Raw genomic sequence first — 111,227 nt, 5'->3', positions numbered from 1 at the left:
CGGGTACGTGACGAGCGGTGTGCTGCACGTGCTGATCGGGGTGCTCGCGGTGCGGGTCGCTCTCGGCAGCGGCGGCGGGCACGCCGACCAGTCCGGAGCGCTCGCGACGATCGCGCGCACGCCCTTCGGAGCGATCGTGCTGTGGGCCTCGTTCGTGGCGTTCGTCGCCCTCGGCACGTGGCAGGCCGCGGTCGCGCTGCGCAAGCAGCCGACGAGCCAGGGGTCCGGGACCGGCGACCGGGTGCAGGCGGCCTTCCGCGCCGTGCTCTACCTGGCCCTGGCGGTCACGTCCCTGTCCTTCGCGCTCGGCAGCGGTCGGTCGAGCTCGAAGCAGACCTCCGATGCGACGCAGTCCCTCATGTCCGCACCGGGCGGTCGCATCCTGGTGGGTGTCGTGGGCGTGGCGGTCGCGGTCGGTGGCGTCGTCTACGCGGTCAAGGGTCTGCGTCGCACGTTCCTCGAGGACCTCCACGGGCTGCCGCCCGGTCCGGCCGGCGCGTGGTCGCGGCGGCTCGGCGTCGTCGGGTACGTGGCCAAGGGCATCGCGCTCGCGATCGTCGGCGTGCTGTTCGTCGTCGCTGCCGCGAAGCACGACCCGGACAAGGCGACCGGGCTCGACGGTGCCCTGCGCACGCTGCGCGACGCGCCGGCGGGAACGTGGCTGCTGGTGGCGGCGGGAGCGGGGTTCGTGGCGTACGGGCTGTACTCGTTCGTCCGCGCGCGCTACGGCCGGCTCTGACCGGCCGCGGTCCTGACGCCGCAGCCCCGACCCGTGCCGGAGCCGACGCTCACAGGCCCGCGCCGATGCGCTCGGAGAACTCCACGAGCCGGTTCGAGAACCCCCACTCGTTGTCGTACCACCCGTGCACCTTGACCTGACGGCCGAGCGACTGCGTGAGCGGGGCGTCGAACACCGTCGAGAACGGGTTGCCGACGATGTCCGCGGAGACGAGCGGCGCCTCGGAGTACTGGAGGTAGCGGCTCAGTCGCTGGCCCGCGGCGGCCGCACGGAACGCGGCGTTGACCTCCTCGACGTCTGCTTCCCGCTCGAGCACGACCGTGAGGTCCGTGATCGAACCCACCGGGACGGGCACGCGCAGGGCGGCCCCCGTGAGCCGACCGTCCAGCTCGGGAAGGACCTTCCCGATCGCGGCGGCCGCACCTGAGGAAGCCGGGATCGTGGACACCGCGGCCGCGCGGGCGCGGCGCAGGTCCGGGTGGGGCGCGTCGTGGAGCCTCTGGTCGCTGGTGTAGGCGTGCACGGTGGTCATCAGGCCGGACTCGATGCCGAACGCTTCGTGCAGCACCTTCGCGAGCGGTGCGAGCGAGTTCGTCGTGCACGAGCCGTTGGAGAACACGTCGTCGGCAGCCGGGTCGAGCCGGTCGTCGTTGACGCCGAGGACGAACGTGGGGACGTCTCCCTTGGCGGGCGCGGAGACGACCACCTTCTTGGCGCCGCCCGCGAGGTGGGCCGACGCCGAGGCGCGGTCGGTGAACCGACCAGTCGACTCGATGACGACGTCGGCGCCGACGTCGCCCCACCGGATGCGGGAGGGGTCCGGCTCGGCGAGGACGGCGATGCGTCGCTCGCCCACGGTCAGCGCGTCGGCCTCGACGTGCACGCCGTCGAGGCGGCCCGACAGGGAGTCCCACTCGAGCAGCGTCCCGAGAGTGCGCGCGTCCGCGAGGTCGTTCACGGCGACGACCTCCACGTCCGCGGCGTTCTGGAGCGCCGCGCGCAGGTACGTGCGTCCGATGCGGCCGAAGCCGTTGATGCCGATGCGTGTGGTCATGGCTCGGGGTGCTCCTCTGTGGTCGGTACGGGGGAGGGTCGGAGAGCGGCGGCGCGGAGCAGGGCCAGTGCGCCGGCCCGAGCCGCCTCGAACGGGGCGGGGTCCTGCTGGGCCATCGCGAGCACGTATCCGCCCTGCAGGACCGCCATGAGCGTGTGCGCGAGCGCGTCCGGATCCAGGTCCGCAGGGAGCTCGCCGACGCGGACCGCCTCGCCCAGGGCCAAGGCCCAGCGCTCGTGCGCCTGCGTGAACGCGCGGGCGACCGGCGCCAGGAGCAGCGGGTCCTCGCGGACCTGCGGGTCCTGCGTCATCCGGCCGACCTTGCAGCCCCGCAGCGCGTCACGCGGGGCCATGAGGTACGCCTCGACGCGTCCGAGCGGGCTGCCGGGGCCGGACAACTCCGACGAGGCAGGCAGCAGGGCCGCGATGTTCTGCTCCAGCGCTGCGAGGGCGAGGTCGTGCTTCGACCTGAAGTGGTGGTACTGGCTGCCCTGACCGACCCCTGCGCGTTCGCGCACCTCACGCGGGCTGGTGTCGGCGTAGCCGCGTTCCCACAGCAGGTCGCTCATGGTGTCGACCAGCAGCTGGCGGGTGTCCATGATCGCGACTGTACCTACCCACAGGTACAACCGCAAAGCGGAGTGACGTGCCGTAGCCTTGCCGCGCACCCGGGGGCAGTAGCTCAGTCGGTCAGAGCAGCGGACTCATAATCCGTGGGTCGTGGGTTCAAGCCCCACCTGCCCCACCCGCCCACCGTGCGGCAGCGCGGCCCGTGCGCCGCCGAGCCGCGCCAGCGCCGTGCCTGACCTCGGACTGACCTGCGCCTGACCTGCGCCAACGCTGTCATGTCCGGTCCGTCCGGTACCGCCCGGATGGATTTCACCCGATCGCTCGCGAATCGGGCGTCGGTTGCTTCTTGCACAAGCGTCCAGATTCGGGCATAGTTCCGGTGTCAGCGAAAACGGCAAACCCGCCGCAAGGTGGGGACGCAAAGCCACGGGGCCTACAGGGTCAGCCGAGCTACCGAACGACAGGAGCACGATCATGGCGATCACCACCCCCTCCACCGAGGCCCCTCTCTCGCAGGGCGCCCTGCTCACGCCGGGCGAGGTCGCAGTCCTCTTCCGCGTCGACCCCAAGACGGTCACGCGCTGGGCCCAGGCCGGCAAGCTCTCGGCCGTCCGTACCCTCGGCGGCCACCGCCGCTTCCACGAGGCCGAGGTGCGTCAGCTCCTCACCGGCGTCCCGCAGCAGCGCGCGGGGGAGTGACCCCGCAGCAGTACCCGATCACGAAGGCCCGGTGACGTCGACGTCACCGGGCCTTCGTGTGTGCTGCGCGCTCGACGATGCGGGACACGGTGCGGGACACGGTGCGGTGTCATGGGAGGATCGACCCATGGCGATGCGAGAGATCCGGACCGTCGGCGACCCCGTCCTGCGCACCCCGTGCGACCCGATCACGACGATCGACGAGCGCGTGCGCACGCTGGTCGACGACCTGCTCGAGACCGTGGACCACGACGGCCGCGCCGGTCTCGCCGCCAACCAGATCGGCGTCGGGCTGCGAGCGTTCTCCTGGAACATCGACGACGAGATCGGCTACGTCCTCAACCCTGTGATCGTCGACCTCTCCGAGGACGAGTACCAGGACGGCGACGAGGGCTGCCTGTCGGTCCCCGGGCTGTGGTTCCCCACGCGTCGTGCGTGGTACGCGCGCGTCGTCGGCACCGACCTCGACGGCAAGGAGGTCGTGGTCGAGGGGACCGAGCTCATGGCGCGCTGCCTCCAGCACGAGGTGGACCACCTCGACGGGATGCTCTACCTCGACCGCCTCGAGCGCTCGGTGCGCAAGAAGGCGATGAGGGCAGTGCGCGAACAGCTCTGAGCGCGTCGCTGCTCGAGCTCGAGGTCGCGCCTGCTGGCTTCGAGGCCCGTCGTCGGGCATAGTGGGCCGCAGCACGCCGCGAGTCCGTGCGTACCCCTCAGCAAGGGGCGAGGTCGTTGGGGAAGGCGAACCTCGAGCCGCTGATGGAGGACGACATGGCAGGTGCGATCACCCGCGGTGTTCTTTTCGTGCACTCTGCGCCCCGTGCGCTGTGCCCCCACGTCGAGTGGGCGGCCGGCAACGTGCTGGGCGGCAGGGTCGCGTTCGACTGGACCGAGCAGCCCGCCGGCCCGGCGTTCTTCCGCGCCGAGCACTCGTGGCAGGGCGAGCCCGGCACGGGCGCGCGCCTCGCGTCGGCGCTGCGCGGCTGGGCGCACCTGCGCTACGAGGTCACCGAGGAGGCCAGTCGCGGCACCGACGGCTCGCGCTGGAGCCACACGCCCGAGCTGGGGATCTTCCACGCCGCGACCGACGTGCACGGCAACGTCGTCGTCCCCGAGGACCGCATCCGGGCGGCGATGGAGCATGTCGCCGACCCGGAACGCCTGCGCACCGAGCTCGACCTCGCTCTCGGGCAGGCCTGGGACGACGAGCTGGAGCCCTTCCGGTACGCGGGTGCCGGGGCGCCCGTGCGCTGGCTGCACCGCGTCGGCTGACCGACCAACGACGAAGGCCCGCACCCCGGGAGAGCCGGGGTGCGGGCCTTCGTCGTGGACCGGGTTCAGGCCGACGTGACCACGAGCGCGACGTTGTGGCCGCCGAACCCGAACGAGTTGTTGAGCGCGGCGATGTCGCCCGTGGGCAGCTCGCGCGGCTTGTCCCGCACCAGGTCGAGCACGAGCTCCGGGTCGGGCGTCGCGACGTTGATCGTCGGGGGAGCCTGGCGCTCGTGCACCGCGAGGACGGTGAAGATCGTCTCGAGCGCGCCGGCGCCGCCGAGCAGGTGGCCGGTCATCGACTTGGTCGCCGAGAGCGCCACGTGGTCGGAGTCGTCGCCGAGCACGCCGCGGATGGAGCGCGCCTCGATGAGGTCGCCGACCACCGTCGAGGTGGCGTGCGCGTTGACGTGCACGACCTCGCGCGCCGAGACGCCGGACTCGCCGAGGGCCATGTTCATGGCACGGATCTGGCCGTCGCCCGAGGGCTCGGGGGACGTGATGTGGTAGCCGTCGGCGGACAGGCCGACGCCGGCGATGCGGCCGTAGACCCGTGCGCCGCGCGCCGCGGCGTGCGCCGCGCTCTCCAGCACGACGACGCCGGCGCCCTCGCCGATGACGAAGCCGTCGCGGTCGACGTCGTACGGACGCGACGCGCCCTGCGGGTCGTCGTTGCGCAGCGACAGCGTGCGAGACGCCGCGAACGCCGCGATGGGCATGGGGTGGATCGTGGCCTCGGTGCCGCCGGCGATGACGACGTCGGCACGTCCGGCGCGGATCATGTCCACGCCGTAGCCGATCGCCTCGGCGCCGGATGCGCAGGCCGAGACGAGCGCGTGCGCACCCGCCTTCGCGCCGAACTCGAGCGACACGTACGCGACCGGTGAGTTCGGCATGAGCATCGGCACGGTCATGGGCAGCACGCGACGCGCGCCCTTCTCGCGCAGCGTGTCCCAGCCGTCGAGCGTGGTCCAGATGCCGCCGATGCCCGACGAGACGACCGCGCCCAGGCGGGTGCCGTCGACGTCCGGCGAGCCGGCGTCGGCCCACGCCTCGCGCGCCGCGATGATCGCGTACTGCGCGGAGGGGTCCATCTTCTTGAGCTCGGGCCGGGGGAGCACGTCCTCCGGCTTGACCTTGAGCGTGGCCGCGAACTCGACCGGGATGCCGTACTCGGTGGACCAGTCGTGCTCGAACGGGCGGGCGCCGGACTCGCCCGCGAGGGCGGCGGCCCAGGTGCTGGGGACGTCGCCGCCGAGCGGCGTGGTGGCTCCCAGTCCGGTGACGACGACGTCGATCGGGTGGCTCATCGGTGCTCCTGGCTCGGCGGTCGGGGGGTGGGGTGCCCCGGGCGGGTGCCCGGGGCAGCCCCGAGGTGGTGCTGCGGGGCGGCCGTCAGGCCTGGGCGCCCGCGATGAACGAGACGGCGTCGCCGACGGTCGCGAGGTTCTTGACCTCGTCGTCGGGGATGCGCACGTCGAACTTCTCCTCGGCGAGGGTGACGATCGTCATCATCGAGAGCGAGTCGATGTCCAGGTCGTCCGTGAAGGACTTCTCGGCCAGGACGGAGTCCGTGGGAAGGCCGGTCTCCTCGCTGACGATCTCGGCCAGGCCGGCAAGGATCTCCTGCTCGCTGTACGCCATGGGGGTGTCTCCTCGGTTGGTGGTGCGGGATGGGGTCAGGACATGTGCCCGGACGGTTTTCGGGACGAACGGTACAGGGCTGGTACGGGGCCTTACGGCAGGACGACGACCTGCGCCGCGTACACCAGGCCGGCGCCGAAACCGATCTGCAGCGCGAGGTCACCGCTCTTGACGAGCCCCTCGCGGTACAGGCGCTCGGTCGCGAGCGGGATCGACGCGGCGGACGTGTTCCCCGTGTCGACGATGTCGCGGGCGACGACGACGGACTCCGGCAGCTTGAGCGTCTTGACCATCTGGTCGATGATCCGGTTGTTCGCCTGGTGCGGGATGAAGGCGTCGAGCTCGTCGGCCGTGATGCCGGCCGCGTCGAGCGCCTTCTGGGCGACGGGAGCCATCTGCCACACGGCCCACTTGAACACGGACTGGCCCTCCTGGCGCAGCGTCGGCCAGCCCGCGCCCTCGTCGCGCGTCGCGAGCCACGAGTGCGTCTGGCGGATCGCCTGCGCCTGGCCGCCGTCCGAGCCCCACACGGTCGGGCCGATGCCCGGCGTGTCGGACGGGCCGACGACGACCGCCCCGGCGCCGTCCCCGAGCAGGAACGAGATCGTGCGGTCCGTCGGGTCGACGAACTCGCTCATCTTCTCCGCGCCGATCACCAGGACGTTGCGCGCGGCGCCCGAGCGCACGAGCGCGTCCGCCTGGCCGATGCCGTAGCAGTAGCCGGCGCACGCGGCGGAGATGTCGAAGGCCGCGGCGGGGGTGGCCCCGATGCGGTCGGCGATGATCGCCGCACCCGCGGGCGTCTGGTGGAAGTAGGTGACCGTCGAGAGGATCACGGCGTCGATGTCCGCACCCGTGAGCCCGGCGTTCTCGATCGCGGCGCGGGCTGCGTCCTCGGCGAGGTCGAGCACGTCGGTGCCCGCACCGGCGCGCGTGCGGGTCGCGATCCCGGTGCGCTGGCGGATCCACTCGTCGGAGGAGTCGATCGGGCCGACGAGGTCGTCGTTCGGGACGACGTTCTCCCCGCGCACACCGCCGAGCCCGAGGATCCGGGTGTGGGCGGGGCCGGTGGCCTGGGTCAGGGTGGGACGCGTCACGACGACTGCTCCTGGGGGCTCTCGGTGCTGGACGTGCCGGCGTGCCGGCGCACGAGGTCGCGCGCGGCATCCAGGTCGGCGGGGGTCTTGACGGCGACCGTCTCGACCCCGGGCAGCGTACGCCGCGCCAGGCCGGTCAGGACACCGCCGGGTGCGACCTCGAGAAGCCCGGTCACGCCGAGCTCGAGCATCGTCTCGCAGCACAGGTCCCAGCGGACCGGGTTGGCGACCTGCGCGACGACGAGCGCGAGCGCGCGGGCGCCGTCGGTGACCACCGAGCCGTCCGAGTTGGTGAGCAGCGTCGCATCGGGGTCGGCCGGGACGATGCCGGTCGCTGCCGCCTCGAGCTCCGCGACCGCGGGCTGCATGTACGACGTGTGGAACGCCCCCGCGACCTGCAGGGGGACGACGCGCGCGCGGGCCGGCGGGGCCGCGGCGAACGCTGCGAGGTCGTCGAGCGCGCCGGCAGCCACCACCTGGCCGCCGCCGTTCACGTTGGCGGGGACCAGCCGGTGCTGCTCGAGCGCGGCGAGGACCTCGGCGGCGTCGCCGCCCAGGACGGCCGCCATGCCGGTCGGCATCGCGGCGGCCGCGCGGGCCATCGCCGCGCCGCGCACGGCGACCAGCGCGAGCGCCTCGTCGTCGGACAGGACGCCCGCGACCGCGGCGGCGGCGAGCTCGCCCACCGAGTGGCCGGCGGCGACGTCGACCCCCGTGGCCGCGCCGAGCCGCGCGGACGCGTCGAGGTCGAGGACCGCGCGCAGCGACGCGAGCGCGGAGGCGACGAGCAGGGGCTGCGCCACGGCCGTGTCACGGATCGTGTCGGCGTCGCTCGTCGTGCCGTGCGCGACGAGGTCGAGACCCGTCACCTCGCTCGCACGACCGATCGACTCGGCGACGACGGGGAGCTCGAGCCACGGGGCGAGCATTCCGGGGGACTGGGCACCCTGACCGGGGCAGGCGACGACGAGCACCCGACAACTCTGCCGGGTGAGCGGCGGCCGACCCGGTCACGGCGCGCACCAACCTTGGTGCGCACCCTTGTGCGGCTCCTACAAACGCGCGTCGGGGCTCGGGTCGGACGTGTCGAGCCTGCCCACGGCGAGCGCGGTCTGCAGCACGTAGGACTCGCGCGCGTCGAGGGGGTCCCACCCCGTCACGTCGGCGACCCGCTTGAGGCGGTACCGGACGGTGTTGGGGTGCACGTACAGCGAGCGCGCGGCCGCCTCGAGCGAACGTCCCGTGCCGAGGTACGCCGAGAGGGTCTCGAGCAGCGACCCCTGGCTCGCCGCGAGAGGCTCGTACGCCTGCACGACGAGAGTCCTGCGCGCGGCGGCGTCGCCGACGAGCACGCGTTCGGGCAGCAGGTCGTCGGCCAGCACGGGGCGTGGCGCCTGCTCCCACGCGCGAGCGGCGACGAGACCCGCGAGCGCGGCGCGCGCCGATCGTGCCGAGTCGAGCAGGTCGGCGACCTGGGGGCCGAGCACCACCGGACCGGGACCGAAGCGCGGCAGCAGCGAGACCGCGGCGGCACGCAGGTCGCCGTCCCCGCCGAGGAACACGACGAGCCGGTCGCCCTGGATGCCGACCAGCGCGTCGTCGGCCGCGCGCCGCGTCGCACGGCGCAGGTCCGCAGCGCGCACCTCGTCGAGCGCCGACGTGCTCGTCCCCACCATGACCAGCGTGGAGCCGCGTCCGCTCCAGCCCAGCGCGCCGATCCGCGAGCGCAACGAGTCGTCGACGTCGCCGCGCACCAGCGCGTCCACGACGAGCGCCTCGAGTCGGGCGTCCCACGCGCCGCGCACCTCGGCGGCCCGCGCATAGACCTCGGCCGCCGAGAACGCGACCTCGCGCGAGTAGCGCAGCACCGCCTCGCGCAGCTCTCGTTCCTCGCCCGGTGCGGCGAGCCGGTCGCTGTGCGTCTCGACGACGTCCACGACCACGCGCACGAGGTGGAGCGTGTGCTGCAGCGAGATCGAGCGCGTCAGCTCCGGCGGGGCCGCCGCGAAGATGTCGCCGACCCCGTGCGGCGGGCGCGACGGGTCGGCGAACCAGCTGACGAACGCGGTGATGCCCGCCTGTGCGACGAGCCCCACCCACGAGCGGTCCTCCGCTGGGAGCGCGCGATACCAGTCGAGGTCCTCCTCGAGGCGGCGCATCGTCGCCGCGGCCAGCTGGCCCGACCCGTCGCGCACGCGGCGCTGCGTCTCGGCACCGGGTGTCGGCATGAGGGCGGCTCGTGAGCGGTCGGGCCGCTTCGAGCTGCGGGTCGCGCGGGTCGGCGGCGGGGACGAAGGTGCCGAAGCGGACGACGTCGTGGACGCCGGGGGGCTGGCGGGCATGGGCCGAGCATAGGGGTCCGCTTGTGGGAAGTCGACAAACGGCTCCGCTACGCCGACCACGCTCGCGCGGGGGTCCGCCCGCTCCGCCCGGTGCCGCTGGTTGCTTGCGGCTAGGGTCGACGCATGGCACTCCTGCCCAGGCTCCGACAGCTCATCCGTCGTCCTGCGTCCGCGTCGCGCGTGGGAGCGCGCCGGCCCACCAGCACCGCCCGCCGTGGCGACACGCTGCACGAGGACGCGCTGCGCTCGATGCTCAGCGACGACCCGAACAACGAGCGCGCGTTCGCGGCGCTCGCCGAGATCGTCCGGCGTCGCGCGTCCGACTCGGTGGCGCACGACGACCCGCTGACCGCCGACGCGGCGGACGAGGAGCGCCAGCGCGCGGCCGACCTCGCGGTGTGGGCGCTGGGTGAGGAGCTCGCCGGCAACCCGCGTGCCTGGTTCCCGCTCCTCGAGGTCGCCCGGCTCTCGGTCCGAGACGACCACGAGGGCACCCTGCGCCGGCTGCGTACCGCCGCCGAGCGCGACCCGTCGGGACGCGCCCTCGCCGAGTCGCTCAAGCTGCTGCGCGACGCCGGGGCCCCGGTGGACGCGATCGGCCTGGGCGTGGGGCATTACCACCCGAAGGACCACGAGCCCGAGGTGGCCCGCCAGCTCGTGCTCGCCTCGATCGAGGCGGGTCGTCCGCTCGAGGCCAAGCAGCACCTGCGGTCGCTCGACCTGTTCCACGACCAGCGCGTCGTCGTCGGCCTGCGCGAGGAGCTCGAGCGTGAGGTGGCGCACGCGGAGCAGTCCATCCCCGGGACCTGACGAGCGGCGTCGATCGCCCCCCGTACGACGAGAGCGCGTGACCCCGCGGGGGCCACGCGCTCTCGTCGTACGGGGTCAGCCGATCAGGACTCGCCGCCCGCGTTGCCGGACGTGCCGGCCGTGACGTCGTGCAGGCGGTAGCGCTCGATGGCCTGCGCAGCGGCGTCCGCCGCGACCTCGCCCGTGCGGGCGAGCTGCTGCAGCACCCGCACCGCGGTCGACGGGCCGTCGATCTTGAAGTGCCGGCGCGCCGCGGCGCGCGTGTCGGAGAAGCCGAAGCCGTCCGCACCGAGCGTCGCGTACGTGCCGGGAACCCACTGGCGCACCTGGTCGGCGACGAGGTGGTCGTAGTCCGTCGTCGCGACGAACGGGCCCTCCGCGCCGGCCAGCTTCTGCGTGAGGTACGCCTCGCGCGGCGCCTCGCCGGGGTGCAGGAACGCGTGCTGCTCGGCGGCCAGGCCGTCGCGCCGCAGCTCGTTCCAGCTGGTCACCGACCACACCGCGGCGCGCACGCCCCAGTCCTCGGCGAGCAGCTTCTGTGCCTCGAGCGCCCACGGCACGGCCACGCCCGACGCGAGGATCTGCGCGCGCGGACCCTCGCCCTCGGCGGGGGAGACGAGGTGGATGCCGCGCAGGATCCCCTCGATGTCCACGTCCTCCGGCTCAGCCGGCTGGACGATCGGCTCGTTGTAGACCGTGAGGTAGTAGATGACGTCGCGGTCCCGGCCGCCGTTGTCCTCGGCGTACATGCGCTCGATGCCGTCGCGCACGATGTGCCGGATCTCGTACCCGTACGCCGGGTCGTAGTGCACGACGTGCGACATCGTGCCGGCGAGCAGCGGCGAGTGGCCGTCGGCGTGCTGCAGGCCCTCGCCCGTGAGCGTCGTCCGTCCGGCGGTCGCCCCGATGAGGAACCCGCGTGCCATCTGGTCACCGGCGGCCCAGAACTGGTCGCCCGTGCGCTGGAACCCGAACATCGAGTAGTAGAAGTAGAACGGCACGAGCGGCTCGCCGTGCGTCGCGTAGGACGTCGCGACGGCCTGGAACGCCGAGGCCGAGCCGGCCTCGTTGATGCCCGTGTGCATGATCTGCCCGGACTCGGACTCCTTGTAGCTCAGCATGAGCTCGCGGTCCACGGCGAGGTAGTGCTGGCCGACCGTGTTGAAGATCTTCGCGCTCGGGAAGATCGAGTCCAGGCCGAACGTGCGCGCCTCGTCGGGGATGATCGGCACCAGGCGGTGGCCGAACTCCTTGTCCTTCACGAGGTCCTTGAACAGGCGCACGAGCGCCATCGTCGTGGCGACCTCCTGGTGACCGGAGCCCTTCGCCAGGCTCTCGTACACCTTCGCCTCGGGCAGCGTGACCGGCGCGTGGGTCGAGCGGCGCTCGGGCACGAACCCGCCGAGCTGACGACGGCGCTCCAGCAGGTACTGGATCGCCTCGTCGTCCGGACCCGGGTGGAAGTACGGCGGGACGTACGGGTTCTCGTCGATCTGCTCGTCCGTGATCGGGATGTGCAGCGAGTCGCGCAGCGTCTTGAGGTCGTCGGCCTTCAGCTTCTTCATCTGGTGCGTGGCGTTGCGCCCCGCGAAGCCCGAGCCCAGCCCGTAGCCCTTGATGGTGTGCGCCAGGATGACCGTCGGCTGGCCGGTGTGCTCGCGCGCAGCCTTGTAGGCGGCGTAGATCTTGCGGTAGTCGTGGCCACCGCGCTTGAGCGCCCAGATCTCGTCGTCCGACATCTTCTCGACGAGCTGCTTGGTGCGCGGGTCGCGACCGAAGAAGTGCTCGCGGATGAACGCGCCGTTCTCGGCCCGGTAGGTCTGGAAGTCTCCGTCAGGCGTCGTGTTCATGAGGTTGACGAGCGCGCGGTCCTTGTCGGCGTTGAGCAGGGTGTCCCACTCGCGGCCCCAGATGACCTTGATGACGTTCCAGCCCGCGCCGCGGAACTGCGCCTCGAGCTCCTGGATGATCTTGCCGTTGCCGCGCACGGGCCCGTCGAGCCGCTGCAGGTTGCAGTTCACGACGAACGTCAGGTTGTCGAGGTTCTGCTGCGCCGCGAGCTGGAGCATGCCGCGCGACTCGGGCTCGTCCATCTCGCCGTCGCCCAGGAACGCCCACACGTCCTGCTGGCTCGTGTCCTTGATCCCGCGGTTGTGCAGGTAGCGGTTGGTCCACGCCTGGTAGATGGCCGACGAGGGGCCGAGGCCCATCGACACCGTCGGGAACTCCCACAGGTCCGGCGCGAGGCGCGGGTGCGGGTAGGACGGCAGGCCGCCGCCCGGGTGCGACAGCTCCTGGCGGAACCCGTCGAGCTGGTGCTCGGACAGGCGCCCCTCGAGGAAGGCACGGGCGTAGACGCCGGGGGAGGCGTGGCCCTGGAAGTAGACCTGGTCGCCGCCGCCCGGGTGGTCCTTGCCGCGGAAGAAGTGGTTGAGACCCACCTCGGTCAGCGTCGCGACCGACGCGTACGACGAGATGTGGCCGCCGACGCCCACACCCGGCCGCTGCGCGCGCGTGACCATGACGGCCGCGTTCCAGCGGTTCCACGAGCGGTAGCGGCGCTCGATGACCTCGTCACCGGGGAAGTACGGCTCGTTGTGCACCGCGATCGTGTTGACGTACGGCGTGTTGAGCGACGCGGGGATCGCGACGTTCCGCTCGCGCGCGTGCCGCAGCATGCTCATCAGCACGTAGCGGGCGCGCGGGCCGCCCTTGTCGTCGATCAGCCCGTCGAGCGACTCGACCCACTCGCCGGTCTCCTCGGGGTCGATGTCCGGTACCTGGCTGAGCAGGCCGCCGATGAGCGGTCCCGTCTCGTCGATCGAAGCCACCAGTGCTCCTCGCCTCTCGTCCGCGCGCGGAGCCCGAAGGCCTCGGCGCACATCGTTCGACCCGGTCCGGTGGTCCCGTGCTGGTTCCGTTCTGGTCCCATGCTGGTTCGGCGCCGGATCGGGGGTTCGTCGACCCATTCTCGGACTGCCGGGGCCAGAAAGTCACTTTGGGTACCGGGTAGGAGGCCGTGACGTGCACGACACCCGGGCATTGCACAGCGGCGACCGGGTGCGGGCAGCGGTCCCCGACGAGTCCCCGACGAGTCCCCGGCGAGTCCCGGGCGGGTCCCGGGCAACGGGTGCGACACCCCTTGCCAGGCCGGGTGGTGGCGCTGTGGGCTAACGTGTGCGGACATCAGGCAGGACCCGCGCGCACGACGCGTGGACCTCGGACGAAGGGACCGGTCAGGACGTGGCAGACAGCGCTGACGTCGACGCGCAGGCAGTGGCACGCCTCGGCTTCACCTCGGGGCAGGTGGTCCAGGAGATCGGGTACGACGACGACGCCGACGACGACCTGCGCGCCGCGATCGAGGGCGTCACGGGCACCGAGCTCGTCGACGAGGACTACGACGACGTGACCGACGGCGCCGTGATCTGGTTCCGCGAGGACGACGGCGACCTCACGGACTACCTCGTCGACGCGATGACGGTCCTCGACGACAACGGACCCATCTGGGTGCTCACCCCGAAGTCGGGCCGCGGCGGGCACGTCTCGCACTCCGACATCGAGGAGGCCGCGACCACGTCGGGCCTGCACGCGATGACGACCTTCTCGATCGCGCCGGACTGGTCCGCGACGCGTCTGGCGACCCGCGGACGCGGCAAGTGAGCCCGCAGCAGGGCGACGTCGCCCCCGACTTCACGCTCACCGACACGCACGGCACGCCCGTCTCGCTCTCGGGCCTGCGCGGCGGACCCGTGGCGATCGTGTTCGTGCCGTTCGCCTTCTCCGGCACGTGCACGGGTGAGCTGTGCGAGCTGCGCGACAACATCTCCGCCTTCCAGGACGCAGGCGTCCAGCTGCTCGTGATCTCGTGCGACCCGGTGCACTCGCTGCGGGCCTGGGCGGAGCACGAGGGGTACGGCTTCGAGCTCCTGTCGGACTTCTGGCCGCACGGCGAGGTCGCGCGCGCCTACGGTGTGTTCGACGACGAGCGCGGGTTCGCCCGCCGCGGGTCGTTCCTGGTCGACGCCGAGGGCACCGTGGTGTGGTCGGTCGTCAACGAGGCCGGCCAGGCGCGGCCGCTGTCGGCGTACCGCGAGGCGCTCGGGCGGCTGTCGGCCTGACCGGAGGGGGACGGCGCACCGGCCGGTAGGCTGGGCGACCGTCGTCGGCCGTGCCGTTCCTGCGCACGCCGCGACGCAGGGGCCTGTAGCTCAGCTGGTCAGAGCACCGCGCTTACACCGCGGGGGTCGCCGGTTCGAACCCGGCCGGGCCCACCCGCTCGTCGTCGTCCCCGGAGATCGCGTGACCCCCCACGTCAGTGCCCTGACCGTCTACCCCGTGAAGTCGTTCGCGGGGTACCGGGTGGACGAGGTCGTCGTCGGCCCCGAGGGGCCCTCGGGGGACCGCCGCTGGATGCTGGTGGACGAGCGTGGTGAGACGCTCACCGCGCGCAAGCTCCCGCAGATGCTCGGCGCGCGTGCCCTTCCCGTGGGCCACGGGGTCGCGCTCGACCACGCGACCCTCGGCCTGCTCGAGGTCGCCGCTCCGTTCGACGGCCGCCGGGTGGACGTCACGATGTCCCGCGTCGAGCACGCGACCGACGCCGGCGACGATGCCGCTGCCTGGTGCTCGGAGCTCGTCGGCCGCCCCGCGCGGCTCGTCTGGCTCGACGACCCGTCCCGGCGCGGCATGTCGGCCGCGCACGGGGGCACGGCCGACGACCCGATGTCGCTCACCGACACCGCGCCGCTGCACCTGTTCACCACGGCGTCGCTGCGCCGGCTCGACCAGTGGGCGGCACAGGCGCACGACGAGGCGGTCGAGCGGGCGCTCGCCGCCGGACGCCCCGTCCCCGACGCTGCCCACCCGCTCGACGTGCGTCGGTTCCGGCCCAACATCCTGGTCGACGGCGTCGACGAGCCGTTCGCGGAGGACGACTGGTCGCGCTTCGTCGTCGGCGGGCTCGAGCTGCGGTTCGCGGACCACACCGGGCGGTGCGTCATGACGACCGTCGACCCCGACACGTACCTCAAGGGCAAGGAGCCCCTGCGCTCCCTCGCGCGGCACCGGCGCCGCGACGGCGAGGTGTGGTTCGGCATCCAGGCGGTCCCGGTGCGGACCGGGGTGCTACGCGTGGGCGACCGCGTCTCGGCGTCCTGAGGCCACCGTTCGCGACCGGTAGCGTCGGCGGCGTGGACGCACCCGTGACCGCCAGCAGCGCCAGCCTCGCCGACGTCGTCGCAGCCCTCGAGCGGCGCTACCCGCCCGGCACGGCCGAGCCGTGGGACGCGGTCGGTCTCGTCGTCGGCGACCCCGTCGACGAGGTACGCCGCGTGCTGCTCGCCGTCGACCCCGTCGCGGCAGTGCTCGACGAGGCCCGCGAGTGGGGCGCCGACCTCGTCGTGACCCACCACCCGCTGCTCCTGCGGGGTGTGCACTCGGTCGCCGCGACGAGCTTCAAGGGCGCGCTCGTGCACGGGCTCGTGCGCTCGGGGATCGCCCTGTACGCCGCGCACACCAACGCCGACGCGGCACGCGGCGGGGTCGCGGACGCGCTCGCGGAGGCGATCGGCGTGGTCGACACCGTGCCGCTCGTCGCCGGGGCCGACGAGAGCACGGGGATCGGGCGGGTGGGGCGGCTCGCCGAGCCGACGACGCTCGCCGCGTTCGCCGAGCGCGTGGCTGCTGCCGTCCCGGCGACGGCCCAGGGAGTGCGGTTCGCGGGCGACCCAGGGGGGCTCGTCGAGCGCGTCGCAGTGGTCGGCGGCTCGGGCGACTCGCTGTTCGACGACGTATGTGCCGCCGGGGTCGACGCGTACGTCACCGCCGACCTGCGCCACCACCCGGCCTCGGAGCTGCGCGAGCGTGCCGAGTTCGAGGACGGCCGCCCGTACCTCGTCGACCTCGCGCACTTCGCGTCCGAGTGGCCCTGGCTCGAGCACGCCGCGCGGGCGCTCGAGCACGACCTCGCCGCGCGGGGCACTACGGTGGAGACCCGCGTCAGCACCGTCCGCACCGACCCGTGGACGGGACGCGCCGAGAACCCGTCGGAAGGACACCCGTGAGCACTGCCCCCGCCGCCGACCAGCGCCGGCTCCTGGACGTGCAGGCGCTCGACACGCGCCTCGACCAGCTCGCGCACCGCAGGCGGACGCTGCCGCAGCTCGCCCGCCTGGCGGAGCTCGACACGCAGCTCGCGGACCTGCACACGTCCCTCGTCACCTCGCAGACCGCGGTCTCGGACCTGCGCCGCGAGGTGACCAAGGCCGAGGGCGACGTCGAGCAGGTGCGCAGCCGTGCCGCTCGTGACCAGGCGCGGCTCGACTCCGGGCAGGGCACCGCCAAGGACCTGCAGGCGCTGCAGAGCGAGATCGAGTCGCTCGCCCGTCGGCAGTCCGACCTCGAGGAGGTCGAGCTCGAGGTCATGGAGCGGCTCGAGGCGCACGAGAGCGCGCTGTCCGAGGTGTCCGCTTCCCATACGGCGCTCGTCGAGTCGAAGGCGGGTGTCGAGGGCGAGCGGGACGCGGCGTACGCCGAGATCGACGCCGAGACCGCGACGGTCGCGGGCCAGCGCGCGACGGCTGCGGAGGGTCTCGACGCGGGCCTGGTGACGCTGTACGAGCGCCTGCGTGGCCAGCTCGGCGGCGTCGGGGCCGCAGCGCTGCGCGGGACGCGGTGCGACGGGTGCCGGCTCGACCTCAACCCTCTGGACCTGGATGCGATCCGGCAGAAGTCGGAGGACACCGTGGTGCGGTGCGAGGAGTGCGGGCGCATCCTGGTGCGGCTGCCCAAGGACTGAGCTCGCAGCGGTGGCGCCCGGCCGCGGCCCGGACCAGTCTGGGCACGTGAACGCAGCCTCGGACCCCGGATCCGGTCGCGCACCGCGACCCTCGGGCGCATCCGCCCGCTTCGACGACGCCGAGCCCGTCACGGTCGTGCTCGTCCGGCACGGGCAGACCACGATGACCGTCGCCGGCGGGTACTCCGGCTCGGGCGAGCCCGGGCCGCCGCTCGACGGGCACGGGATCGCGCAGGCCCATGCTGCCGCGGCGCTCGTGGACCGCGTGGGGCGTGACCTGTGGGGAGACATCCACTACCCGTCCGAGGTCGTCGCGTCGCCGATGGTGCGCACCCAGCAGACCGGTGCGATCGTCGGCGAGCGACTCAGGCTGCCGGTGCGTACGGACGCGACGTTCCAGGAGGCCGACTTCGGTGCGTGGCAGGGGCTCACGGCCGCGCAGATCGAGGAACGCTGGCCCGGTCAGCTCGAGCCGTGGCACACGCGCGCGGACGTGGTCCCGCCCGGCGGCGAGTCGATCGCGCAGGTGGGCGAGCGGCTCGCCCGTGGGCTCGACGAGCTGCGTGCCGGGGGTGGCGGGCGCACGGTCGTCGTCGTGAGCCACGCGGTCGCGATCCGTGCGGCGCTGGGCGTCGCGATGCGCGCCCAGCCCTCGTCGTGGAGCCAGCTGCGGGTCGCGCCCGCGTCGCTCAGCATCGTGCGGCTGTACCCGGACCGGCGCGACGAGATCGCGGTGGTGGGCGTTCCGAGCGAGGGCTGGGGGTAGGGCCGGCGGTACGTCTGGGGACGGCTCAGCTCGTCGCGACGAGCGCGAGCACCGCGAGCACGACGATCGCAGGCCCCAGCAGCAGCCCCTGCAGGACGACGGTGCGCGTGCGCACGTGCAGGCCGACCTGGCGCGCGCGCTGCCACCACAGGACGGTCGCGAGCGAGCCCCACGGCGTCAGGATCGCACCCGCACCGGTGCCGATGAGCAATGCGCCGACCCGCAGCGGGTCGCCACCGGTCGCCGGTTCGAGCGCGAGGTACGCGGGCAGGTTGTTCACGGCGTTCGACGTGAGCACGCCGACCCCCGCGAGCCGCAGCAGCGACCACACGTCGTCACCGTCGCCGGCCATCGACGCGAGCACCTGCCCGGCGCCGTGCGCGTGCGCGGCCTCGACGGCCACGAACAGCCCGAGGACGACGAGCAGCGTGCGCCACGGCACGAGGTCCGACGCCGGCACCGGCAGCGGCCGGCGTCGTGCGAGTGTCACGACGAGCAGCACGAGGGCCGCGACTGTCGCCGCGGCCCACGGCGTCACGCCGACGACGAACGCGACCGCCATGACGCCCGTGACGATCGCCGCGACGCGCAGCAGCACCGGGTCCTTGGCGCGCGGGGAGGGGTGCGGCTCGTACCGGCCGCGCAGCGCGGACCGGTCGCGCACTCCCAGCACCAGCACCGTCACGAGGATCGCGACGAGCGCAGGCACCCACATGAGGCCGATGTAGCTCACCTGCGCGGCGCGGAACGTGTGGTCGGCGAGCAGGTTCGTGAGGTTGGAGACCGGCAGCACGAGGGACGCGGTGTTGGCGAGCGCGACCACGACCAGGGCGAACGGCAGCGGGAACGAGCGCGTGTGCCGGGCGAGCGCGATCACCACCGGAGTCAGCAGCACGGCCGTGGTGTCGAGCGACAGGACCACGGTGCTGAGCGTGGCGAGCAGCACGACGAGCACCCACAGGAGCCAGCGGCGTCCGCCCGCTGCCCTCGCGGCGAGCTCGGCGGCGGCCGCGAACAGCCCTGCCCCTGCGCACAGCTCCGCGACCACGGTGAGGGCCGCGACGAAGCCCAGCACGGGGAACGTGCGCTCGGCCAGCGCGCGCGTCTCGTCGGCCGACAGCACCCCCGCCACGGGGATGACGACCGCCACGGCGAGCGCGACCGCCCACCACGGGAACCGTCGGCGCCGAGACGCCACGTCAGCCCACCACGAGGTCGAGCACGCGGGCCCCGCGCCGCGGCTCGCGGAGCTCCACCGCGAGCAGCTCGGTACCGACCAGCTCGGCGGCGACCCGCGCGAGCTGCTCCGCGGTCTCCGGCGCCTTGCCGCGCCGCGTGAGCAGGTGCCGTGTGAGCACGCCGCGCGTGTGCTTCGCGTTGTGCGACACCACCGCGCGACGCCCGTCGGCCTCCCGCAGCACGCGGACGGCGACCCAACGCGCGTCCGCGGGCGGGCGGCCCGAGGCCGCGTAGGTCGACGAGCGGCAGTCGACGACGAGCTCGTCCGACGCCAGCGTGGCGAGCTGCTCGTCGACCAGCGGACGCCACGCCGACGCGAGCGGACCGACGCCGGGCAGGTCGACGCCCATCGAGAGGCGGTATGCGGGGATGTGGTCCTCGGGCGAGACGAGCCCCCACAGCCCCGAGGCGATCCGCACGTGCTCGGCAGCGCGCCGCCGTCCGGTGGGTGTGAGCCGGTCGAGCCCAGCCGCCGCGTACAGCACGCCCGAGTACACCTGCCGCGCAGGAGCGGTCGGCGCCTCGCGGAGCAGCACGTTGCGCGCCACCTCGTCGGCGAGACTCGCGCCGACCCCCAGCACCTGCACCGCGTCCGCGCGTGCGGACGCCTCGACGAGAGCGTCCAGCACCTTCTCCCGCATCGGCCCCAGCTCGGGAGCGGACAGGGACGCGACCTCGACGGGTGCGCCGCGGCGAGGGGCCGTCTTGCCCTCGGAGGGCGGCAGGAGCACGAGCACGCCCTGACTGTAGGGTCTCGGACGCGCGGTCGCCCGCCGCGACCCGGGCTCCGCGGTGAGAGGTTCACGACGTTGGCACAGGTGAAGATCTACGGACGCCGCTCGGCGTGGGCGGACCGTCGCGGGGAGGTCTCGGACGCCGTCCACGCGGCACTGGTCGACGCGTGGTCGCTGCCGCAGGACAAGCGCTTCCACCGGTTCCTGCTCCTCGACGACGAGGACCTCGTCGCACCGCGTTCGGCCGCCTACCTCTTCGTCGAGGTGGTCTGCTTCACGGGACGGTCGCCCCAGGCCGTCCGGGAGCTCGTCGCCGCGTTCTTCGACTCCGTCGCACCCGCCCTCGGCCTCGACGCCGACGACCTCGAGCTCGTGATCCTCGAGTCGCCGCCCACGCACTGGGGCATCCGCGGCGTCGCGGGCGACGAGCTGGCGCTCGACTACCGGGTCGACGTCTAGACTCCGGACTGCGGATGAGTCAGTCAGGCGGCCGCGTCGAGCCTCCGGGCTCGCCGAGGAACGTCCGGGCTCCGCAGGGCGGGGTGGTGGGTAACGCCCACCCGGGGTGACCCGCGGGACAGTGCCACAGAGAACAGACCGCCTTGGTCCTCGGACCGAGGTAAGGGTGAAACGGTGGTGTAAGAGACCACCAGCGTGCCGGGCGACCGGTGCGGCTAGGTAAACCCCACCCGGAGCAAGGCCAGACAGGGAGCGTCCGAGGGCTGCCCGCCCGAGCTCCCGGGTAGGCCGCTGGAGGCGTGCGGCAACGTACGTCGTAGATGGATGGCCGCCACTCGTGCGGGGGAGACCGCGCACGAGGACAGAACCCGGCGTACCGACTGACTCATCCGCTTTTAGGCCTCTGAACTGCCGTTTCGCGCAGCGACTACTGCGCCAGTCCGCCCGCAGTCCGAACACCGTTTCGTCCCATCGCCGTGTCGACGGCTTCGCGGGTCCGGTCGTCAGAATCCGGCCACAGGTGCGAGTAGGTGTCCAGCGTCTCGACGACAGAGGCGTGACCGAGCCGTTCCTGCACCGCCTTTAGCAGGCCGGGCAGCGACGCGAGGCGATCATGCAGGCCCACACGTGACGAGCGTGATGACGACGAGCATCATGACGATGACGTGCACGGCACATCGCCGTCGCGGACCTGCAACCACAGCAGGAACGCCGCCTGGCGACGCTCCTGCAAGCACGAGTTGGGGTGCCTGTACATCCTCACGGCGACACCGATCGACATGATCGCGCCGACGACGATGAGCGCGACCCCGACGGTGCCGAGTCGAGTCACGACGGGACCACCACGCTGCTACGCAGCGGGCAGGCGGGCATGAGCAAAGAGTGGCGCAGCCTTTCAGCACACGCGAGCCGATCATGACGACGACGGTCACGAGCGCGACGGGGGCGGGGTTCTTTCTGGCGCGGTCGCCGGAACACCCCGCGCTCGTTCTCGTTTCTTTCTGAACCCGATGTATGCCATACATCTCGATCGCGGCCGGATCAGCCCGACGATGACCCGATCGTCTCCACTGAACCCGATCAACCTCTCCCGCCTGATGGATACGTCGTGTCCCGAGTGTGCGCGGGACTTAGCTGCAGCGAATCGCTAGCCGGTCGGCACCGGCCGGTGCTGTTCTGCTCGCTGCGCTGCCGTCGTCGTGCGCAGTGGGCCCGGGTGGTCGCTCGGGACGCCGCCCGAGAGGCCGCTGCGGCGGCTAACGTGCCGTCCTGGGAGCCTGCGGGGCCGCTGCGGGCGCCGGGCGAAGCGTTCTGGTGCTGGCGCATCCGACAGGAACTGCAGGACGGTCACACGCCCGAGGCTGAGGCGATGTGGGTCCGGGCGATCGAGCTGGTCCCGGACGACGACGTGCCGGTCGAGCTGGGTTGGGCGCGACGGCCATGACGTGGACGACCGCGCGTCCGGGTGCGGACGCGTCGGCGCTCGTCGGCGAGCCGACGGTGGCGGCGATCGTGCGGGGTGCGCCGTGCACGACGAGCGCGGGTGCGTGGATCTCGGCGCGCACGACGTCGGCTGAGGTTGCTGAGGCGATCCCGCTGTGCCCGGGATGCCCGATGCTGGGGCTGTGGCGCGAGGTGGCGGCGCGCACGCACCCGACGTTCGGCATCTGGGCGGGCAGGCGCTACGGGGCGCCTAAGTGTCGGCGCACGAGCTAGCGGGGCAACGCCGCACGCGCGTTCCTGCCCCTGCGCGCCGCGCTCGGCGTCGCGAACCGCGCATGGGACGCTCCGAGGATGAATGATCCGATCACCGCCGAAATCTGGCAGCGCGTTGTTCAGCTTCAGAGCGAGGGGACCGGTCGCCCGGGGACCGGGTTCGTCGTCGACGGCCCGGGCTCTCGCTACCTCGTCACGGCGCAACACTTGTGCGTAGACGCACCGAGCGAGACTTTCACCATCACCTACGCCTGGGCGAACGGTACGAAGCCGCTGACCGTCGAGCTGACCCGAGTCGGCGATCCGCTAGAGGGAGGCGACGTCGCTGCATTCTTGCTTTCGGGCACTGAGCTCGACACAGTGGCGATGCCGGGATCGGTGGTGCTGAGCTCGACAGGGATCGGATTCACGCAGGAGTGCTTCATCCTCGGATTCCCTTACGGACTGACGTTCGACCTGGAGCTCGGTGGTATCGAGGTGACCCTGCCCGTAGCGAAGCGCGGCACCATCGCGGGCTTTACGCGGAACCCCAAGCTTGGTGACGGCGTCTGGATGCTGCTAGACGTCGTCGCAAACCCTGGATTCTCGGGTGGTCCAGTCGTGGCACGTGTCAACGGAGCGTGGCAGTTCGTCGGCGTCGTCGCGGGGACCATGTCCGGACCGATCGAGGAAGGCTCGACCGAACGGTTCGCCTCCGGACTCTCGACTGCAACCGATGCGGATCAGGCACGTCGTGCCGCTGGCTTGCCCTCGCTCTGACGTGGACCGTGACGGTCGCCGAACTGGCGACGGCCCGACCAGGCACGCTCGTCGAGCGCTAGGACGTCGGCATCGTCTGACCCGCTGCAGCCAGCGGGCCGAAGAGCGTCGCGATGTGCTCGTCGCACAGATCGATCTCTAGGACGTCGTCCAGCATCTCCACGGTCACGGTCGCCCCCTCCGTCAGAGCGTCGTGAGGCAAGTCGCAGACCGTCACTTCGCGGGTTCGTGTCGGCGTGCCGACGAGCGTCCTCCTGCGACCGGCGACGGACCTGACGACACGCCGGAGATCGTGGCCGTCGACGGTACAGACACGCTGGCCCTCCGGCGCTACGGTCCGAGCGTGCCGATCGACTACGCCGCCGTCTGGGGCCACATCGCTGCCGGGGACGGGCATGACTTGCCGACGCCCCCTGCCGACTACTCGGCTGCGTCGTCGTCCCCGACCGTGTCGTCCGCCGTCATCGTCGCGCTGTGCGCCCTCGCGTTCACGATCTTGAGCTTCTGGTGGATCAACGTGCGTCGGGGTCGACTCACGTGGACGACCGTGGTGGTGTTCTCCGGCCACGTTCGAGCGGACCGTGCTTCGCTCCGGATTCCGATCACTCTGTACAACACGGGAGCGAAACCCTTGGTGGTAGTCGACCTCCGCCTCGACATGACGAGTGGGTCGGCAAGGGCAGTCGCTCCGTCAAAGCAATACCGCCGATCGATCATGCCGAGCTCCGACGATATGGAGGACTTCCCCCACCCGTACGTTGTGCCGGGGCGGTCGGTCGTGACGAAGTTCGTGGACTTCGCCGCTGACCCCCTCGTCATGTCGACCGGACTGCCAGTGCTGGCGACCCTGCTGGTGCTGCGAGATGGAAAGGGGTGGCGTCGAGTGCGCACGCAGGAGATTCGCACCGACTCGATCGCAGATCCCAGCAGGTACATCACGTATTCCAACGACCCAGCGCATTGGCCACCGGGTCAGTTGGATCGGGCCGCAAAGGCTCTCCTGGCCGTTCGTTCCGGCATAAGGCCCTAGCGCAGCATCGTCTCGTCGCCGAGGGTCGCCGTAGTCGTGAACCACGGCGACGGCCTCGTGCAACCCGCCGGACAGGGCGAGCGCTGGCCCGTTCGCCGTGCTCGTCGCGTGCTCGGTGGAGCGCGGCAAGGGACAGAGCGAGCGCTCGTCATCGACGCGTGGGGCCGCGCCGCCGACGCCGGGCTCGTGCCGCCGTCCAGTCCGACCTCGTTGTCACGTGAGGCCAATTCCCCACCTGACAGGTCGTCGTCGCGAGCGAGGAACGGCGTGTCAGAAAAACTCGACGCTCGTGCAGTCCGAAAACACTCCGAGAGTTGGCGTGAAACCGCGTGAGGACGCGTGAGACGTCGTGAGACGTTCCTGCAGGTCAGCGGCCGATTCTTGGACGTCATCGCAGGTCACAGGCGTCCGATAGTCGAACCCGGCGTACCGACTGACTCATCCGCTCACAAGACCGCCGAGGCGACTGCGCCGTCAGTCTCCGAAGCCCGTGCCGACCTTGCGGGCTGCCTCGACCCAGCCGTGGTCCGGCGGCACCAGCTTGACCTTGCCGGCGACGTCCGAGAGCGGCACGGGGACGGTCCCGTCGCCGCGTGCGGCGACCATGACGCCGTACTCGCCCCGCGCCACGAGGTCCGCCGCCGCTGCACCCAGCCGCGTCGCGAGCAGCCGGTCCGCGGCGCACGGTGCGCCGCCGCGCTGCACGTAGCCGAGGATCGTGACCCGTGACTCCAGGCCGGTCGCGGCCTCGAGCTCACGCGCGAGCCGGAACGAGTGCTCGCGCTGGGAGTCCTCGACGTGCGCGAGGTGCGCCTTCGCGGCGCGGCGGGCCTCGGGGGTCTTGGCGACCTGCACGAGCAACTGGGCGGCCTCGTAGTCGGCGGTGTCCTCGACGTCTCGCGCACCCTCCGCGACCGCGACGACCGAGAACGAGCTGCCGCGCTCCAGCCGGGCCTTGATGGTGTCCGCCACGGATTCGACCGTGTAGGGGATCTCCGGGATGAGCACCACGTCGGCGCCGCCCGCGATGCCCGCGGCGAGGGTCAGCCAGCCTGCCCGGTGGCCCATGATCTCCGTGAGGATGATCCGGTGGTGGCTGTGCGCGGTGGAGTGCACGCGGTCCACCGCCTCGGTCGCGATCTCGGTGGCCGTCGCGAAGCCGAAAGTCGTGTCGGTCTCGGCGATGTCGTTGTCGATCGTCTTGGGCAGGTGCACGACGTTGAGACCGGCGTCCACCAGGCGCTGCGCGTTCTTGGCGGTCCCGCCGCCGCCGAGCACGACGAGCGCGTCCAGCCCGAGCGCCTCGTAATTCTCGACGACCGTGGGCACCATGTCCCGCGTCTCGCCGTCGACGTTCCAGCGGTGCACCTTGTCGCGGCTCGTGCCGAGGATCGTGCCGCCGACCGTGAGGATGCCGGACAGCCGCGCTGAGTCGAGCTCGATGTAGCGGTTCTCGACGAGCCCCGTGACGCCGTCACGGAAGCCGAACAGCTCCATGCCGTGGTGGCCGATCGCGGCCTTTCCGAACCCGCGGATCGCCGCGTTCAGGCCGGGGCTGTCACCGCCCGCGGTGAGGATGCCGACTCGTCGGGTGGTGGTCGGACGCGCCATGACGGGTGCTCCTCGCGTGGGGGGCCTGCGGGGAGGCAAGCGTCCCGCGGCGCGGCGACCTGGCACAACGTCGACTACGTCACTGCACCTCGACGGGCCCGGAGTCGGCGGCGTGCTCCTGCGCGACCAGCTCCGCCAGCGCCGACGGCGTCCGCAGCAGGAGGCAGAACTCGTTCCCCTCCGGGTCGGCGAGCACGTGCCACGGGACGTCGCCCTGGCCGATGTCCACCCGCGTCGCCCCCAGCTCGAGGAGCCGGACCAGCTCGGTGTCCTGGTCGGAGCCGTCCGACGGCCGCAGGTCGACGTGCAGCCGGTTCTTCACCTGCTTCGCGTCGGGAACACGGATGAAGAGCCAGCCGCCGACCAGCTCACCGGCGGGGGAGATCGACACCTCCTCGTCGTCCGAGTCCGGGTCCAGCTGCCAGCCGAGGGCGTCCGCCCACCACCGTGCGAGCGCGACCGGGTCCGAGGCGTCGATGGTCAGCTGCGAGATCACGAGTCCCATGCGGCCGCACGCTACGGGCACCCACCGACATCCGCGCGCGGGCGCGTCACGACAGGTACCGCGGAGGTCTGCGGGCTCCCGTCCACGGGGCGTGCGGCAACGGCACCTCGGGGGCGTCGCGCGCTGGCAGCTCGCTCACCGGCAGCAGGCCGAGGTCGTGGGCCCGGCGCACCGCGCTCGCACGGTCGCTCACGCCGAGCTTCGCGTAGATCGACCGCACCTGGGTCTTCACGGTGTTGCGCGACACGAACAGCGAGGCGCCGATCTGCTCGAGCGTCAGCGGCAGGGCCAGGTGGGAGAGGATCACGAGCTCGCGGCTCGAGAGCCAGGGCGGGATCGTCATGCGCGGGGTTCGGAGCCGCGCGCTCGTCGGATGGGTGCGACCGCGCGGGGTGTCGCTGGGTCCCGGCGGGCACGCGGGTAGCAGCGGGTAGCAGGTAGGCACGGTGCGGCGACCGCATCGGTCGACCATGCTGGGAGCACCGTCGTCGACGCCCGTGGAGGACCCCGTGACCGACCCCGCCGAGATCGCCGCACCGTCGGTAGACGATGCACCGGACGAGCCGTGGGCCGGCGACCGGACGGAGGGCCCGGCCGTCGAGGACGACGCAGCGGTCGGCGAGCAGGACGAGCCCGACGAGCCCGACGAGCCCGACGACGTCGCGTCGGCGCCCGTGGTCGTCGCGCGCGGGCTCGGCCTGCGACTCCGTACGGGTTGGGTGTTCCGGCACGTCGACCTCGACGTCGACCCGGGGGAGTCCGTCGAGCTCGTCGGCAGCGGTGGGACGGGACGGTCGATGCTGCTCCTGGCGCTCGTCGGACGCGCACGATTCACCGCGGGTTCGCTGCGGGTGCTGGGTGCGGAGCTGAGCCACGCGCGGGCGGGCGCCGGTGCGGCGCGGTCCGTGCGCGCGCGGACCTCGGTGGCCCGCGTGCTGCCGCAGGTAGAGCCGCAGGAGTGGCTCACGGTCGGGGAGTCCGCGAGAGAACGCTCACGCTGGGAGCGCGGGCGGCCCACGGACGGCAACGGTGCTCCGCTCGCGTTCGACGAGGCCGCGCGGCTCGTCGGCCTCGACGCGCCGCGTTCCACGATGGTCGAGCACCTGGGCCGTCTCGACCAGGTCCGCCTGGCCCTCGCGCTCGCGTTGCTCGCACCGCACGAGGTGCTCGTGGTCGACGACCTCGACCGCGGGCTCCGGGCCGACGAGCTGCGCGCCGCGGGCGAGACCCTCGCCGCGATCGCAGCGACAGGTGTCGCGGTGCTCGCGACGACCAGCAGGGAGAGCGGCAGCGCGACGAGGGTCGTCGAGCTCCCACGTACGCCGGCCGAGCACGTGCGGGACGCGTCGTGAGCGCGCTGGCGCTCGCGTGGAGCGAGCTGCGCCGCTACCGACGGCCGCTCGAGCGCGCGGCGATCGCGTTCCTCGTGATCGTCCCGACGCTGTACGGCGGCCTGTACCTCTGGTCCAACTGGGACCCGTACTCGAAGGTCGGCTCGATCAAGGTCGCGGTCGTCAACGAGGACGAGCCCGTGACCGAGCAGGGCGAGCGCGTCGCCGCGGGTGACGAGATGGTCGAACAGCTCGAGGCCGAACCGGTGGTCGACTGGACGACGACCGACGCCGCGGATGCCGCGAGCGGCCTGGCCGACGGCACGTACCTGATGACGCTCACGATCCCGCGCGAGTTCTCCGCGTCGCTCGCGTCGGTCGCCGGGAAGGACCCGCAGCAGGCGCACGTGATCCTCGCTCGCGACGGCGCCAACGGCTTCGTCGTGTCGGTCGCGAGCAGGGGGGCGGCGCTCGAGCTGCAGGAACGCATCAACCAGGCGGCGACGGCGGCGTACCTGCGGGTCGCGTTCGGGCAGCTCGACGACCTGCGCGACGGCCTGGAGCAGGCGGCGGACGGCGCGACGCAGCTCGCGGACGGCGCGACGAAGGCACACGACGGGGCCGAGAAGCTGTCCGACGGGCTGGGCGACGCGGTGACCGCGAGCGGCAAGCTCACCGACGGCGCGGACCAGGTGGCGGACGGCGACGAGCGCATCGCCGCGGTCGTCGACCCGCTCGTCGACGAGATCGTCCCGGCGCTGCCGGGCGTCGCGGACGCTGCCGACGACCTCACCGGCGCGGTCGCCGACCTCACCGATGCCGTCGCCTCGGGCTCGGACGGCCTCGCGGGCCGGACGTCGGCGACCGTCGACGACCTGACGGCGCTCGCCAAGGCGCACCCCGAGCTCGCAGACGACCCGGCCTACGTGCGTGCGCTCAAGACGGCGAAGCAGGCCGACGCGCGAGCCGACGACGTCGTCGACGCGACGAAGGACGTCGCGAGCGCGGCGGGGACCGTGCACTCGCGCGCGAAGGCGGTCGACGCGAAGGTGCCGGCGATCCAGTCGAAGATCCGAGGGGCGCAGGCGGACATCGATCGGCTCGCGACCGGCTCACGTGACGTCGCCGACGGCCTGGCGAAGCTCACGCCGGCGCTCGCGAAGGCGCAGGACGGGGCCGACGACCTGGCGACCGGCACGCAGAAGCTGCACGACGGCGCCGGCGAGCTGGCGGACAAGCTGTCGAGCGCCGCGACGAAGGTGCCGTCCGTGACCGACCCCGACGCGACGGCCCAGTCCATCTCCTCGCCGTCGCTCATCGAGCAGCGCGGCGTCCATCAGGCCGCGACGTACGGTGCGGGGCTCGCCCCGTTCTTCTTCGGGATCGCGCTGTGCGTGTTCGGCGTGGTCGCGTTCACCGTGCTGCGTCCGGTGAACCCGCGAGGGCTCGCGTCACGCGCGCGATCCGTGACCGTCGCGCTCGCGGGCTTCCTGCCGGTCGCGGCGATCGGGGTCGCGGGCGCGCTCGTGCTCACGGCGGTGATCGCGCTCGCGCTCGGCCTGGACCCGGTGTCGTGGCCCGGCCTGCTGCTGCTCGTCGTGCTCGCGTCGCTCGCGTTCACCGCGGTGGCGCACACGCTGCGCACCGCGTTCGGCGTCGTCGGGTCGTCGATCGCGCTCGCGCTGCTGATGCTGCAGCTCACCAGCTGCGCGGGGATCTACCCCGTGCAGACGTTGCCGGGCTTCTTCCAGGCGATCCACCCGGTGCTGCCGATGACCTACGTGGTCGACGGCCTGCGGATCGCGATGACCGGCGGTCCCGACGGCCGGTTCTGGCGCGACGTCGTCGTCGTGCTCGGGTTCCTGGTGGTGGCCGTGGCCGCCGGCGTGCTCGTCGTGCGCGAGCGGCGCCGGTGGCACATCGAGGAGCTCAAGCCCGTGCTGGGGGAGTGAGCCCGGTCAGTCGTCGGCCTCTGCCGCGAGTGCGGCCGCCCCGACGATGCCCGCGGCGTTGCGCAGCTTCGCGGGCACGATCTTGGTGCGCAGGTCGAGCAGCGGCAGGAAGTCCTCGTCGTGCTTGCTGACGCCGCCGCCCACGACGATGAGGTCGGGCCAGAACAGGTTCTCGACGACGGAGAAGTAGCGCTGCAGCCGCTGTGCCCACTGCTCCCAGTCGAGACCGTCCCGGTCGCGCGCGGACTCGGCCGCACGCGACTCCGCGTCGTGGCCGTCGATCTCGAGGTGCCCGAGCTCGGTGTTGGGAACGAGCCGACCGTCGACGACCAGTGCCGACCCGATGCCCGTGCCGAGCGTGACGACGAGCACGACGCCCTTGACGTCCTTCGCCGCGCCGTACAGCACCTCGGCGTACCCGGCGGCGTCGGCGTCGTTGACGGCCACGACCGTGCGGTCGGTCGCCTTGCTGAAGAGCTTCTCAGCGTCGGTGCCGATCCACGACTCGTCGACGTTGGCAGCCGACTGCGCGACGCCGTGCAGCATGACGGCCGGGAACGTGACGCCGATCGGCACGTGCTTGCCCAGGTCGAACGAGTCGACGATCTCCGCAACGGTCTTCGCCACCGCGTCGGGCGTCGCAGGCTGCGGCGTCGGGATGCGCAGCCGGTCGTCGGCGAACTCGCCGTCGTGCAGGTCGACAGGAGCGCCCTTGATGCCGCTGCCGCCGATGTCGATGCCGAACGCCGTCTCGTGCTTCTTCGAGTGCTTGCTCATGGCAGTGTCAGGATCTCCGCTCCGTCATCGGTGACCAGCAGGGTGTGCTCGAACTGCGCGCTGCGGCGGCCGTCGGCCGTCACGACCGTCCAGTCGTCGTCCCACATGATCCAATCAGGAGTTCCCAGGTTCAGCATCGGCTCGATGGTGAAGACCATGCCGGGCTCCATCACGGTGTCGTACATCGGCGCTGCGTCGTAGTGCGGGACCACGAGGCCCGTGTGGAACGCCGGGCCGACGCCGTGACCCGTGTAGTCGCGCACGACCCCGTAGCCGAAGCGCGCCGCGTACTTCTCGATCACCCGGCCGATCACGTTGAGCTCACGCCCGGGGCGGACCGCCTTGATCGCGCGCGCGAGCGCCTCCTGCGTGCGCTCGACGAGCAGCCGCGACTCCTCGTCGACGTCGCCCGCGAGGAACGTCGCGTTGTTGTCCCCGTGCACCCCGCCGATGTACGCCGTGACGTCGACGTTCACGATGTCGCCGTCCTGCACGACCGTCGAGTCCGGGATGCCGTGGCAGATCACCTCGTTGACCGAGGTGCACAGCGCCTTGGGGAAGCCGCGGTAGCCGAGGGTCGACGGGTAGGCGCCGTGGTCGACCATGAACTCGTGCCCGATGCGGTCGAGCTCGTCGGTGGTGACACCGGGCTCGACGTGCCGGCCGACCTCCGCGAGGGCCTGCGCAGCGATGCGCGCCGCCACCCGGATGCGCTCGATCGTGTCGGCGTCGAACACGTCCGACCCGGTCCACTGCTGCGGTCCCGGCTTGCCGACGTACTCCGGTCGCGCGATGGTCGGCGGGACGGCCCGACGCGGGCTGACGGTTCCGGGCACGAGCGCGGCGCGGGCGGACGAGATCGACATGCTGGCAGTCTACGAACGCCGACCGACAGGAGAGGACTCACATGGCCACCGAGTACTGGTTCAACACCGAGACGCACGAGGTCGAGGAGGGTCGCCAGAGCGACTGGAGCAAGGTGATGGGTCCGTACCCGTCGCGCGACGAGGCGGCGCACGCGATCGAGAAGGCGAAGGCCCGCGCGAAGGCGTGGGACGAGGAGGACGAGCAGCGCTGAGCCAGCAGCCGGCCCGGAAGGCGGTCCAGCGCGTGCCCACCGATGCCTGGCCGGTCGTCCGTCACTCGGTCGTCGAGGACGTCGTCGGGCTGCTGACCGGCACGTTCGTGCTGTCGCTCGGGCTGTTCCTGCTGCACGAGGTGCATGCCGTGACGGGTGGGACGGCGGGGTTGTCGCTGCTCCTGGTCAACGTCGTGTCCGTCCCCTTCGGAGTGCTGTTCGCGCTGGTCAACGTCCCCTTCCTGGTGCTGGCCGTCTCGAAGAAGGGGTGGGACTTCACGCTGCGCACCGCGCTGTGCATCGGGCTGGTGTCCGGGTTCAGCGCGCTGCACCCGGCGATGCTCGGGACGCTGCACATGCCCACGCCCTACGGCGTCGTCGCGGGCAACGTCCTGGCCGGCGTCGGGCTGCTCATCCTGTTCCGGCACCGGGCGAGCGTCGGCGGGTTCAACATCGTCGCGCTGATCGCGCAGGAACGAGCCGGCTGGCGGGCGGGGTACGTGCAGATGGCGCTCGACTCGGTCGTCGTGCTGTGCGCGTTCACCGTGACGGACCCCACGACGGTCGCGCTGTCCGCGCTGGGTGCGGTGCTGCTCAACGTGATCCTCGCGCTCAACCACCGGCCGGGCAGGTACACGGGCTACTGATCGCCGAGCCCGGCGTGCGGCTGGCGGTGCGTGAGGACGGCGACGACGGGTCGGTGGTCGCTGCCGCCCGTGGCGGGCAGCACGCGGAAGTCATCGACGCGCCAGGTGGCACCGTCGACGAGCACGTGGTCGATCGGGGTCGCCAGCCAGCCGGGTGTGCTCGCGGGCCACGTCCCATGCCACGCCTGGCCGACGGCGCGTGCGGCGTCGGTGCACCGCAGGTGACGAAGCCCGGGGTGGTCGAGCGTCGCGTTGAGGTCGCCCGCGACGATCGCACCGGGGATCGCGCACTCGTCGGCCGCCTCGCGGGTCTCCCGTCGCCAGGTGCCCATCGCGTCGGCCGCCACGGGCGCGACCGGGTGGACGGCGACCAGGACGGGGCCGGTGCCGGAGGGCCGAGCTCGCAGCGCCCCGTGCTCCATCCCGAGCGACGTCGCGTCCGGGTAGTCGCCGACGGCGGGCGACACGAGCAGGGCGACGCCGTCCACGTAGGCCGACCGGCTCGCGGCCGCGTGGACCTGCATCGTCCGGCCCTCGTCGGCGAGGAGAGTCGCGGTCCGGACCGCGGTCTGCTCGGAGGTCTCGGGCAGGACGACGACGTCCGCGCCGGTGCTCTCGACGAGCCGCGCCAGCTCGTCGGGCCGCACGGTGCCGAGCGTGTTGAAGGACAGGACGGTGAGCCTGGGGCCGTCGGCGTCCACCTGCGATCGCGGGACTGCGCGGGCGGCCAGCACGCCGATCTGGGCGAGGGCGGCGACGACGAGCACGACGACGAGCGGGACGACGAGCCGAACCGACCGGGTGAGTGCCCCGGCACCGAGGGCGACGAGCGCGACCACGACCGCGGCGAGCGCCACGACCGCCCGGAACGACACGAGCTGCGCCACGCCGAGGGCGCCGCCCAGCAGCGGGACCGCCAGCGTCAGGCCGACGGCTCCAGCGAGGACCGCGAGCGCGAGCAGCGCCCGCCTCACGCGCCCGCCCTCACGCGTCGAACTGGTGGGCCGCGTCGGGGAACGTCCCGCCGCGCACCTCCTCGACGTACGAGGACGCGGCGGCACGCAGCGCGGCGCCGACCTCGCCGAACCGCTTCGCGAACCGCGGCGACCAGTCCGTCATGCCCGCCATGTCGACCCACACGAGCACCTGGCCGTCGCACTCGGCGCCCGCCCCGATGCCGATCGTCGGGATCTGCACGATCTCCGTGACACGGGCCGCGACCGGCGCCGGCACCATCTCCAGGACGACGGCGACCGCGCCGGCCTCGGCGACAGCCACGGCGTCCGCGCTCAGTGCTTCCGCGGCCTCGTCGCCGCGTCCCTGCACGCGGGGACCACCGAGCAGGTTCTCCGACTGCGGCGTGTAGCCGAGGTGCGCGACCACGGGGATGCCCGCCTCCGTGAGCGCTCGGATCTGCGGCACCACGCGGCGGCCGCCCTCGAACTTCACCGCGGAGACGCCGGTCTCCTTCATGACGCGTACCGCGGACGCGAGCGCCTGCTCCGGACCGGCCTCGTAGGTGCCGAACGGCAGGTCGGCGACGACGAACGCGCGCTGCGCCCCACGCGCGACCGAGCGCGCAGCCACGACGATCTCGTCGAGCGTCACGGGCAGCGTCGTGGCGTCCCCGTGCATCGTGTTCCCGATCGAGTCGCCGACGAGCAGCATGTCGACGCCGGCCTCGTCGAAGATGCGCGCCGTCACGGCGTCGTAGGCCGTCAGCATCGTGAGTCGCTCGCCGCGGTCCTTGGCCTCGCGCAGGTGGTGCACACGAACGCGCTTCGGGGTGGTCATCGGGGGAGCTCCTTCGTCGTGCCGAGCGGTTCTGCGTCGAGCGGTTCTGCGTCGAGCGGTTCTGCGTGGGGGTCGGGGGTCACGGCTCACGCCAGCGGCTCGTGACCGGCAGGCGCCGGTCCCGCCCGAACGCGAGCGCGGTGACCTTCGGGCCCAGCGGGTACTGGCGGCGCTTCCACTCGGCGCGGTCGACGAGCGAGAGGACCTTGTCCACGACCTCGGCGTCGAACCCGCGCGCGAGCAGCTCGGCGCGACCCTCGGCGTGCTCGACGTACGCGTCCAGCACCTCGTCGAGCAGGTCGTAGGGCGGCAGCGAGTCCTGGTCCACCTGGCCGGGGCGCAGCTCGGCGCTCGGAGGCTTGGTGATCGAGGACTCGGGGATCGGCGGGATCTCACCCGCGTCGAGGGCGTGGTCGTTGCGCCACCGCGACAGCGCCCAGACGCGTGACTTGTCGACGTCCTTGAGCGGCGCGAACCCGCCGACGGCGTCGCCGTAGATCGTCGAGTACCCGACCGCGAGCTCGGACTTGTTGCCGGTCGCCAGCACGAGGTGACCCTCGGAGTTGGACAGTGCCATGAGGATCACGCCGCGCATGCGCGCCTGCAGGTTCTCCTCGGCGACACCGGTGAGCCCGAGCTCGCCCTGGAACGCGTCCACCATCGGCTTGATCGGCTGCACGCGGTAGTGCGCGCCGATGCGCCGCGCGAGGTCCTCGGCATCGTCCTTGCTGTGCTCGGACGAGTACACCGACGGCATCGAGACGCCGTGCACGTTCTCGCCGCCGATCGCGTCGGCCGCGATCGCCGCGACGAGCGCCGAGTCGATCCCGCCCGACAGGCCGAGCGCCACGGATCGGAACCCGTTCTTGCGCACGTAGCCGGCCAGCCCGGTGACGAGCGCGCGGTAGGTCTCCTCGTCGGGCTGCAGCGCGGGCACCTGCGGTCCTTGCTCGCCCAGGTCCCAGACGAGCAGGTGCTCGACGAACTGCGGCGCGGTCGCGAGCAGCGACCCGTCCTCGGCGACGACGAACGACCCGCCGTCGAACACCAGGTCGTCCTGCCCGCCGACGAGGTTGACGTAGGCGACCGGTGCCGTGACCTCCGCAGCCCTGCGCACGGCGAGGTCGGTGCGCACGTGCCCCTTGCCCTCCTCGAACGGTGACCCGTTGAGCACCAGCAGCGCGTCGACCTCGCGCGCGTCCATCTGCGAGACGGGCCCGCCGTCCTGCCAGATGTCCTCGCAGATCACGACGCCGAGGTGCGCACCCGCGACCTCGATCACGCACACGTCGTCCCCCGAGGCGAAGATGCGCGCCTCGTCGAAGACGCCGTAGTTCGGCAGGTGGTGCTTGTCGTAGGTCGCCTCGACCGTGCCGCCACGCACGAGGACCGCCCGGTTCGTGGGCCGGGTGCGCCCGTCGCCACGCGTGACCTCACCGACCGTCCCGACGAGCACCGCGAGGTCGCCCAGCCCGGCCGACACCAGGTCGCGGGCCAGGCCGTCGAGTGCAGCGGAGGCACCGCGGCGGAACGACGCCCGCAGGGCGAGGTCCTCGATCGGGTAGCCGGTGAGGGTCATCTCGGGGAACACGACGACGTCGGCGCCCGCGTCAGCGGCCCGGCGTGACCACTCGAGGACCGTCGCCGCGTTCCCGGCGACGTCGCCGACGCACGTGTCGACCTGGGCGAGCGCGATCCGAGGGCGGGGCATGGACCGAGACTATCGAGGGCACGCGCGACGCGTGCCGACCGGTCGCCGAGATGGCGCCCCGCACGAGCCACGATCAGGCAGGATGTACGCTATGGACAGGCAGCAGGAGTTCGTTCTCCGCACGGTCGAGGAGCGGGACATCCGCTTCATCCGTCTCTGGTTCACCGACGTGCTCGGCATCCTCAAGTCGGTCGCGGTCGCGCCGGCCGAGCTGGAGGCCGCGTTCGCCGAGGGGATCGGCTTCGACGGTAGCGCGATCGAGGGCCTGACCCGGGTCTACGAGGCGGACATGATCGCCAAGCCGGACCCGTCGACGTTCCAGGTGCTGCCCTGGCGCGGCGAGCGTCACGGCACGGCCCGCATGTTCTGCGACCTGCTGACGCCCGACGGCGAGCCGTCGCTCGCGGACTCGCGCAACGTGCTCAAGCGCGCGCTGAACCGGGCCAGCGACAAGGGCTTCACCTTCTACACGCACCCCGAGGTCGAGTTCTACCTTTTCGACGCGCCGGCGGACCCGAACCTGCCGCTCGTCCCGGTCGACCAGGGCGGCTACTTCGACCACGTCCCGCGCGGCACCGCACACGACTTCCGCCGCGCCGCGATCACGATGCTCGAGTCGATGGGCATCTCGGTGGAGTTCTCCCACCACGAGACCGGCCCGGGCCAGAACGAGATCGACCTGCGCTACGCCGACGCGCTGACGACGGCGGACAACATCATGACGTTCCGCACGGTCGTCAAGGAGGTCGCGCTCGAGCAGGGCGTCTTCGCCTCGTTCATGCCCAAGCCGCTCGCGGACCAGCCGGGCTCGGGCATGCACACCCACCTGTCCCTGTTCGAGGGCGACCGCAACGCGTTCTACGAGCCCGGTGGCCACCTCGAGCTGTCCAAGGTCGCGCGATCGTTCATCGCCGGGCTGCTCACGCACGCCGCGGAGATCACGGCGGTCACCAACCAGTTCGTCAACTCCTACAAGCGCCTGTGGGGCGGTGCCGAGGCGCCGAGCTACATCTGCTGGGGCCACAACAACCGCTCCGCGCTCGTGCGCGTGCCGATGTACAAGCCCGGCAAGGGCAACTCGAGCAGGATCGAGTACCGCGCGGTCGACGCCGCGACCAACCCGTACCTGGCGTTCGCGGTGATGCTCGCGGCCGGCCTCAAGGGCATCGAGGAGGGCTACGAGCTGCCCGAGGGCGCCGAGGACGACGTGTGGGAGCTGACCGACGCGGAGCGTCGCGCGCTCGGCATCGAGCCGCTGCCGCAGTCGCTCGAGGCCGCGATCTCGGTGATGGAGCGTTCGGAGCTGGTGGCCGAGACGCTGGGAGAGCACGTCTTCGACTTCTTCCTGCGCAACAAGCGTCAGGAGTGGGACGAGTACCGGGCGCAGGTCACGCCGTACGAGCTGCGGCGGTTCCTGCCGGTGCTGTGAGCCCAGTGGTGCGGCGGGAGCACGGGCATCGGGCGGTGCCCTCGTGAGCGATGCACGCGGGGCCAGCCTCGCGGGGCGGCTGACGCGCGCGGGCGTGGACGACGTCCCGCGGGCCGAGCGGCTCGTCACCGACGCCGCGCTGCTCGAGGTGCTGCCCGACGCGCCCGACGTCCTGGTGGGCCCGCTCGCCGAGGTCGCCGACCCGGACGCGGCCCTGCTGACCCTCGCGAAGCTCGCCGGGGCGGTGCGGACGGACGACGCGCTGCGCTCGCTGCTGCGCGAGATCCTCACCGAGGACGGTCCTGCGCGAGCTCGTCTGCTTGCGGTCGTCGGTGCGTCGGTCGCGCTGGGCGACACGCTCGTCGCGCACCCCGCGAACCTGCGCGTGCTCGCGGACGACGAGCCCGGGACGGGCGTCCCCGTCGCCGACGTGCGCGCCGAGCTCCTGCAGGCGGTCGGCGCGGCGCCGGACGACGACATGCCGGTCGCGACCCTCGTCGGGCCGCCCGGGGTCGACGCGATGCGCCGTGCCTACCGCGCTCGCCTGCTGCGCATCGCGGCCAGTGACCTCACCGCGAGCGACCCGCTCAGCCGCCTGCCGGGCGTCGCCGCAGCGCTCGCCGACCTCGCGGGTGCCGCGCTCGAGGCGTCGCTCGCGCTGGCTCGCGCCGACCTGGACGACCACGGGCGGGGCGTGCGCCTCGCCGTGATCGGCATGGGCAAGGGAGGGGGCCGCGAGCTCAACTACGTCTCCGACGTGGACGTGGTCTACGTCGCGGAGCCGGTCGACGGGGTCGACGAGGCCGACGCGCTCGCGGCGGGCGCGCGCCTGGCGGCTGGGCTCGCACGCGCATGCGCCTCGACGTCGGGTGAACCCGCGCTGTGGCCGGTCGACGCGGCGTTGCGACCCGAGGGCAAGGACGGCCCGCTCGTGCGCACGCTCGAGAGCCATCGCGCGTACTACGAGCGCTGGGCCAAGACGTGGGAGTTCCAGGCGCTGCTCAAGGCCCGACCGCTGGCGGGCGACCGTGAGCTGGGTGCGCGGTACGTCGAGCTCACGCAGCCGTTCGTGTGGGCGGCCGTGCAGCGAGAGCACTTCGTCGAGGACTCGCAGGCGATGCGCCGTCGCGTCGAGCAGCACGTTCCCGCCGCCGAGGCGGACCGCCAGCTCAAGCTCGGCATCGGAGGTCTGCGGGACGTCGAGTTCACCGTGCAGCTGCTCCAGCTGGTGCACGGCCGGGCCGACGAGGAGATCCGGAGCCCCAGCACGCTCACGGCGCTCGCGGCGCTCGCCGCCGGCGGCTACGTCGGACGTGACGACGCCGCGCGGCTCGCGGTCTGCTACCGGTTCCTGCGGCTGCTCGAGCACCGGATCCAGCTCTATCGGCTGCGACGCACGCACCTGCTGCCCACGGCGGACGCGGACCTGCGCCGGCTGGCGCGTTCGGTCGGCCTGCGGGCCGAGGGCTCGGCAGGCCTGCTCGAACGCTGGCGCTCGGTGCGCCGCGAGGTCCGCGGTCTGCACGAGGAGCTCTTCTACCGCCCGCTGCTGCCCGCCACGGCGCAGCTGTCCGCGGAGGAGGCGAGCCTCGCCCCCGACGCGGCCCGCGCGCGCCTCGCGGCGATCGGCTACCGCGACCCCGCGGGCGCGCTGCGGCACATCGCCGCGCTCACCGAGGGCGTCTCGCGCCGCGCGGCGATCCAGCGTCAGCTGCTGCCCGTGATGCTCGGCTGGTTCGCCGACGGCCCCGATCCCGATGGCGGGCTGCTCGCGTTCCGGCGGCTGTCCGACGAGCTCGGTGCGACGCACTGGTACCTCAAGCTCCTGCGCGACTCGGCGGCGGCGGCGCAGCGCCTCGCGCGCGTGCTCGCGACGAGCAGGTACGTCGCCGACGCGCTGACGCGCTCGCCCGAGTCGGTCGGGTGGCTCGCCGAGGACGACGAGCTCGAACCGCGCTCGCAGGAACGACTCGCCGCGGAGGTCGACGCGGTGCTCACCCGCGCCGACGACCCGACCGCCGCCGCCGGTCTCCTGCGCGGTCTGCGCCGCCGGGAGCTCGCACGCACCGCCGCGGCCGACGTGCTGGGCGTCGTCACGGGCACCCGGGCCGCCGCGAGCCTCACGCGCGCCGCGGACGTCGTGCTCGTCGGCACGGTGCGCGTCGCGCTGTGGGAGGTACGCCACGAGCGCGGCCTGGACGACGACCCGACGCGGTTCCTCGTCGTCGCCATGGGACGCCTGGGCGGCCGCGAGATGGGCTACTCGTCGGACGCCGACGTGCTGTTCGTGCACGACCCCGTCCCGGGCGCCGACCCGGTGCTCGCCCAGGAGTTCGCGCTCGCGACCGCCACGAAGGTCCGCGCGCTGCTGGGGGCGGTCGGACCCGAGCCCACGCTCAGCGTCGACGCCGACCTGCGTCCGGAGGGGCGCAACGGCCCGCTCGTGCGGTCTTTCGACGCCTACGCCGAGTACTACGGACGATGGTCGTCGCCCTGGGAGAGCCAGGCGCTGCTGCGTGCGCGTCCCGTGGCGGGCGACGACGAGCTCGGGCGTCGGTTCGTCGAGCTCGTCGCGCCGCTGCGCTACCCGGACGGCGGCCTGGACCCTGCGACGGTCCGCGAGGTGCGTCGCATCAAGGCGCGCGTCGAGTCGGAGCGGCTCCCGCGCGGTGTCGACCCGGCGCGCCACCTCAAGCTGGGCCGCGGCGGGATCTCCGACGTCGAGTGGACCGCGCAGCTCCTGCAGCTGTGCCACGCGCACGACGTGCCCGGGCTGCGGACGACCTCGACGACCCAGGCGCTGCGTGCCGCCACCGAGGCCGGGCTGCTCGACGAGGCCGATCGTCAGACGCTCGTCGAGTCCTGGGAGCTCGCGTCCCGCCTGCGCGACGCGAACGTGCTGTGGACCGGCCGGACCGAGGGCGCGCACGCGGACGTGCTGCCGCACGACCGGCAGGCGCTCGCGGGCGTCGCGCGCGTCGTCGGCTACCCGCCGGGCTCGGGCGGCGAGCTCGAGCAGGACTACCTGCGCACGGCGCGGCGTGCCCGGACGGTCGTCGAACGCGTCTTCTACGGCTGATCTGCCGACGGGTCGGTCTCCTCGTCGACGGCGTCGTCGACCTCCGTCCAGCCGTGGCGCCGACGCAGGGCCGCGACGTCCTCCTGCAGCAGCGGGGAGTCCACGAGCTCGTGCCGGCGCACGTAGGTGTGCGAGACGGCCTGGATGGTCGCGATGACCGGCAGCGCGAGGAAGGCACCCATCGCGCCGAACACGGCTCCGAACGCGATGACGCCGAGGAACGAGACCGCGGGGTTGATCTCGAGCGAGCGTGCGGAGACCTTGGGGGAGAAGATCAGGTTCTCCACCTGCTGGTAGGCGATGATGAACGCCAGCACGAGGATGCCCTTGGCGGGTGAGATCGTGAGCGCGACGGCCACCGGCAGGGCCCCGCCGATGTACGTGCCGATCGTCGGCACGAACTGCGACACGATGCCGGTGAACGCGGCGAGCGGCAGTGCGTACGGCACGCGGACGATCGTGAGGAACACGAAGGTGAAGGCCGTCGACAGGCCGGCCAGGACCAGTCGGGACGAGATGAAGTCCGCGATCTTCTCCTGCGACACCTCCCACAGCCGCAGCACCTCGACCTGCCGTGCGGGCGCGAAGAAGCTCAGGACGGCCGCACGGAACCGCGGTCCTTGGCTCGCCATGTAGTAGACGACGAGCAGGATCGCGCTCAGCGTGAACAACGCGCCGACGAGCGAGACCCCGGCACCGACGACGCCCGGCGCGAGGTCCTTCCAGTGCGCAGCGATCGTGTCCACCGCGTCGTCCGCCGTGGGGATCTGCACGTCGAACGTGGAGTCGAGCCAGCCGGCGAGGTCCGCGTAGTACTGGGGCAGCGACCTCACCAGGTCGACGAGCTGCTGGACGAAGAGGCCGCCGAACAGCACGAGCACCAGGCCGCCGCCGACGATCGCCGTGGACATCACGATGCCCGTCGCGCGGGTCCGGCGGATGCGGTGCCGGACGAGCCAGCGGATCGACGGCTCCATCGCGAGCGCGATGAACCAGGACAGGATCACGATCGTGATGACGTGGGTCAGCAGCCCGAGAGCACGCCAGACGAGGACGCCGGCGATCGTCGCCACGACCGTCATGAGCAGGGCGCGCGGCAACCACGTGGGGGGTCGCTCACGCGTCCTCGTGAGCTGCTCGCTGCCTGGCTCCGCCATCGTCGTCCTCTGGTCGGCATGAGGCGTCAGTAGCAACCTACCGGCCGAGACGGGTCCGATCGGTGAGATCCGTCGGACGATGTGTCGTGGCCCCTCGTCCTGGGGCGTTTGCGCTGGCAGGATCGTCGTTGCCGGTCCTCGTCCGGTCACGCTCGCCCACCGCTGGAGGCATGATGACGCCGCCCCGTCCCCGTAAGTCGTCGACCCCGCAGGGGGAGGAGCCCGAGCCGGTGCGCGGTGCCGAGGACCTGCCCTCGCAGCACCCCTCGGAGGCCGACACCGACGTGATCGACGTCGCCGCGGCCGCGGACGCGGAGCAGATCGCCCGGCTCGAACGCGAGAACGCCGAGCTCCGACGCCAGGTGGCGCAGGCGCAGGCCGCCGTCGCCGTCGTGGAGCCCGCGGCGCACCGCACGTCGTCGCTGCGCACGCGCCGCTGGGTGGCCGTCGCGCTCGTCGCGATCGGTGCGCTGCTCGCGCCCATCGGCCTGGTGTCCGCCTGGGCCGAGCGCACGATCACCGACCCCGACCGATACCTCGAGACGGTCGCACCGCTGTCGGAGAAGCCTGCGATCCAGAACGCCATCATCGTGCGGACCTCGGACGCGATCACGTCCCGCATCGACGTGAGCCAGGTGACCGACGAGCTGCAGGCGTTCCTCGTCCAGCAGGGCGCGCCCCAGCAGCTCACGGACCGGATCGGGCTGCTCGAGACACCGCTCCAGAACGGCGTCGACACGCTCGTCACACGCGTCGTCACGCGGTTCGTGCACTCCGACGCGTTCAGCTCGATCTGGCTGCAGGTGAACCGCACGGCGCAGAAGCAGCTCACGGCGATCCTGGAGGGCGACCCGACGACGGTGGCGCAGCTCGACGACGAGGGCAACCTGACCTTGCAGCTCGGACCCGTGATCGACGCCGTGAAGCAGAAGCTCGTCGACGCAGGTCTCGGCATCGCGGCGAGCCTGCCTGAGATCAACCCGACGGTAGCGGTGGCGCAGTCGGACTCGCTCGTGCAGCTGCGGCACGGCTACCAGCTCATGAAGACCCTGGGGGACTGGCTGCCGTGGATCGCGCTCGCGTTCCTCGTCGCCGGCGTGCTGGTAGCGCCCCGGCGTGCGCGCATGACGGTGGCCGCCGCGCTGGCCGTGGTCGTCGGCATGCTGCTGCTGGCGGTCGGGCTCGCGATCGCCCGGAACGCGATCGTCGGCGCCCTGCCCGCGGGTTCGTCGGGCGCCGCCGCGACCACGTTGTTCGAGGGCCTCGTGCGGTTCATGCGCATCTCCATGCGGACCGTCGCGGTCGTCGGTCTGCTCGTCGCGGTCATCGCGTTCTTCGCGGGCGGCTCGGCCGCGGCGCTCGCGGCGCGTCGTTCCGCCTCCGGCGGTGCGGGCGCGCTGCGTGGCTGGGGTGCTGGTCGCGGTCTGAGCACGGGAGCGTTCGGTGTGTGGCTCTACCGGTACCGGGTCGTGACCCGGTGGGTGGTCGGAGCCGCCGGCGCACTCGTGATCATCCTCGCGGACACCCCGACGCCCGGCCTGGTGTTCGGGGTGATCCTCGTCGCGCTGGCCGTGATCGGTGTGCTGCAGCTCCTCTCGGCGCCTCCCCAGGTCGAGGCCGACGCCGAGGCGCAGGACGCGCCGACGACGGTCACCGGCTGAGAGAGGGCGGAGCCGCCCGCGACGGGCGGCTCCGCCCGGCCTCACGGCTCTCGGCGGCGCATGCCGAGCAACGTGTAGAGCAGCGTCGCGACGGCGGTCGCGCACAGCAGCGCCAGCCCGACGGTGTAGCTGTGGTCGGTCTCGTCGTACGTCGCGCCCATGACGAGCGGCGGGAAGAACCCGCCGAGCCCGCCCGCCGCACCGACGATGCCGGAGACGCTGCCGACGCGCTCCTTCGGTGCCTGCGCGGCCACCCAGGCGAACACGCCGCCGGTGCCGAGACCGAGGAAGGCCGCGAGCAGGACGAACGCGATGCCCGCGGGGACCTCCGGCTGGGGCTGCAGCGCCACGACGACCGCCATGACCGCGACGCCCGCGAACGATGTCGCCGCCACGGCCCGCGGACCGACACGGTCTGACAGCACCCCGCCCAGCGGGCGGCAGATCACGGCGGCGATCGCGAAGCCCGCGGTGCGGGTGCCGGCCTGCGTCAGGTCGAACGAGTACACGTCCTTGAGGTAGGTCGGCAGGTACGTCGAGAAGGCGACGAAGCCGCCGAACGCCACGGCGTACAGCAAGGACATCTGCCATGTGACGGGCAGGCGCATCGCTGCCGCGAGCTTCGGCACCACCGGGTCCGTGCTGGGCGACCACCCGGGCGAGTCCCGCATCATCACCCACACGATCGCCGCGACGACGAGCAGGGCGACCGCGATGATCACGTGCGTCGCGCCGTACCCGAACCAGGTGACGAAGCGTGGCGTGAAGAACGCCGACAGCGCGGTGCCGCCCATGCCGGCGCCGAACACGCCGGTCGCGAACCCGCGGCGCGCGGCGGTGTACCACGCGTTCACGAACGGGATGCCGACCGCGAACGTCGTGCCGCCGATCCCGAGGAAGAAGCCGAACAGCAGCATGAGACCGTACGACTGCTGGTTGCCGGCGTAGGCGACGAGCAGGACGAACGGCGCGGTCGCGACGAGCAGGACCGTGAACATCAGCCGCCCGCCGAACCGGTCGGTGAGAGCGCCCGCGAGGATGCGGCCCAGCGACCCGACGAGCACGGGTGTCGCGACGAGGAGCGACTTCTGCGTCGCGGACAGGCCCATCCCCTCGGCGTAGCGGACCCCGAGCGGGGCGATCATGTTCCACGCCCAGAAGCTGATCGCGAACGCGAGGGTGGCGAGCGCGAGGTTCTTCGTCTGCCCGGTGCGCAGCTCCGCGGGCGTCGTGCTCGTCGTCGCCGTCATCGGGTGCTCCTGTCACGGTCGGGTGTGCCGACGGGGCTCCAGCCTGCGCGCGGTCGGCCGGTCGGGGCGGGCTGCACCGCGTCACGGCTGCGGTACACGACGTAGGGGCGGAACAGGTAGTGCACGGGTGCCGTGAACGCGTGGACGAGGCGTGTGAACGGCCAGGCCGCGAACAGCAGCATCCCGACGAGCACGTGGACGTGGAACTGCACCGGCGCCGCAGCCATCGCGTCGACGTCGGGGTCGAGGCGGAACAGCGACCGGAACCACGGCGACACGGTCTGCCGGTAGTCGTGCGCCTCGGCGCCCGCGCCGACGGCGACGAGCGTGGTGAGCAGGCCGAGCGCGATCGCCCCGACGAGGAGCACGTACATGGCCTTGTCGTTCTTCGTCGTGGCCATGAACACGGGACCGGTCGTGCGCCGGCGCACGATCAGGATGACGATGCCCGTGAGCGTGCACACTCCTGCGATGCCGCCCATGACCAGAGCGGTCACGTGGTACTGCGTCTCCGAGATCCCTGCCGCCTCCGTCCATGACTCCGGGATCACCAGGCCGCCGATGTGACCGACGAGCACGACGAGGATGCCGAAGTGGAACAGCGGCGACCCGATGCGCAGCAGGCGCGACTCGTAGAGCTGCGACGAGCGCGTGGTCCACCCGAACTTGTCGTACCGGTAGCGCCAGACGGTGCCGAGCACCAGCGTCGCGATCACCAGGTACGGCAGGACGCCCCACAGGACCACGTCCATCAGCGGCCTCCTGCGTTCGACGCGGACAGGGGGAGCAGGCGCGGGTCGTACGGCTCGAGGCCGACGAGCTCCGCGGGCGGTCCGTCGACCATCGCCTGGACGGCGGCTCGGTCGGCGGGCGAGGCGCCGGGCAGCGTCGCGCACACCGCGGCGACGACCTGTCCGTACGCCAGGGTCGACGGCGTCGCGTCCTCGACGAGCCCGATGCGCAGCAGCTCGAGGCTCGGGCGGTACTCGCGCAGGATCTGCTCGCCGACGTCGGGATCGACCGTCGCAGCGAACTCGAGCACCATCGGCAGGTAGTCGGGGAGCTCTCCGCGCGTGTCGACCAGGAACCCGCTCGCGCGGTACGCCGCCTTGAACCGGCCGAGCACCTCTCCGCGTCGGCGGGTGTCCCCGTCGGTCCAGTACGACAGGTAGAGGGCGTGCCGGCGGGACAGGTCGAACACCTCGACGTACCGCTGCTCGAGCTCGGGCAGCGGGCACCGCTCGAGCAGGTCGAGCACGGCGTCGAAACCGCTGACCCGCTGCTCGCGCAGGGCGGCACGCACCACGGGCGCGCGCGCGACCAGCTCGGCGTCCGGGTACGTCAGGCACGACGCGGCCGCCTGCCGCACGACGCGCGTCCGGGTGCTCACGGTGCTCACTTCGCACCCTCGTCGCGTCGGGGGAACAGCCCGGGCGGTGAGCCGTTGCCGTCCCAGTTCAGGAGGTTCACGCGTCCGCGCAGCTCCTCGTCGCCCGCCGCCTGGTCGCTCGTCTGGCGCTGCTGGAGCGCGTGGAACGTCTCGACCGCGACGGGGACCGGCCGGCCGCTGGCCTCGCCGAAGGGTGCGGACCCGTACATGCCGGGCCCGTCGTCGAAGTCCAGCGAGCAACCGATCTCCTCGAGGTCGTGCGCCTGCTCCGCGTGCGCCTTCGGGATGACGTAGCGCTCGTCGTACTTGGCGATCGCCATGAGGCGGTACATCGCGTACATCTCCTCCTCCGTCATCCCCACCGAGGCCGGGATCGACGCGTCGGACGCTCGACCGAGGTTGATGTCGCGCATGTACGCCCGCATCGCCGCGAGGCGTCGCAGCACGTCCTCGACCGTGCGCGTGTCACCCGCCGTGAAGAGCTCCGCCAGGTACTCGACCGGGATGCGCAGCGAGTCGATCGCGCCGAACAGGACGTCCTGGGCCTCGGCGTCGTGGCCCTGGCTCGACAGCAGGTCGACCACGGGCGAGAGCGGCGGGACGTACCAGACCATCGGCATGGTGCGGTACTCGGGGTGGAGCGGCAGCGCGACCCGGTACTTCTTCGCGAGCGCGTACACGGGCGAGCGGCGTGCGTGCCCGAGCCAGTCCTCGGGGATGCCCTGGGCACGCGCCGCCGCGATCACCTCGGGGTCCTCGGGGTCGAGCAGGAGGTCCATCTGGGCCTCGTAGAGCTTCTTCTCGTCAGGCTCCGACGCGGCCGCGGTGACCGCGTCGGCGTCGTAGAGGAACAGCCCGAGGTACCGCAGACGACCGACGCACGTCTCGGCGCACACGGTCGGGATGCCGACCTCGAGCCGGGGGTAGCAGAACGTGCACTTCTCGGCCTTGCCCGACTTGTGGTTGAAGTAGATCTTCTTGTACGGGCAGCCCGTGATGCACTGCCGCCAGCCGCGGCAACGGTCCTGGTCGACGAGGACGATGCCGTCCTCGGACCGCTTGTAGATGGCCCCGGACGGGCAGCTCGCCATGCACGCGGGGTTGAGGCAGTGCTCGCAGATCCGCGGCAGGTAGAACATGAACGTCTGCTCGAGCTCGAACCTGATCTTGTCCTCGGACTCGCGGCGCACGCGTTCGACGATCGGGTCGAGGTGCCCGAGCTCGGACGTGCCGGCCAGGTCGTCGTCCCAGTTGGCCGACCACGTGACCTGGGTGTCCTCGCCCGTGATGAGCGACTTGGGGCGCGCGACCGGGAAGTCGTCGCCGAGGGGAGCCTCGACGAGCGTCTTGTAGTCGTAGGTCCACGGCTCGTAGTAGTCCTCGAGCTCGGGCTGCACGGGGCTGGCGAAGATCGACAGCAACCGCTTGACTCGGCCACCGGTCTTGAGGCGCAGCCGACCGCGCCGGTCGAGCTCCCAGCCGCCCTTCCACCGGTCCTGGTCCTCGTGCCGTCGCGGGTACCCCTGGCCGGGCCGCGTCTCGACGTTGTTGAACCATACGTACTCAGTGCCCGCGCGGTTCGTCCAGGCCTGCTTGCACGTCACGGAGCACGTGTGGCAGCCGATGCACTTGTCGAGGTTCATCACCATGCCCATCTGGGCCATCACGCGCATCAGTAGGTCACCTCCTGCGAGCGCTTGCGGATGGTCGAGACCATGTCTCGCTGGTTGCCCGTCGGGCCGAGGTAGTTGAACGTGTAGGACAGCTGCGCGTACCCGCCGATGAGGTGCGTCGGCTTCACGAGGAGGCGGGTCACCGAGTTGTGGATCCCACCGCGCCGACCGGTGGCCTCCGACTTGGGTACGTCGATGGTCCGCTCCTGCGCGTGGTGGACGTAGACGACGCCCGTGGGCATGCGGTGGCTCACGATCGCCCGGGCGACGAGCACGCCGTTCGCGTTCGTCGCCTCGACCCACTCGTTGTCGTGGACGTCGATCGCCTCGGCGTCCTGCGGGCTCATCCAGACCGTGGGGCCGCCGCGGCTGAGGGAGAGCATGAACAGGTTGTCCTGGTACTCCGAGTGGATCGACCACTTCGAGTGCGGCGTGAGGTACCGCACGGTCACCTGCAGGCGGCCGTCGGGTCCCAGGACCGGCTCGCCGAACAGGCGGTGCATGTCGAGCGGTGGCCGGTAGGTCGGCAGCGCCTCGCCGACGTCCGTCATCCAGTCGTGGTCGAGGTAGAAGTGCATGCGCCCGGTGAGGGTGTGGAACGGCTTGAGCCGCTCGATGTTGACGGTGAACGGCGCGTACCTGCGGCCGCCCGTCTCCGAGCCGGACCACTCGGGCGACGTGATGACCGGGACCGGTGCGGCCTGGGTGTCGGCGAAGCTGATGCGCTTCTCCTCGGCGCCCTCCGCGAGGTCGCGCAGCGGCTTGCCGACCCGCTCCTCGAGCGTGCGGAAGCCCTGGACCGCCAGCGCGCCGTTCGTCGTCCCCGAGAAGCGCAGGATCGCCTCCGCGAGGTGCTGGTCGGTCTCGATCGCGGGACGTCCCGCGCCGGCCCCGCTCGACATCACGCCGTTGCTGCGCGCGAGGGCTGCGACCTGCTCGTCCAGGCGGTAGGTGATGCCCTTGACCGTGAACCCGAGCGAGTCCGCGAGGGGACCGACCGTCGCGAGCTTGTCGGCGATCGCGGTGTAGTCGCGCTCGACCACCTGGAACACCGGGGTGTTCACGCCGGGGACCGCCGGTACGTCCGGGTCCTTCCAGTCGCGCACCGTGCCCCCGGGCTGCTTGGTCTCGCCGGGCGTGTCGTGCTGCAGCGGCACGGCGACCAGGTCGCGGCGCGTGCCCAGGTGGACCTGCGCGAGGTCCGAGAACCGGCGGGCGATGTCGGTGAAGGCCTCGAAGTCGGTGCGCGCCTCCCAGGGGGGCGAGATCGCAGGGCTGAACGCGTGGACGAACGGGTGCATGTCCGTCGACGACAGGTCGTGCTTCTCGTACCAGGTCGCCGCGGGCAGGACGACGTCGGACAGCAGCGTCGTCGACGTCATCCGGAAGTCGGCCGAGACGAGGAGGTCGAGCTTCCCCTCGGGCGGGTCGTCGTGCCAGACCACCTCGCTCGGCCGGGGCGCCTCGGGGTTCTCGCCGCCGAGGACGTTCGAGTGCGTGCCGAGCAGGTTCTTCAGGAAGTACTCGTTGCCCTTGGCCGACGAGCCGAACAGGTTGGATCGCCACAGCACGAGGGTGCGCGGCCACGACTCGGGCGCGTCGACGTCGGCGATCGCCGGCTGCAGGCGTCCCGAGCGCAGCTCGTCGACCACGTACGAGGCCGCGTCCGTCGCGCGGCCCTCGTCGACCGCGGCGGAGGCCTCGTCGGCGACGTCCAGCGGATTGCGGTCGAACTGCGGGTAGAACGGCATCCATCCCAGCCGCGCCGACTGCGCGATCGTGTCGGCGGTGTGCTTGCCCGCGAGGTGGCCCTTGGCGAGCGGCGAGCTGAGCGAGTCGGCGGAGTAGCCGTCGTTGCGCCACTGCCCGGTGTGCATGTACCAGAAGGGCGTGCCGGCCATCGTCCGGGGCGGCCTGCTCCAGTCGAGCGCGTTGGCGAGCGAGATCCAGCCGGTGATCGGTCGGCACTTCTCCTGGCCTACGTAGTGCGCCCAGCCGCCTCCGTTGCGACCCATGGAACCGGTGAGGACCAGCAGCGACAGGATCGAGCGGTACGTCGCGTCGCCGTGGAACCACTGGCAGATCCCGGCCCCCATGATGATCATCGAGCGGCCGCCGGACTCCTCGGCGTTGCGGGCGAACTCGCGCGCGACCCGGATGCACTGCTCGGCCGGCACGCTCGTGCGCTCTGCCTGCCACGCCGGTGTGTACGGCGTCTCGGCGTCGTCGTACCCGGTGGGCCACTCACCCGGCAGCCCGGGTCGTGCGACGCCGTACTGCGCGAGCATGAGGTCGAGCACGGTCGTGACGAGGTGCCCGCCGACGCGTCGCGCGGGGACGCCAAGACGCAGCACGGACCCGGTGCCGTCGGCGTCGACGAACGCCGGCAGCAGCACCTCGACCGCCTCGCTGCCGTCGCCCTCGAGCGAGAGCGCCGGGACGGTCCCCTCGAGATCCAGGTTCCACCGCCCGGTGCCGCTGTCGGCGTAGCGGAAGCCGATCGAGCCGTTCGGGACCACGGGTTGCCCGGTCGCCTCGTCGAGCAGCACCGTCTTCCACGCGTCCTCCGCCGCATCCCCGCCGAGGTCGGACGCGGTCAGGAACTTCCCGGCGACGAGCCCCGTCGTCCCGTCGTCGCCCGCGTGCTCGTCGAGGCGGACCAGGAACGGCAGGTCGGTGTAGCGGCTCACGTAGTCGGCGAAGAACGGCGTGCGCCGATCGACGTAGAACTCCTTGAGCAGGACGTGGCCCATGCCCATCGCGAGCGCCGCGTCCGTGCCGGCCTGCGCGGCCATCCACTCGTCGGCGAACTTGGTGTTGTCCGCGTAGTCCGGGCTGACCGTGACGACCTTCGTCCCGCGGTAACGCACCTCCGCCATCCAGTGCGCGTCCGGTGTGCGCGTGACGGGAACGTTCGAGCCCCACATCATCAGGTAGCTGGCGTCCCACCAGTCGCCCGACTCGGGCACGTCGGTCTGGTCGCCGAACACCTGCGGGCTCGCGACCGGCAGGTCGGCGTACCAGTCGTAGAACGACGTCATGACGCCGCCGATGAGCTGGATGAAGCGGTTGCCGACGCAGTGCGAGACCATCGACATCGCGGGGATGGGAGAGAACCCCGTGCACCTGTCCGGCCCGTGCACCTTGATCGTGTGCACGTGCGCCGCGGCGACCATCTCCACCGCCTCGCGCCAGCTCACGCGCACCAGCCCGCCCTTTCCGCGAGCCTGCTGGTAGCGGCGCCGCTTGACGGGGTCCCCGACGATCTCTGCCCACGCGTCCACAGGGTCGCCGAGCCGCTCGCGGGCCTCGCGGAACATCTCGACCAGCACCCCGCGGGCGTACGGGTAGCGCACGCGCGTGGGGGAGTACGTGTACCAGGAGAACGCCGCACCGCGCGGGCACCCGCGCGGCTCGTACTCGGGCCGGTCCGGCCCGACCGACGGGTAGTCCGTCTCCTGGCTCTCCCAGGTGATGATCCCGTCCTTGACGTACACCTTCCACGAGCACGAGCCCGTGCAGTTCACGCCGTGCGTGGACCGGACCACCTTGTCGTGGCTCCACCGGTCCCGGTAGAACACGTCGCCCGCCCGGCCGCCCTCGCGGAACACCGCGCGGCCGTCGGCCGTCTCGTCCCAGCGCGTGAAGAAGCGTCCTGCTCGCAGGAGCGCCTCGCTACCCGGACCGTCGATACCCGCCCGTGACGACGTCGTCATGGTCGCCACGTTAGGGCAGGTGGGTCACGTCGCGCCCGAGATACGGCCGATGATCTCTCGTGCCGTCACTCGGGACGCCACGAGGGGCGCCCCGCGAACGGGACGCCCCTCGTGAACCGAACTGATCGGGAGCAGCCGATCAGACGTCGTAGTACAGCTCGAACTCGTGCGGGTGCGGGCGCAGCCGGATCGGGTCGACCTCGTGCGAGCGCTTGTAGTCGATCCACGTCGAGATCAGGTCGGGCGTGAACACGTTGCCCGCCGTCAGCCAGTCGTGGTCGGCCTCGAGGTTGTCGAGCACCTCCGAGAGCGAGCCCGGGACCTGCTGGATCTGCGCGTGCTCCTCCGGGGGCAGCTCGTACAGGTCCTTGTCGACCGGCTCCGGCGGCTCGATGCGGTTCTGGATGCCGTCGATGCCGGCCATGAGCATGGCCGCGAACGCCAGGTAGGGGTTCGACGACGGGTCCGGCACGCGGAACTCGATGCGCTTGGCCTTCGGGTTCGAACCGGTGACCGGGATGCGGATGCACGCGGAGCGGTTGCGGGCCGAGTAGACCAGGTTGACGGGCGCCTCGAAGCCCGGCACGAGGCGGTGGTACGAGTTCACCGTCGGGTTGGTGAACGCGAGCAGCGCCGGTGCGTGCTTGAGCAGACCGCCGATGTACCAGCGGGCGACGTCCGACAGGCCGCCGTAGCCCTTCTCGTCGAAGAACAGCGGCTCGCCGTCCTTCCAGAGGGACTGGTGCACGTGCATGCCCGAGCCGTTGTCGCCGAACAGCGGCTTCGGCATGAAGGTCGCCGTGCGGCCGTTCTTGTGCGCCACGTTCTTCACGACGTACTTGAACAGCTGCACCTTGTCGGCCGACTTGCCGAGGGTGTCGAAGCGGTAGTTGATCTCCGCCTGGCCGGCGGTGCCGACCTCGTGGTGCGCACGCTCGACCTGCAGGCCCAGCGCGTCCAGCTGCAGCGAGATCTCGTCGCGCAGGTCAGCGAACTGGTCGACCGGCGGGACGGGGAAGTAGCCACCCTTGTAGGGGGTCTTGTGGCCGAGGTTGCCACCCTCCTCCTCGCGACCGGTGTTCCACGCGGCCTCGATGGAGTCGATGTAGTAGTACGACGCGTTCTGCTTCGTCTCGAAGCGGATGTCGTCGAAGATGTAGAACTCGGCCTCGGGCGCGAAGAACGCGGTGTCGGCGATGCCGGTCGAGCGCAGGTACGCCTCGGCCTTCGCGGCCACCTGGCGCGGGTCGCGGCTGTACGGCTCGTCGGTGTACGGGTCGACGATGTGGAAGTTGATGTTGAGCGTCTTCTCCACGCGGAACGGGTCGACATACGCCGTGGAGACGTCCGGGACCAGCTTCATGTCCGACTCGTGGATGGCCTGGAAGCCGCGGATCGACGAGCCGTCGAACATCTGGCCGTCCGTGAAGAACGACTCGTCCACGGACGCCGCCGGCACGTTGAAGTGCTGCATGACGCCGGGCAGGTCGCAGAACCGCACGTCGATGAACTTGACGTCCTCGCTCTTGATGAACGCCAGGACTTCCTCTGGCTTGCTGAACATCCGCTGCTCCTCGGTTGATGGCACCCGTACTGGGCAGAGCAGACGCTACGAGCGCGTGGTTTCCCGGTCGTGTACCGATTGTTTCCGTGGTGTTACGTCCTGGCGCCGGGTGTAACGATCGGCCGCGAGGACGGCGCGTGCGGGTGTGGGCACGCACCGCACCTACCCTGGTGGGTGTGAGCACGCGAGACAACATGGGTTCCTGGCTCGAGGGGGGACCGACCGACGAGCGCGGCCCCGGGACCCGTCTGGGGCTGCCGCCCGAGGGACCGGGTTCGCTCGCGCGGACGGGGCGCCGCGTGCTCGCGCTGCTGATCGACTGGGTCGCCTGCCTCGCCATCTCCGCGGCGTTCTTCCACGGCGGCGCCCCCAGCGGCGTCTGGCTGACGAGCGGGAGCCCGACGGCGACGCTGATCATCTTCGCGGCCGAGAACTTCCTGTTCGTCGCGGCGCTCGGGCACAGCCTGGGCCACCGGGTCCTCGGCCTGCGGGTGCGGCCCGTCGTCATCGAGCGCGACGGCGACGGCCGGGCCGAGCCCGACGACGGGCGCGCCCCCGGCTTCGGCCGCGCGCTCGTCCGCACGGTGCTGCTGTGCCTCGTGATCCCGGCGGTCGTGTGGGACTCCGACGGCCGCGGCATGCACGACCGCGTCGCGGGGACGGCGATCGTCCGCCGCTGACACGCCCGTGCTGAGACGACCATGACGCACGGACGGCCGGCCGCGACGAGGGGACCGGCCGTCCGCGGTGGTCACGAGCGCCGGTCAGCGCCCGCGCATGCCCTTGCGGTCGGGGCGCGCGCGCAGGGGGTCGACGCCCTTGGGCACCGGCAGCCGCACGCCGCCGAGCGCGGTCAGGCGCTTGCCGACCTCGGCGACCTCCTGCTTGGTGAGCTTCGGCTTGAGCTTCTGCACCGCGCGCGGCAGCTTGCGCAGCGCGACCTGACCCTCGTCGTTGCCCGACTGGATGATGGTGATCGGAGCGCCCGAGATCACGCGCGCCGTGCGCTTGCGCTCGGACTCGAGGAGCTTGCCGACGCGGTGCGCGGGCCCCTCGGACACGAGCACGACGCCGGCGCGACCCAGACCGCGGAACACCATGTCCTGCGTGCGCGGGTCGACCGCGACGGGCTCCTCGCCGAACGTCCAGCCGCGGCGGATCGTCGACAGCGCCGCGCGCGACGCGCCGGGCTGCCCCTCGATGTTGGTGTACGCGGCGGTCTCGGCGCGGCGCGCGAGCACGAACATCGCGCCCAGCGCTGCGAACGGCAGGCTCAGCAGCAGCATGTAGAGCCAGTGCCCGATCGCGAACCCGATGATCAGGCCGAGCGCCAGGACGCCGACGAAGATCGCCAGCACGATCCACGTGACCGCCGGGTCGGTCCGGCGGGTCATCTGGTACGCCTGCCAGATCTGCGTGTACCAGCGGGTCTTCTTCGCCTTGGGGGCGGAGGGGGTGGTGTCGCGCGCCATGGTCCCGGAGTCTACCGACCACCGACGACCCCTCCGGCCGTGCCGGGGTGCTGTCCGCTGAGGGCGCAGCGCGTCAGCGCGCGAGCAGGCTCGACGCCTCCTGGCGTGCGGTCGTCGGCTCGCCGAGGTGCGCCAGCGCGGCCGGGATCTCTTGCCCGCGTCGCCGCATGGCCTGGCCCCAGAGGCGGCCTGCGCGGTACGACGAACGGACGAGCGGACCGGACATCACGCCAGCGAACCCGATCTCCTGGGCGGCCTCGGAGAGCATGACGAACTCCTCCGGCCGGACCCACCGGTCGACGGGGTGGTGACGCACCGACGGGCGCAGGTACTGCGTGATCGTGATGAGGTCGCAGCCGGCGTCGTGCAGCGCCTGCAGCGCCTCGAGGATCTCGTCGGTGGTCTCGCCCATGCCGAGGATGAGGTTCGACTTGGTGACGAGGCCCGCCTCACGCGCACGCGTGATGACGGACAGCGAGCGCTCGTAGCGGAACCCCGGCCGGATCTGCTTGAAGATGCGGGGGACCGTCTCGAGGTTGTGCGCGAGCACCTCCGGGGCCGACGAGTTGACCTCGTCGAGCAGCTCCGGCACCGCGTTGAAGTCGGGGATCAGCAGCTCGACACCCGTACCGGGGTTGACCGCGTGGATCTGGCGCACGGTCTCCGCGTACAGCCATGCGCCGCCGTCGGGGAGGTCGTCGCGCGCGACGCCGGTGACGGTCGCGTACTTCAGGCCCATCGCCTGCACCGACGCGGCGACACGGCGCGGCTCGTCGGCGTCGAAGTCCGCGGGCTTGCCCGTGTCGATCTGGCAGAAGTCGCACCGGCGCGTGCACTGGTCGCCGCCGATGAGGAACGTGGCCTCGCGGTCCTCCCAGCACTCGAAGATGTTGGGGCAGCCGGCCTCCTCGCACACCGTGTGCAGGCCCTCGCGCTTCACGAGTCCCTTGAGCTCGGAGTACTCCGGTCCCATGGTCGCGCGCGTGCGGATCCACTCGGGCTTCTTCTCGATGGGCGTCGCGGCGTTGCGTGCCTCGACGCGCAGCATGCGACGGCCCTCGGGTGCGATGGTCACCCGGCCACCCTAACCGGCGCGCGCTGCCGACCCCAGACGGACGGCCGACGGACGGACGTGACGACGGCCACCCCCGCGCCAGGACGACTCCGGACGATCGGGACCCAGGTCCCGGGCGGGGGCGCTCGACGAGGGGAAGTGTGGGTGTCATGACGTCGCCGACGCGGGCGGCTCGAACAGGAGGGACGGACCGGTGCGACACATCCTGGTCAGCGTCGCCTCGAGGCACGGCTCCACCGCCGAGATCGGCGAGGAGGTCGCGCTCGAGCTGGCGCGTGCGGGGAACTTCGTCGACGTGCTCGAGCCCGACGAGGTCGACAGGGTCGACGACTACGACGCCGTCGTGCTGGGCTCCGCCGTGTACGTCGGACGGCTCGCCGTGTCGCTGCGCGCGCTCGTCGAGCGTCAGGGTGGGCAGCTGCGGGACAAGCCCGTGTGGCTGTTCTGGTCCGGTCCGCTGGGCGACCCGCCGCTGCCGCCGACCGTCCCGGACGACGTCCGGGCCGTGGTGAGCGCCGCGGATGCGCACGACGCGCGCTGCTTCACAGGAGCGCTCGACCGCGGGGGCCTCGACCTGAGCGAGCGGGCGCTCGTCGCGCTCACGCACGCCGAGCCGGGGGACTTCCGCGATTTCGAGGACGTGCGGCACTGGGCCAGGGACGTGGCTCGCGAGCTCGCGGCGGTGTAGCCCGCCGCGACCACAGACGCGTGGCGGTCCCGCAGCAGCGACGAGGGCGGTCGCGGGACCGCCACGCCACCCGCGTGGGTCGACGGACGACCCGGCCTGCGATCAGACGAGTGCGGCAGCGAGGACCGGTCGCAGCGCGTCCGCGAGGTGGGTGCGCACGATCGGGGTGACCTCCGCGAGGGTGACGCGGCGCCCCGTCTCCTCGGACAGCGACGTCACGTCGGCGTCGAGGATGCCGCACGGCACGATGCGCGAGAACTGCTCGAGATCGGGCTCGCAGTTGAGCGCGAACCCGTGCATGGTGACGCTCCTGCTCACCCGCACACCGATCGCGGCGACCTTGCGCTCGCGCCGCGTGCCGTCGGCCGCGAACCACACACCGGAACGACCCTCGACGCGCACCGCCTCCAGGTCCAGGTCGGCGCACGTGCGGATGAGCGCCTCCTCGAGCGCGCGGACGTATCGCACGACGTCGATCGGCTGCGCGAGCCGGACGATCGGGTAGCCGACGAGCTGCCCCGGACCGTGCCACGTGATGCGCCCGCCACGGTCGACGTCCACCACGGGTGTGCCGTCGACCGGCCGGTCCCACGACGCGGTGCGCCTGCCGGCCGTGTACACGCTCTCGTGCTCGCACAGCAGCACCGTGTCCTCGCGCGTGCCGTCGGCCACCGCCGCGTGCACCTCACGCTGCAGCGCCCACGTCGGCTCGTACGGCAGCAGCCGCGTGCCCAGCTCCAGCTCCTCGAAGCGCATGACCGTCAGGCTAACCGCAATATGGTGGGGACCATGCGCGTGGGACTTGTCGGGTACGGCGGTGCAGGACGCGGGATCCATGCCCGCCTGGTGCGGTCCGCGGGCCAGCAGGTGACGCACGTCGTGACGTCGCGACGTGGTGAGCAGGTCGAGCAGGACTGGCCGACAGCGGTCGTCGTGCCTGACGTCGACGCCCTGCTGCAGCACGTCGACGACCTCGACCTCGTGGTCGTCGCCAGCCCGAGCGGCGACCACGCCGAGCATGCGATCGCCGCGCTCGCAGCCGGCGCCCACGTGCTCGTCGACAAGCCGCTCGCGACGACGACGGCCGATGCACAGCGGCTCGTCGACGCCGCCGACGGCCGGCTGACCGTCTTCCAGAACCGGCGCTGGGACCCCGAGCAGCTCGCGCTCGCCGGCCTGCTGGCCGGAGGTGCGCTCGGCGACGTGCACAGGTTCGAGCGACGCTGGGAGAGGTTCCGGCCCCAGCCGATGGACCGCTGGAAGGAGAACGACGTCGAGGCAGGTGGTCTGCTGCTCGACCTCGGCGCGCACCTCGTCGACTCCGCCGTCCAGCTGTTCGGTCCGGCGCGCACGGTCTACGCCGAGCTGCGGTCACTGACGACGCCTGCGCCCGACGACGTCTTCCTCGCGCTCACGCACGAAGGCGGCGTCGTCAGCCACCTCCAGGCCGGCGCGGTGGTCGGCGCGCCCGGGCCCCGCACGCGCGTGCTCGGTCGCACAGCTGCCTACCTGGTCACGAGCTACGAGGGCGAGCCGACGCCGTTCGCGGCGCTCGACGACGCCTACGAGGAGAGCCGGCGCCCCGGCGAGCCCGAGCACGAGGGCTGGTTGGTCACCGGGGCGGAACGCGTCCCGGTCCCGCGCCCGCGTGGCGGCCACCAGGACATCTACCCGGCTCTCGCACGGTGGGCGCTCGAGGGCGGCGCGGTCCCCGTCGACCCCGCGGACGCCGTCGCGACCGCGCACGTGCTCGACGCCGCTCGCCGCAGCGCGGAGGAGGGCGTCGTCGTCACGCTGTAGGACACGGCGACGCCTCGCGTCGCGGGCGTGCGGCGAGACGAGGCCTGTGGACGAAGGCCGACGGCCTCGCCCGATTCCCGGTTGCATGCGTCACATGGAGCCGTTGCTCGTACCGCAGGACGTCGCCGCCGCGCTGGCCGAGCGCTCGCTCGGTGCGGTCGCACCCGCCGGACCCGAGGGTGCGGGGTGGCTCGCGTCGCATCTCGAGCACCCCGACCACTACGTCGAGCTGCACGTGCTCGCGGGCGACGTCGACCACGACGTGGCGCTCCGGCTCGACCGCCTTCGCGCCGTGCGCCACCCGCACGTCGCCGGACTGCTCGACGCGATGCAGATCGGGCCGGGGCGCATCGCGCTGCTCGTCGAGCACGTGCCGGGGCTGACGCTCGCCGAGCTCCGGCCCGCACGCGGCCCGTTCGGCGACGGGGAGGGAGTGACGCTCGTCGTCCCCGTGCTGCAGGGCATCGCGGCGCTGCACGACGCCGGCCTCGTGCACGGGCCCGTGACCGCGTCCTCGGTGGTGGTGCGGCCCGACGGGCGTCCCGTGCTCGTGGACCTGCGCGGCGCGGTCCTCGGCACGGGTTCCGTGGAGGGCGACGTCCGGCGGTGGGTCGCGACGCTCACCGCGATGCTGCCGTCGCCCGAGCTCGACGCGCTCGCGCAGATGCCCGTCGGCTCGACGTTGCGGGAGCGACTCGAGATCGCGCTGCGCGAGCCCGTCGGCATCGACGACCTGGTGCGCGCCGCGTTCGACGCCGCGGCCCCCGAACCTGTGCGCGTACCCGAGCCCGAGCGTCTCGCGGCGGGTGCGACGCGTGCCGCGGCCCGGCCACCGGCGGCCGGACGCGCGCGTCGGCCCCAGCGGTCCGGGGCAGGGGTCGGGCGTCCCGTGCGGCGTGCTGCGCTGCTCGCGGCGGTCGCGTGCGTGCTCGTGGTCGGCGCCGTGGTCGTCGCGACGCTGGGACGACCGGGCGACGCCCAGGCGTCGGCGGGGCCTCATGCGTCGTCCACCGCGACCGGCACGACCGCGTCCGGCGGAACACCTGCAGACGACCCGGTCGCCGCGGCCCGGACCCTCACCGCCCGGCGTGCCGAGGTGCTTGCGAGCGGTGGGACCGAGCCGCTCACGGACGTCGAGGTCCCCGGCGGACCGGCGTTCCTGGCCGACGACGCTCTGCTCGGCCAGCTGAGCGGTACACGGCTCGAGGGAGTCCGGACCCAGGTCCAGGACGTCGAGCTCATGCACCTCGCCGGGTCGGGGACCAGCGGGAGGGGCAGGGCAACCGTGCGCGTCACGTCCTCTGTCGGCGCCCACACCCGGATCGGTGCGGACGGCTCGCGCACGCGCGTCGCGGCGTCGGCGTCGCGCGTGGTGGTCCTCGAGCTGCACGGCACCCGCGACGGGTGGAGGGTCTGGTCCGTCAGCGCGCCGTGACCACCCAGCGGGCGGCGCTCGCGAGATCGGGGTGCGTGGGCTCGAAGCCGCTCTCGTCGAGGACGGTCGGGACGGCGCGCACGGACCCCAGCACCTCGGAGGAGAAGTCACCGAGCGCGAGCCGCAGCGTCCATGCGGGAACGGGGAGCAGGGCGGGGCGATGCATCGCGTGCGCGAGCGCGGCGACCACGTCCGCGTTGCGGTCCGGCGCGGTGACGAGGTTGACGGGGCCGGCGACGTCGGTGCCGAGAAGGTGCTCGATCGCGCGGACCTCGTCGACGAGCGTGATCCACGGCCAGAACTGGCGGCCTGACCCGAGCCGGCCGCCGAGCCCGAGCCGCAGCACCGGCAGCAGCCGCCCGAGTGCACCGCCGCCCTGACCCATGACGATCCCCGTACGCAGGTGAACGACGCGCGCACCTGCGTCCCGCGCAGGGTCGGCCGCCGCCTCCCACCGACGCACGACGTGCGCGAAGAAGGTGTCGCCGTACGGCTCCTGCTCGTCGAGGAGCGCTTCCCCGCGAGAGCCGTACGCACCGATGCCTGACGCCTGCACGAGCACGCGCGGCCCGTCGCCGAGCGTCGCGATCGTCCGCGCCACGAGGTCGGTGCTGCGGACGCGCGACGCGAGCACCTCACGCTTGCGTGCTGTCGTGAGCGGTCCCGACGCCGGGTTCACGCCCGCGAGGTTCACCACCGCGTCGGCGTCGCGCAGCGCCTCCGCGTCGATCGTGCCCTCGTCCGGGTCCCACGCGATCTCGTCGGCCCGTTCGGGTGCGCGACGCACGAGGAGCCGCACGTCGTGGCCTGCGCCGCGCAGGTGCGGCACGAGCGCCCCGCCGATGAACCCGTGCCCGCCACCGATGACCACTCTCATCGGTCCACCCTACGTATGGATCGACGACGACGCCCCCGCTCCCTCGACAGGGAGCGGGGGCGTCGGTCGAGCGGACGTCAGAGGCCGAGCTCGGCCTCGAACGCACCCTCCTCGATGCGAGCCTTGACCGCCGAGAGGTAGCGCGACGCGTCGGCGCCGTCCACCAGGCGGTGGTCGTAGGACAGCGAGAGGTAGCACATCGAGCGGATCGCGATGACCTCGGCGCCGTCGGCGTCCGTGATCACGACGGGGCGCTTGACGATCGCGCCCGTGCCGAGGATCGCCGACGTACCGCCGGGGACGATCGGGGTGTCGATGAGCGCGCCGCCCGAACCGGTGTTGGTCACGGTGAACGTCGCGCCGCTGAGCTCGTCGGGCGTGACCTTGTTGTCGCGCGTGCGGCCGGCGAGGTCGACGATCTTGCGCGAGAGCCCGGCGAGGTTCAGGTCGCCCGCGTCGCGGATCACCGGCACGAGAAGGCCGCGCTCGGTGTCGACCGCGATGCCGACGTTCTCCTGGCCGTGGTACGTGATCTGGTTGCCCTCGAGCACGCCGTTGATCTTCGGGTAGGCCTTGAGGCCCTCGATCGCGGCGAGCACGAAGAACGGCAGGAACGTGAGGTTGACGCCCTCGCGCGCCTTGAAGTCGTTCTTCGCGCGGGCGCGCAGCCGGGCGACCTTCGTCACGTCGACCTCGACGACCGTCGTGAGCTGCGCCTGCGTGTGCAGCGCGTCGACCATGCGCTCGGCGATGATCTGGCGCAGGCGCGAGGCCTTCTCCGTGGTGCCGCGCAGCGGCGAGACGGCGGGCACCTTGGGGGCGGCGGCAGCGGGAGCCGGCGTCGTCGCGGCAGCAGCGGGCGCGGCAGCAGCCTTCTCGGCCTCGGCCTTCGCTGCCTCCGCCTTCGCGGCGGCGTCGAGGACGTCCTCCTTGCGGATCCGACCGCCGACGCCGGTGCCCGTGAGGGTCGAGACGTCGACACCCTTGTCCGCGGCGAGCTTGCGCACGAGCGGCGTCAGGTAGCTGCCGGCAGCCGACGGTGCAGCGGCGGGGGCCGGTGCAGCGGCGGGGGTCGCCGGGACCGGAGCCGGCACCGGGGCGGGGGCCGCCGCGGCGGACTCCTGCTCGGCTGCCGGCTCGGGTGCGGACTGCGGCTCAGGCGCGGGCTGCGCCGCGGCCGGCTCCTGCGCGGGCTGCTCGGGTGCCGACTGCTCGGCGGGGGCCTCGGCCGGCGCGGCCTGCGCCGACGGCGCTGCGCCCGTGCCGATCACGGCGAGCACGGCACCGACCTCGACCGTCTCGTCCTCCTGGACCAGGATCTGCTGGAGCGTGCCGGCCAGCGGCGACGGGATCTCGGTGTCGACCTTGTCGGTCGAGATCTCGAGCAGCGGCTCGTCGACCTCGACGGTGTCGCCCACGGACTTGAGCCAGCGCGTCACGGTGCCCTCGGTGACGGACTCGCCGAGCGCCGGGAGCGTGACGTTCTCGCCGGTGCCGGCGTCGCCCTGCGGGGCGGCGGGCGCCGCGGACGACTGCTCCGAGGGTGCCGAGGCCTCCTCGTGCTGCTCGGGCGCCTGCTGTGCGGGAGTCGCCTCGGCGGCCGGCTCCTCGGCGGGCGCCTGCTCAGCCGCCGCCTCCTGCGCGGGGGCCTCGGCCTGCGGCTGCTCGTCGGCAGCCGTGGCGCCGTCGCCCGAGCCGATCACCGCGAGCACGGCACCGACCTCGACCGTGTCGTCCTCCTGGACCAGGATCTGCTCGATCACGCCGGCGAAGGGCGAGGGGATCTCGGTGTCGACCTTGTCGGTCGAGATCTCGAGCAGGGGCTCGTCGACCTCGACGGTGTCGCCCACGGACTTGAGCCAGCGCGTGACGGTGCCCTCGGTGACGGACTCACCGAGCGCCGGGAGCGTGACGTTCTCGGACATGACCTTTGAGTCTCCTTCGAACCGGGGTCAGTTGTGGGCGTGCAGCGGCTTGCCGGCGAGCGCGAGGTGGGCCTCTCCGAGGGCCTCGTTCTGCGTCGGGTGCGCGTGGATGAGGGAGGCGACGTCCTCGGGGTAGGCCTCCCAGTTGACGATGAGCTGGCCCTCGCCGATGAGCTCGCCCACGCGGTCGCCGATCATGTGGACGCCGACGACGGGGCCGTCCTTCTGGCGCACCAGCTTGATGAAGCCCTGCGTGCCGAGGATCTTGCTCTTGCCGTTGCCGGCCAGGTTGTACTCGAGCGTCTCGACCGCGTCCTCGCCGTGGACCTCCTTGGCGCGCGCCTCGGTGAGGCCGACCGAGGCGACCTCGGGCTGCGAGTACGTCACGCGGGGGATGCCGGACTCGACGATCGGCTGCGGGTTCAGGCCCGCGATCTGCTCGGCGACGTAGATGCCCTGGGCGAAGCCGCGGTGCGCGAGCTGGAGGCCGGGGACGATGTCGCCGACGGCCCAGATGTTCGCGACGCCCGTGTGCAGCTTCTCGTCGGTGATGACGAAGCCGCGGTCGAGCGTGATGCCCTGTGCCTCGTACCCGACGTCGGACGTGCGAGGACCGCGGCCGACCGCGACGAGCAGCACGTCGGCGTCGAACGTCTTGCCGTCCTCGAGCGTGACGTGCACGCCGTTGTCGTCCTGCGTGACGCCCTGGAACCGGACGCCGAGGTTGAACTTGATGCCGCGCTTGCGGAACGCGCGCTCGAAGGCCTTCGACAGCGCCTCGTCCTCGTTCGGGACCAGGTGGGGGAGGGCCTCGATGATCGTGACGTCCGCGCCGAACGACTTCCACACGCTCGCGAACTCCGAGCCGATGACGCCGCCGCCGAGGATGATCGCCGACTGGGGGACCCAGTCGAGAGCGAGCGCCTGGTCCGAGGTGATGACGCGACCGCCGATGTCGAGGCCGGGCAGCGAGCGCGCGTACGAGCCGGTCGCCAGCACGACGTGCTCACCGGTGTAGGTGGTGCCGTCGACCTCGACCGTGTTCGGGCCGGTCAGCTTGCCGTAGCCCTCGATGACCGTGATCGCGCGCGACTTGATGAGGCCCTGCAGACCCTTGTACAGGCCGCCGATGACGGTGTCCTTGTACTGGTTCACGCCGGCCATGTCGATGCGCTCGAGCGAGGAGTGCACGCCGAAGTGCGCGCCCTCGCGAGCGTTGTCCGCGAGCTCCGCCGCGTGCAGCAGCGCCTTCGTCGGGATGCAGCCGTTGTGGAGGCACGTGCCACCCACCTTGTCCGCCTCGACGAGCGCGACGCTCTTGCCCAGCTGGGCCGCGCGCAGAGCCGTGGCGTAGCCGCCGCTCCCCGCTCCCAGGACGACGATGTCGAAAGCGGTGCCGTTCGTGTCGGCCACGTGCAGACTCCTCTACGCAGGCATGGAGAGACCGATCTTGTCGATCCCGGCGTCCATCTTGTCATCCCGCCTGGCCGCTCACGAACCAGGACGCCGCGCCGGCCGTGTGACTCTCGGAACAACCGTGGGCACCGGTGCGGCGCACCCCGCCGCACCCGCCCGGCTACTCTCGGCCCATGGGTCTGTTCTCGCGCCGCCGCTCCTCGACCTCCGACGCGTCGGACGTGCCGACGAGCGACCGCGCCGCGCGGGAGGCGACGGTCGCGCACCTGACCGACTTCGTGCGCACGCGCGTCGGCGTCGAGGCGTACGTCGAGCCCGCCACGAACGTCACCCAGACGACCGTGCTCCTCGTCGCGACCGACGGCGAGTGGACCCGCCGTCGCGTCCCGGACGCGCCGACGGCCGTGAAGCTCGCGCGGGCGCTGGAGATCCCTGTGTACGACGTCCAGCGCACCGGGTACCCGCAGCGTTGGCGCGACTACAACGAGCGGCAGCGCATCGAGCGCAAGCGCACCATCGTCTGAGGCGTGCTTGACCGGCGGATCCGGTCGGCGGGTCCGGTCGGCCAGGTCAGTGCGCCGCGCGACCCTCGACGAGCTGCAGGAGCGTGCGGACCCCGACGCCCGTGCCGCCGACCGGCGTGTACCCGTGGGCCGACTTCTCGTTGAACGCCGGCCCGGCGACGTCGAGGTGACCCCACGGGGTGTCGCCCACGAACTCGCGCAGGAACACGCCCGCGGTGAGCATGCCGCCCCAGCGGTCGCCGATGTTGGCGAGGTCCGCGACCTTCGAGCGCAGGCCGGCGCGCAGCTCCTCCGGGAGCGGCATGGGCCAGAACAGCTCGCCGCTCGCGTCGGCGGCACCGACGAGCTCGGACCGAGCGTCGTCGGTGCCCATGACCGCGGACACGCGGTGGCCGAGCGCGACGACCTGCGCGCCGGTGAGCGTCGCGATGTCGACGACGAGGTCGGGGCCCTCCTCGACCGCCGCGACGAGCCCGTCCGCCATGACGAGGCGGCCCTCGGCGTCGGTGTTGAGGACCTCGACGGTCTTTCCGCCGCGGATCGTGATGACGTCGGAGGGCCGCTGGGCGGTGCCCGACGGCATGTTCTCGGCGAGGCACAGCCATCCCGTGACGGCGACCGGCAGCTCGAGGCGGGCCGCCGCGACGACGGTGTGCAGCACCGCGGCGGCACCCGCCATGTCGGACTTCATCGCCTCCATTCCGGCGGCGGGCTTGATCGAGATGCCGCCCGAGTCGAACGTGATGCCCTTGCCGACGAGTGCGACGTGGCCGCGTGCCCGCGAGGGGGAGTAGGCGACCTTGACGAGCCGGGGCGGGCGCGCCGAGCCCTGGCCGACGCCGACGAGTCCGCCGTAGCCGCCCGAGGCGAGCGCCTTCTCGTCGAGCACCGTGACCTTGAGGCCCTTGGCGCCCGACTGCTTCACGGCGGCCTTCGCCTCGTCCGCGAACGCCGCCGGGTACAGGTCGTTCGGGGCGGTGTTGACGAGGTCGCGCGTCCCGTGGACGGCCGCGGCGACCACCTGGGCGCGGGCCAGCGCCTGCTGGGCGGCCTTGCTGCGTGTCGCGTCGGTCACGACCTCGATGCGCTCGACGGGTGCGTGGTGCAGCTCGTGGTACCGGCTGAACGCGTACGCACCGAGCAGCGCGCCCTCCGCGACGGCACCGACGGCGGCGGCGTCCGGCGCGGGCAGCGCGATGGCGACCGACTCGACGCCGGACAGCTCGCGCGTCGCCGCGCCGGCGGCCCGGCGCAGGGTCTCCGCACCGGCGGGCGTCGCCGCGTCGGTGCTGCGCTCGCCGACACCCGTCACGACGAGGGTCGCGGCCTTGATCCCGAGACCGGGGAGCCGGCGCACCTCGTCGACCCCACCCGTGATGCCGAGCCGCGCCGCGTCGCGCGTGAGGAGCTGGTCGAGCTCCTTCGGCAGCCAGGGGGCGTCGACGACCGCGACGGACGTGCCGCGCGGGCGCACGGCCACCACGACCGCGTCGACGGAGAGCTGGGCGGGGTTCTTCGACGTCAGGGAGATCACGGGCCGATCGTAGTCCGCGTCACCGACGCCCCGGCTCGTGGTGTGGACGGCGCCAGGTGCGGACGGCGCGGGGTGTGGGACGGCACACGGACCTCCGGCCGGCCGGTGCCGTCGTGCCGGTACGGTGGGGCCTCGTGGTCCTGCCCCTCGCGCTGCTGGTCGTCGCGCTGTGCGTCGTCCTGGCCGGCTGGGCGGGCTGGTTCGTGGCACGCGACCGTGCCGTGGTGCTGCGCCAGCTGTGGGGCGGGGCCGTCGTCGAGGCGGTGCTCGTCGTGCAGGCGTTCGTCGCGGGCGTCGTCGCCCTGACAGGGGACCACGACGTCGACCCGGCCCTGTTCTGGGGTTACGTCGTGACGCAGCTCGTGGTGCTGCCGATCGCCGCCGCGTGGGCGTTCGCCGAGCGGACGCGGTGGAGCTCGGTGGTGCTGCTCGTCGCGGCCCTGACGGTCGGGTTCCTCGAGTACAGGCTGCTGCAGATCTGGGGAGTGGTGTGAGCGTCACGCACGTCGAGCAGGGAACGCGCCCCACGGGGTCCGGTCCCGGGCGGCTCCTGGTCGCCGTCTACGGCGTGCTCGCGCTCGCCGCGACGGCCCGCGGCATCTACCAGGTCGCGACGAAGCTGTCGGACGCCCCCGTGGCCTACCTGCTGTCCTTGTTCGCCGGGATCGTCTACGTCGTCGCGACGTTCGCGCTCGCGACCGACCGGCGCCGCGTCGCCTGGCCCGCGGTGCTCGTCGAGATGGTTGGCGTCCTGACCGTCGGCACGCTCTCGGTCGTCGACCTGGGGGAGTTCCCCGACGAGACGGTGTGGTCCGGCTTCGGTGCGGGCTACGGCTACGTCCCGCTCGTGCTGCCGTTCCTCGGCGTGTGGTGGCTGTGGCGGACCGGCCGACCATCCGCAGAGCCCGCGGTCCCGACGGATGGTGGCGCGGACGACGAGGCGCACGAGCCGCCGTCGACCCTAGGGTGATCGCGTGTACCGCCTGCTGTTCGACCTCGTCTTCCGCCGCATGGACCCCGAGCGCGCCCACGAGGTCGCGTTCCGCCTGATCCGCGGGGTCGGTCGCACACCCGTCCTGCGCGACGTCGTCGCGGGCGTGCTCACGCCACCGCGGTCCGGGGCGGTCCAGGTCTTCGGCCGCACGTTCCCGTCACGCTTCGGCCTCGCCGCCGGCTTCGACAAGGACGCGCGGGGCGTCGAAGGCCTCACGATGCTCGGTTTCGGCTTCGTCGAGGTGGGGACCGTCACCGCGCACCCGCAGCCGGGCAACGAGAAGCCGCGGCTGTGGCGCGTGCTGGACCAGCGGGCGCTGCGCAACCGCATGGGCTTCAACAACGGGGGTTCGCAGGAGGTCGCGGAGCGGCTCGCCGCGCTGCGTGCCACCCGGCGCGGCCGTGGCCTGGTCGTCGGGGTGAACATCGGCAAGACGAAGGTCACGCCGGCCGACGAGGCGCCCGCCGACTACGCGATCTCGGCGGCACGCCTCGCCCCGCTCGCGGACTACCTCGTCGTCAACGTGTCGTCGCCCAACACGCCGGGCCTGCGCGACCTGCAGGCGGTCGAGCAGCTGCGACCGATCCTCGAGGCGACACGTGTCGCGGCCGACGAGGCCACCGCGCGGGTCGGCCGCCCCACCGTCCCGCTGCTCGTCAAGATCGCGCCGGACCTGTCCGACGACGACGTCGACGCGGTTGCGCTGCTCGCAGCCGAGCTGGGACTCGACGGCGTGGTCGCGGTCAACACGACGATCGCGCACGACCTGGGCCCCGGTGGCCTGTCGGGCCCGCCGGTGCTCGACCGCGGCCTCGACGTCGTCGCACGCCTGCGCCGGGCGCTCGGCCCGGACGCGGTCGTCATCGGGGTCGGTGGCATCAGCACCGCGGCCGACGCGCTCGAGTACCTCGCGGTGGGGGCGACGCTCGTGCAGGGCTACACCGGGTTCATCTACCGCGGGCCGTTCTGGGCGTCGCGCATCGGGCGGTCGCTCGCGCGCGACCTCGGGGGCCGGTCGTGATGGCGCTGCGGCCGCAGTGGGAGTGGCGGCTGGACGCGGCGGACGGCACGGACGTCGAGCGCCCCGGGAGCCCGGTGTTCACGTCGCAGTACGACGCCGAGCAGTGGATCGGCGAGCACTGGCGCTCGCTCGCCGCCGCGGGGGTGGCGAGCGCGACGCTTCTGCACGAAGGCGAGCCGGCGGCACCTCCGCTGCCGATCCCAGCCGTCTGACCCGTCAGACCACCATCCGGGCGGCTGCCGGGGCGGTGTCGGTCGGGTCCAGCACCGCCCAGGCCGACGCGAGCGCGTCGACCGCTCGTCGCAGCTCGTCCACCGGGCGTGAGAACGGCAGCCTCAGCCTGTCCTCGAGGCTGCCACCGACGCCGAACGACGGTCCGGGCGCGACGCGCACGCCGTGCCGGACGCCGAGCGCGGCGAGCGCTGACGACACGGGTGCGCCGAGGTCTGCCCACACGCACAGCCCGCCGGCCGGCACGGGCACGCGCCACTCGGGCAGAGACGTGCGCAGGAGCCCGACGAGCGCGTCGCGGCGTGCGCGCAGCTCGGCGCGCCGGCGATCGAGGGTGCCGTCGTCGTGCTTGAGCAGGTGCGCCGCGACGAGCTGCTCGAGGACGGGCGTGGCGATGTCGATGCGCGCGCGCGTCGTCGCGAGCCGTGCCACGAGGTCGGGGTGCGCGCGCACCCAGCCGACGCGCAAACCGCCCCAGTACGACTTCGACATCGACCCGATGGCCACGACGTGCCCGCTCGCCGTCCCGTCCCCGGAGAACGGCTCGGGCGCCGCGCCGTCGAGCGTGAGCTCCGTGAGCGCCTCGTCGGCCACCACGGTCGTGCGGTGCCGGCGCGCGATCGCCCGCACGCGGGAGCGGTCGTCGGACGACAGGCTGGTGCCCGTGGGGTTGCGGTGGTCGGGGATCAGGTAGACGAGGCGTGGTGCGCTCTGCCGGATCGTGGACTCGAGCAGCTCGACGTCGAGCCCGTCGTCGCCCGACGGCACGGCGACCGGCCTGGCACCCGCTGCGCGGACCGACTCGATCGCGTGCGGATAGGTGGGCTGCTCCACGACCACGCGCTCGCCCGGTCCCGACAACGTGCTGACGAGCAGCGAGATGGCCTGCTGCGCGCCGGTCGTGACGAGGACCTGCTCGGGCGACGTGGGCGCGCCGCGCGCGGTGTGCATGTCCGCGACGGCCTGCCGCAGCACGGGCAGGCCGAGCGGGTGGTAGCCGGTGCCGGCGAGGTGCCGGGGGAGCTCGTCGAGCGCCGCGAGGTACGCGGGGTGCAGCGCGGAAGGTGCGGACGGTGCGGCGATCGTCAGGTCGACGACCTCGTCGTCGGTGGCCGTCACGCGGGGGAACGGGACGGCCTCGGCGCCCGGCAGCGTGGTGACCGTGCCGGAGCCGCGCCGGCTCGTGAGGTAGCCCTCGACGCGCAGCACGTCGTAGCAGGCCGTCGTCGTGGTGCGGGAGACGTCGACCGCGGTGGCGAGCTCACGCTCGCTGGGCAGGCGCGTCCCGATGGGGACGGAGCCGGACAGCACCGCGGCGCGCAGCGCGTCGGCGAGGGCCGTGTACGCGGGTCCGGGCCGACGCCATGCCCCGAGCAGCTGGGCGAGCCTGCGGCCCGAGACGCGGCGGTCGGACGTCAGATCCGTCATGAGGCCACTGTGTCATGAATGGCTATGGAACTGCAGGCCAATCGGGCGTGAGGATGACGCCATGACCACCGGATCCGCCTGGCGCCTCGCACCGCCCGTGGGCCGTCGCGGCGCACAGCTCCTCGTCGGTCTCGTGCTGTACGCCGTGTCCATGGCGCTGCTCGTGCACGCCGGCCTCGGCAACATGCCCTGGGACGTCCTCACGCAGGGCGTCGCGCGCTCGACCGGCGCGTCGTTCGGCGAGGTGACGGCGGCGATCAGCCTGTTGGTGCTGCTGTGCTGGGTGCCGCTGCGGCAGCGCCCGGGACTCGGGACGGTGGCCAACGTGGTGGTCATCGCCGTGCTCGTCGACCCGTTCCTGGCGCTGCTCGACCGGCTCCCCGACGCGCTGCCGCTCGGTGCGCGGGCGGCCATGGCGGTCGGGGGAATCGGGCTCAACGCGCTCGCGACCGGCCTGTACGTCGGTGCGCGGCTCGGACCGGGCCCTCGTGACGGGTTGATGACGGGCATCGTCGCTCGCACCGGCTGGCCCGTCGCCGCGGTGCGCACCTCGATCGAGGTCGCGGTCGTCTCGGCCGGGTGGCTGCTCGGCGGCACGGTGGGTCTCGCGACGCTCGCTTACGCGTTGCTCGTCGGGCCGCTCGTGCACGTCCTGCTGCCGCGGTTGATGCTCGACGAGCGGGTGACGCCGGTCGTGCGCGACGTCGCTCAGGACCCGAGGTCGGGTGCGGGACCGGACGTGCCGGAGCTCGCGCCGGACCTCGCGCCGGACGTCGCGTCGACGAGCAGCTGAGCCGCCGTACGGATCTGCTCGATCTGCTCGGGCGTGAGCCCGAGCCCGGCGACCATCGCACCCGGGATGGGCACGGCCTGCGCGCGCATCGCCCGGCCGGCCTCGGTCGGTGCGACCAGGAGCACACGCTCGTCCTGGGTGCCCCTGTCCCGCGTGACCAGGCCCATGGCCTCGAGCCGCCGTACGAGCGGTGAGGTCGTCGCGGGCTCGAGGTGCAGGATGCCGGCGAGGTCCTTGAGGGGCAGGGGGCCGTGCTGCCACAGCGCCAGCATCGCGAGGTACTGGGGGTGTGTCAGGCCGAGCGGCTCGAGCAGGTCGCGGTAGAGGCCGACGAGGCCGCGCGCCGCAGCGGAGACCGTGAGGCAGACCTGCGCCTCCACCGCGAGGGGATCGGTGACGTCGTCCATCGCGCCATCGTAGCCGTATAGTGAGCCCACTGATCATGAGTGCACTAACGAATGGGGTGGACGATGCCTCGCAAGCCGCGTCGTGACATGACCGAGTGGCTGCTCACGTACCTCGGTCCCGCGCAGGTCGGGAACATCCGCGGCGTCGGCCGCCCCGTGACGCAGGCCGAGCGCGACCGGGACGCGGCCCTCGTCGACGGCTTCGAGCGCGTCGTCGGGCCCGACGGGCGCGCGTTCCTCGTGGAGCGCGCGCCCGCCGACCCGGAGTAGCGGCTCGTCAGCGCCGCGGAGAGTTCTTCTCGGTCTCCCGCGGGTCCGTGACGACCGAGTCGCCCAGCACCTCGTCGATCCGCGTCATGAGCTCGACCGGGATGGTGACGCCCGAGGCCTTGACGTTCTCGGCGACCTGCTCGGGACGCGAGGCGCCGATGATCGCCGCCGCGACGTTCTCGTTCTGCAGCACCCAGGCGACCGCGAGCTGTGCCATCGACAGGCCGAGCTCGTCGGCGACGGGACGCAGGTCCTGCACGCGGCGCAGCGTCTCCTCCTGCTCGAGGAAGCGCCCGATCATCTGCGCGCCGCCCTTCTCGTCGGTGCCGCGCGAGCCCTCGGGGGCCGGCTGCCCGGGCTTGTACTTGCCCGTCAGGACGCCCTGGGCGACGGGGGACCAGACGATCTGCGACAGGCCCAGCTCGGCGGAGGTCGGCACGACCTCCTCCTCGATGACGCGCCACAGCATCGAGTACTGCGGCTGGCTCGAGACGAGGCGGAACCCGAGCTGCGTCGCGAGCTCCTGGCCGGCGCGGATCTGGTCGGCGGTCCACTCGGAGACGCCCACGTACAGGGCCTTGCCCTGCCGGACGACGTCCGCGAACGCCTGGATCGTCTCCTCGAGCGGCGTGGCGTGGTCGTAGCGGTGGGCCTGGTACAGGTCGACGTAGTCCGTCTGCAGCCGCTGCAGCGAGCCGTCGATCGACTCCATGATGTGCTTGCGCGAGAGGCCCGAGTCGTTCGCGCCATTGGGGCCTGTCGGCCAGAAGACCTTCGTGAAGATCTCGAGGCTCTGGCGGCGCTCGCCCTTCAGTGCCTCGCCGAGCACCGACTCGGCGACCGTGTTGGCGTACACGTCGGCCGTGTCGAAGCTCGTGATGCCCGCGTCGAGCGCGGCCCGCACGCACGCGGTGGCGGTGTCGTTCTCCACCTGCGAACCGTGCGTGAGCCAGTTCCCGTAGGTGATCTCGGTGATCTTGAGGCCGGAACGGCCGAGGTTTCTGTAGGCAACCATGACCCGACCCTACGTCGGTCGGCAGGGTGCCTCAGACCGGCTTGACGCCTCGCTTGTTGCGCGCCTTCGGCAGGCGCGTGGGGCGCAGCTGGAAGGCGCGCATGATCGCGTAGAGCGCCAGACCCTTCAGCGGCTGGTTCTCGCCGAACTTGGCGCGCAGCGCCTTGCGCAGGCCGCGCCACAGGATGTAGGCGTCGACGAGCGCGGCGATGACGTACACGTACAGCACCAGCATCGCGAGAGCGGCGAGGTTCGGGCTCGCGCTCGCCAGCGTGATCTGCAGGACGAGGAACACCGCGGCCACCGGCAGGAAGAACTCGCCGAGGTTGAAGCGGCCGTCGACCCAGTCGCGGACGAACGTGCGCACGGGTCCGCGGTGCGCGGGCGGCATGTTGTTGATGTCGCCGGTCTGCATCGCGCGGTACTCGGAGTTGCGCGCCTCGCGTGCCGCCGACTTCGACGCCTTGCCCGCCTGCTTGCGGTCCGCGGGGACCAGCGGGCGCTTGTTCGCGGCCTCGGCGTCCTTGCGCTTCGGTGTCGGACGGCCCTTGCCGCCGGCCTGCGGCTGCTCGTCGGAGGTAGCCGCGGCGGTCACGTCGGCAGCGTCGGCAGGGGTCTTCTCACGTCCGGGCACCCCTCCAGGGTAGTCGAGTAGCGTGCTGAGCCGTGACCACCGACGACCTGCGGGCCCGTACGAGCGAGGCCTTCCCCACGCTGAGATCCGACCTCGAGGCGCTCGTGCGCATCCCGAGCGTCTCCAACCCCGAGTTCGACCAGACGCACGTCGACGCGAGCGCGACGGCCGTGGCCGACCTGCTTCGCGGCACCGGCATCGACGACGTCCGCGTGCTCCGCGTCCCCGGCGGGCGCCCGGCGGTCGTCGCACGCCGGCCCGCTCCGCAGGGTGCGCCGACGGTCCTGCTGTACGCGCACCACGACGTGCAGCCGCCCGGCGACGACGCCGACTGGGACACCCCGCCATTCGTACCCACCGAGCGCGACGGACGTCTGTACGGACGTGGCGCGGCCGACGACAAGGCGGGCGTGATCGCCCACGTCGGAGCGCTGCGCGTGCTCGGCGAGGACCTCGGCGTGGGCGTCACCGTCTTCGTCGAGGGCGAGGAGGAGATCGGGTCGCCGACGTTCCTCGACTTCCTGCAGGCGCACCGCGACGAGCTGGCCGCGGACGTCATCGTGGTCGCCGACTCGTCGAACTGGGCCGTCGGCACGCCGGGCCTGACCACGTCGCTGCGAGGGCTGGTCGACTGCGAGGTCGAGGTCGCAGTGACGAGCCACGCGATCCACTCGGGCATGTTCGGGGGGCCGGTGCTCGACGCGCCCACGCTGCTCGCGCGGCTGGTCGCGACGCTGCACGACGAGCACGGCGACGTCGCGGTCGCGGGCCTCGTGCACGCGCCGGACCCGGTGGTCGACTACGACGAGGCAGCGTTCCGCGCGGATGCCGGGGTGCTCGACGGCGTACGGCTCGCCGGCACCGGACCGCTCACGGCCCGGATGTGGACGCGCCCTGCCATCGGCGTGATCGGCTTCGACGCACCGCGCGTCGCGAGCGCGTCGAACACGATCACCCCGCGTGCGACGGCGAAGCTCTCGATGCGCATCGCCCCGGGGCAGGACCCTGTCGCGGCGATGGCCGCGCTGCGCGCGCACCTCGAGGGCAACGCGCCCTTCGGTGCCCAGGTCACGGTGCGTGACGGCGAGAAGGGCAAGCCCTTCCAGGCGCCCCAGGACTCGCCCGCGATGCAGGCCGCGCGGTGGGCCTTCGAGGCGGCGTGGGGGACCGAACCCGTCGACATCGGCATCGGTGGCTCGATCCCGTTCATCGCGGACCTGCTGGACGTGTTCCCCTCGGCGGCCATCCTCGTGACGGGCGTCGAGGACCCCGACTCGCGCGCGCACGGTGCGAACGAGTCGGTGCACCTCTCCGAGCTCGAGAAGGTCGTGCTGGCAGAGGCGCTGCTGCTCGCGAGGCTCGCGGACTGAGCCGTCCGCGGCCGCGGGCGTCGCCGTGCCGTCAGCGCGCGGCGACGTCCACGGCCCGCGCCCACGTCGCGACGTCCTCGGGGAGCGCCGGGGACGCGACGGGTCCCTCGAGCAGCGCGACGACGTCCGGTGCGGGTACCCGCACGCCGTCGCGCGCGAGGAACCGTCCGGCCACGACGCCGCGGGCGACGTGCTCGCCCCCGCGTGAGAACGACTGGTCGAGGTAGACCACGCGGGCGTCCCAGCCGAGGACGGTCGTCGTGATGTCGAAGCGCTGCCCCAGCGTCAGCGATCGGCGGTACTTGATCGTCTGCGCAGCGACGACCGGGTACCAGCCGCGCTCGTTCAGCGCACCGAACGAGCCCAGGTCGGCGAGGAAGTTGCTGCGCGCGACGTCCATGCACTGCAGGTACACGCCGTTGTTGACGTGGCGGTACAGGTCGAGGTCGGTCGGCCAGACGCGCATGCGCGTCACCGAGGGGTCGAACAGGCCCTGGCCGGGGACGGCGCGGCGCGGTCGGAAGGTCGCGAGCGCGAGCTGGAGCGTGCGGGTCACGGGCCGATGTTACCCAGCGGTAGACCGCGTCTTCCCGGTACCCGACGGGACGTCGTCACACGGGCGGTTCCGGGTCGTACTGGATGCCGCGGCGCACGGCACGGGCAGCCTCGACGCCCTCCAGCCGGGCCACCAGGTGCAGCGCCATGTCGATGCCGGCGGAGACCCCCGCCGACGTCACGACGTCCCCGTCGTCGACGAAGCGCGCCTCGTCGTCGGGCAGGACGCTGGGGTCGAGCGCGACGAGCTCGTCGAACGCCGCCCAGTGCGTGGTCGCGGGCCTGCCGGCCAGCAGCCCGGCCGCGGCGAGCACGAGCGCACCCGTGCACACGCTCGCGACGAGCGGGGTCGCCGCCCGTACCTCGCGCACCCACGCGAGGTGATGGGTGTCGGCCGCCAGCGCGCGCGTGCCCTGGCCGCCCGGGTACACGAGCACGTGCAGCGGCCCGACCTCGTGCGCCGACGTGTCCGGGACGAGGCAGAGCCCCTTGGCGCACCGCACGCCCTGGCCGTCCGAGGAGAAGGTCAGCACCTCGGGTCGCAGCGGCGAGTGCAGCGCCCACGACGACAGCACGTCGTAGGGCCCGACCACGTCGAGCTCCTCGGCGCCGTCGAACACGAAGACGCCGATCCGCAGCGGGCTGCCCGTGGACATCGCGAACGCCGCTCAGTACCCCGGGAGCGCGAGCATCTGGTCGAGCGCGACGCGTGCCCAGTGCGCGTCGTCCGCGTCGACGACGATCCTGTTGACCGGTCGGCCCGCGACCAGCTGCTCCATCGCCCAGACGAGGTGCGGCAGGTCGATGCGGTTCATGGTCGAGCAGAAGCACACGGTCGAGTCGAGGTAGTGGATGTTCTTGTCAGGGTGCGCGTTCGCAAGACGACGCACCAGGTTGAGCTCGGTGCCGATCGCCCAGCTCGAGCCCGCGGGGGCCGCGTCCAGCGCCTTGATGATGTACTCCGTCGAGCCCACCATGTCCGCCGCGGTCACGACCTCGTGCTTGCACTCGGGGTGCACCAGCACCGTCACGTCCGGGACGGCCGCACGGATGTCGAGCACGTTCCGCTCGGAGAACCGGCCGTGCACCGAGCAGTGCCCGCGCCACAGGATCATGCGGGCGTCGCGCAGCTGCTGAGCGGTGAGGCCGCCGCGGGGCTTGCGCGGGTCGAACACCACGCAGTCGTCGAGCGACATGCCCAGGTGCTGCACCGCGGTGTTGCGGCCCAGGTGCTGGTCCGGCATGAACAGGACCTTGCCGCGACCGTCGGGACCACCCACCTGGTCGAACGCCCAGCGCAGCGCCACGTGGGCGTTCGACGACGTGCAGATCGTCCCGCCGTGCCGCCCCGTGAACGCCTTGATCGCGGCCGACGAGTTCATGTACGTGACCGGGACCGTGTCATCGGCGACGCCGGCCTCGACCAGCACGTCCCACGCGTCCTCGACCTGGTCGATCGCCGCCATGTCCGCCATCGAGCAGCCCGCGGCGAGGTCCGGCAGCACCACCTGCTGGTCGTCGGACGTCAGGATGTCCGCCGACTCGGCCATGAAGTGCACGCCGCAGAAGATGACGAACTCGGCCTCCGGGCGGGCGGCGGCCTCGCGTGCGAGCTTGAACGAGTCGCCCGTGACGTCCGCGAACTCGATGACCTCGTCGCGCTGGTAGTGGTGCCCGAGGACGAACGCTCGGTCACCGAGCGCGGCGCGCGCGGCGCGGGCGCGGGCCACGAGGTCCGGGTCGCTCGGCGCAGGCAGGTCGCCCACGCACTCGACGCCGCGCTCCGAGGCGAGGTCGACGCCGCGCCCGAGCAGCAGCAGCGCGGAGGGGGCCGGCTCGACGAAACCCGTGGTGGAGGGGGTCGCAACGCTCACGCGCCGATCTTCCCACACAGCCTGCCGCGCACGGTCGGCGCCCGGGACGCGACCTGACCCGTGCCACGATGCAGGCGTGCACGTCCTCCTGGCCCCGGACTCGTTCGGCACGTCCCTGACCGCACGGGAGGCCGCCGCCGAGCTGGCCGCCGGGTGGTCCGCAGGCGCACCCGGCGACGAGATCACGGTCCGCCCGCTGTCCGACGGCGGACCCGGCTTCGTCGAGGTGGTGCACGCGGCGCTCGGGGGCACGCTCGAGGCGGCGACCGTCACGGGTCCGCTGCACGCACCCGTGCCCGCTGCGGTGCTGCGCGTCGGCAGCACCGCGTACGTCGAGTCGGCGCACGCCGTGGGCCTGGGCCTGGTGCCCGCGGACCGCCGCGACCCGGGCCGCACGACGAGCCGAGGCGTCGGTGAGCTCGTCGACCTGGCGGTGCGCGGGGGTGCGCGGCGCGTGGTCGTCGGTCTCGGCGGCTCGTCGACCAACGACGCGGGCGCGGGCGCGCTCGTCGGGCTCGGGCTGGACGTCCCCGCGCTCGCGCTCGGCGGCGCCGGCCTCGGGGAGGTCCGGGCCGCCGAGCTGCGCGGGCTGCGTGCGCTGCGGGAGCGGCTGGGCGGTGTCGAGCTCGTCGTGGCCGCCGACGTCGACGTCCCGCTGCTGGGCCTGCAGGGTGCGAGCGCTGGCTTCGCACCGCAGAAGGGCGCCACGCCCGAGCAGGCGCAGGAGCTCGAGCGCTCGCTCGCATCCTTCGCGCGGGCCGCCGTCGACGCGCTGGGCGACGCTCTGCGGCCCGACCTGATCGACGGCACGCAGCCGGTGCGGCGCCTCACGACGGCCCCGGGGGCCGGCGCCGCCGGGGGGCTGGGGTTCGGGCTCCAGCTCGTCGGCGCCCGCCTCGTGCCAGGCGCCGCGTTCGTCGCCGACGCCGTCGGGCTCGACGACCTGGTCCGGTCCAGCGACGTGGTCGTCACGGGGGAGGGGCGCTTCGACTGGCAGTCCTTGCACGGGAAGGCGACGAACGAGGTCGCGACGCGTGCTCTGCGGCACGGTGTCCCGGTCGTCGTGGTGGCCGGGCAGGTGCTCGTCGGACGGCGCGAGCTCGCCGCCGCGGGCATCACGGCGTCGTACGCCGTCGCCGAGGCGCCCGACGAGGTCGCGGCCGCGCTCGCCGACGCGGCCGGGTCGTTGCGCCGCAGGACAGAGCGCGTCGCCCGGACCTGGTCGCGCTGAGCGGGGTCGACCACCGTCGACGCGCGGGCGCGCCGTGTGGTCCACGTCATGCGTCGCTGGCGGGCATCGGACGTACCCTGGGACAGGCAGCAGGGCCGGGAACATCCGTGGGGACGCGGGTGTTGGCATCACCGGACGTCTCCGCAAGGGACGCCGGCTCGACCTTCGACCTCTGCATCGACCCGAGAACCATCCGCCGTCATCTTGGAGACACCATGAGCGAGACCACCGCGACCGAGACCGAGACCGCGACGCACGGCGTCCTGCTCACCGACGTCGCCGCGGACAAGGTGCGCAGCCTCCTCGAGCAGGAGGGCCGCGACGACCTGCGTCTGCGCGTGGCCGTGCAGCCCGGTGGCTGCTCGGGCCTCATCTACCAGCTGTACTTCGACGAGCGGATCCTCGACGGCGACGCCACGAAGGACTACGACGGCGTCGAGGTCGTGGTCGACCGCATGAGCGTCCCCTACCTCGAGGGCGCGACGATCGACTTCGCCGACACCATCGAGAAGCAGGGCTTCACGATCGACAACCCCAACGCGGGCAGCGCCTGCGCGTGCGGCGGTTCGTTCAGCTGATCCCTCCCGTCGAGAGGCCCGGTGCGCAGTGCGCGCCGGGCCTCTCGCCGTCTTCGGCGTGGTCAGCCGGCCGTGCGGACGACGAGCGTCAGCCGATCGTCGTCCTTCTCCACGGACACGAGTGCGTGGCCGCGCATGCGCGCCCAGGCCGGCACGTCGTGCTCGGCGGCGGGATCGGTCGCCAGCACCGTGATCGTCGTCCCGGGACGTGCCTCGCGCGCGGCCCTGGCGAGCCGGATCACGGGCGCCGGGCACCGCAGCCCGGTCGCGTCGACCACGAGGTCGGTCACAGGCCGTCCGCCCCGAGCGCCGAGCGCACGTCGGCGACCACGGAGGGGAGCGCGTCGAGGAAGCGGTCGACGTCCGCCTCGCGTGTCCCGACGGGCAGTGCGAGCCTCACGTTGCCGTGCGTGAGCACCCCCATCGCCGCCAGCACGTGGCTCGGCTCGAGCGCGCTCGACGTGCACGCCGAGCCCGATCCCACCCCGAAGCCCGCGGCGTCGAGACCACCGACCAGGGCCTCGCCGTCGACGTAGAGGCACGAGAACGTGACGACGTGCGGCAGGCGCACCGCGTCGTCGCCCACGACCTCGACGTCCGGGACCTCGGCGGCGACGCGTCGGCGGACGCGGTCGACGAGCGTGCGCGAGGCCTCGGCCGTGCGGTGCCGCGACGCGTGCGCGACCTGCAGCGCGACGGCAGCGGCGAGCGCCGCCGGCACGCTCACGCCGCCGGGGAACCAGCGGTCGTCGTCCTCGGGCCAGTCCGGCGTGCGCCGCACGCCGCGACGTGTGACGAGCACCCCGATGCCTGCCGGTCCGCCCCAGTCCGCAGCGTCGGCGGCGAGCAGGTCCCACGCGTCGCCGACGTCGACGTGACCGAGGCTCGACCCGGCGTCGACGAGCAGCGGGACCCCTGCCCGCCGGGAGGACTCGTGCGCACGCTCGACCGGCTGCAGCGTCCCCACCTCGCCGTTGGCGTGCTGGAGCGCGGCGAGCGCGACGCCGTGCGCGCCGAGCGCGTCGTCGAGCTCGTCGGGGTCGACCCGTCCGACGTGGTCGACGCCGACGACCCTGCGCGCGCCCGCGAAGTCGGCCGCGTTGAGCACCGCGGCACGTTCGACCGCGCCGACGACGACGACGTCGCCGACACGCCGACGTGCGCGCACGACGGACCGCACCGCGCCGTGCAGCGCTGCGACGTGGGACGGCGCGAGGTCGACCTCCTCGGTGCGTGCGCCGACGACGCCCGCCATCGCCTCGCGCGCACCGTCCAGGAGCATGCGGGCGCGGCGCCCCTCGGAGAACAGCCGACGCGGGTCGGCCCAGCCCTGGTCGAGGGCCTCGAGGTAGGCGGCTCGGGCCTGGGGGAGCAGCGGGGCGTGACCGCCGGCGTCGAGCACGACACGCGCCGGAGCGGCAGTCGACGTGGGCTCGGTCACACTCCCTCGTTGCTCGCGGGCGTCCGGCGTGGTGCTCATGCGGGCACGGTAGCCCGCGTGCCCGCACAACGACGCCGTGCTCCGCCAGGCGCAGGCCCGCCGAGGGGCGACCGGCGACGCGAACCCGGGTGTGACGGTGCTGACACGGTGTCGTCACGTGGTGTCGCCAGGGCGAAACGGCGTGGTCGGCGCGCTAGGCTGCACCCGTCGAGGACGAAGGTCCCGGGTGACGGCTGCCTGCCCAGGCGGTACGGGCCGCGGGACGCGAGTGAGAGGTCCCCTGTGCACCCGGACACCCCCCGCCGGAAGCGGCGCCCGGCCCTGAAGCTGGTCGGTCTCGCCGCCGTCGTCGCGGTCGCACTCAGCGGTTGCTCCGCCGAGGTGCAGCGCGGCTGGCTCCCCGGCGACTCCAACCACGAAGCCACCGACCAGACGGGTCGCATCGTCAACCTCTGGGTCGGGTCGTGGGTCGCCGCGCTCGTCGTCGGCCTGCTGACGTGGGGCCTGATGCTCTGGTGCGTCGCGGTGTACCGCAAGCGCAAGGACGACGACGTCCTGCCGGTGCAGCTCCGGTACCACGTGCCGCTCGAGATCATGTACGTGATCCTGCCGATCGTCATGGTGGGCGTGCTGTTCTACTACACGAACCGCGACGTCACCTCGATCCAGGACACGTCCTCACCGGCGCAGAACCACGTCCAGGCCATCGGCAAGCAGTGGAGCTGGGACTTCAACTACCTCGACGACGACGCGTACGAGACGGGCGAGCACGCCCAGGACGTCGGCTCCGCCGGCACGGGTGAGCTCCGGTCGCAGGTGACGCTGTGGCTCCCGGTCGACGAGAAGGTCGAGTTCACGCTCAACTCGCGCGACGTCATCCACTCGTTCTGGATCCCCGAGTTCCTCTACAAGATGGACATGATCCCGGGCAAGACCAACAAGTTCCAGGTCACGCCCACCAAGATCGGGCTCTACGAGGGCAAGTGCGCCGAGCTCTGCGGCGAGTACCACTCCTCCATGCTCTTCAACGTGAACGTGGTGTCGAAGGCGGACTACGACAAGCACATCGCCGAGCTCAAGGCCAACGGCCAGGAAGGCTCGCTCGGGCTCGAGTACAGCCGTCAGCAGGACCTCGAGAGCGCCACCCAGGAAGGCAGCAAGTGATGGCCGCGGCCGCCGAGTACGTCCCCGGTCTGGCGCCGACGCGCCAGACCCTCGGACGCACGATCATCAAGTGGGTCACGTCGACCGACCACAAGACGATCGGCTACATGTACCTGATCGTCTCGTTCGTCTGGTTCTGCATCGGCGGCATCCTCGCCCTGCTGATCCGCGCCGAGCTGTTCACGCCGGGCATGGACGTGTTCCAGTCCAAGGAGCAGTACAACCAGGCGTTCACGATGCACGGCACGATCATGCTGCTGCTGTTCGCGACCCCGCTCTTCGCGGGATTCGCGAACGTCATCATGCCGTTGCAGATCGGGGCACCCGACGTCGCGTTCCCGCGACTGAACATGTTCGCGTTCTGGCTGTTCTTCTTCGGCGGCCTCATCGCCGCGAGCGGCTTCCTCACGCCGCAGGGTGCCGCGTCGTTCGGGTGGTTCGCGTACGCGCCGCTGTCGAACACGGTGTACTCACCGGGGGTCGGCGGTGACCTGTGGGTCTTCGGGCTCGCGCTCGCCGGCTTCGGCACCATCCTCGGCGCGGTCAACTTCATCACGACCATCGTCACGATGCGCGCGCCCGGCATGACGATGTTCCGGATGCCGATCTTCACGTGGAACACCCTCGTGACGTCGCTGCTCGTGCTCATGGCGTTCCCGCCGCTCGCCGCCGCGCTGTTCGCGCTCGGCGCGGACCGTCGCCTGGGCGCGCAGGTGTTCAACCCCGAGAACGGTGGCGCCATCCTCTGGCAGCACCTGTTCTGGTTCTTCGGGCACCCCGAGGTCTACATCATCGCGTTGCCGTTCTTCGGCATCATCACCGAGATCCTGCCGGTCTTCAGCCGCAAGCCGATCTTCGGCTACAAGGGCCTCGTGTACGCGACGATCGCGATCGCCGCCCTGTCCGTCACGGTGTGGGCGCACCACATGTACGTCACCGGCTCGGTGCTGCTGCCGTTCTTCGCGTTCATGACGATGCTCATCGCCGTCCCGACCGGTGTGAAGTTCTTCAACTGGATCGGCACGATGTGGCGCGGGAAGCTCACGTTCGAGACACCGATGCTCTGGACGATCGGCTTCCTCATCACGTTCCTGTTCGGCGGCCTGACGGGCATCATCCTGTCGAGCCCGGCGCTGGACTTCCAGCTCTCCGACTCGTACTTCGTCGTGGCGCACTTCCACTACGTCGTGTTCGGCACCGTGGTGTTCGCGATGTTCGCGGGCTTCTACTTCTGGTGGCCGAAGATGACGGGCAGGATGCTCGACGAGCGGCTCGGCAAGTGGCACTTCTGGCTGCTGTTCATCGGCTTCCACACGACGTTCCTCATCCAGCACTGGCTGGGCGTCAAGGGCTTCCCGCGTCGGTACGCCGACTACTCGCCGGTCGAGGGGTTCACCTGGATGAACCAGGTGTCGACGATCGGTGCGTTCATCCTCGGTGCCTCGCTCCTGCCGTTCTTCTGGAACGTCTACACGACGTGGCGCAACGCGCCGCTCGTGCAGGTCGACGACCCGTGGGGTTACGGAGCCTCGCTCGAGTGGGCCACCAGCTGCCCGCCGCCGCGGCACAACTTCACGTCGCTGCCGCGTATCCGCTCGGAGCGGCCCGCGTTCGACCTGCACCACCCGGAGGTCGCTGCGATGGACTTCGTCGAGCCGAACCCGGGTCCGCTGGACTGGGAGGCGGACCGTCGTGGCGAGACGGGCACCGCGGCAGAGCGCGTGCTCGGCGACGGTGGCGAACCGGAGCAGTCGAGCGCCGTGATCGTCGAGGACCGTCCGACGGACGTCGCCGGTGAGGAGGAGGGCAAGTGAAGCTCGAGACGAAGCTCTTCCTCTACGGGGTGCTGTTCTTCATCCCGATCGGCATCGTGTACGGGGTGTGGAGCGACGGAGAGCCCGTCGGCATGCTCGGCATCCCGCTCGTCGGGGGCCTCGTGGGCATGATTGGCGCCTACTTCGCCCTGCTCTCGCGGCGCATCGATCCGCGCCCCGAGGACGACGAGCACGGCGAGATCGAGCAGGGTGCCGGTGACCAGGGTGTCTTCGCGCCATGGAGCTGGTGGCCGCTCGCGATCGGTGCCGCCGGCGCCGTCACGTTCCTGGGCATGGCGATCGGCTGGTGGCTGGTCGGGCTCGGTGTGGTCCTCGGCGTCATCGGGCTCATCGGCTGGGTGTTCGAGTTCTCCCGCGGGCAGCACGCGCACTGACGCGACCCCGCACGCCGACAGCAGAGGCCCCCATCGCCGAGCGATGGGGGCCTCTGTCGTGCCGCGTGCGCCGTCGGACGCCGAGAGGGCCGGCCCCCGAAGATCGGGGACCGGCCCTCAGCGGCCGTACGAGGGCGCTCAGACGGTCGCGACGATGAGGCCCGAGGTCTGCGCACGCGCTCGGTCGAAACGGGCGGCTGCGTCAGACCAGCTGACGATGTTCCACCACGCCTTGACGTAGTCCGCCTTGACGTTGACGTAGTCCAGGTAGAACGCGTGCTCCCACATGTCGAGCACGACGATCGGCACGAGGCCGAGCGCGATGTTGGACTGCTGGTCGTAGAGCTGCACGATCACGAGCTTCGAGCCGATGGAGTCCCACGCGAGGATCGACCAGCCGGATCCCTGGATGCCGACGGCGTTGGCCGCGAAGTGCTTCTGGAACGCCTCGAACGAGCCGAAGAACTCGTCGATCGCGGCGGCCAGCTCACCGACCGGCTTGTCGCCGCCCTCGGGGGAGAGGTTCTGCCAGAACACCGAGTGGTTGACGTGTCCGCCCAGGTTGAACGACAGGTTCTTCTCGTGCAGGTTCACCGCGCCCAGGTCGTCCTTCTCGCGGGCCTCGGCGAGCTTCTCCAGCGCCGTGTTGGCGCCCGTGACGTAGGCGGCGTGGTGCTTGTCGTGGTGCAGCTCCATGATCCGCCCGGAGATGTGCGGCTCGAGGGCCGCGTAGTCGTAGGGCAGGTCCGGAAGCGTGTAGTCAGCCATGCGAGTGAGTACCTCTCCTGCGTCGGGTGCGGCCGTGCGCGTCGCCGTGCCGCGGGACATCTGCAACGAGAACGGGCGGCCCGCCGTGAGGCGAGCCGCCCGGCTCATTCAACTCTGACCCGGAATCAGTGATTCCGCGCGTCGGGGCCCGTCTCACCATCCGGCTCGACGAGGTGCTGGCCGCCACCGACCTGAGCCGGCTCGTGACCGTGGTCGTGCGAGCCGATCTCGTCGTGCCCGCCGTGGGCGTGGTGCGCGGCCTCGAGCTCCGAGGGCGTCACGGGCTCGACGCGGTCCTCGTAGAAGACCTGCGAGATGCGCTGGCGCAGCCGGTCGGTGCGGTAGCCCTTGCGGCGAACACCGCGCGAGTCCTCGGCGGGCTCGATCTCGACCGGGCGGACCGCGTCGTGCTGCACGCGCAGCCAGCGCTCGTGGGCGTCCAACGGCTTGTGCACCTCGATGTACTCGCCGCTCGCGAACCGCACGATACGGCCCGTCTCGTGGCCGTGGAGCACAAGCTCGCGATCCTTGCGCTGCAGGCCCAGGCAGATGCGCTTCGTGATGACGAAGGCAGCCCACGGACCGAGGAACAGCAGGAAGCGGAACACCCACGTGATGTCGTTGATCGACAGGTGGAAGTGCGTCGCGATGAGGTCGTTCGACCCGGCGAGCACCAGGATGAAGAACGCCACCAGGAGCGAGACGCCGAACGCAGTGCGGAACGGCCGGTTGCGCGGGCGGTCGAGCACGTGGTGCTCGCGGTTGTCACCCGTGGCGAACGCCTCGATGAACGGGTAGGCCGCGAGCAGCGTGAAGAGCACGCCGGGGACGATCATCGCGGGGATGATCACGTTGAGGCTGAGCGTGTACTGGCCCAGCATGACCTCCGCCTGGCCCGGCATGAGACGCAGCGATCCCTCGAGGAACAGCATGTACCAGTCGGGCTGCGCGCCTGCGGACACGGGGGAGGGGTCGTACGGACCGTAGTTCCAGACCGGGTTGATCGTCATGGTCGCCGCCATGAGTGCGATCACGCCGAACACCACGAAGAAGTAGCCCCCGGCCTTCGCCACGTAGATCGGGAACAGCGGGAAGCCGACCACGTTCTTGTCGGACCGGCCCGAGCCCGGGTACTGCGTGTGCTTGTGCAGCACGACGAACAGAAGGTGCAGCCCGATGAGCGCGAGGATCAGCGCCGGCACGAGAAGGATGTGCACGGTGAACAGACGAGGGATCAGGTCGTTGCCCGGGAACTCGCCACCGAAGATGAAGTACGACATGTACGACCCGATGATCGGGATCGCCTTGACGACGCCGTCGGTGATGCGCAGACCGTTGCCGGACAGGACGTCGTCCGGGAGCGAGTAGCCCGAGAACCCGGCGAGCAGGCCCAGGATCATCAGCGTGAAGCCCACGACCCAGTTGAGCTCACGCGGCTTGCGGAACGCGCCGGTGAAGAACACACGCATCATGTGCGTGACGATCGACGCCATGAAGATGAGCGCCGCCCAGTGGTGGACCTGGCGCATCAGCAGACCGCCGCGGACCTCGAACGACAGGCGCAGCGTCGACGAGAACGCCTGCGACATCTCGACGCCGTTGAGGGACGCCCACGGACCGTGGTACGTCGTCTCGGCCATGCTCGGGACGAAGAACATCGTCAGGAACACGCCCGAGATCAGGAGCGTGACGAAGCTGTACAGCGCGATCTCGCCGAGCAGGAAGGACCAGTGGTCCGGGAAGATCTTGCGGGCGAACGTCTTGACCGCGACACCGATGCCGGTGCGCTGGTCGAGGTAGTCCGCGGTCGCCGCCGCGGCGCGAGCCGTGGGGGTGGGTGTCGAGGTGGTCGTCACTTGGTCTCACGCTCCCAGAAGCTCGGCCCGACGGGCTGGGTGAAGTCGCTCTGGGCGACGAGGTAGCCCTCGTCGTCGACGGTGATCGGCAGCTGCGGGAGCGGACGCTTCGCAGGGCCGAACACGACACGGGCGCCGTCCGCGATGTCGAACGTCGACTGGTGGCACGGGCAGAGCAGGTGGTGCGTCTGCTGCTCGTACAGGGCGACGGGGCACCCGACGTGCGTGCAGATCTTCGAGTAGGCGACGATCCCGTCGTACGACCACGTCTCGCCCGCGGGCGACTGGTCGGCCTTGAGGTCGCGCGGGTCGAGCCGGACGAGCAGGACCACGGCCTTGGCCTTCTGGTCCATGTAGTCGCCGGTCTCGTGGTGCTCCTCGAGGTTGTCGGGGATGACGTGGAAGACCGAGCCGATCGTGACGTCGGACGCCTTGATCGGGCGGCCGTTGGGGTCGCGCGACAGGCGCACACCCTTCTTCCAGATCGTGTGCTTGAGCTTGCCGACGTTCCAGTCCTCGCCGATGTTGCCGATCAGCGGCAGGGCGATGGTGATCGGGAAGAGCGCGAGCGCAGAGACGACGGCGCCCTTGAGCGCGCCGCGACGGCTGATGCCGGAGTCGGCGGTGCCCTCGGCCAGCACCTCGACGGCGGCCGCGCGGGTCTCGTCGTCGCTGCGCTGGAGGTGACGCTCCTCCGACTTCTCGTGGTCGTTCATGAGCGCCTTGGCCCAGTGGATCGCGCCGGTACCGATGCCGAGCAGGGCGAACGCGAGCGCGCCGCCGAGCGCGAGGTTGGACGTGCGCATCGACTCGGCCGTGTCGCCCGGAGGGAGCGCGAAGTACGCGACGACGAACCCGATCGTGCCGAGCACCGAGACGGCGAACAGGAACAGGACCTGGCGCTCGGCCTTCTTGTTGGCCTTGGGGTCGGTGTCGCCCTTGCGAGGCTGGTGGTCCGGGTGACCCGGGTCCTCGAAACGGTCGACGACGTTGCTGTCGCGGACCTCGAGGTCGTGGGAGTTGTCGTGCGCGCTCACGAGGACTTCGCTCCGATCCAGACTGCGGCGCCGATGAGCAGGCCGAGGCCGACGACCCAGGCCCACAGACCCTCCGACACCGGGCCGATCGACCCGAGGTCGAGGCCGCCGGGCGACACGTTGCCCTGCTCGTCGATGAACGCGATGATGTCGCGCTTCTCCTCGGACGTGATGTTCGCGTCGTTGAAGACGGGCATCGACTGGGGGCCGGTCAGCATCGCCTCGTAGAGGTGACGCGGGCTGGTCTCCCACAGGTTCGGGGCGAACTTGCCGCGCGACAGCGCGCCGCCCGCGCCGACGGCGTTGTGGCACATCGCGCAGTTGGTGCGGAACAGCGCCATTCCCGTGGCCGGGTCACCCTTCGACGGGTCGACCTGGTCGTCCGTCGGGATGGCCGGACCGGCACCGAGCGAGGCGACGAAGGCGGCCAGCTGGCTGATCTGCTCGTCGTCGAACTGCGCAGGCTTGACCTGCGCCTGCGGGCCGTTCATCTGCATGGGCATGCGGCCGGTGCCGACCTGGAAGTCGACCGCCGCCGCCCCGACGCCGATCAGCGACGGCGCGCTGGCCGTGCCGGCCGCGGACGGGCCGTGGCACGTCGCGCAGTTCGCCTGGAACAGCTTCTCGCCGGCCTTCACGTCGTCGGCGGACGCGACGGAGGACTCCGCCTTCGCCGACGTGGGGGCCAGTACCGCGTACAGCCCGCCGGTGAGCAGCAGCGCCAGCAGGAGCAGGACGACCGGCGCGCGCCGGTCGTGCCTGCGGGCTGCGAGTGCCTTCACGGATCGATCCTCGTCTCGCACATGGGGGGAAGGGGCAGGTGGCCGGTCCGCGCCGTAGCGGACCGACGGGTTACTTCAGCAGGTAGATGACCGCGAACAGCGCGATCCAGACGACGTCGACGAAGTGCCAGTAGTACGACGTCACGATCGCGGTGGTGGCCTCGTGGTGGCCGAAGCGCTTGGCCGTGAACGAGCGGCCGAGCAGGAACAGGAAGGCGATGAGACCGCCGATGACGTGCAGGCCGTGGAAGCCCGTCGTCAGGTAGAAGACCGAGCCGTACGGGCTCGACGAGATGGTGAGGCCCTCGTGGACCAGCGCGGCGTACTCGAAGACCTGGCCGCCGATGAAGAACGCGCCCATGACGTACGTGAGCGTCATCCACTCGTTCATGCCCCAGCGGTTGACCTGGTACAGCTTGCCGCTGCGGACGGGCTGGAAGCGCTCGGCCGCCCAGACGCCCATCTGGCACGTCACCGACGACAGGACCAGGACGGTCGTGTTGATCGAGGCGAACGTGACGTTGAGCTTCGCGGTCTGGATCGCCCACTCGTCGGGCACCGCTGCCCGGAGCGTGAAGTACATCGCGAAGAGGCCGGCGAAGAACATGAGCTCGCTGGCCAGCCACACGATCGTGCCCACCGACACCGGGTTGGGTCGGTTGACGCTCACGTGGGGGGCGGTGCGCGGGGCAGCCATTGCGGTCGACACGTTCGTCATTATGGCCGAAGACGGGGCCGAGTGGGCCTTTGGACCCACGACGTGGCGCGCGGTAAATGTCACACCGTCAGGATCGCGTGGCCCGGACGGCGTGCGTGAGGGCACGGATCCGCGTCATCTCGCGGCAGTCGCGCGGTGCGACGGTGCCTCGGACGGTTCGCCAGACGTCCAGAGGTCCAGCCCGGCGGCGTGCCGCGTGCCGAGTGCGTGCTAGTGCGAGCACCCGCGTCGCGCGGCGAGGGGCGGCGAGGGCTCGCGTCCCTGTGGCACTCGCGGGCGCGTCCCGGGCAGTCCTGGCCACGGGCGCCGCGAGACGTGCCAAGATGCTCGACGGACGCACGTCGACGACGAGTGAGGACGACCATGAGCACGGCCCACGACCCCGCGCAGCCCGCCAACGGGCCCCGCATCCTGCTCTACAGCGACGACGTGGACGCACGTGCCCAGGTCAGGCTCGCGGTCGGGCCCCGCCTGCGGCACGGCGACCCGGAGATCGAGTGGGTCGAGACCGCGACCGCGGCGGCCGTCATCACCACGACGGAGAACGGTGGGCTCGACCTGCTGATCCTCGACGGAGAGGCGGACAAGGTCGGTGGGCTCGGGCTCGCGCGGCAGCTCAAGGACGAGATCTACCGGTGCCCGCCGGTGCTCGTCCTCACCGGACGCCCGCAGGACGCGTGGCTCGCGCACTGGTCGAACGCCGAGGCCGTCGTGAGCCGACCGCTCGACCCGATCGAGCTGCAGGCGGCCGTCGCCCAGGTGCTCGAGCAGCGGACGACGGCCGGATGACCGAGGCGCCCACCTGGCCCGACGTGCTCACCTCGCTCGTCGCGCGCCAGGACCTCAGCACGGCCCAGGCGTCCTGGGCGATGGACGAGATCATGTCCGGCGAGGCGTCTCCCGTGCGCATCGCCGGGTTCCTGGTCGCGCTGCGCGCCAAGGGCGAGACCGTCGAGGAGCTCACCGGGCTCGCGGACACGATGCTGCGCCACGCGATCCGCATCGAGGTGCCGGGCCGCACCCTCGACATCGTCGGCACCGGTGGCGACCGTGCCCACACCGTCAACATCTCCACGATGTCCGCGCTCGTCATCGCCGGCACCGGCATCCGCGTCGTGAAGCACGGCAACCGAGCAGCATCGTCGTCGTCGGGCTCCGCCGACGTGCTCGAAGCGCTCGGGATCCGCCTCGACCACGCACCCGAGCGGGTCGCTCAGATCGCGCTCGACGCGGGCATCACGTTCTGCTTCGCGCAGGTGTTCCACCCCTCGTTCCGGCACACCGCGGCCGCTCGGTCGGGGCTCGGCATCGCCACCGCGTTCAACTTCCTGGGACCGCTCACCAACCCTGCTCAGCCCCAGGCGGCGGCCATCGGCGTCGCCGACGCCAGGATGGCCCCGCTGATCGCCGGCGTGCTCGCCGCCCGGGCCACGAGCGCGATGGTGTTCCGCGGGGAGGACGGCCTCGACGAGATCGCGCCCACCGGACCCACCCGGGTCTGGGAGGTGCGTGAAGGGTCGGTGACCGAGCACGTCGTCGACTGGGCCGACCTCGGTGTCGCCCCGGTGACGCTGGCCGACCTGCGCGGCGCCGACGCGGCGCACAACGCGGACGTCGCCCGGCGCCTGCTCGACGGTGAGCCCGGGGCCGTGCGCGAGACCGTGGTGCTGAACGTCGCCGCGGCGCTCGTCGCCGACGGCACGCTCGACGGGACCGGCACGGGGTCGCTGCACGACCGACTGACCGCCGGGATCCGGCACGCGCACCGATCGCTCGACAGCGGGGCGGCCGCGCGGGCGCTCGACGGGTGGCGTGCCGCGAGCGCCTGAGCGTGTAGGGACCGGCTGCGGGCGGGTGCGCTGGCGCCGCCCCCACCCTCCGCTGCACTCCGCCTCAGTCCTCCAGCCCAAGGGCGAAGGCCTGCTCCAGGTCGTGCTGCGAGTACGTGCGGAACGCGATGTAGGTCTGCGTGCGAAGGACGCCCTCGACCTTGCTCACGCGGTCCGCGATCACGTCCGCGAGCTCGTCGTGCTCGCGGACCCGGACCGTCGCGATGAGGTCGACCTCGCCCGTGACCGAGTAGACCTCGGAGACGCCCCGGATGTCCGCGATGGCGGCCGCGACCTCGGGGATGCGTGCGGCGTCGGTGTCGATGAGAACGATGGCGGTCAGCATGGCGCCATCATGCCGTGCGCGGTACGTCCATGCGTGACGACGCGGGCACACGCCGCCCCATCTCGACGACGGGTACGTCGCGGCGTCCCTCGACGAACGCGAGGTCGCCCGTGACGGCCCGCGCGTGCTCCGCCACCGCCGTCGCGGCGTCCGCGTGCGCCGCGGCGGAGCGCACCGGCATCGCCCACGACTCGTCCACGTCGACCACGCGCACACCCGGCCGTGCGAGCCACGCGAGAACGAGCTCGGTCTCCTCGGGGTGCGCCGCGGTCGCCGGAGCCACAGGAGCAGGCACGTGCTCGGCCGTCGCGCGCAGCGTCTCGACCGCGGCCCGAGGATCGGTCCGTCGGTCGACGCGGGCCGTACCCGCGAGTCGACCGTGCCGGACCAGAGCGATCTCCCATCCGCCGTCGTCCGTCCGCCCGGCGGCGACCAGCTCCGTGCAGCGGGCCAGCGGCGTGCTGCGCTGCGCGCGCGCCGCCCCGCGCAGGAATGCTGCGAGCCGGTCGCGGACGGTCGCCGCCTCCTCGAACCGCTGCTGGTCGACGAGCACCTGGATGCGCTCGGCGAGTGCGGCCACGACCGGGGCGGGGTCGCCCAGCATCGCCGCGCGGACCCGTGCGGTGACCTCGTCGTACCGCTGCATCACCGTGGCGTCGGTGCACGGGGCCGGGCACCGGCCCATGTCAGCCAGCACGCACGCCGACGCCCCGTGCGCCGCGACCAGCGGCAGGCGTCGCGAGCACTGTCGGATCTCGAACGTCTCGTGCAGCGCGTCGACCGCGAGCGCCGCCGCGGCGGCGGTGCCGAACGGGCCCAGGTAGGCCGTGCCCAGGTCCTCGCGGACCTCACGGACCACGGACAGCCGCGGGTACGGCTCGACGGTGAGCCGGACCCACGGCATCCGGTCGGGGAACCGCGAGCGGCGGTTGTACCTGGGAGAGTGCTCGGCGATCAGCCGCAGCTCACGCACGCGCGCCTCGAGCGGGGTCGCGCACACGACGGGATCGACGCGCTCGGCGATGCGCACCATCTCGACGATGCGCCCGCGCTTCTCCGCCGAGGTGAAGTACGAGCGGACGCGCCGTCGCAGCGAGGTCGTCGACGTCCCGACGTAGAGCACCTCGTCGCGCGGTCCGCGGAACAGGTAGACACCCGGGGCGTCGGGCAGGTGGTCGGCGAGGTTCCGCTTGCGCCGCACGTCGGCGGGGACCGGGTCCGTCGCGGTCGCCAGGTCCTCGAGATGTGTCACGCCGAGGGGCGCGAGCCGGCCCAGGAGGGCGTGCAGGACGTCCACCGTCGCGCGTGCGTCCGAGAGCGCGCGGTGGTTGGGCGTGACCGCAGCGCCGAACAGGGCCGCGAGGCTCGACAGCTTGTGGTTGGGCGCCTCGTCACGCGTGACGACGCGCCGGGCGAGGCGCACGGTGTCCACCACCTGGTTGCCCGGCCAGGCGTGCCCTGTGGCCGCCGCCGAGGCCTTGAGGAAGCCGACGTCGAACGGCGCGTTGTGCGCGACGAGCACGGTGCCCCGCGAGAACTCGAGGAACGCGGGGAGCACCTCCTCGATCCTCGGGGCCCCGACGAGCATCGTCGTCGTGATCCCCGTGAGCACCTGGATGTACGGAGGGACCGGACCTCCGGGGTCGACCAGGGTCTGGAACTCCCCGAGCACCACCCCGCCGCGGACCTTCACCGCACCGATCTCCGTGATGGCGGAGTCGGCAGGGCTGCCGCCCGTCGTCTCCAGGTCCACGACGACGAACGTCACGTCGGACAACGGGGTCCCGATCTCGTCGAGCGCCAGCTGGACGCCGACCGCCGCGGCACGCTGTGGCGACACCCCGGGCGACACCTCCGGCGAGAGGGCGGCACGCTGGGCTGACGACATGCCACGGACCGTACAGACGACCTCCGACACGACCGGTGCAGCCGCACGGCGAGTCCGGCGGCGGGCGTCCTAGGGTGCTCGCATGGGTGACCAGCGAGCCGACGACGATCCCGTCCCCGACGTCGTGCGGGCAGTCCTCGTCGGCGCGGCAGCGGACGTCCTGGGCCTCCTGGAGCCCAGCGAGGTCCCGGCGTCGCTGCGCGCGGTCGCGCGCTTCGCCCCACGCAAGCGAGCGGCGGCGGGCGGTGCACCGCTGTGGGTCGCGCTTCAGGACCCCGCGTTCCGCGCCAAGGTCGCCCGGGCCTGGCACAAGGAGCACGACGACTCCGCCGTAGGGGTGCACGCGGCCGCGGGCGCATGGCTGCGAGGGGACGACTGGCGCGGGCTCGTCCCGGCAGACGAACCCGAGGACGCGCTGTCGAAGGGTCTCGCCGCACGTCTCGAACGGACGACCGACGAGCTGGCACGCGCGAGGGTCGAGCGCGACGCGGCGGCGAGCGACGCCGCTCGCGCCAGGGACGAGCTGGCCGGCCTGCAGCGCGAGCTTCGTCGGCTGCGCTCGGACGCGGACCGCGCGAGGGCACAGGGGCGCCAGGCCCGTGTCGAGGCCGAGGCGGTGCGGGAGGCGGCACGGACCGACCGCGAGCAGGCAGAGCAGGAGCGCGCGACCGCGTCGGCCGAGCTCCTCGCGGTGCGGCGCGAGCGCGACGAGGTCCGGACGCAGGCACGCGTCGCCCGCAGGCTCGCGGACGCAAGGGTGCGGCTCCTGCTCGACACCGTCGTCGACGCCGCCGCCGGCCTGCGCTCGGAGCTCGCGCTCGCACCTCTCGGAGAGCGGCCCGCCGACCTCGTGGCGCCCGAGCAGCCCGTCGAGACCGTGAGGGCGGGCTCGCGCGGGCGGTCGGTCGAGGACCCGGCGCTGCTCGACGAGCTGCTGCGGCAGCCGTGGGCGCATCTCGTGGTCGACGGGTACAACGTGACCAAGTCCGGTTTCGGTGCGCTCGCGCTCGACGAGCAGCGGCGCAGGCTCGTCGACGGGCTCGCGGTGGTCGCAGGTCGGACGGGTGCGGAGGTCACCTGCTGCTTCGACGGTCGCGAGACGTCACGACCTCCGGGCGGCTACGCGCGCGGCGTGCGGGTGCGCTTCTCGGTGGGGGAGATCGCCGACGACCTCATCCGGCGCATCGTGCGCGCCGAGCCGCCGGGACGCGTCGTCGTGGTCGTCACGAGCGACCGCGCGGTCGCGGACGACGTGGCGCACGACGGCGCCTGGGTGGTGCCCTCGGCGACGCTGGTGGCTCGACTGAACCTCGTCTGATCGGGTGCGGCCAGGCGGGGTCGATCGCCCCTCGACGGGGCTGCTCGACCTCGGAGCGGGTTCGTGTCGGTGGTCGTGGCTAGCGTCCGCGGCATGATCATCGACTGCGACAGCTGTACCGCACGCCCGGTCGCGTGCGCCGACTGCGTCGTGACGTTCCTGACCGTCACGGCGCCACGTGCCGCGCAGCCCGCGGGGACATCCCCGGCGGTGGACCTGGACCACGCCGAGCGGCACGCGATCGGCGTGCTCGCGGGCTGCGGTCTCGTGCCCCCGTTACGGCTCGACCCCGTCGCGGAGGTGCCCGGGACGGGGTCGAGCGGTGCGCCGGGCGCTGCTGTGGAGCATCAGTCCTGGCGTGTGTCCTCGTAGAGCGCGTCGACGTCGGCCGCGAAGTCCTTGAGGACGAGCGAACGCTTCACGCTCAGCTTGGGCGTCAGGTAGCCGTTGGCGATCGTCAGGTCGCCGTCGAGGATGCGGTACTTCCGGATGGACTCAGCGCGTGAGACCGCCTTGTTGGCGCGCTCGACCGCCTTGTCGAGCGAGGCGATGACGTCGGGGTCCGTGGCCGCCTCCGCCATGCTGAGCTCGGGCTTGCCGTGCGCGGCGAGCCATCCGGGCACGCTCTCCGGGTCGAGGCTCACGAGCGCGCCGATGAACGGGCGCTGGTCGCCGACGACCACGACCTGGCTGACGAGCGGGTGGCCACGCAGCCGGTCCTCGAGCACCGCGGGGGCGACGTTCTTGCCACCGGCGGTGACGATGATCTCCTTCTTACGGCCCGTGATCGACAGGTAGCCGTCGTCGTCGATCGCGCCGAGGTCGCCGGTGCGGAACCACCCGTCGTCGAGCGCGTCGGCCGACGCCTCTTCGTTGGAGTGGTACCCGCGGAACACCTGGATGCCCTTGATCTCGATCTCGCCGTCCTCGGCGATCCGCACCGCGGTGCCCGGGAGTGGCTTGCCGACCGAGCCGATCTTGGTCTTGGACGGCCGGTTCACCGTGGCGGGAGCGGTGGTCTCGGTCAGGCCGTACCCCTCGAGGACCACGAGGCCGAGGCCCCGGTAGAAGTGACCGAGCCGCTCGCCGAGCGGTGCGCCGCCGGAGATCGCGAAGCTCGCGCGGCCGCCGAGCGCCGCACGCAGCTTCTTGAGCACGAGGACGTCTGCGACCTTGTGCTGGAGCCGCAGCCACGGGCTGGGCCCGCGGGGCGTGTCGAGCGCGCGCGAGTAGACGATCGACGTCTTGGCGGCGCGCTGGAAGATGGCGCCCTTGCCTCCGGCCACGGCCTTCTGCTCCGCGGAGTTGTAGACCTTCTCGAACACGCGCGGGACCGCGAGGATGAAGGTCGGCTTGAACGAGGCGAGGTCGTCGAGCAGCGTCCGCGTGTCGGGCGTGTGGCCCAGGACCGCTCCGGCGGGCATCGCCAGGACGTGGATGAACCGCGCGAACACGTGCGCGAGCGGCATGAACAGCAGCGTGCGCGCGCCGGGCTCGGCGACGACGACCCGCATCTCGGCCACCGTGTTGACGGTGAGCTCGTAGAAGTTGCCGTGCGTGAGCTCGACCCCCTTCGGACGGCCGGTGGTGCCCGAGGTGTAGATCACGGTCGCGATGCTCGCCAGCTCGGCGATGCCTCGGCGGCGCGCGATCTCGTCGTCCGGCACGTCCGCGCCGGCGGCGGTCAGCTCGTCGATCGCGCCGGCGTCGAGCACGAGCGTCTCGCGCAGGCCGGGCGTGTCGGGGCGCACCTCGTCGACGATCGCGGCGTGCGCCGCGGTCTCGACCACGAGGAGCGAGACGTCGGCGTCCGTCAGGATCCACGCGACCTGCTCCGCCGACGACGTCTCGTACAGCGGGACGGGGACTGCGCCCGCCGCCCACGCGGCCCAGTCGAGCAGCGACCACTCGTAGCGGGTGCGCGACATGATGCCGACGCGGTCGCCGGGCTCGACGCCCTTCGCGACGAGGCCCTTCGCGACCGCGACGACCTCCGCGTCGAGCTCCCGGCCGCTGATCGGGATCCACGGCCCGTCGGCGTGGGCCTTGTGCTCGATCACCGTCGCGTCGAGGCTGGCGGCGACGCGCTCGGCGAGAAGGTCGTTGAGGTTGTTCGTCGGGTCGATCTCGACGAGCAGAGGCGTGCTTGCCTCGTCCATGCTGGCTCCAGTGACAGTGGGCGACGGGGTGCGTCGAAGGATACGGGACCTGTGGCTACTCGTCGGTAACTTCTCGGCAACGGTTGAGGCCTGCGGGACGTCCGGCCCATGACAGGACGCCCGGCGCGCGTCGGTGCACCGTGACCAACCGTGATCAGACGTTGGCCGCCGGGACGAGCCAGGACGAACGGCGTGCATCGAGCAGCCGCCGAGCCGCTAGCGTGGACCGCGCCGCACGCACGCGGCTCCCATGGACGAACGCGTAGGAGCACACACGGACATGCTTGCCATCGGTGTCGACATCGGCGGAACCAAGATCGCGGCGGGCGTCGTCGACGACGAGGGCACCATCGTCGCCAAGACGCGTCGTGACACGGAGCCGGACGACGCCGCGAGCATCGACCGCGCGATCGCCGACGTCTACGCGGAGCTCTCCGCGAGCCACCAGATCGGCGCGATCGGCCTCGCCGCCGCGGGTTTCGTCGCGGGGGACCGGTCGGGCGTGCTGTTCGCCCCGAACATCGCGTGGCGCGACTACCCGCTGCGCGACAACGTCGCCGCCCTGATCGACGACAAGGTCACGATCGTCGTGGAGAACGACGCGAACGCCGCCGGCTGGGCCGAGTTCCGGTTCGGCGCGGCGCGGGACGTCGACGACATGCTGACGCTCACGGTGGGGACGGGTCTCGGCGGCGCGATCGTCTCCAACGGAGAGCTCGTGCGCGGTGCGTGGGGCGTCGCCTCGGAGATCGGTCACATGCGCGTCGTCCCGGGCGGGCACTACTGCGGCTGCGGGCACGAGGGCTGCTGGGAGCAGTACACCTCGGGCTCGGCGCTCGTGCGCGACGCGCAGACCGCGGCCGTGACGCAGGCGGACCGCGCCTCGCGCATCCTGGAGCTCGCAGGCGGCACGCCGGACGGCATCACGGGACCCAAGGTGACGCAGGCCGCGCAGGAGGGCGACCCGCTCGCGGTCGAGCTGCTCGCCGAGCTCGGGCGGTGGCTCGGAGAGGGCTCGGCGTCCGCGGTGGCGCTGCTCGATCCCGCGCTCATCGTCGTCGGCGGTGGCGTCGCGGCGGCGGGGGACCTGCTGCTCGCACCGGCGCGCAAGGCGTTCTCCGAGCAGCTCTCGGGGCGCGGTCACCGCCCGGAGGCCGCATTCGTGGTGGCTTCGATGGGCAACGACGCCGGGATGGTCGGCGCGGCGGACCTCGCGCGGATCTGAGTCGACCGGCAGCAGGACGTCACGCCCCGCACCCGAGTGCAGCGCCGGGCGAGCGGCGCTCAGACGACCGCGCCGTCGTCGTCGCCCGGGTCGCGTCGGTTCGGCATGCGCCACAGCAGCACCCCGATGCCGATGACGAACACCACCGCCGCGGCCTGCACGAGGGCGGCGGGGGCGCCGCGCCACGCGATGAGCACCACGAGCAGGAACAGCGGCATGCCCCCGACGGCGAGCCACGCCATCGTGAGCAGCGGGTCCCCACCCAGCACCGGGCCGGGGTCCGGTGGCTCGAAGGGCTCCGCGCGGTCGACGGCATCCTCGGCGGCATCGATCTGCTCGGTCCCGGACCAGTCACGCCCGGACGGCTCGACGACGTCCGCCTCGGCGCGCCATGCGTCGTCGGTCCCGGTGCGTCGGTCGTCGGCAGGGTTGGCCGGGTCCGAGGTCACGGGGGCAGGGGACGCGTCCCGGCGGGCGACCGCCGCGGAGTCGACCTCGGCGAGGCGTGACACGATGTCCGCCCACTGCTCGTCGTCCACGCGACCGGAGTGCGCACCAGCACCAGCACCTGGGTCGGCACCCGGGCTCGCGCCGGCACCGGGCGCGTCTCCCTCGGGCACCGGCCCGTGGTCGGGCGCCGGGGCCGCGTCGTCCGCGTCGTCGGGGCGAGGAGCCATGAGAGCACTCTAGAGTCGGACGGTGCGGTGCGGATCCCGCCGGCGTCGAGGGACGTCGCAGCGGGACCGGCCGGAGAGGTGAGCGAGTGTTCTACTGGTTGATGAAGCGGGTCTTCGTGGGTCCGCTCCTGCACCTGGTCTACCGACCGTGGATCCGTGGTGCCCAGAACGTGCCGACCGAGGGGCCGGCCATCCTCGCGAGCAACCACCTCGCGGTCATCGACTCGTTCTTCCTGCCGCTCATGCTCGACCGTGAGCTCGTGTTCATCGGCAAGCAGGAGTACTTCACCGGCCGGGGCCTCAAGGGTCGGCTGCAGGCGGGGTTTTTCCGCGGTGTCGGGACCATCCCGGTCGACCGTGGTGGCGGCAAGGCCTCCGAGGCCGCGCTGCGCACCGGTCTGCGACGCCTGGAGGAGGGCGGCCTGTTCGGGATCTACCCAGAGGGCACGCGAAGCCCCGACGGGCGGCTGTATCGCGGCAAGACGGGCATCGCACGCCTGGCGATCGAGTCGGGCGCACCGGTGGTCCCGGTCGCGATGATCGACACGGACGTCGCGCAGCCCCTGGGCCGCACGATCCCGAAGATCATGCGGATCGGCATGGTCGTCGGCGAGCCCATGGACTTCAGCCGCTACCAGGGCATGGAGAACGACCGCTTCATCCTGCGGGCCGTCACCGACGAGATCATGTACGCGATCATGAGCCTGTCCGGCCAGGAGTACGTCGACGTCTACGCCGCGACCCAGAAGGCGCGCATCGCGAGCGGCCACCCGACGGTCTCGGGGGACGCCGCGGAGCAGGACCCCGTGGCCCCCGGCGGGCGCCCCGTGCCGGACGTCCAGGTTCCGGTCCCCCCCAAGGACGACGACGCAGCGTCAGTAGGATGAGCCGACCGGTCCGCACCGCCCGCCTCGGGCGACGCGGGACCGGCTCAGCGGACCTGGGTCCCGGTGGCTCCGTGCGCGTGCGCCGTAGGTTCGGTGCACCAGACCAAGTGCAGTTCTACGAGAGGTGTGTCTCATGTCGGTTCGTCGCGTCGCCCTCCTGACCGCGGGTGGCTTCGCTCCGTGCCTGTCGTCCGCCGTCGGTGGCCTCATCGAGCGCTACACCGAGATCGCGCCGGACGTCGAGATCATCGCGTACGAGCACGGGTACTACGGGCTGCTGCGTGGCGACAAGATCGTCGTCTCCGACGAGGTCCGCAAGAACGCGGGCATCCTGCACCGCTTCGGTGGCTCGCCCATCGGCAACTCGCGCGTCAAGCTGACCAACGCGAAGGACTGCGTCAAGCGCGGCCTCGTGCAGGAGGGCCAGGACCCCCTGCAGGTGGCGGCCGAGCAGCTCAAGGCGGACGGCGTCGACGTGCTGCACACGATCGGCGGCGACGACACCAACACGACCGCGGCCGACCTGGCCGCGTACCTCGCGGAGCACGACTACGGCCTGACGGTCGTCGGCCTGCCCAAGACGATCGACAACGACGTCGTGCCGATCCGCCAGTCGCTCGGTGCGTGGACCGCGGCCGAGGAGGCCGCCGGCTTCGCCGCGAACATCATCGGCGAGCACCGCAGCGGCCCGCGCATGCTCATCGTGCACGAGGTCATGGGCCGGCACTGCGGCTGGCTCACGGCCGCCGCCGCGGTCGAGTACCGCAAGTGGCTCGACCAGCAGGAGTGGGTCCCGGGCATCGGCCTGACGCGCGAGCGCTGGGACGTCCACGCCGTGTTCGTGCCCGAGCTGGCGCTCGACATCGACGCCGAGGCTGAGCGCCTGAAGACGGTCATGGACACCCAGGGGAACGTCAACATCTTCCTCTCGGAGGGTGCCGGCATGCACGAGATCGTCGAGCAGCTCGAGGCCGCGGGCACGCCCGTGGAGCGCGACCCGTTCGGCCACGTCAAGCTCGACACCGTCAACCCGGGCCAGTGGTTCGCCAAGCAGTTCGCGGACAAGCTCGGCGCGGAGAAGACGATGGTGCAGAAGTCGGGCTACTACTCGCGCGCCGCGGCCGCGAACGCCGAGGACCTGCGCCTCATCAAGTCGATGACCGACCTCGCGGTCGAGTGCGCCCTGCGCGGCGAGTCTGGCGTGATCGGACACGACGAGGAGCAGGGTGACGTGCTGCGTGCTATCGAGTTCCCGCGCATCGCGGGCGGCAAGGCGTTCGACGTCTCGCAGCCGTGGTTCGGCTCGCTCCTGTCCGACATCGGTCAGCAGCTCGTCCCGGCGAGCCACTCGTGAGCGTCGAGCCGGACCCCGCGGTCGTCGAGGGACTCGACGCGTGGCGCTCGCTGCCCGCCGGCCAGCAGCCGCAGTGGCCCGACCAGGACGCTCTCGCCGCGGTGACCGCGCGGCTCGAGAAGCTTCCGCCCCTCGTCTTCGCGGGGGAGTCGGACGCACTGCGCGCCCAGCTCGCCGCCGCGGGTCGCGGTGAGGCGTTCCTGCTGCAGGGCGGTGACTGCGCCGAGACGTTCGCCGAGTCGACCGCAGACAACATCCGCAACAAGATCAAGACGATCCTGCAGATGGCGGTCGTGCTCACGTACGGCGCGAGCCTGCCCGTCGTGAAGATGGGTCGCATGGCAGGGCAGTACGCCAAGCCTCGGTCGTCGGACTCCGAGACGCGCGACGGCGTGACGCTGCCTGCGTTCCGGGGCGACATCATCAACGGGTACGACTTCACCACCGAGGCTCGTACTCCCGACCCGCAGCGGTTGCTCGAGGCGTACCACACGTCCGCGTCGACGCTGAACCTGATCCGTGCGTTCACGACGGGCGGCTTCGCGTCGCTCCTGCGCGTGCACGAGTGGAACCGCGGCTTCACGACGAACCCGGCGTACAAGCGGTACGACGAGATCGCGGCCGAGATCGACCGGGCCATCCGCTTCATGGCGGCCTGCGGCGCCGACTTCGACGCGCTGCGCACGGTCGACTTCTACTCGAGCCACGAGGGTCTGCTGCTCGACTACGAGCGGCCGCTGACCCGCATCGACAGCCGCACGGGCCTGCCGTACGACTGCTCGGCGCACTTCCTGTGGATCGGTGAGCGCACGCGCGAGCTGGGCGGCGCGCACGTCGACTACTTCTCGCGCGTGCACAACCCGATCGGCATCAAGCTCGGTCCCACGTCGTCGGGCGACGACGCGATCGCACTCATGGACCGCCTCAACCCGACGGGTGAGGAGGGCCGCATCACGTTCGTGACCCGCATGGGCGCCGGCAAGGTGCGCGACCTGCTCCCCGCGCTCGTCGAGAAGGTCACGGCCGACGGGCGCCCCGTCACGTGGGTGTGCGACCCGATGCACGGCAACGGCATCACGTCTGCCACGGGATACAAGACGCGACGCTTCTCGGACGTCATGGACGAGGTCGCGGGCTTCTTCGAGGTCCACCGCTCGCTCGGCACCGTGCCCGGTGGGCTGCACATCGAGCTCACGGGTGACGACGTCACCGAGGTGCTCGGCGGGTCCGAGGAGATCGACGACGAGGGCCTCGCGCGCCGCTACGAGACGCTCGTGGACCCGCGCCTGAACCACCAGCAGTCGCTCGAGCTCGCGTTCCAGGTCGTCGAGCTGTTGCGGCGCGCCTGACACGCACGAGCACGCATCGAGCGAGGGGCGTCCGGTGGATCCGGGCGCCCCTCGCTCGTACCGTCGAGGCCGCGGGTCGCCGGTGCGGACCGGACGGGTCGCTCAGACGACCGTGAGCACGATCGTGCTGCCCCACGGGAGCTTGCTGTCGGCGGCGGCGCTCTGGTCGACGACCTGGCCGATGAAACCGCCCCACGAGTTCTTGCGCTGCACCTGGAACCCGAGGTCCGTGAGCTTGGCGCGCGCGTCGTCGTACGACAGCCGCTCCACGTTCGGCACGACGACGGGCTCGGGCCCCTTCGACACCACGACCGTCACGGTGTCGCCGACGTGCTTGACCGTGCCCGGCGTGGGCTTCTGGCTGATGATCTGCCCGGCGGGCACGGTGTGGCTGTAGTCCTTGCTGGACTTCACCTTGAGCCCGTCGTTCCCGAGCTGCGTCTTGGCGGCGTCGAGCGTGGCCCCGACGACGTTGGACACGGTGACGGGTGCAGGGCCGTCGGAGATCACGAGCGTGACGACCGCGTCGCGGACCGCCTGCGTCCCCGGCGTCGCGTCCGAGCCGTCCGGGAGCTTCGCCGACAGGACCTGTCCGAGCGGTGCCTTGTCGTCGTGCTGCGCCTTGCCGTACTGCACCTTCAGCCCTGCCGCGTCGAGCGCCTTGGCCGCGTCCGCCTGCATCTCGCCGACGACCCCGCTCGGCACCGTGACGTAGTCCGGTCCCTTGGAGACCACCACCTCGACCGTCGAGCCGCGCTTGGCGCGGTCGCCCGCCGCGGGGGTCGTGCGTACGACGTCGCCCTTGGGCACCGTGGCGTCGAACGCCTGCGTGGGGTGCGCAGTCAGGTCGTGGTCGGTCAGGACGCGCTCCGCGTCGCTCTGGGACCGGTGCTCGACGTCGGGGACCGTCGCCCAGGAGCCGGGACCCACTGCCAGGTACCACCAGGCTCCCGCGCACAGCGCGACGACCACCGCGAGCACCACGAGGACCGCGAGGCGGCGCCGCCGACGTCGGGCGGGCGAGCGGTCGTCCGGTGCGGTCGGGGGCGTGAGCGCACCGCCGAGCCCGATCGGCAGCGCGACGGTCCGGCCGTGCTCGAGCCGGGCGGTCGCGTCCGGGTCGTCTGCGTCCGGGGGCTCGGGCGGTGCGTCGAGATCGGTCTCGGCGGGGTCGGTCGCGGCGGGCAGCACGATGGTCGGCTCGACGTCGGCGTGCCGTTCGAGCACGCCGGCGTCGAGGGCGGTGCGCGTGCGCCGGAGCAGGTCGACCGCGGCCGCCGCGTCGAGCGGGCGGTCGTCCGGGTCACGTGCGGCGAGCGAGCGCACCAGCTCGTCGACCTCGACCGGGAGCCACTCGACCAGGTCGGAGGGTGCCGGGATGTCGGAGTTGACGTGCTGGAAGGCCACCTGGATGGGCGTCTCGCCCGTGAAGGGCTGCCGACCCGTGAGCATCTCGAACAGCAGGACGCCGGCGGCGTACACGTCGGTGCGTGCATCGCTCGATCCGCGCACGACGAGCTCGGGGGCGAGGTACGCGACGGTGCCCAGGACGGTTCCCGTGGTAGTGGACGTGACCTCGGTGACGGCTCGCGCGAGACCGAAGTCGGCGAGCTTGACGCGCTCGTCCGACGCGATGAGCACGTTCTCGGGCTTGATGTCGCGGTGCACGAGCCCGGTACGGTGCGCGGCGGCCAACGCCTCGAGCACCGCCTCGCCGATCCGCAGCGACTCGCCGACGGTGAGCGCACCGCGCTCGCCCAGCCGACGGCGCAGGTTGGCGCCGTCGACGTACTCCATCGTCAGGTAGCTGGTCTCGCCGTCGACACCCTGGTCGTACACGGCGACGAGCCCCGGGTGCGTGAGCCGCGCGGCCGAGCGCGCCTCGCGGCGGAACCGTGCGACGAAGTCGTTCCCCGACGCGCCCTCCGCGAGGTGCGGGTGCATGACCTTCAGCGCGACGTCGCGGTCGAGGCGACGGTCGACCGCGAGGTAGACCGTGGCCATGCCGCCGCGCGCGATGCGGGACACGACCTCGTACCGGCCGTCGACCAGGCGGCCGACGAGCGGATCGGTGACGGTGGCTCCCACGCGGGCGAGTCTACGGGCGCCCGGCCCACGACCCGGGGACGTCGGGCGTCAGCGGAACCGCGTCATGAGGGTCTGCACGTTCGCGACGTACCGCCGCGTGTCCGCGAACATGCCGTTCTTCCGCACCGACGCGGCCCCCTGGTAGTACCCGGCGATCGCGCTCGGCAGGTCGGGCGCCGTCCGGACGAGCGAGCGCAGGATCGCGACGCCGGCGGTGACGTTGTCGTCGGGGTCGAGCAGGTCGAGGCGACGGCCGACGAGGTCCGAGGCCCACTCGCCCGACGAGGGGATCACCTGCATGACGCCGATCGCGTTGGCCGCGGACACCGAGGTGTGGTTGAACCCGGACTCCTGGAAGGCGATCGCCTGCGCCAGGGCCGGGTCGACGCCGAGGCGCTTCGCGGTCGCCACGACCTTCGCCTGCATCGCGGCCTTCGAGGGGACCCCGCGTGCGAGCAGCGTGGCCTTGTTCTGGTTCGCGGCGCCGACGACGCTCGCCGAGTAGGTCCTGCCGGCGAAGGAGCTGGGGACGAGGTTCTTCGGGGTGTCCTTCGTCGTCGAGCTCGCCGTGGCGCCGGGGATCGTCAGGTGCTGGCCGATGCGGATGAGCGCGCGTGCGTCGAGGTGGTTGGCGGCGACGATCTTCGCGACGGTCGTGCCGTACCGCTGGGCGATCGCCGCGACCGTGTCGCCCGCGCGGACGGTGTACGTGGCGGTGCGAGCCGTGGTGCTCGTCGTCGTGCGGCTGCTCGTCCCGGTCGTCGTGCTCGTCGTCGCGCCGGCCTTGGAGAGCGTGAGCACCTGGCCGACCCGGATGAACGCGCGTGCGTCGAGGTCGTTGAGCGCGACGATCTTGGCGACGGTGGTGCCGTGCGCGTGGGCGATCGCGCTCACGGTGTCGCCGGACCGGACGGTGTACTTCTTCGCGGGGGTGCGCGTGGTCGTCGAGCTCTCGTGCGGGCTGCCGGACGACGTGGCGTGCGAAGGGATCGTCAGCACCTGGCCGACCTGGATGCGGGAGACGTCCGACAGAGAGCTCGCACGTGCGATCGCTGCGACGCTCGTGCCGGTCCGTGCGGCGATGTGGCTGACGGTGTCGCCCGGGCGCACCGTGTACGACTGGTCCGCGTGCGCACCTGTGCCGGAGGCCGTGACGGCGATCGCGGCGAGCGCGATCGCACCCGTGCTGGTCGTGGCGGCGCGGCGAGCGATGGGCTGGCTCATGTCGTCCCCTGGTGCGCGTGTGACGGAATGTGACTGGTGTGACTGAAGTGACAGAACGCGAACGTATCTCACAGGAACTGCCGAGGAAAGCCCGGCGAGCTCCGACGAGTGAATTGCGCCGATGTCATTTCCCGGTGCGTACGCTGATCGTGTGAACAACGACCTCGAGAGCCTCGTCGACGAGTGGCTGACCGTCCCTGACCTCGCGGAGCGGCTCGGCGTGGACGCCGGACGCGTGCGCCGGCTGCTGCAGGAAGGACGCCTGGCGGGGGCCCGTGTCGGTGAGCGCAAGGTGTTCTCGGTGCCCGCGGACTTCGTCGTCCCCGGGCACCTGGCCAACCCGGCCGCGCCCTCGCGTACGCAGGACGGGCCCGAGTGGACCGTGCTCGCGTCGCTCCAGGGCACGCTCACGGTGCTGAAGGACGTGGGCTACACCGACGAGGACGCGATCGTGTGGCTGTTCACGCCGTCCGAGGCGCTCACGACGTCCCCGATCGGTGCGCTGCGCGCCGGACGCAAGACCGAGGTCCGCAGGCTCGCCCAGGCCGAGCTCTGACCCTCGCCGGCAGGGGAGTCCCCACCGAGCCGACCGCGGCTCCGGGGGCTCACGCCCGCCGGTCGACGCTGGCGTGCGCCGCGGCGACGAGCATCGAGCGCGCGGGCTCGGGCCACGCTCGCTCGTCGATGAGCGCGAACGCCTCGTCCGCGAGCTCGGTGATCAGGTCCTCGACGTCCTGCACGGCGCCGGTGCCGGCGATCGCCGCGGAGACCTGCTCCACCTGCGCGTCCGCCGCCGCCCGGTCACCCAGCACGCGCCGCACGAGCTCGACCGTCCGCTCGTCGCCGGCATCCGCGGCACGCGCCAAGGTCCGCGCGACGAGGACCGTGCGCTTGCCCTCGCGCAGGTCGTCACCCGCGGGCTTGCCCGTCGTCGCCGGGTCGCCGTAGACGCCCAGCAGGTCGTCGCGCAGCTGGAAGGCCTCGCCGAGCGGCAGCCCGATCGCGCGGCAGGCGTCCAGGTCGGCGTCGGCCGCGTCGGCGAGGGCGGCCCCGAGCACGATCGGGTGCTCGACGCTGTACCGCGCCGACTTCGTACGGATCACCCGGCGGGCACGTGCCTCGTCGGCCGTGGGGTCGTCGCCCCACGGCATCGACTGCGCCAGGACGTCGAGGTACTGCCCGACCGTGACCTCGAGCCGCATGTGGTCGAACACCTCGCGAACCCGCGCGGCCCGCGGAGGCGGGGCCGTCGCGAGTGCAGAGGCGACCTCCTGGTCGCTGACCACGAGCGCAAGATCGCCGAGCAGGATCGCGGCCGACTCGCCGAACCGTCGGGCGTCGCCCGCGAGTGCGCGCTCGTCGTGCAGCCGTGCGAACGCCCGGTGGGCGGCCGGCTGCCCGCGTCGGGTGTCGGAGTCGTCCATGACGTCGTCGTGGAACAGCGCGGCGGCCTGGAAGAGCTCGAGCGCGGCACCCACCCGCAGCACGTCGTCGGCGTCAGGCGACGCGGGGTCCCCGCCGTGGGCGCGCCACGACCAGTAGCAGAACGCCGCACGCAGGCGCTTGCCGCCCGAGAGCATCCGCTCGAGCGCGTCGCACAGGGGAGCGGCATCCGGGCTCATGCTCGCGAGCGTGCGGCGCACCGCGCCGACCTGCGCCGCGAGCACCGCGTCGACCCCCGCGCGCACGTCCTCGGTCGGGGCAGCTGCGTCGAGGTTCACGACCCGCAGCCTACGGCGGACCGAGACGACCCGACGCCGGTCAGGAGGTCGAGACGGTGCCGCTCAGCGTGAGCGTGCGCGTGCCGTCCCGGTCGAGGATGCCGAGGATGACGATCTCCTTGGCGCCGTCCCGCGTGAACGCGGCCTGCGCCGCGAGCTGCGGTTCCTTCTCGTCGGGCGTCTTCTCCGTGAACCCCGCGTCGAGGAGCGGGCCCCGGACGTCGGCGAGGAGCTCCTTCGTCGAGGCGTCGGTGGTGAGGTTGAGGCTCACGTCCGTGAGGTCGCCGTCAGGCGTCGCCGACGAGACGAGCACGTGCGCTCCGGCGGGCACGGGGAACAGGTCGCTGGGGAATCCGGGGGCGAGGCCGCCGACCGTCGACGTCGTCGGGTCGTCGCTCGCGAGCAGCGACTCCGTGGGCGTCGGGGCGGGTGCCTCGATCGTCGTGCCGGCGCTCGAGCCCAGGTCCGCGGGTGCGCTCGTCGAGCACGCGGCGCAGGCGAGGGCGACGAGCGCTGCAGCGACCGTCACGCGGCGCGCGGCGCGGGTGCGGCGGACGACGGGTCGCCCTCGGTGCCGGGCGAGGTGCGTGGCCGTGCTCGGGCGGGGCATCGGGCCAGGGTAGCCGTGCGTGCCGAGCGCGCGTGGACCCGGACCCCGCCCCGGACCTCGTCGTCCTGCCGCCGCCCGTCGAACCGTCCACAGGCACGGGCAGCCCGCTGCGCCGTGCACATCTGCCCGGGACGGGCCGCGTGAACGCAGCCCGTGCGCTTGCGTGTCGGCATGGACACCGAGACCCTCCGCGTCAACGAGCCCCGCGAGCTGCTGGCCCTCATCCCGCACAGGTTGGGGTTCCGCCCCCGTGAGAGCGTCGTCGTCGTCGGCCTGCGCGAGCCGCGCGGACGCGTCGGCCTCGTCATGCGCGTGGACCTCGAGCACCTGGCGGACCCCGTGGCGGGCCCACAGGTGGCGCGGTCCGTGGTGAGCCTCATGGACCGAGACCGGGCGGCGCGGCTGCGGTGCGCGGTGTACGACGACGGTCCCGACCCGCGCTACGCCCCGGGCCGCCTGGTCCAGGCCGTCGCGCACCTGCGTGACGCCGCGCACGCACCGTTCGGCGAGGTCGAGGTGCACGTCGTGACGCCGACGGGCTACCTGGACCTCGACTGCCGCGACATGTCGTGCTGCCCGGCCGGTGGTCGACCTCTGTGGGAGCTCGATGCGACGCAGGTCGGCGCGCGCATGGTGCTCGCGGGGTCGGTGGTCGCGGAGTCGCGAGAGGCGCTCGGCAGGATCGGGCGAGCGAGCACGGACCGGAGACGCTCCGTCGCGCGGGTGCGACGGCGTTGGGAGGCGCGCGGCGCCGCGGCGACGTCCCCTGGGGAGCTCGCGGCGTGGCGGCTCGCCGGTCTGTCGACGTGGCGCGACGCGGTGGAGATCGCGCGCGACGAGGGTGAGCCGGGGCTCGCGCACGTGCGTTGGGGACGGCTCGAGGCCGCGCTCGCCGACCGCAGGGTCCGCGACGCCGTGCTCGTGTCGCTGATCCCCGGCACCGACGACCTCGCCGAGCGGTCCGTCGCCGCCGGACACCCCGAACCGGCCGACGACGCGGCGATGGGCTCGGCGTTGCGGCGGGTGATCGACGCGGACGTCGGCGTCGCGCCCGACCACGACGAGGCGGTGCTGCACCGGCGCGTCCTCGAGCACGTGGTCGCGCACGGTCGGGCCGGGGCGCAGGCGCCGGCGCTCACGCTCCTCGCGCTGCTCGCGTGGTGGGCGGGCGAGGGTGCGCGGTGCGCCGTGCTGCTGGAGACCGCCCTGCGGCACGACGACGACTACCGGCTCGGTCACCTGCTCCAGGACCTCCTCGAGCACGGCGTCGGACCCGGGTGGACGCGCGTGTGACCCCGCGGCGCCGGTGCGAGCAAGGACGAGCGTCGCCGCTCGCACGGGGTCGTGGCGGTGGTCCGGTCGTGGCGGGGCGCGTGCTCCGGTAGCGTCACGCCCGCGTGCCGGTACCACCCCGGTGCGACCGAGGGAGTGTGAGATGGGCATCGTCGTCGGATACCTCGCCACGCCGGAGGGCAGAGCCGCACTCGACGCGGCCGTCGCCGAGGCGTCGACGCGAGGCACGTCGGTCGTCGTCGTTGTGAGCATGCGTGGGGACGAGCCGCCCGAGCAGCGTGCGTCGGCAGATGCCGAGCTCGAGGCCGTCGGCCGTCGGCTCACGGACGAAGGGACGCCGCACGAGATCCGCCTCCTGGACGGTGGGGATGTCGCCGACGACCTCATCGCGACCGCGGAAGAAGTCTCCGCGGAGCTGGTCGTGATCGGGCTGCGTCGTCGCAGCCCCGTGGGGAAGCTGATCCTCGGCGCGAACGCGCAGCGGGTCCTGTTCGACGCGCCGTGCCCCGTGCTGACGGTCAAGCCGCAGGCCTGAGCGGACGAGGACCTCCCGCCGGAGGCCACGACCTCGACGGCGGTACCGAGGCGCCGGCGTGCCGGGGAATCTTGCGGGGGGCTCGGTCGTTGTGACACCGGACGGCCGCCCGCAGGGCTAGGGGCGGCAGGTCGATCCCTCACCATCCCGCCACCGACGAGCGCCTCGATGTGCCCGCGACGCGCGTCCCGGAGCGGATCGGCAAAGTACAATATCCCTACACCTCCCGGTTCCCCTGCCCGGGAGTCGCGCTGCCGAAAGGTCGTTCGTGCCCCAGACCCCGCATCCCGCACTTCCGCGTGAGTTCGAGCACCCCGCGCTCCAGGAGCTTGTCGTCCGCGGCAAGACCCACGGCAGCGTCGGCGCCGAGGAGTTGCGCGCCGCGTGCGAGGCCGCCGACGTCCAGGACGCCAAGCGCCTGCGTGCCGTCGTGCGCGGCTTCGCTACCGCGGGCATCACGGTGAGCGAGCCGGTCGCGCAGCGCGCCGTCGCGGCGACGAGCACGAGCGCCCGTACGACCGCGAAGGCGAGCGTCGCGGCCGCCACCTCGACCGCGACGCGGCGTACGACGAAGGCCTCGACGAAGTCCGCTGCCGCCGGCGGCGCGGGGGACGGCGCGGCTCAGGCCGCCGACGTCGACGGTCAGGACGCCGAGGCGAAGCCTGCCGCGAAGCGTGCGACCCGGTCCGCCGCCACGAAGGCCGCCACCGCCAAGGCGACCTCCGCGACGACGAAGACCGCGGCCGCCAAGGCCGGTCCGAAGAAGACGTCGAAGAAGGCCGACGACGAGGCCGAGGGCGACGACGCGGAGGCCACGCCGGAGCTCGAGGAGGTCGAGGTCGAGGACGTCGTCGTCGACGAGAACGACGAGGAGAGCGAGTCGGAGGACGGCGAGACCAAGCCGAAGGCCGCGGGCGACCAGGAGGAGTCCGAGGACTCGGGCTTCGTCTACTCGGACGCCGACGACGACGACGCGCCTGCGCAGCAGGTCGTCACCGCGGGTGCCACCGCCGACCCGGTCAAGGACTACCTCAAGCAGATCGGCAAGGTCGCGCTGCTGAACGCCGAGCAGGAGGTCGAGCTCGCGAAGCGCATCGAGGCCGGCCTGTTCGCGGAGGAGCGCCTCGGTTCCGGCACGACGATGGAGCCCAAGCTGCGCCGTGAGCTCGAGTGGATCGCGCAGGACGGTCGTCGTGCCAAGAACCACCTGCTCGAGGCCAACCTGCGCCTCGTGGTCTCGCTCGCGAAGCGCTACACCGGTCGCGGCATGCTCTTCCTGGACCTCATCCAGGAGGGCAACCTCGGTCTGATCCGCGCGGTCGAGAAGTTCGACTACACCAAGGGCTACAAGTTCTCCACGTACGCCACGTGGTGGATCCGGCAGGCGATCACGCGCGCCATGGCCGACCAGGCCCGCACCATCCGTATCCCGGTGCACATGGTCGAGGTCATCAACAAGCTCGCGCGCGTCCAGCGCCAGATGCTCCAGGACCTGGGCCGCGAGCCCACGCCGGAGGAGCTGGCGAAGGAGCTGGACATGACGCCCGAGAAGGTCGTCGAGGTCCAGAAGTACGGTCGCGAGCCCATCTCGCTGCACACGCCCCTCGGCGAGGACGGCGACAGCGAGTTCGGTGACCTCATCGAGGACTCCGAGGCGGTCGTCCCCGCGGACGCCGTGAGCTTCACGCTGCTGCAGGAGCAGCTGCACCAGGTGCTCGACACGCTGTCCGAGCGCGAGGCCGGTGTCGTGTCGATGCGGTTCGGCCTCACGGACGGCCAGCCGAAGACGCTCGACGAGATCGGGAAGGTCTACGGCGTGACGCGTGAGCGCATCCGCCAGATCGAGTCCAAGACGATGTCGAAGCTGCGCCACCCGTCGCGCTCGCAGGTGCTGCGCGACTACCTCGACTGAAGGTCTGCGACCGACGGGTCGCAGGATCCGAGCCGACGACGAGCCCGGACCCCGTGAGGGGTCCGGGCTCGTCTCGTCACCGACAGACGCACGAGGCCCCGGACCAGCGAGTGGTCCGGGGCCTCAGGCCAGAGGTGGGTGCGGTCAGCTCGACGCCGCACCGGCTCCTGCGCCGTGCTCCGCGAGCAGGCGGTCCGTCTCGTCCTGGACGTGCTCGGCCACGGCTGTGAACTTGGGCGCGTGCTCGCGCGCGTGGTGCGCGCAGAACAGGAGCTCGCCGACGGGCAGGACGACGCGGACGTAGGCCTGCGCGCCGCAACGGTCGCAGCGGTCGGCTGCGGTGAGCGGGGTGGTCGTCGTCGTGGTGGTCACGGATCCATACAACCATCCGATGCCGCGTTCCATGTCACCGAGACGGGGTGGTTCGCTACGCGCGTACGAAACGTCGCCCGAACGTGACCTCGTCGCGACCGTCTGTGTCGGACCTGAGCGCACCGGCGGGGTCGCGCATGCCGCACCGGTGCGGCATGGCGTCGCGGGGCTGTCAGGGCGCTCGCCTACGATCTGTGCCGTGACGACCACCTCCTCGCAGTCCGGCTACACCGCCCGGCACCTGTCGGTGCTCGAGGGCCTCGAGGCGGTGCGCAAGCGCCCGGGCATGTACATCGGCACGACCGACAGCCGCGGCCTCATGCACTGCCTGTGGGAGATCATCGACAACTCGGTCGACGAGGCGCTCGCGGGGTTCGGCGACCGCATCGAGATCGTGCTGCACTCCGACTCGTCGGTCGAGGTGCGCGACAACGCGCGCGGCATCCCGGTGGACGTCGAGCCCAAGACGGGGCTCACGGGCGTCGAGGTCGTCTTCACCAAGCTGCACGCGGGCGGCAAGTTCGGCGGTGGCTCGTACGGTGCGTCGGGAGGTCTGCACGGCGTCGGCGCATCGGTCGTGAACGCGCTGTCGTCGCGGCTGGACGTCGAGGTGGACCGCGACGGCCGCACGCACCGGATGTCGTTCCACCGCGGCGAGCCGGGCGTTTTCGACGACGGCGCCGGCCGTTCGCCGGACTCCGTGTTCGAGCCGTTCGTCTCGGGCTCCGAGCTCGCGGTGGTGGGCAAGGTCGCGCGGGCTCGCACGGGGACGCGCGTGCGGTACTGGGCCGACCGGCAGATCTTCCCCAAGACGGCGGTCTTCTCGTACGACGAGCTGGTCACGCGCGCCCGCCAGACCAGCTTCCTGGTGCCGGGGCTCACGCTCGTCGTGCGCGACGAGCGGGGTATCGCAGGGACGCCGGGCGCGGACGGCCCGCACGAGGAGTCGTTCCACCACAGCGGGGGCGTCGTCGACTTCGTGGACCACCTCGCGCCCGACCCCGCCGTGACGGACACGTGGCACCTCACGGGCGAGGGCAGCTTCACGGAGACGGTCCCGGTACTCGACGACCGCGGGCACATGACGCCGCAGGAGGTCGCCCGCACGTGCGAGGTGGACGTCGCGCTGCGGTGGGGCACGGGGTACGACACCGAGGTCCGCACGTTCGTCAACATCATCTCGACGCCCAAGGGCGGGACGCACCTGGCCGGTTTCGAGGCGGGTCTCCTGCGGACGCTGCGCAAGCAGGTCGACGCGAACGCG

General features: G+C 72.2%; 108 protein-coding genes, 2 tRNA genes, 1 other RNA gene and 1 riboswitch (2 of these 112 cut by a window edge). Of the genes, 55 read left to right on the top strand and 56 right to left on the bottom strand.

Annotated elements, in window-relative coordinates; translation table 11 throughout:
- On the top strand, positions 1–739 hold the 3' portion of the coding sequence (locus AW16_RS0102670) for a DUF1206 domain-containing protein (RefSeq protein ID WP_029287971.1). It extends 50 nt beyond the left edge of the window; only the last 739 of its 789 coding nucleotides appear in the window; the start codon falls outside the window, past its left edge; its stop codon occupies positions 737–739.
- Between the two features lie 49 nt (positions 740–788).
- Here AW16_RS0102670 and gap read toward each other — a convergent pair whose 3' ends face one another.
- Together gap and AW16_RS0102660 are read right to left on the bottom strand one after the other, a co-directional pair.
- Positions 789–1,793 carry a type I glyceraldehyde-3-phosphate dehydrogenase gene (gene gap / locus AW16_RS0102665; RefSeq protein WP_029287970.1) on the bottom strand — a complete coding sequence of 335 codons (1,005 nt, stop codon included), beginning with the start codon at positions 1,791–1,793 and terminating at the stop codon, positions 789–791.
- The gene (locus tag AW16_RS0102660; protein WP_034648032.1) at positions 1,790–2,392 is read right to left on the bottom strand and encodes a TetR/AcrR family transcriptional regulator; all 603 of its coding nucleotides are present in this window, start codon (positions 2,390–2,392) and stop codon (positions 1,790–1,792) included. Before AW16_RS0102660 ends, gap begins: the two co-directional genes overlap by 4 nt.
- Positions 2,393–2,464: 72 nt before the next feature.
- On the opposite strand from AW16_RS0102660, the gene AW16_RS0102655 reads away from it, so the two are divergent.
- The 4 genes from AW16_RS0102655 (at position 2,465) to AW16_RS0102640 (ending at position 4,334) form a co-directional block, all read left to right on the top strand.
- Positions 2,465–2,538: transfer RNA gene (locus AW16_RS0102655), tRNA-Ile, on the top strand.
- A 208-nt stretch (positions 2,539–2,746) separates the two neighbouring features.
- A riboswitch (cyclic di-GMP riboswitch) is annotated at positions 2,747–2,821 on the top strand.
- Between the two features lie 16 nt (positions 2,822–2,837).
- Positions 2,838–3,062, top strand: coding sequence for a BldC family transcriptional regulator (locus AW16_RS0102650; RefSeq protein ID WP_029287966.1), 225 nt, complete (start codon positions 2,838–2,840; stop codon positions 3,060–3,062).
- 127 nt (positions 3,063–3,189) lie between these two features.
- Positions 3,190–3,678, top strand: a complete 489-nt coding sequence (gene def / locus AW16_RS0102645; protein ID WP_029287964.1) for a peptide deformylase — start codon at positions 3,190–3,192, stop codon at positions 3,676–3,678.
- Positions 3,679–3,833: 155 nt separating this feature from the next.
- Complete coding sequence (locus AW16_RS0102640; protein ID WP_029287962.1) at positions 3,834–4,334, top strand: DUF3145 domain-containing protein; 501 nt, start codon at positions 3,834–3,836, stop codon at positions 4,332–4,334.
- A gap of 65 nt (positions 4,335–4,399) precedes the next feature.
- Here the strand turns inward: AW16_RS0102640 and AW16_RS0102635 are convergent, their stop codons facing one another.
- The 5 genes from AW16_RS0102635 to AW16_RS0102615 all read right to left on the bottom strand — a co-directional run bounded on the left by AW16_RS0102635 (position 4,400) and on the right by AW16_RS0102615 (position 9,303).
- Complete coding sequence (locus AW16_RS0102635; protein WP_029287960.1) at positions 4,400–5,644, bottom strand: beta-ketoacyl synthase; 1,245 nt, start codon at positions 5,642–5,644, stop codon at positions 4,400–4,402.
- Between the two features lie 85 nt (positions 5,645–5,729).
- Positions 5,730–5,978 carry an acyl carrier protein gene (locus tag AW16_RS0102630; RefSeq protein ID WP_029287958.1) on the bottom strand — a complete coding sequence of 83 codons (249 nt, stop codon included), beginning with the start codon at positions 5,976–5,978 and terminating at the stop codon, positions 5,730–5,732.
- Between the two features lie 92 nt (positions 5,979–6,070).
- Entirely contained in the window at positions 6,071–7,075 is a 1,005-nt protein-coding gene (locus AW16_RS0102625; protein WP_029287957.1) for a beta-ketoacyl-ACP synthase III, read from the bottom strand.
- Entirely contained in the window at positions 7,072–8,049 is a 978-nt protein-coding gene (locus AW16_RS0102620; protein WP_029287955.1) for an ACP S-malonyltransferase, read from the bottom strand. Before AW16_RS0102620 ends, AW16_RS0102625 begins: the two co-directional genes overlap by 4 nt.
- Before the next feature lie 78 nt (positions 8,050–8,127).
- Entirely contained in the window at positions 8,128–9,303 is a 1,176-nt protein-coding gene (locus AW16_RS0102615; RefSeq protein WP_034648003.1) for a CdaR family transcriptional regulator, read from the bottom strand.
- A gap of 237 nt (positions 9,304–9,540) precedes the next feature.
- Between AW16_RS0102615 and AW16_RS0102610 the strand changes: the two genes are divergently transcribed.
- Positions 9,541–10,227 (top strand): hypothetical protein, encoded by a 687-nt coding sequence (locus AW16_RS0102610; protein ID WP_029287952.1) that lies wholly within the window; start codon positions 9,541–9,543, stop codon positions 10,225–10,227.
- Between the two features lie 83 nt (positions 10,228–10,310).
- Here AW16_RS0102610 and aceE read toward each other — a convergent pair whose 3' ends face one another.
- Complete coding sequence (gene aceE, locus AW16_RS0102605; RefSeq protein WP_029287950.1) at positions 10,311–13,058, bottom strand: pyruvate dehydrogenase (acetyl-transferring), homodimeric type; 2,748 nt, start codon at positions 13,056–13,058, stop codon at positions 10,311–10,313.
- Between the two features lie 412 nt (positions 13,059–13,470).
- On the opposite strand from aceE, the gene AW16_RS0102600 reads away from it, so the two are divergent.
- The 7 genes from AW16_RS0102600 (at position 13,471) to AW16_RS0102570 (ending at position 17,792) form a co-directional block, all read left to right on the top strand.
- Positions 13,471–13,890 (top strand): DUF3052 domain-containing protein, encoded by a 420-nt coding sequence (locus AW16_RS0102600; protein WP_029287948.1) that lies wholly within the window; start codon positions 13,471–13,473, stop codon positions 13,888–13,890.
- Positions 13,887–14,348, top strand: coding sequence for a peroxiredoxin (locus AW16_RS0102595; protein ID WP_029287946.1), 462 nt, complete (start codon positions 13,887–13,889; stop codon positions 14,346–14,348). Before AW16_RS0102600 ends, AW16_RS0102595 begins: the two co-directional genes overlap by 4 nt.
- A gap of 79 nt (positions 14,349–14,427) precedes the next feature.
- A tRNA-Val gene (locus AW16_RS0102590) sits at positions 14,428–14,501 on the top strand.
- A gap of 28 nt (positions 14,502–14,529) precedes the next feature.
- Complete coding sequence (locus AW16_RS17940) at positions 14,530–15,387, top strand: MOSC domain-containing protein (RefSeq protein WP_029287945.1); 858 nt, start codon at positions 14,530–14,532, stop codon at positions 15,385–15,387.
- A 32-nt stretch (positions 15,388–15,419) separates the two neighbouring features.
- Complete coding sequence (locus AW16_RS0102580) at positions 15,420–16,292, top strand: Nif3-like dinuclear metal center hexameric protein (RefSeq protein WP_029287943.1); 873 nt, start codon at positions 15,420–15,422, stop codon at positions 16,290–16,292.
- Positions 16,289–17,026 carry a zinc ribbon domain-containing protein gene (locus tag AW16_RS0102575; protein ID WP_029287941.1) on the top strand — a complete coding sequence of 246 codons (738 nt, stop codon included), beginning with the start codon at positions 16,289–16,291 and terminating at the stop codon, positions 17,024–17,026. Before AW16_RS0102580 ends, AW16_RS0102575 begins: the two co-directional genes overlap by 4 nt.
- Before the next feature lie 46 nt (positions 17,027–17,072).
- Entirely contained in the window at positions 17,073–17,792 is a 720-nt protein-coding gene (locus tag AW16_RS0102570) for a histidine phosphatase family protein (protein WP_034648001.1), read from the top strand.
- A gap of 25 nt (positions 17,793–17,817) precedes the next feature.
- On the opposite strand, the gene AW16_RS0102565 is transcribed toward AW16_RS0102570, so the two are convergent.
- Positions 17,818–18,990 carry an SLC13 family permease gene (locus AW16_RS0102565; protein ID WP_029287937.1) on the bottom strand — a complete coding sequence of 391 codons (1,173 nt, stop codon included), beginning with the start codon at positions 18,988–18,990 and terminating at the stop codon, positions 17,818–17,820.
- A gap of 1 nt (position 18,991) precedes the next feature.
- Positions 18,992–19,768: a YaaA family protein gene (locus AW16_RS0102560; protein ID WP_029287935.1), complete on the bottom strand. Its 777-nt coding sequence runs from the start codon at positions 19,766–19,768 to the stop codon at positions 18,992–18,994.
- A gap of 81 nt (positions 19,769–19,849) precedes the next feature.
- On the opposite strand from AW16_RS0102560, the gene AW16_RS18315 reads away from it, so the two are divergent.
- Together AW16_RS18315 and rnpB are read left to right on the top strand one after the other, a co-directional pair.
- Positions 19,850–20,224, top strand: coding sequence for a tautomerase family protein (locus AW16_RS18315; RefSeq protein ID WP_231495926.1), 375 nt, complete (start codon positions 19,850–19,852; stop codon positions 20,222–20,224).
- 15 nt (positions 20,225–20,239) lie between these two features.
- Positions 20,240–20,616: RNase P RNA component class A (gene rnpB / locus AW16_RS17450), an RNA gene on the top strand.
- A gap of 35 nt (positions 20,617–20,651) precedes the next feature.
- On the opposite strand, the gene AW16_RS0102550 is transcribed toward rnpB, so the two are convergent.
- Positions 20,652–20,849, bottom strand: a complete 198-nt coding sequence (locus AW16_RS0102550; protein WP_029287932.1) for a hypothetical protein — start codon at positions 20,847–20,849, stop codon at positions 20,652–20,654.
- Between the two features lie 815 nt (positions 20,850–21,664).
- Here AW16_RS0102550 and AW16_RS0102530 point away from each other — a divergent pair.
- The 3 genes from AW16_RS0102530 (at position 21,665) to AW16_RS0102515 (ending at position 23,729) form a co-directional block, all read left to right on the top strand.
- Entirely contained in the window at positions 21,665–21,940 is a 276-nt protein-coding gene (locus tag AW16_RS0102530) for a hypothetical protein (RefSeq protein ID WP_029287927.1), read from the top strand.
- 78 nt (positions 21,941–22,018) lie between these two features.
- The gene (locus AW16_RS0102525) at positions 22,019–22,699 is read left to right on the top strand and encodes a serine protease (protein WP_029287925.1); all 681 of its coding nucleotides are present in this window, start codon (positions 22,019–22,021) and stop codon (positions 22,697–22,699) included.
- A 343-nt stretch (positions 22,700–23,042) separates the two neighbouring features.
- A complete protein-coding gene (locus AW16_RS0102515) occupies positions 23,043–23,729 on the top strand; it encodes a hypothetical protein (protein WP_156044025.1) in 687 nt (228 codons plus the stop codon).
- Between the two features lie 474 nt (positions 23,730–24,203).
- Here AW16_RS0102515 and AW16_RS0102510 read toward each other — a convergent pair whose 3' ends face one another.
- The 3 genes from AW16_RS0102510 to AW16_RS17445 all read right to left on the bottom strand — a co-directional run bounded on the left by AW16_RS0102510 (position 24,204) and on the right by AW16_RS17445 (position 26,188).
- Entirely contained in the window at positions 24,204–25,340 is a 1,137-nt protein-coding gene (locus AW16_RS0102510) for a 6-phosphofructokinase (protein ID WP_029287922.1), read from the bottom strand.
- Between the two features lie 79 nt (positions 25,341–25,419).
- Entirely contained in the window at positions 25,420–25,845 is a 426-nt protein-coding gene (locus AW16_RS0102505; RefSeq protein WP_034647999.1) for a VOC family protein, read from the bottom strand.
- Positions 25,846–25,891: 46 nt separating this feature from the next.
- A complete protein-coding gene (locus tag AW16_RS17445) occupies positions 25,892–26,188 on the bottom strand; it encodes a LuxR C-terminal-related transcriptional regulator (protein WP_051681597.1) in 297 nt (98 codons plus the stop codon).
- A gap of 166 nt (positions 26,189–26,354) precedes the next feature.
- On the opposite strand from AW16_RS17445, the gene AW16_RS0102495 reads away from it, so the two are divergent.
- Together AW16_RS0102495 and AW16_RS0102490 are read left to right on the top strand one after the other, a co-directional pair.
- On the top strand, positions 26,355–27,197 hold the full coding sequence (locus tag AW16_RS0102495; RefSeq protein WP_197021540.1) for an ABC transporter ATP-binding protein: 843 nt from the start codon (positions 26,355–26,357) through the stop codon (positions 27,195–27,197).
- A complete protein-coding gene (locus AW16_RS0102490) occupies positions 27,194–29,128 on the top strand; it encodes a YhgE/Pip domain-containing protein (RefSeq protein WP_029287914.1) in 1,935 nt (644 codons plus the stop codon). Before AW16_RS0102495 ends, AW16_RS0102490 begins: the two co-directional genes overlap by 4 nt.
- 6 nt (positions 29,129–29,134) lie before the next feature.
- On the opposite strand, the gene ppgK is transcribed toward AW16_RS0102490, so the two are convergent.
- Positions 29,135–29,905 carry a polyphosphate--glucose phosphotransferase gene (ppgK, locus tag AW16_RS0102485; RefSeq protein WP_029287913.1) on the bottom strand — a complete coding sequence of 257 codons (771 nt, stop codon included), beginning with the start codon at positions 29,903–29,905 and terminating at the stop codon, positions 29,135–29,137.
- Positions 29,902–30,771, bottom strand: a complete 870-nt coding sequence (map, locus tag AW16_RS0102480) for a type I methionyl aminopeptidase (RefSeq protein WP_029287911.1) — start codon at positions 30,769–30,771, stop codon at positions 29,902–29,904. Before map ends, ppgK begins: the two co-directional genes overlap by 4 nt.
- A gap of 41 nt (positions 30,772–30,812) precedes the next feature.
- Between map and AW16_RS18310 the strand changes: the two genes are divergently transcribed.
- The gene (locus tag AW16_RS18310) at positions 30,813–30,983 is read left to right on the top strand and encodes an SPOR domain-containing protein (RefSeq protein WP_156044024.1); all 171 of its coding nucleotides are present in this window, start codon (positions 30,813–30,815) and stop codon (positions 30,981–30,983) included.
- Between the two features lie 32 nt (positions 30,984–31,015).
- Complete coding sequence (locus AW16_RS0102470) at positions 31,016–31,630, top strand: YitT family protein (RefSeq protein WP_029287909.1); 615 nt, start codon at positions 31,016–31,018, stop codon at positions 31,628–31,630.
- Here the strand turns inward: AW16_RS0102470 and AW16_RS0102465 are convergent.
- The 3 genes from AW16_RS0102465 to AW16_RS0102455 all read right to left on the bottom strand — a co-directional run bounded on the left by AW16_RS0102465 (position 31,624) and on the right by AW16_RS0102455 (position 35,135).
- Complete coding sequence (locus AW16_RS0102465; RefSeq protein WP_051681595.1) at positions 31,624–32,604, bottom strand: endonuclease/exonuclease/phosphatase family protein; 981 nt, start codon at positions 32,602–32,604, stop codon at positions 31,624–31,626. The two genes, AW16_RS0102470 and AW16_RS0102465, sit on opposite strands and share 7 nt — an antisense overlap.
- Positions 32,605–32,614: 10 nt before the next feature.
- The gene (gene panB, locus AW16_RS0102460) at positions 32,615–33,424 is read right to left on the bottom strand and encodes a 3-methyl-2-oxobutanoate hydroxymethyltransferase (protein WP_029287905.1); all 810 of its coding nucleotides are present in this window, start codon (positions 33,422–33,424) and stop codon (positions 32,615–32,617) included.
- A 79-nt stretch (positions 33,425–33,503) separates the two neighbouring features.
- Positions 33,504–35,135: an NAD+ synthase gene (locus tag AW16_RS0102455; RefSeq protein ID WP_029287903.1), complete on the bottom strand. Its 1,632-nt coding sequence runs from the start codon at positions 35,133–35,135 to the stop codon at positions 33,504–33,506.
- Positions 35,136–35,226: 91 nt separating this feature from the next.
- Here AW16_RS0102455 and AW16_RS0102450 point away from each other — a divergent pair, with 91 nt between their 5' ends.
- Positions 35,227–36,564 carry a glutamine synthetase family protein gene (locus tag AW16_RS0102450; RefSeq protein WP_029287901.1) on the top strand — a complete coding sequence of 446 codons (1,338 nt, stop codon included), beginning with the start codon at positions 35,227–35,229 and terminating at the stop codon, positions 36,562–36,564.
- A 43-nt stretch (positions 36,565–36,607) separates the two neighbouring features.
- Positions 36,608–39,643, top strand: a complete 3,036-nt coding sequence (locus AW16_RS0102445; protein ID WP_029287899.1) for a bifunctional [glutamine synthetase] adenylyltransferase/[glutamine synthetase]-adenylyl-L-tyrosine phosphorylase — start codon at positions 36,608–36,610, stop codon at positions 39,641–39,643.
- Here AW16_RS0102445 and AW16_RS0102440 read toward each other — a convergent pair.
- Positions 39,634–40,800 (bottom strand): AI-2E family transporter, encoded by a 1,167-nt coding sequence (locus AW16_RS0102440; protein ID WP_051681594.1) that lies wholly within the window; start codon positions 40,798–40,800, stop codon positions 39,634–39,636. The genes AW16_RS0102445 and AW16_RS0102440 overlap by 10 nt on opposite strands.
- Before the next feature lie 170 nt (positions 40,801–40,970).
- Here AW16_RS0102440 and AW16_RS0102435 point away from each other — a divergent pair, with 170 nt between their 5' ends.
- The gene (locus AW16_RS0102435; protein ID WP_156044023.1) at positions 40,971–42,461 is read left to right on the top strand and encodes a hypothetical protein; all 1,491 of its coding nucleotides are present in this window, start codon (positions 40,971–40,973) and stop codon (positions 42,459–42,461) included.
- Positions 42,462–42,502: 41 nt separating this feature from the next.
- Here AW16_RS0102435 and AW16_RS0102430 read toward each other — a convergent pair whose 3' ends face one another.
- From AW16_RS0102430 to glnA, 6 genes are all read right to left on the bottom strand, one after another.
- Complete coding sequence (locus tag AW16_RS0102430; protein ID WP_029287893.1) at positions 42,503–43,711, bottom strand: NarK/NasA family nitrate transporter; 1,209 nt, start codon at positions 43,709–43,711, stop codon at positions 42,503–42,505.
- A complete protein-coding gene (gene narI, locus AW16_RS0102425; protein ID WP_029287891.1) occupies positions 43,708–44,463 on the bottom strand; it encodes a respiratory nitrate reductase subunit gamma in 756 nt (251 codons plus the stop codon). The genes AW16_RS0102430 and narI overlap by 4 nt, the downstream gene beginning before the upstream one ends.
- A complete protein-coding gene (gene narJ, locus AW16_RS18305; protein WP_369794743.1) occupies positions 44,463–45,110 on the bottom strand; it encodes a nitrate reductase molybdenum cofactor assembly chaperone in 648 nt (215 codons plus the stop codon). Before narJ ends, narI begins: the two co-directional genes overlap by 1 nt.
- The gene (gene narH / locus AW16_RS0102415; RefSeq protein WP_029287888.1) at positions 45,107–46,774 is read right to left on the bottom strand and encodes a nitrate reductase subunit beta; all 1,668 of its coding nucleotides are present in this window, start codon (positions 46,772–46,774) and stop codon (positions 45,107–45,109) included. Before narH ends, narJ begins: the two co-directional genes overlap by 4 nt.
- Entirely contained in the window at positions 46,774–50,490 is a 3,717-nt protein-coding gene (locus tag AW16_RS0102410; protein WP_029287886.1) for a nitrate reductase subunit alpha, read from the bottom strand. Before AW16_RS0102410 ends, narH begins: the two co-directional genes overlap by 1 nt.
- 139 nt (positions 50,491–50,629) lie before the next feature.
- On the bottom strand, positions 50,630–52,054 hold the full coding sequence (gene glnA / locus AW16_RS0102405) for a type I glutamate--ammonia ligase (RefSeq protein ID WP_029287885.1): 1,425 nt from the start codon (positions 52,052–52,054) through the stop codon (positions 50,630–50,632).
- Positions 52,055–52,230: 176 nt separating this feature from the next.
- Here glnA and AW16_RS0102400 point away from each other — a divergent pair, with 176 nt between their 5' ends.
- Positions 52,231–52,734, top strand: coding sequence for an RDD family protein (locus AW16_RS0102400; protein WP_197021537.1), 504 nt, complete (start codon positions 52,231–52,233; stop codon positions 52,732–52,734).
- 84 nt (positions 52,735–52,818) lie between these two features.
- Here the strand turns inward: AW16_RS0102400 and AW16_RS0102395 are convergent, their stop codons facing one another.
- Entirely contained in the window at positions 52,819–53,526 is a 708-nt protein-coding gene (locus AW16_RS0102395; protein WP_029287881.1) for a DUF4191 domain-containing protein, read from the bottom strand.
- 73 nt (positions 53,527–53,599) lie between these two features.
- Positions 53,600–54,601, bottom strand: a complete 1,002-nt coding sequence (gene lipA / locus AW16_RS0102390) for a lipoyl synthase (protein WP_029287879.1) — start codon at positions 54,599–54,601, stop codon at positions 53,600–53,602.
- Positions 54,602–54,794: 193 nt separating this feature from the next.
- On the opposite strand from lipA, the gene AW16_RS0102385 reads away from it, so the two are divergent.
- Positions 54,795–55,289, top strand: coding sequence for a flavodoxin domain-containing protein (locus AW16_RS0102385; RefSeq protein WP_051681592.1), 495 nt, complete (start codon positions 54,795–54,797; stop codon positions 55,287–55,289).
- 102 nt (positions 55,290–55,391) lie between these two features.
- On the opposite strand, the gene lipB is transcribed toward AW16_RS0102385, so the two are convergent.
- Positions 55,392–56,045: a lipoyl(octanoyl) transferase LipB gene (gene lipB, locus AW16_RS0102380; protein ID WP_029287875.1), complete on the bottom strand. Its 654-nt coding sequence runs from the start codon at positions 56,043–56,045 to the stop codon at positions 55,392–55,394.
- 24 nt (positions 56,046–56,069) lie between these two features.
- Here lipB and AW16_RS0102375 point away from each other — a divergent pair, with 24 nt between their 5' ends.
- Both AW16_RS0102375 and AW16_RS0102370 read left to right on the top strand, forming a co-directional pair.
- Complete coding sequence (locus tag AW16_RS0102375) at positions 56,070–57,089, top strand: Gfo/Idh/MocA family oxidoreductase (protein ID WP_156044022.1); 1,020 nt, start codon at positions 56,070–56,072, stop codon at positions 57,087–57,089.
- 94 nt (positions 57,090–57,183) lie between these two features.
- Positions 57,184–58,524, top strand: coding sequence for a hypothetical protein (locus AW16_RS0102370; protein ID WP_029287871.1), 1,341 nt, complete (start codon positions 57,184–57,186; stop codon positions 58,522–58,524).
- On the opposite strand, the gene AW16_RS0102365 is transcribed toward AW16_RS0102370, so the two are convergent.
- From AW16_RS0102365 to lpdA, 3 genes are all read right to left on the bottom strand, one after another.
- A complete protein-coding gene (locus AW16_RS0102365) occupies positions 58,511–59,401 on the bottom strand; it encodes a TIGR01777 family oxidoreductase (protein ID WP_029287869.1) in 891 nt (296 codons plus the stop codon). The two genes, AW16_RS0102370 and AW16_RS0102365, sit on opposite strands and share 14 nt — an antisense overlap.
- Positions 59,402–59,478: 77 nt before the next feature.
- Positions 59,479–61,326 carry a 2-oxoglutarate dehydrogenase, E2 component, dihydrolipoamide succinyltransferase gene (gene sucB, locus AW16_RS0102360; protein ID WP_029287867.1) on the bottom strand — a complete coding sequence of 616 codons (1,848 nt, stop codon included), beginning with the start codon at positions 61,324–61,326 and terminating at the stop codon, positions 59,479–59,481.
- Between the two features lie 27 nt (positions 61,327–61,353).
- Positions 61,354–62,739, bottom strand: coding sequence for a dihydrolipoyl dehydrogenase (gene lpdA / locus AW16_RS0102355; RefSeq protein WP_029287865.1), 1,386 nt, complete (start codon positions 62,737–62,739; stop codon positions 61,354–61,356).
- Between the two features lie 176 nt (positions 62,740–62,915).
- Here lpdA and AW16_RS0102350 point away from each other — a divergent pair, with 176 nt between their 5' ends.
- On the top strand, positions 62,916–63,266 hold the full coding sequence (locus tag AW16_RS0102350; RefSeq protein ID WP_029287863.1) for a hypothetical protein: 351 nt from the start codon (positions 62,916–62,918) through the stop codon (positions 63,264–63,266).
- Between the two features lie 46 nt (positions 63,267–63,312).
- On the opposite strand, the gene AW16_RS0102345 is transcribed toward AW16_RS0102350, so the two are convergent.
- Complete coding sequence (locus tag AW16_RS0102345) at positions 63,313–64,800, bottom strand: leucyl aminopeptidase (protein ID WP_029287861.1); 1,488 nt, start codon at positions 64,798–64,800, stop codon at positions 63,313–63,315.
- A gap of 134 nt (positions 64,801–64,934) precedes the next feature.
- Here AW16_RS0102345 and AW16_RS0102340 point away from each other — a divergent pair, with 134 nt between their 5' ends.
- The 4 genes from AW16_RS0102340 to AW16_RS0102325 are packed head-to-tail and all read left to right on the top strand — an operon-like array spanning position 64,935 to position 67,027.
- A complete protein-coding gene (locus AW16_RS0102340) occupies positions 64,935–65,294 on the top strand; it encodes a hypothetical protein (RefSeq protein WP_029287860.1) in 360 nt (119 codons plus the stop codon).
- A complete protein-coding gene (locus AW16_RS0102335; RefSeq protein ID WP_051681591.1) occupies positions 65,291–65,770 on the top strand; it encodes a hypothetical protein in 480 nt (159 codons plus the stop codon). Before AW16_RS0102340 ends, AW16_RS0102335 begins: the two co-directional genes overlap by 4 nt.
- Before the next feature lie 4 nt (positions 65,771–65,774).
- Positions 65,775–66,815 (top strand): quinone-dependent dihydroorotate dehydrogenase, encoded by a 1,041-nt coding sequence (locus tag AW16_RS0102330; RefSeq protein ID WP_029287856.1) that lies wholly within the window; start codon positions 65,775–65,777, stop codon positions 66,813–66,815.
- On the top strand, positions 66,815–67,027 hold the full coding sequence (locus tag AW16_RS0102325) for a hypothetical protein (protein WP_029287854.1): 213 nt from the start codon (positions 66,815–66,817) through the stop codon (positions 67,025–67,027). The genes AW16_RS0102330 and AW16_RS0102325 overlap by 1 nt, the downstream gene beginning before the upstream one ends.
- Before the next feature lie 4 nt (positions 67,028–67,031).
- Here AW16_RS0102325 and AW16_RS0102320 read toward each other — a convergent pair whose 3' ends face one another.
- Complete coding sequence (locus tag AW16_RS0102320; protein WP_034647997.1) at positions 67,032–68,474, bottom strand: PLP-dependent aminotransferase family protein; 1,443 nt, start codon at positions 68,472–68,474, stop codon at positions 67,032–67,034.
- Positions 68,475–68,535: 61 nt separating this feature from the next.
- Here AW16_RS0102320 and AW16_RS0102315 point away from each other — a divergent pair, with 61 nt between their 5' ends.
- On the top strand, positions 68,536–69,267 hold the full coding sequence (locus AW16_RS0102315; protein WP_081861414.1) for a YitT family protein: 732 nt from the start codon (positions 68,536–68,538) through the stop codon (positions 69,265–69,267).
- Here the strand turns inward: AW16_RS0102315 and AW16_RS0102310 are convergent.
- Positions 69,183–69,674, bottom strand: coding sequence for a MarR family winged helix-turn-helix transcriptional regulator (locus AW16_RS0102310; RefSeq protein ID WP_051681590.1), 492 nt, complete (start codon positions 69,672–69,674; stop codon positions 69,183–69,185). The two genes, AW16_RS0102315 and AW16_RS0102310, sit on opposite strands and share 85 nt — an antisense overlap.
- An 87-nt stretch (positions 69,675–69,761) precedes the next feature.
- Between AW16_RS0102310 and AW16_RS0102305 the strand changes: the two genes are divergently transcribed.
- Complete coding sequence (locus AW16_RS0102305) at positions 69,762–69,944, top strand: hypothetical protein (RefSeq protein ID WP_231495924.1); 183 nt, start codon at positions 69,762–69,764, stop codon at positions 69,942–69,944.
- Positions 69,945–69,951: 7 nt separating this feature from the next.
- On the opposite strand, the gene AW16_RS0102300 is transcribed toward AW16_RS0102305, so the two are convergent.
- Together AW16_RS0102300 and AW16_RS0102295 are read right to left on the bottom strand one after the other, a co-directional pair.
- Positions 69,952–70,959, bottom strand: coding sequence for an aldo/keto reductase family protein (locus AW16_RS0102300; RefSeq protein ID WP_029287844.1), 1,008 nt, complete (start codon positions 70,957–70,959; stop codon positions 69,952–69,954).
- 31 nt (positions 70,960–70,990) lie between these two features.
- Entirely contained in the window at positions 70,991–71,593 is a 603-nt protein-coding gene (locus tag AW16_RS0102295; RefSeq protein WP_029287842.1) for a DUF3043 domain-containing protein, read from the bottom strand.
- Positions 71,594–71,625: 32 nt separating this feature from the next.
- On the opposite strand from AW16_RS0102295, the gene AW16_RS0102290 reads away from it, so the two are divergent.
- Positions 71,626–72,963 (top strand): dipeptidase, encoded by a 1,338-nt coding sequence (locus tag AW16_RS0102290; RefSeq protein WP_029287840.1) that lies wholly within the window; start codon positions 71,626–71,628, stop codon positions 72,961–72,963.
- 31 nt (positions 72,964–72,994) lie between these two features.
- Here AW16_RS0102290 and AW16_RS0102285 read toward each other — a convergent pair whose 3' ends face one another.
- The 3 genes from AW16_RS0102285 to nadA are packed head-to-tail and all read right to left on the bottom strand — an operon-like array spanning position 72,995 to position 75,392.
- Positions 72,995–73,519: a thioesterase family protein gene (locus tag AW16_RS0102285; RefSeq protein ID WP_029287839.1), complete on the bottom strand. Its 525-nt coding sequence runs from the start codon at positions 73,517–73,519 to the stop codon at positions 72,995–72,997.
- 55 nt (positions 73,520–73,574) lie between these two features.
- The gene (locus tag AW16_RS0102280) at positions 73,575–74,174 is read right to left on the bottom strand and encodes a DJ-1/PfpI family protein (RefSeq protein ID WP_029287837.1); all 600 of its coding nucleotides are present in this window, start codon (positions 74,172–74,174) and stop codon (positions 73,575–73,577) included.
- Between the two features lie 12 nt (positions 74,175–74,186).
- A complete protein-coding gene (nadA, locus tag AW16_RS0102275) occupies positions 74,187–75,392 on the bottom strand; it encodes a quinolinate synthase NadA (protein ID WP_029287835.1) in 1,206 nt (401 codons plus the stop codon).
- Between the two features lie 76 nt (positions 75,393–75,468).
- On the opposite strand from nadA, the gene AW16_RS0102270 reads away from it, so the two are divergent.
- Together AW16_RS0102270 and erpA are read left to right on the top strand one after the other, a co-directional pair.
- Positions 75,469–76,623, top strand: a complete 1,155-nt coding sequence (locus AW16_RS0102270; protein ID WP_029287834.1) for a glycerate kinase — start codon at positions 75,469–75,471, stop codon at positions 76,621–76,623.
- Between the two features lie 215 nt (positions 76,624–76,838).
- On the top strand, positions 76,839–77,201 hold the full coding sequence (gene erpA / locus AW16_RS0102265; RefSeq protein ID WP_029287832.1) for an iron-sulfur cluster insertion protein ErpA: 363 nt from the start codon (positions 76,839–76,841) through the stop codon (positions 77,199–77,201).
- Between the two features lie 62 nt (positions 77,202–77,263).
- Here erpA and AW16_RS0102260 read toward each other — a convergent pair whose 3' ends face one another.
- Together AW16_RS0102260 and AW16_RS0102255 are read right to left on the bottom strand one after the other, a co-directional pair.
- Positions 77,264–77,491 carry a sulfurtransferase TusA family protein gene (locus AW16_RS0102260; protein WP_029287830.1) on the bottom strand — a complete coding sequence of 76 codons (228 nt, stop codon included), beginning with the start codon at positions 77,489–77,491 and terminating at the stop codon, positions 77,264–77,266.
- Positions 77,488–78,681, bottom strand: a complete 1,194-nt coding sequence (locus AW16_RS0102255; protein ID WP_081861413.1) for a cysteine desulfurase family protein — start codon at positions 78,679–78,681, stop codon at positions 77,488–77,490. Before AW16_RS0102255 ends, AW16_RS0102260 begins: the two co-directional genes overlap by 4 nt.
- 243 nt (positions 78,682–78,924) lie before the next feature.
- Between AW16_RS0102255 and coxB the strand changes: the two genes are divergently transcribed.
- The 3 genes from coxB to AW16_RS0102240 are packed head-to-tail and all read left to right on the top strand — an operon-like array spanning position 78,925 to position 82,015.
- The gene (gene coxB / locus AW16_RS0102250; protein WP_029287827.1) at positions 78,925–79,806 is read left to right on the top strand and encodes a cytochrome c oxidase subunit II; all 882 of its coding nucleotides are present in this window, start codon (positions 78,925–78,927) and stop codon (positions 79,804–79,806) included.
- Complete coding sequence (gene ctaD / locus AW16_RS0102245; RefSeq protein WP_029287825.1) at positions 79,806–81,620, top strand: cytochrome c oxidase subunit I; 1,815 nt, start codon at positions 79,806–79,808, stop codon at positions 81,618–81,620. Before coxB ends, ctaD begins: the two co-directional genes overlap by 1 nt.
- The gene (locus tag AW16_RS0102240; protein ID WP_029287823.1) at positions 81,617–82,015 is read left to right on the top strand and encodes a cytochrome c oxidase subunit 4; all 399 of its coding nucleotides are present in this window, start codon (positions 81,617–81,619) and stop codon (positions 82,013–82,015) included. The genes ctaD and AW16_RS0102240 overlap by 4 nt, the downstream gene beginning before the upstream one ends.
- 138 nt (positions 82,016–82,153) lie before the next feature.
- Here AW16_RS0102240 and AW16_RS0102235 read toward each other — a convergent pair whose 3' ends face one another.
- The 5 genes from AW16_RS0102235 to AW16_RS0102215 all read right to left on the bottom strand — a co-directional run bounded on the left by AW16_RS0102235 (position 82,154) and on the right by AW16_RS0102215 (position 87,176).
- Positions 82,154–82,783: a superoxide dismutase gene (locus AW16_RS0102235; protein WP_029287821.1), complete on the bottom strand. Its 630-nt coding sequence runs from the start codon at positions 82,781–82,783 to the stop codon at positions 82,154–82,156.
- Between the two features lie 125 nt (positions 82,784–82,908).
- Complete coding sequence (locus AW16_RS0102230; RefSeq protein ID WP_029287819.1) at positions 82,909–84,639, bottom strand: cytochrome bc complex cytochrome b subunit; 1,731 nt, start codon at positions 84,637–84,639, stop codon at positions 82,909–82,911.
- Positions 84,636–85,676 carry a ubiquinol-cytochrome c reductase iron-sulfur subunit gene (locus AW16_RS0102225; RefSeq protein WP_029287817.1) on the bottom strand — a complete coding sequence of 347 codons (1,041 nt, stop codon included), beginning with the start codon at positions 85,674–85,676 and terminating at the stop codon, positions 84,636–84,638. Before AW16_RS0102225 ends, AW16_RS0102230 begins: the two co-directional genes overlap by 4 nt.
- A complete protein-coding gene (locus AW16_RS0102220; RefSeq protein ID WP_029287816.1) occupies positions 85,673–86,458 on the bottom strand; it encodes a c-type cytochrome in 786 nt (261 codons plus the stop codon). The genes AW16_RS0102225 and AW16_RS0102220 overlap by 4 nt, the downstream gene beginning before the upstream one ends.
- A 70-nt stretch (positions 86,459–86,528) precedes the next feature.
- Positions 86,529–87,176: a heme-copper oxidase subunit III gene (locus tag AW16_RS0102215; protein WP_081861412.1), complete on the bottom strand. Its 648-nt coding sequence runs from the start codon at positions 87,174–87,176 to the stop codon at positions 86,529–86,531.
- Between the two features lie 363 nt (positions 87,177–87,539).
- Here AW16_RS0102215 and AW16_RS0102210 point away from each other — a divergent pair, with 363 nt between their 5' ends.
- Both AW16_RS0102210 and trpD read left to right on the top strand, forming a co-directional pair.
- Positions 87,540–87,965, top strand: coding sequence for a response regulator transcription factor (locus tag AW16_RS0102210; protein WP_029287812.1), 426 nt, complete (start codon positions 87,540–87,542; stop codon positions 87,963–87,965).
- Complete coding sequence (gene trpD / locus AW16_RS0102205; RefSeq protein WP_029287810.1) at positions 87,962–89,005, top strand: anthranilate phosphoribosyltransferase; 1,044 nt, start codon at positions 87,962–87,964, stop codon at positions 89,003–89,005. The genes AW16_RS0102210 and trpD overlap by 4 nt, the downstream gene beginning before the upstream one ends.
- Positions 89,006–89,069: 64 nt before the next feature.
- Here trpD and AW16_RS0102200 read toward each other — a convergent pair whose 3' ends face one another.
- Together AW16_RS0102200 and AW16_RS0102195 are read right to left on the bottom strand one after the other, a co-directional pair.
- Positions 89,070–89,351: an Lrp/AsnC family transcriptional regulator gene (locus tag AW16_RS0102200; RefSeq protein ID WP_029287808.1), complete on the bottom strand. Its 282-nt coding sequence runs from the start codon at positions 89,349–89,351 to the stop codon at positions 89,070–89,072.
- A gap of 7 nt (positions 89,352–89,358) precedes the next feature.
- Complete coding sequence (locus AW16_RS0102195) at positions 89,359–91,239, bottom strand: DEDD exonuclease domain-containing protein (protein ID WP_081861411.1); 1,881 nt, start codon at positions 91,237–91,239, stop codon at positions 89,359–89,361.
- A gap of 82 nt (positions 91,240–91,321) precedes the next feature.
- Here AW16_RS0102195 and AW16_RS0102190 point away from each other — a divergent pair, with 82 nt between their 5' ends.
- Complete coding sequence (locus tag AW16_RS0102190; protein WP_051681589.1) at positions 91,322–92,557, top strand: NYN domain-containing protein; 1,236 nt, start codon at positions 91,322–91,324, stop codon at positions 92,555–92,557.
- Positions 92,558–92,650: 93 nt separating this feature from the next.
- Complete coding sequence (locus AW16_RS0102185; RefSeq protein ID WP_197021535.1) at positions 92,651–92,929, top strand: hypothetical protein; 279 nt, start codon at positions 92,651–92,653, stop codon at positions 92,927–92,929.
- Here AW16_RS0102185 and AW16_RS0102180 read toward each other — a convergent pair.
- On the bottom strand, positions 92,905–94,716 hold the full coding sequence (locus tag AW16_RS0102180; protein ID WP_029287801.1) for a long-chain fatty acid--CoA ligase: 1,812 nt from the start codon (positions 94,714–94,716) through the stop codon (positions 92,905–92,907). The genes AW16_RS0102185 and AW16_RS0102180 overlap by 25 nt on opposite strands.
- 280 nt (positions 94,717–94,996) lie before the next feature.
- Between AW16_RS0102180 and AW16_RS0102175 the strand changes: the two genes are divergently transcribed.
- Entirely contained in the window at positions 94,997–95,941 is a 945-nt protein-coding gene (locus tag AW16_RS0102175; RefSeq protein WP_029287800.1) for an ROK family glucokinase, read from the top strand.
- A gap of 59 nt (positions 95,942–96,000) precedes the next feature.
- Here the strand turns inward: AW16_RS0102175 and AW16_RS17440 are convergent, their stop codons facing one another.
- Positions 96,001–96,618: a hypothetical protein gene (locus tag AW16_RS17440; protein WP_051681588.1), complete on the bottom strand. Its 618-nt coding sequence runs from the start codon at positions 96,616–96,618 to the stop codon at positions 96,001–96,003.
- A gap of 86 nt (positions 96,619–96,704) precedes the next feature.
- On the opposite strand from AW16_RS17440, the gene AW16_RS0102165 reads away from it, so the two are divergent.
- From AW16_RS0102165 to AW16_RS0102155, 3 genes are all read left to right on the top strand, one after another.
- Positions 96,705–97,505 (top strand): 1-acyl-sn-glycerol-3-phosphate acyltransferase, encoded by an 801-nt coding sequence (locus tag AW16_RS0102165; RefSeq protein ID WP_029287796.1) that lies wholly within the window; start codon positions 96,705–96,707, stop codon positions 97,503–97,505.
- A 133-nt stretch (positions 97,506–97,638) separates the two neighbouring features.
- Complete coding sequence (locus AW16_RS0102160; protein WP_029287794.1) at positions 97,639–98,859, top strand: pyrophosphate--fructose-6-phosphate 1-phosphotransferase; 1,221 nt, start codon at positions 97,639–97,641, stop codon at positions 98,857–98,859.
- A complete protein-coding gene (locus AW16_RS0102155) occupies positions 98,856–100,208 on the top strand; it encodes a class II 3-deoxy-7-phosphoheptulonate synthase (RefSeq protein ID WP_029287792.1) in 1,353 nt (450 codons plus the stop codon). Before AW16_RS0102160 ends, AW16_RS0102155 begins: the two co-directional genes overlap by 4 nt.
- A 102-nt stretch (positions 100,209–100,310) precedes the next feature.
- Here AW16_RS0102155 and pknB read toward each other — a convergent pair whose 3' ends face one another.
- Together pknB and AW16_RS0102145 are read right to left on the bottom strand one after the other, a co-directional pair.
- Entirely contained in the window at positions 100,311–102,296 is a 1,986-nt protein-coding gene (gene pknB / locus AW16_RS0102150; RefSeq protein WP_029287791.1) for a Stk1 family PASTA domain-containing Ser/Thr kinase, read from the bottom strand.
- A gap of 48 nt (positions 102,297–102,344) precedes the next feature.
- Entirely contained in the window at positions 102,345–103,520 is a 1,176-nt protein-coding gene (locus AW16_RS0102145) for a lytic transglycosylase domain-containing protein (RefSeq protein WP_034647995.1), read from the bottom strand.
- A gap of 151 nt (positions 103,521–103,671) precedes the next feature.
- Between AW16_RS0102145 and AW16_RS0102140 the strand changes: the two genes are divergently transcribed.
- On the top strand, positions 103,672–104,076 hold the full coding sequence (locus AW16_RS0102140; RefSeq protein ID WP_029287789.1) for an Rv2175c family DNA-binding protein: 405 nt from the start codon (positions 103,672–103,674) through the stop codon (positions 104,074–104,076).
- 49 nt (positions 104,077–104,125) lie between these two features.
- On the opposite strand, the gene AW16_RS0102135 is transcribed toward AW16_RS0102140, so the two are convergent.
- Positions 104,126–105,241 carry a polyprenyl synthetase family protein gene (locus AW16_RS0102135; RefSeq protein WP_029287787.1) on the bottom strand — a complete coding sequence of 372 codons (1,116 nt, stop codon included), beginning with the start codon at positions 105,239–105,241 and terminating at the stop codon, positions 104,126–104,128.
- A gap of 40 nt (positions 105,242–105,281) precedes the next feature.
- Positions 105,282–105,851, bottom strand: coding sequence for a hypothetical protein (locus AW16_RS0102130; RefSeq protein WP_156044021.1), 570 nt, complete (start codon positions 105,849–105,851; stop codon positions 105,282–105,284).
- Between the two features lie 171 nt (positions 105,852–106,022).
- On the opposite strand from AW16_RS0102130, the gene AW16_RS0102125 reads away from it, so the two are divergent.
- From AW16_RS0102125 to AW16_RS0102115, 3 genes are all read left to right on the top strand, one after another.
- Positions 106,023–107,144 (top strand): DUF4192 domain-containing protein, encoded by a 1,122-nt coding sequence (locus tag AW16_RS0102125; RefSeq protein WP_029287783.1) that lies wholly within the window; start codon positions 106,023–106,025, stop codon positions 107,142–107,144.
- A gap of 142 nt (positions 107,145–107,286) precedes the next feature.
- Positions 107,287–107,679, top strand: coding sequence for a universal stress protein (locus AW16_RS0102120; protein WP_029287781.1), 393 nt, complete (start codon positions 107,287–107,289; stop codon positions 107,677–107,679).
- Positions 107,680–107,947: 268 nt separating this feature from the next.
- Positions 107,948–109,591: an RNA polymerase sigma factor gene (locus AW16_RS0102115; protein ID WP_029287779.1), complete on the top strand. Its 1,644-nt coding sequence runs from the start codon at positions 107,948–107,950 to the stop codon at positions 109,589–109,591.
- A gap of 144 nt (positions 109,592–109,735) precedes the next feature.
- On the opposite strand, the gene AW16_RS0102110 is transcribed toward AW16_RS0102115, so the two are convergent.
- Positions 109,736–109,996: a hypothetical protein gene (locus AW16_RS0102110; RefSeq protein ID WP_051681586.1), complete on the bottom strand. Its 261-nt coding sequence runs from the start codon at positions 109,994–109,996 to the stop codon at positions 109,736–109,738.
- A gap of 166 nt (positions 109,997–110,162) precedes the next feature.
- Between AW16_RS0102110 and AW16_RS0102105 the strand changes: the two genes are divergently transcribed.
- A protein-coding gene (locus tag AW16_RS0102105; RefSeq protein WP_029287776.1) for a type IIA DNA topoisomerase subunit B crosses the window boundary here: on the top strand, positions 110,163–111,227 show its 5' portion. 1,065 nt of this gene lie beyond the right edge of the window; the window shows 1,065 of its 2,130 coding nt (coding positions 1–1,065); it begins with the start codon at positions 110,163–110,165; its stop codon lies beyond the right edge, outside the window.

This window comes from Cellulomonas sp. HZM (assembly GCF_000708885.1).
GTDB lineage: Bacteria > Actinomycetota > Actinomycetes > Actinomycetales > Cellulomonadaceae > Cellulomonas.
Note: the sequence above shows the minus strand (reverse complement) of the source record. Positions and strands in the feature narration are given on the sequence as shown.

Excerpts from the sequence above, each read along its gene's own strand:
- AW16_RS0102505 (WP_034647999.1), bottom strand. The coding sequence starts at position 25,845 with ATGGGACTCGTGATCTCGCAGCTGACCATCGACGCCTCGGACCCGGTC.
- AW16_RS0102350 (WP_029287863.1), top strand. The coding sequence starts at position 62,916 with ATGGGTCTGTTCTCGCGCCGCCGCTCCTCGACCTCCGACGCGTCGGAC.
- AW16_RS0102410 (WP_029287886.1), bottom strand. The coding sequence starts at position 50,490 with ATGACGACGTCGTCACGGGCGGGTATCGACGGTCCGGGTAGCGAGGCG.
- AW16_RS0102235 (WP_029287821.1), bottom strand. The coding sequence starts at position 82,783 with ATGGCTGACTACACGCTTCCGGACCTGCCCTACGACTACGCGGCCCTC.
- ctaD (WP_029287825.1), top strand. The coding sequence starts at position 79,806 with ATGGCCGCGGCCGCCGAGTACGTCCCCGGTCTGGCGCCGACGCGCCAG.
- AW16_RS0102210 (WP_029287812.1), top strand. The coding sequence starts at position 87,540 with ATGAGCACGGCCCACGACCCCGCGCAGCCCGCCAACGGGCCCCGCATC.
- AW16_RS0102450 (WP_029287901.1), top strand. The coding sequence starts at position 35,227 with ATGGACAGGCAGCAGGAGTTCGTTCTCCGCACGGTCGAGGAGCGGGAC.
- AW16_RS17445 (WP_051681597.1), bottom strand. The coding sequence starts at position 26,188 with ATGACGATCCCGCCCTGGCTCTCGAGCCGCGAGCTCGTGATCCTCTCC.
- map (WP_029287911.1), bottom strand. The coding sequence starts at position 30,771 with ATGTCGATCTCGTCCGCCCGCGCCGCGCTCGTGCCCGGAACCGTCAGC.
- gap (WP_029287970.1), bottom strand. The coding sequence starts at position 1,793 with ATGACCACACGCATCGGCATCAACGGCTTCGGCCGCATCGGACGCACG.
- AW16_RS0102130 (WP_156044021.1), bottom strand. The coding sequence starts at position 105,851 with ATGCCCCGCCCGAGCACGGCCACGCACCTCGCCCGGCACCGAGGGCGA.
- AW16_RS0102200 (WP_029287808.1), bottom strand. The coding sequence starts at position 89,351 with ATGCTGACCGCCATCGTTCTCATCGACACCGACGCCGCACGCATCCCC.
- AW16_RS0102630 (WP_029287958.1), bottom strand. The coding sequence starts at position 5,978 with ATGGCGTACAGCGAGCAGGAGATCCTTGCCGGCCTGGCCGAGATCGTC.
- AW16_RS0102435 (WP_156044023.1), top strand. The coding sequence starts at position 40,971 with ATGATGACGCCGCCCCGTCCCCGTAAGTCGTCGACCCCGCAGGGGGAG.
- AW16_RS0102160 (WP_029287794.1), top strand. The coding sequence starts at position 97,639 with ATGTCGGTTCGTCGCGTCGCCCTCCTGACCGCGGGTGGCTTCGCTCCG.
- AW16_RS0102305 (WP_231495924.1), top strand. The coding sequence starts at position 69,762 with ATGACCGAGTGGCTGCTCACGTACCTCGGTCCCGCGCAGGTCGGGAAC.
- lipB (WP_029287875.1), bottom strand. The coding sequence starts at position 56,045 with ATGCGCTTCGAGGAGCTGGAGCTGGGCACGCGGCTGCTGCCGTACGAG.
- def (WP_029287964.1), top strand. The coding sequence starts at position 3,190 with ATGGCGATGCGAGAGATCCGGACCGTCGGCGACCCCGTCCTGCGCACC.
- AW16_RS0102440 (WP_051681594.1), bottom strand. The coding sequence starts at position 40,800 with ATGGCGGAGCCAGGCAGCGAGCAGCTCACGAGGACGCGTGAGCGACCC.
- AW16_RS0102145 (WP_034647995.1), bottom strand. The coding sequence starts at position 103,520 with ATGAGCCAGCCCATCGCTCGCCGCGCCGCCACGACCAGCACGGGTGCG.
- AW16_RS0102320 (WP_034647997.1), bottom strand. The coding sequence starts at position 68,474 with ATGACGGATCTGACGTCCGACCGCCGCGTCTCGGGCCGCAGGCTCGCC.
- erpA (WP_029287832.1), top strand. The coding sequence starts at position 76,839 with ATGAGCGAGACCACCGCGACCGAGACCGAGACCGCGACGCACGGCGTC.
- AW16_RS0102175 (WP_029287800.1), top strand. The coding sequence starts at position 94,997 with ATGCTTGCCATCGGTGTCGACATCGGCGGAACCAAGATCGCGGCGGGC.
- AW16_RS0102615 (WP_034648003.1), bottom strand. The coding sequence starts at position 9,303 with ATGCCGACACCCGGTGCCGAGACGCAGCGCCGCGTGCGCGACGGGTCG.
- AW16_RS18310 (WP_156044024.1), top strand. The coding sequence starts at position 30,813 with ATGGCCACCGAGTACTGGTTCAACACCGAGACGCACGAGGTCGAGGAG.
- AW16_RS0102300 (WP_029287844.1), bottom strand. The coding sequence starts at position 70,959 with ATGGTTGCCTACAGAAACCTCGGCCGTTCCGGCCTCAAGATCACCGAG.
- AW16_RS0102125 (WP_029287783.1), top strand. The coding sequence starts at position 106,023 with ATGGACACCGAGACCCTCCGCGTCAACGAGCCCCGCGAGCTGCTGGCC.
- AW16_RS0102365 (WP_029287869.1), bottom strand. The coding sequence starts at position 59,401 with ATGAGAGTGGTCATCGGTGGCGGGCACGGGTTCATCGGCGGGGCGCTC.
- AW16_RS0102110 (WP_051681586.1), bottom strand. The coding sequence starts at position 109,996 with ATGGAACGCGGCATCGGATGGTTGTATGGATCCGTGACCACCACGACG.
- AW16_RS0102650 (WP_029287966.1), top strand. The coding sequence starts at position 2,838 with ATGGCGATCACCACCCCCTCCACCGAGGCCCCTCTCTCGCAGGGCGCC.
- AW16_RS0102510 (WP_029287922.1), bottom strand. The coding sequence starts at position 25,340 with ATGGCGCGTCCGACCACCACCCGACGAGTCGGCATCCTCACCGCGGGC.
- AW16_RS0102185 (WP_197021535.1), top strand. The coding sequence starts at position 92,651 with ATGATCATCGACTGCGACAGCTGTACCGCACGCCCGGTCGCGTGCGCC.
- glnA (WP_029287885.1), bottom strand. The coding sequence starts at position 52,054 with ATGTTCAGCAAGCCAGAGGAAGTCCTGGCGTTCATCAAGAGCGAGGAC.
- narH (WP_029287888.1), bottom strand. The coding sequence starts at position 46,774 with ATGCGCGTGATGGCCCAGATGGGCATGGTGATGAACCTCGACAAGTGC.
- AW16_RS0102610 (WP_029287952.1), top strand. The coding sequence starts at position 9,541 with ATGGCACTCCTGCCCAGGCTCCGACAGCTCATCCGTCGTCCTGCGTCC.
- AW16_RS0102660 (WP_034648032.1), bottom strand. The coding sequence starts at position 2,392 with ATGGACACCCGCCAGCTGCTGGTCGACACCATGAGCGACCTGCTGTGG.
- AW16_RS0102640 (WP_029287962.1), top strand. The coding sequence starts at position 3,834 with ATGGCAGGTGCGATCACCCGCGGTGTTCTTTTCGTGCACTCTGCGCCC.
- AW16_RS0102370 (WP_029287871.1), top strand. The coding sequence starts at position 57,184 with ATGGAGCCGTTGCTCGTACCGCAGGACGTCGCCGCCGCGCTGGCCGAG.
- AW16_RS0102120 (WP_029287781.1), top strand. The coding sequence starts at position 107,287 with ATGGGCATCGTCGTCGGATACCTCGCCACGCCGGAGGGCAGAGCCGCA.
- AW16_RS0102525 (WP_029287925.1), top strand. The coding sequence starts at position 22,019 with ATGAATGATCCGATCACCGCCGAAATCTGGCAGCGCGTTGTTCAGCTT.
- narI (WP_029287891.1), bottom strand. The coding sequence starts at position 44,463 with ATGGACGTGGTCCTGTGGGGCGTCCTGCCGTACCTGGTGATCGCGACG.
- AW16_RS0102315 (WP_081861414.1), top strand. The coding sequence starts at position 68,536 with ATGACCACCGGATCCGCCTGGCGCCTCGCACCGCCCGTGGGCCGTCGC.
- sucB (WP_029287867.1), bottom strand. The coding sequence starts at position 61,326 with ATGTCCGAGAACGTCACGCTCCCGGCGCTCGGTGAGTCCGTCACCGAG.
- AW16_RS0102195 (WP_081861411.1), bottom strand. The coding sequence starts at position 91,239 with ATGTCGTCAGCCCAGCGTGCCGCCCTCTCGCCGGAGGTGTCGCCCGGG.
- AW16_RS0102255 (WP_081861413.1), bottom strand. The coding sequence starts at position 78,681 with ATGAGCACCACGCCGGACGCCCGCGAGCAACGAGGGAGTGTGACCGAG.
- AW16_RS0102325 (WP_029287854.1), top strand. The coding sequence starts at position 66,815 with ATGGCGCTGCGGCCGCAGTGGGAGTGGCGGCTGGACGCGGCGGACGGC.
- AW16_RS0102530 (WP_029287927.1), top strand. The coding sequence starts at position 21,665 with ATGACGTGGACGACCGCGCGTCCGGGTGCGGACGCGTCGGCGCTCGTC.
- AW16_RS0102190 (WP_051681589.1), top strand. The coding sequence starts at position 91,322 with ATGGGTGACCAGCGAGCCGACGACGATCCCGTCCCCGACGTCGTGCGG.
- AW16_RS0102455 (WP_029287903.1), bottom strand. The coding sequence starts at position 35,135 with ATGCCCCGCCCTCGGATCGCGCTCGCCCAGGTCGACACGTGCGTCGGC.
- AW16_RS0102180 (WP_029287801.1), bottom strand. The coding sequence starts at position 94,716 with ATGGACGAGGCAAGCACGCCTCTGCTCGTCGAGATCGACCCGACGAAC.
- AW16_RS17440 (WP_051681588.1), bottom strand. The coding sequence starts at position 96,618 with ATGGCTCCTCGCCCCGACGACGCGGACGACGCGGCCCCGGCGCCCGAC.
- AW16_RS0102430 (WP_029287893.1), bottom strand. The coding sequence starts at position 43,711 with ATGACGGCGACGACGAGCACGACGCCCGCGGAGCTGCGCACCGGGCAG.
- AW16_RS0102280 (WP_029287837.1), bottom strand. The coding sequence starts at position 74,174 with ATGTCCACGGGCAGCCCGCTGCGGATCGGCGTCTTCGTGTTCGACGGC.
- ppgK (WP_029287913.1), bottom strand. The coding sequence starts at position 29,905 with ATGAGCAAGCACTCGAAGAAGCACGAGACGGCGTTCGGCATCGACATC.
- panB (WP_029287905.1), bottom strand. The coding sequence starts at position 33,424 with ATGACCACCCCGAAGCGCGTTCGTGTGCACCACCTGCGCGAGGCCAAG.
- AW16_RS0102215 (WP_081861412.1), bottom strand. The coding sequence starts at position 87,176 with ATGACGAACGTGTCGACCGCAATGGCTGCCCCGCGCACCGCCCCCCAC.
- AW16_RS0102310 (WP_051681590.1), bottom strand. The coding sequence starts at position 69,674 with ATGGACGACGTCACCGATCCCCTCGCGGTGGAGGCGCAGGTCTGCCTC.
- trpD (WP_029287810.1), top strand. The coding sequence starts at position 87,962 with ATGACCGAGGCGCCCACCTGGCCCGACGTGCTCACCTCGCTCGTCGCG.
- AW16_RS0102635 (WP_029287960.1), bottom strand. The coding sequence starts at position 5,644 with ATGAGCCACCCGATCGACGTCGTCGTCACCGGACTGGGAGCCACCACG.
- AW16_RS0102395 (WP_029287881.1), bottom strand. The coding sequence starts at position 53,526 with ATGGCGCGCGACACCACCCCCTCCGCCCCCAAGGCGAAGAAGACCCGC.